Annotated in this window: 97 protein-coding genes and 1 pseudogene (1 of these 98 running past the window's edge); 44 read left to right on the top strand and 54 right to left on the bottom strand. The window is 64.1% G+C overall.

The features are described from left to right. Positions 1-927 (top strand): iron-containing alcohol dehydrogenase (locus BLU74_RS07135; RefSeq protein ID WP_139175669.1); only part of this gene is annotated, 927 nt, incomplete at its 5' end. 33 nt (positions 928-960) lie between these two features. On the opposite strand, the gene BLU74_RS07140 is transcribed toward BLU74_RS07135, so the two are convergent. From BLU74_RS07140 to BLU74_RS07155, 4 genes are all read right to left on the bottom strand, one after another. Then, a complete protein-coding gene (locus tag BLU74_RS07140; RefSeq protein WP_089766592.1) occupies positions 961-1,758 on the bottom strand; it encodes an IclR family transcriptional regulator in 798 nt (265 codons plus the stop codon). A gap of 767 nt (positions 1,759-2,525) precedes the next feature. Beyond that, entirely contained in the window at positions 2,526-3,467 is a 942-nt protein-coding gene (locus BLU74_RS07145; RefSeq protein ID WP_089766593.1) for a hypothetical protein, read from the bottom strand. Positions 3,468-3,515: 48 nt separating this feature from the next. Beyond that, the gene (locus tag BLU74_RS07150) at positions 3,516-5,126 is read right to left on the bottom strand and encodes a hypothetical protein (RefSeq protein WP_089766594.1); all 1,611 of its coding nucleotides are present in this window, start codon (positions 5,124-5,126) and stop codon (positions 3,516-3,518) included. Beyond that, positions 5,123-5,959, bottom strand: coding sequence for an ABC transporter ATP-binding protein (locus tag BLU74_RS07155; RefSeq protein ID WP_089766595.1), 837 nt, complete (start codon positions 5,957-5,959; stop codon positions 5,123-5,125). Before BLU74_RS07155 ends, BLU74_RS07150 begins: the two co-directional genes overlap by 4 nt. A 36-nt stretch (positions 5,960-5,995) precedes the next feature. On the opposite strand from BLU74_RS07155, the gene BLU74_RS07160 reads away from it, so the two are divergent. From BLU74_RS07160 to BLU74_RS07180, 5 genes are all read left to right on the top strand, one after another. Further along, positions 5,996-6,355 carry a hypothetical protein gene (locus BLU74_RS07160; protein ID WP_089766596.1) on the top strand — a complete coding sequence of 120 codons (360 nt, stop codon included), beginning with the start codon at positions 5,996-5,998 and terminating at the stop codon, positions 6,353-6,355. A 32-nt stretch (positions 6,356-6,387) separates the two neighbouring features. Next, entirely contained in the window at positions 6,388-6,807 is a 420-nt protein-coding gene (locus BLU74_RS07165; protein ID WP_089766597.1) for an EamA family transporter, read from the top strand. Next, complete coding sequence (locus tag BLU74_RS07170; RefSeq protein WP_089766598.1) at positions 6,807-7,226, top strand: EamA family transporter; 420 nt, start codon at positions 6,807-6,809, stop codon at positions 7,224-7,226. The genes BLU74_RS07165 and BLU74_RS07170 overlap by 1 nt, the downstream gene beginning before the upstream one ends. Before the next feature lie 159 nt (positions 7,227-7,385). Continuing rightward, positions 7,386-8,387 carry a DUF7544 domain-containing protein gene (locus BLU74_RS07175; RefSeq protein WP_089766599.1) on the top strand — a complete coding sequence of 334 codons (1,002 nt, stop codon included), beginning with the start codon at positions 7,386-7,388 and terminating at the stop codon, positions 8,385-8,387. Between the two features lie 43 nt (positions 8,388-8,430). Continuing rightward, positions 8,431-8,649, top strand: coding sequence for a YgaP family membrane protein (locus BLU74_RS07180; RefSeq protein WP_089766600.1), 219 nt, complete (start codon positions 8,431-8,433; stop codon positions 8,647-8,649). Positions 8,650-8,657: 8 nt separating this feature from the next. Here the strand turns inward: BLU74_RS07180 and BLU74_RS07185 are convergent, their stop codons facing one another. Next, the gene (locus BLU74_RS07185) at positions 8,658-9,869 is read right to left on the bottom strand and encodes an OsmC family protein (protein ID WP_217635343.1); all 1,212 of its coding nucleotides are present in this window, start codon (positions 9,867-9,869) and stop codon (positions 8,658-8,660) included. A 119-nt stretch (positions 9,870-9,988) separates the two neighbouring features. Between BLU74_RS07185 and BLU74_RS07190 the strand changes: the two genes are divergently transcribed. From BLU74_RS07190 to BLU74_RS07210, 5 genes are all read left to right on the top strand, one after another. Further along, positions 9,989-10,867, top strand: coding sequence for a HEAT repeat domain-containing protein (locus BLU74_RS07190; RefSeq protein ID WP_175454585.1), 879 nt, complete (start codon positions 9,989-9,991; stop codon positions 10,865-10,867). Positions 10,868-10,957: 90 nt separating this feature from the next. Next, complete coding sequence (proC, locus tag BLU74_RS07195; RefSeq protein WP_089766603.1) at positions 10,958-11,731, top strand: pyrroline-5-carboxylate reductase; 774 nt, start codon at positions 10,958-10,960, stop codon at positions 11,729-11,731. Then, the gene (gene proB, locus BLU74_RS07200; protein WP_089766604.1) at positions 11,728-12,570 is read left to right on the top strand and encodes a glutamate 5-kinase; all 843 of its coding nucleotides are present in this window, start codon (positions 11,728-11,730) and stop codon (positions 12,568-12,570) included. Before proC ends, proB begins: the two co-directional genes overlap by 4 nt. A 27-nt stretch (positions 12,571-12,597) precedes the next feature. Then, positions 12,598-13,923 carry a glutamate-5-semialdehyde dehydrogenase gene (locus tag BLU74_RS07205; protein WP_089766605.1) on the top strand — a complete coding sequence of 442 codons (1,326 nt, stop codon included), beginning with the start codon at positions 12,598-12,600 and terminating at the stop codon, positions 13,921-13,923. Positions 13,924-14,078: 155 nt separating this feature from the next. Beyond that, entirely contained in the window at positions 14,079-15,125 is a 1,047-nt protein-coding gene (locus BLU74_RS07210; RefSeq protein ID WP_089766606.1) for a sensor histidine kinase, read from the top strand. Between the two features lie 77 nt (positions 15,126-15,202). Here the strand turns inward: BLU74_RS07210 and msrA are convergent, their stop codons facing one another. Beyond that, entirely contained in the window at positions 15,203-15,751 is a 549-nt protein-coding gene (msrA, locus tag BLU74_RS07215) for a peptide-methionine (S)-S-oxide reductase MsrA (protein WP_089766607.1), read from the bottom strand. A 297-nt stretch (positions 15,752-16,048) separates the two neighbouring features. Here msrA and BLU74_RS07220 point away from each other — a divergent pair, with 297 nt between their 5' ends. Then, positions 16,049-17,284, top strand: a complete 1,236-nt coding sequence (locus tag BLU74_RS07220) for an MFS transporter (protein WP_089766608.1) — start codon at positions 16,049-16,051, stop codon at positions 17,282-17,284. 48 nt (positions 17,285-17,332) lie between these two features. On the opposite strand, the gene BLU74_RS07225 is transcribed toward BLU74_RS07220, so the two are convergent. The 7 genes from BLU74_RS07225 to BLU74_RS07255 all read right to left on the bottom strand — a co-directional run bounded on the left by BLU74_RS07225 (position 17,333) and on the right by BLU74_RS07255 (position 26,006). After that, on the bottom strand, positions 17,333-18,457 hold the full coding sequence (locus BLU74_RS07225; RefSeq protein ID WP_089766825.1) for an MFS transporter: 1,125 nt from the start codon (positions 18,455-18,457) through the stop codon (positions 17,333-17,335). A 126-nt stretch (positions 18,458-18,583) separates the two neighbouring features. Further along, on the bottom strand, positions 18,584-19,582 hold the full coding sequence (locus BLU74_RS07230; protein WP_089766609.1) for a beta-ribofuranosylaminobenzene 5'-phosphate synthase family protein: 999 nt from the start codon (positions 19,580-19,582) through the stop codon (positions 18,584-18,586). A 4-nt stretch (positions 19,583-19,586) separates the two neighbouring features. Next, entirely contained in the window at positions 19,587-20,249 is a 663-nt protein-coding gene (locus tag BLU74_RS07235) for a DUF447 domain-containing protein (protein ID WP_089766610.1), read from the bottom strand. Next, positions 20,246-21,268 (bottom strand): 5,10-methylenetetrahydromethanopterin reductase, encoded by a 1,023-nt coding sequence (locus BLU74_RS07240; protein ID WP_089766611.1) that lies wholly within the window; start codon positions 21,266-21,268, stop codon positions 20,246-20,248. The genes BLU74_RS07235 and BLU74_RS07240 overlap by 4 nt, the downstream gene beginning before the upstream one ends. Before the next feature lie 353 nt (positions 21,269-21,621). Continuing rightward, positions 21,622-22,419, bottom strand: coding sequence for an SDR family oxidoreductase (locus BLU74_RS07245; RefSeq protein WP_089766612.1), 798 nt, complete (start codon positions 22,417-22,419; stop codon positions 21,622-21,624). Between the two features lie 31 nt (positions 22,420-22,450). Then, positions 22,451-24,733: a nitric-oxide reductase large subunit gene (locus BLU74_RS07250; protein WP_089766613.1), complete on the bottom strand. Its 2,283-nt coding sequence runs from the start codon at positions 24,731-24,733 to the stop codon at positions 22,451-22,453. 118 nt (positions 24,734-24,851) lie between these two features. Beyond that, positions 24,852-26,006: a multicopper oxidase domain-containing protein gene (locus BLU74_RS07255; RefSeq protein WP_089766614.1), complete on the bottom strand. Its 1,155-nt coding sequence runs from the start codon at positions 26,004-26,006 to the stop codon at positions 24,852-24,854. A gap of 191 nt (positions 26,007-26,197) precedes the next feature. Between BLU74_RS07255 and BLU74_RS07260 the strand changes: the two genes are divergently transcribed. From BLU74_RS07260 to BLU74_RS07275, 4 genes are all read left to right on the top strand, one after another. Then, a complete protein-coding gene (locus tag BLU74_RS07260; RefSeq protein WP_089766615.1) occupies positions 26,198-26,566 on the top strand; it encodes a winged helix-turn-helix domain-containing protein in 369 nt (122 codons plus the stop codon). A 117-nt stretch (positions 26,567-26,683) separates the two neighbouring features. After that, positions 26,684-27,325, top strand: coding sequence for a helix-turn-helix domain-containing protein (locus tag BLU74_RS07265; protein WP_089766616.1), 642 nt, complete (start codon positions 26,684-26,686; stop codon positions 27,323-27,325). Positions 27,326-27,431: 106 nt separating this feature from the next. Continuing rightward, complete coding sequence (locus tag BLU74_RS07270) at positions 27,432-28,079, top strand: TetR/AcrR family transcriptional regulator (protein ID WP_089766617.1); 648 nt, start codon at positions 27,432-27,434, stop codon at positions 28,077-28,079. Beyond that, positions 28,080-29,546, top strand: a complete 1,467-nt coding sequence (locus BLU74_RS07275) for an MATE family efflux transporter (protein ID WP_089766618.1) — start codon at positions 28,080-28,082, stop codon at positions 29,544-29,546. 100 nt (positions 29,547-29,646) lie between these two features. Here the strand turns inward: BLU74_RS07275 and BLU74_RS07280 are convergent, their stop codons facing one another. From BLU74_RS07280 to BLU74_RS07300, 5 genes are all read right to left on the bottom strand, one after another. Beyond that, the gene (locus BLU74_RS07280) at positions 29,647-29,886 is read right to left on the bottom strand and encodes a DUF7120 family protein (RefSeq protein WP_089766619.1); all 240 of its coding nucleotides are present in this window, start codon (positions 29,884-29,886) and stop codon (positions 29,647-29,649) included. A 62-nt stretch (positions 29,887-29,948) separates the two neighbouring features. Continuing rightward, positions 29,949-30,545 carry a DUF7998 family protein gene (locus tag BLU74_RS07285; RefSeq protein WP_089766620.1) on the bottom strand — a complete coding sequence of 199 codons (597 nt, stop codon included), beginning with the start codon at positions 30,543-30,545 and terminating at the stop codon, positions 29,949-29,951. A 65-nt stretch (positions 30,546-30,610) separates the two neighbouring features. Then, positions 30,611-30,940, bottom strand: a complete 330-nt coding sequence (locus BLU74_RS07290; RefSeq protein WP_089766826.1) for a CGCGG family putative rSAM-modified RiPP protein — start codon at positions 30,938-30,940, stop codon at positions 30,611-30,613. Positions 30,941-31,028: 88 nt separating this feature from the next. Next, positions 31,029-31,433 carry a hypothetical protein gene (locus BLU74_RS07295; protein WP_089766621.1) on the bottom strand — a complete coding sequence of 135 codons (405 nt, stop codon included), beginning with the start codon at positions 31,431-31,433 and terminating at the stop codon, positions 31,029-31,031. Positions 31,434-31,438: 5 nt separating this feature from the next. Continuing rightward, entirely contained in the window at positions 31,439-31,672 is a 234-nt protein-coding gene (locus tag BLU74_RS07300) for a DUF2249 domain-containing protein (protein ID WP_089766622.1), read from the bottom strand. Positions 31,673-31,788: 116 nt separating this feature from the next. On the opposite strand from BLU74_RS07300, the gene BLU74_RS07305 reads away from it, so the two are divergent. Beyond that, positions 31,789-32,595 carry a halocyanin domain-containing protein gene (locus BLU74_RS07305; protein WP_089766623.1) on the top strand — a complete coding sequence of 269 codons (807 nt, stop codon included), beginning with the start codon at positions 31,789-31,791 and terminating at the stop codon, positions 32,593-32,595. A 7-nt stretch (positions 32,596-32,602) separates the two neighbouring features. On the opposite strand, the gene BLU74_RS07310 is transcribed toward BLU74_RS07305, so the two are convergent. Continuing rightward, complete coding sequence (locus tag BLU74_RS07310) at positions 32,603-32,971, bottom strand: winged helix-turn-helix domain-containing protein (protein ID WP_089766624.1); 369 nt, start codon at positions 32,969-32,971, stop codon at positions 32,603-32,605. Between the two features lie 362 nt (positions 32,972-33,333). On the opposite strand from BLU74_RS07310, the gene nirK reads away from it, so the two are divergent. Together nirK and BLU74_RS07320 are read left to right on the top strand one after the other, a co-directional pair. After that, complete coding sequence (gene nirK / locus BLU74_RS07315) at positions 33,334-34,446, top strand: copper-containing nitrite reductase (protein ID WP_089766625.1); 1,113 nt, start codon at positions 33,334-33,336, stop codon at positions 34,444-34,446. A 264-nt stretch (positions 34,447-34,710) separates the two neighbouring features. After that, positions 34,711-34,911, top strand: coding sequence for a hypothetical protein (locus tag BLU74_RS07320; RefSeq protein ID WP_089766626.1), 201 nt, complete (start codon positions 34,711-34,713; stop codon positions 34,909-34,911). 189 nt (positions 34,912-35,100) lie between these two features. On the opposite strand, the gene BLU74_RS07325 is transcribed toward BLU74_RS07320, so the two are convergent. Further along, complete coding sequence (locus BLU74_RS07325) at positions 35,101-36,297, bottom strand: TIGR04053 family radical SAM/SPASM domain-containing protein (protein WP_089766827.1); 1,197 nt, start codon at positions 36,295-36,297, stop codon at positions 35,101-35,103. A 124-nt stretch (positions 36,298-36,421) separates the two neighbouring features. On the opposite strand from BLU74_RS07325, the gene BLU74_RS07330 reads away from it, so the two are divergent. Continuing rightward, positions 36,422-36,691: a DUF2249 domain-containing protein gene (locus BLU74_RS07330; protein ID WP_089766627.1), complete on the top strand. Its 270-nt coding sequence runs from the start codon at positions 36,422-36,424 to the stop codon at positions 36,689-36,691. 22 nt (positions 36,692-36,713) lie between these two features. Here the strand turns inward: BLU74_RS07330 and BLU74_RS07335 are convergent, their stop codons facing one another. The 3 genes from BLU74_RS07335 to BLU74_RS07345 form a co-directional block, all read right to left on the bottom strand. Further along, entirely contained in the window at positions 36,714-37,025 is a 312-nt protein-coding gene (locus tag BLU74_RS07335; protein ID WP_089766628.1) for a cupin domain-containing protein, read from the bottom strand. Beyond that, positions 37,022-37,402 carry a cupin domain-containing protein gene (locus tag BLU74_RS07340; RefSeq protein ID WP_342702054.1) on the bottom strand — a complete coding sequence of 127 codons (381 nt, stop codon included), beginning with the start codon at positions 37,400-37,402 and terminating at the stop codon, positions 37,022-37,024. The genes BLU74_RS07335 and BLU74_RS07340 overlap by 4 nt, the downstream gene beginning before the upstream one ends. Before the next feature lie 140 nt (positions 37,403-37,542). Continuing rightward, positions 37,543-37,845, bottom strand: coding sequence for a hypothetical protein (locus tag BLU74_RS07345; protein ID WP_089766629.1), 303 nt, complete (start codon positions 37,843-37,845; stop codon positions 37,543-37,545). 88 nt (positions 37,846-37,933) lie between these two features. Between BLU74_RS07345 and BLU74_RS07350 the strand changes: the two genes are divergently transcribed. From BLU74_RS07350 to BLU74_RS07365, 4 genes are all read left to right on the top strand, one after another. Next, positions 37,934-39,331, top strand: a complete 1,398-nt coding sequence (locus BLU74_RS07350) for a heme-copper oxidase family protein (protein ID WP_089766630.1) — start codon at positions 37,934-37,936, stop codon at positions 39,329-39,331. A gap of 45 nt (positions 39,332-39,376) precedes the next feature. Next, entirely contained in the window at positions 39,377-39,613 is a 237-nt protein-coding gene (locus BLU74_RS07355) for a Rieske (2Fe-2S) protein (protein WP_217635344.1), read from the top strand. 158 nt (positions 39,614-39,771) lie between these two features. After that, on the top strand, positions 39,772-41,787 hold the full coding sequence (locus BLU74_RS07360) for a hydantoinase/oxoprolinase family protein (RefSeq protein WP_089766631.1): 2,016 nt from the start codon (positions 39,772-39,774) through the stop codon (positions 41,785-41,787). Next, complete coding sequence (locus BLU74_RS07365) at positions 41,784-43,511, top strand: hydantoinase B/oxoprolinase family protein (protein WP_089766632.1); 1,728 nt, start codon at positions 41,784-41,786, stop codon at positions 43,509-43,511. The genes BLU74_RS07360 and BLU74_RS07365 overlap by 4 nt, the downstream gene beginning before the upstream one ends. Before the next feature lie 25 nt (positions 43,512-43,536). Here BLU74_RS07365 and BLU74_RS07370 read toward each other — a convergent pair whose 3' ends face one another. Then, complete coding sequence (locus tag BLU74_RS07370; RefSeq protein WP_089766633.1) at positions 43,537-44,379, bottom strand: aldo/keto reductase; 843 nt, start codon at positions 44,377-44,379, stop codon at positions 43,537-43,539. 72 nt (positions 44,380-44,451) lie between these two features. Here BLU74_RS07370 and BLU74_RS07375 point away from each other — a divergent pair, with 72 nt between their 5' ends. Both BLU74_RS07375 and BLU74_RS07385 read left to right on the top strand, forming a co-directional pair. Further along, a complete protein-coding gene (locus tag BLU74_RS07375) occupies positions 44,452-44,844 on the top strand; it encodes a secondary thiamine-phosphate synthase enzyme YjbQ (protein ID WP_089766634.1) in 393 nt (130 codons plus the stop codon). Positions 44,845-45,368: 524 nt separating this feature from the next. Beyond that, positions 45,369-47,072, top strand: a complete 1,704-nt coding sequence (locus tag BLU74_RS07385; protein ID WP_089766636.1) for a hypothetical protein — start codon at positions 45,369-45,371, stop codon at positions 47,070-47,072. A 57-nt stretch (positions 47,073-47,129) separates the two neighbouring features. Here the strand turns inward: BLU74_RS07385 and BLU74_RS07390 are convergent, their stop codons facing one another. From BLU74_RS07390 to BLU74_RS07405, 5 genes are all read right to left on the bottom strand, one after another. After that, positions 47,130-47,714: a DUF7344 domain-containing protein gene (locus tag BLU74_RS07390; protein WP_245705755.1), complete on the bottom strand. Its 585-nt coding sequence runs from the start codon at positions 47,712-47,714 to the stop codon at positions 47,130-47,132. Positions 47,715-47,789: 75 nt separating this feature from the next. After that, positions 47,790-48,413: a hypothetical protein gene (locus BLU74_RS07395; RefSeq protein WP_089766637.1), complete on the bottom strand. Its 624-nt coding sequence runs from the start codon at positions 48,411-48,413 to the stop codon at positions 47,790-47,792. Between the two features lie 79 nt (positions 48,414-48,492). Continuing rightward, positions 48,493-49,260 (bottom strand): hypothetical protein, encoded by a 768-nt coding sequence (locus BLU74_RS07400; RefSeq protein WP_245705756.1) that lies wholly within the window; start codon positions 49,258-49,260, stop codon positions 48,493-48,495. A gap of 39 nt (positions 49,261-49,299) precedes the next feature. Then, positions 49,300-49,944, bottom strand: a complete 645-nt coding sequence (locus tag BLU74_RS18420; protein WP_139175671.1) for a hypothetical protein — start codon at positions 49,942-49,944, stop codon at positions 49,300-49,302. 201 nt (positions 49,945-50,145) lie between these two features. Continuing rightward, positions 50,146-51,015: a hypothetical protein gene (locus BLU74_RS07405; protein WP_089766638.1), complete on the bottom strand. Its 870-nt coding sequence runs from the start codon at positions 51,013-51,015 to the stop codon at positions 50,146-50,148. Positions 51,016-51,328: 313 nt separating this feature from the next. On the opposite strand from BLU74_RS07405, the gene BLU74_RS07410 reads away from it, so the two are divergent. Together BLU74_RS07410 and BLU74_RS07415 are read left to right on the top strand one after the other, a co-directional pair. Beyond that, on the top strand, positions 51,329-51,685 hold the full coding sequence (locus BLU74_RS07410; RefSeq protein WP_089766639.1) for a response regulator: 357 nt from the start codon (positions 51,329-51,331) through the stop codon (positions 51,683-51,685). Between the two features lie 57 nt (positions 51,686-51,742). Further along, complete coding sequence (locus BLU74_RS07415; RefSeq protein WP_089766640.1) at positions 51,743-52,891, top strand: signal peptidase I; 1,149 nt, start codon at positions 51,743-51,745, stop codon at positions 52,889-52,891. A gap of 14 nt (positions 52,892-52,905) precedes the next feature. Here BLU74_RS07415 and BLU74_RS07420 read toward each other — a convergent pair whose 3' ends face one another. Next, positions 52,906-53,841, bottom strand: a complete 936-nt coding sequence (locus tag BLU74_RS07420; protein WP_245705757.1) for a DUF5305 family protein — start codon at positions 53,839-53,841, stop codon at positions 52,906-52,908. 213 nt (positions 53,842-54,054) lie between these two features. Between BLU74_RS07420 and BLU74_RS07425 the strand changes: the two genes are divergently transcribed. Continuing rightward, entirely contained in the window at positions 54,055-55,485 is a 1,431-nt protein-coding gene (locus BLU74_RS07425; protein ID WP_089766642.1) for a hypothetical protein, read from the top strand. Positions 55,486-55,800: 315 nt separating this feature from the next. Here BLU74_RS07425 and BLU74_RS07430 read toward each other — a convergent pair whose 3' ends face one another. Beyond that, entirely contained in the window at positions 55,801-56,640 is an 840-nt protein-coding gene (locus BLU74_RS07430; protein ID WP_089766643.1) for a DUF7504 family protein, read from the bottom strand. Positions 56,641-56,818: 178 nt separating this feature from the next. On the opposite strand from BLU74_RS07430, the gene BLU74_RS07435 reads away from it, so the two are divergent. Both BLU74_RS07435 and BLU74_RS18885 read left to right on the top strand, forming a co-directional pair. After that, the gene (locus BLU74_RS07435) at positions 56,819-57,763 is read left to right on the top strand and encodes an NAD-dependent epimerase/dehydratase family protein (protein ID WP_089766644.1); all 945 of its coding nucleotides are present in this window, start codon (positions 56,819-56,821) and stop codon (positions 57,761-57,763) included. Positions 57,764-57,863: 100 nt separating this feature from the next. Next, a complete protein-coding gene (locus BLU74_RS18885; protein WP_175454586.1) occupies positions 57,864-58,025 on the top strand; it encodes an HVO_A0556 family zinc finger protein in 162 nt (53 codons plus the stop codon). A 100-nt stretch (positions 58,026-58,125) separates the two neighbouring features. Here BLU74_RS18885 and BLU74_RS07440 read toward each other — a convergent pair whose 3' ends face one another. The 4 genes from BLU74_RS07440 to BLU74_RS07455 form a co-directional block, all read right to left on the bottom strand. After that, entirely contained in the window at positions 58,126-59,355 is a 1,230-nt protein-coding gene (locus tag BLU74_RS07440; protein ID WP_089766645.1) for a glycosyltransferase, read from the bottom strand. Positions 59,356-59,766: 411 nt separating this feature from the next. After that, positions 59,767-60,690, bottom strand: a complete 924-nt coding sequence (locus tag BLU74_RS07445) for an NAD-dependent epimerase/dehydratase family protein (protein ID WP_089766646.1) — start codon at positions 60,688-60,690, stop codon at positions 59,767-59,769. 124 nt (positions 60,691-60,814) lie between these two features. Then, positions 60,815-61,384, bottom strand: coding sequence for a hypothetical protein (locus tag BLU74_RS07450; RefSeq protein ID WP_175454587.1), 570 nt, complete (start codon positions 61,382-61,384; stop codon positions 60,815-60,817). A 108-nt stretch (positions 61,385-61,492) separates the two neighbouring features. Next, positions 61,493-62,629 (bottom strand): aminotransferase class V-fold PLP-dependent enzyme, encoded by a 1,137-nt coding sequence (locus BLU74_RS07455; RefSeq protein WP_089766647.1) that lies wholly within the window; start codon positions 62,627-62,629, stop codon positions 61,493-61,495. A 137-nt stretch (positions 62,630-62,766) separates the two neighbouring features. Between BLU74_RS07455 and BLU74_RS07460 the strand changes: the two genes are divergently transcribed. Further along, positions 62,767-63,753, top strand: a complete 987-nt coding sequence (locus BLU74_RS07460) for a metal-dependent hydrolase (protein ID WP_089766648.1) — start codon at positions 62,767-62,769, stop codon at positions 63,751-63,753. A gap of 217 nt (positions 63,754-63,970) precedes the next feature. On the opposite strand, the gene BLU74_RS07465 is transcribed toward BLU74_RS07460, so the two are convergent. Together BLU74_RS07465 and BLU74_RS07470 are read right to left on the bottom strand one after the other, a co-directional pair. Further along, on the bottom strand, positions 63,971-65,248 hold the full coding sequence (locus tag BLU74_RS07465) for an RNA-guided endonuclease InsQ/TnpB family protein (RefSeq protein WP_089766649.1): 1,278 nt from the start codon (positions 65,246-65,248) through the stop codon (positions 63,971-63,973). 199 nt (positions 65,249-65,447) lie between these two features. Beyond that, positions 65,448-66,905, bottom strand: a complete 1,458-nt coding sequence (locus tag BLU74_RS07470) for a DUF4397 domain-containing protein (RefSeq protein ID WP_089766650.1) — start codon at positions 66,903-66,905, stop codon at positions 65,448-65,450. Positions 66,906-67,239: 334 nt separating this feature from the next. Between BLU74_RS07470 and BLU74_RS07475 the strand changes: the two genes are divergently transcribed. From BLU74_RS07475 to BLU74_RS07490, 4 genes are all read left to right on the top strand, one after another. Further along, positions 67,240-67,518, top strand: a complete 279-nt coding sequence (locus BLU74_RS07475) for an ArsR/SmtB family transcription factor (RefSeq protein ID WP_089766651.1) — start codon at positions 67,240-67,242, stop codon at positions 67,516-67,518. A gap of 69 nt (positions 67,519-67,587) precedes the next feature. Further along, positions 67,588-67,869 (top strand): DUF8036 family membrane protein, encoded by a 282-nt coding sequence (locus tag BLU74_RS07480; protein ID WP_089766652.1) that lies wholly within the window; start codon positions 67,588-67,590, stop codon positions 67,867-67,869. A gap of 68 nt (positions 67,870-67,937) precedes the next feature. Then, the gene (locus BLU74_RS07485) at positions 67,938-68,786 is read left to right on the top strand and encodes an aldo/keto reductase (protein ID WP_089766653.1); all 849 of its coding nucleotides are present in this window, start codon (positions 67,938-67,940) and stop codon (positions 68,784-68,786) included. Between the two features lie 74 nt (positions 68,787-68,860). After that, positions 68,861-69,424, top strand: coding sequence for a DUF7504 family protein (locus BLU74_RS07490; RefSeq protein WP_089766654.1), 564 nt, complete (start codon positions 68,861-68,863; stop codon positions 69,422-69,424). Positions 69,425-69,582: 158 nt separating this feature from the next. Here BLU74_RS07490 and BLU74_RS07495 read toward each other — a convergent pair whose 3' ends face one another. Next, the gene (locus BLU74_RS07495) at positions 69,583-70,038 is read right to left on the bottom strand and encodes a hypothetical protein (RefSeq protein WP_139175674.1); all 456 of its coding nucleotides are present in this window, start codon (positions 70,036-70,038) and stop codon (positions 69,583-69,585) included. Positions 70,039-70,557: 519 nt separating this feature from the next. Further along, complete coding sequence (locus tag BLU74_RS07500) at positions 70,558-70,791, bottom strand: hypothetical protein (protein WP_089766656.1); 234 nt, start codon at positions 70,789-70,791, stop codon at positions 70,558-70,560. Between the two features lie 550 nt (positions 70,792-71,341). Here BLU74_RS07500 and BLU74_RS18890 point away from each other — a divergent pair. Beyond that, entirely contained in the window at positions 71,342-71,494 is a 153-nt protein-coding gene (locus BLU74_RS18890) for an FmdB family zinc ribbon protein (RefSeq protein WP_175454588.1), read from the top strand. Between the two features lie 94 nt (positions 71,495-71,588). On the opposite strand, the gene BLU74_RS07505 is transcribed toward BLU74_RS18890, so the two are convergent. From BLU74_RS07505 to BLU74_RS07515, 3 genes are all read right to left on the bottom strand, one after another. Then, positions 71,589-74,291, bottom strand: coding sequence for a S8 family serine peptidase (locus BLU74_RS07505; protein WP_089766657.1), 2,703 nt, complete (start codon positions 74,289-74,291; stop codon positions 71,589-71,591). A gap of 1 nt (position 74,292) precedes the next feature. Continuing rightward, positions 74,293-74,748 carry a hypothetical protein gene (locus BLU74_RS18425; RefSeq protein WP_139175676.1) on the bottom strand — a complete coding sequence of 152 codons (456 nt, stop codon included), beginning with the start codon at positions 74,746-74,748 and terminating at the stop codon, positions 74,293-74,295. Positions 74,749-74,851: 103 nt separating this feature from the next. After that, positions 74,852-75,478 (bottom strand): hypothetical protein, encoded by a 627-nt coding sequence (locus tag BLU74_RS07515; protein ID WP_089766659.1) that lies wholly within the window; start codon positions 75,476-75,478, stop codon positions 74,852-74,854. A gap of 673 nt (positions 75,479-76,151) precedes the next feature. Here BLU74_RS07515 and BLU74_RS07525 point away from each other — a divergent pair. From BLU74_RS07525 to BLU74_RS07530, 3 genes and pseudogenes are all read left to right on the top strand, one after another. Next, entirely contained in the window at positions 76,152-77,273 is a 1,122-nt protein-coding gene (locus BLU74_RS07525; RefSeq protein WP_089766661.1) for an RAD23 family protein, read from the top strand. A gap of 914 nt (positions 77,274-78,187) precedes the next feature. Further along, positions 78,188-78,253, top strand: a pseudogene (locus tag BLU74_RS19575) (GLUG motif-containing protein); the annotation flags it as partial. Positions 78,254-78,562: 309 nt separating this feature from the next. After that, positions 78,563-84,586: a hypothetical protein gene (locus BLU74_RS07530; RefSeq protein ID WP_089766662.1), complete on the top strand. Its 6,024-nt coding sequence runs from the start codon at positions 78,563-78,565 to the stop codon at positions 84,584-84,586. Positions 84,587-84,824: 238 nt separating this feature from the next. Here BLU74_RS07530 and BLU74_RS07535 read toward each other — a convergent pair whose 3' ends face one another. The 8 genes from BLU74_RS07535 to BLU74_RS07570 form a co-directional block, all read right to left on the bottom strand. Beyond that, positions 84,825-85,415 (bottom strand): metal-dependent hydrolase, encoded by a 591-nt coding sequence (locus tag BLU74_RS07535; protein ID WP_089766663.1) that lies wholly within the window; start codon positions 85,413-85,415, stop codon positions 84,825-84,827. Between the two features lie 72 nt (positions 85,416-85,487). Beyond that, on the bottom strand, positions 85,488-86,612 hold the full coding sequence (locus tag BLU74_RS07540; protein WP_139175680.1) for a RodZ family helix-turn-helix domain-containing protein: 1,125 nt from the start codon (positions 86,610-86,612) through the stop codon (positions 85,488-85,490). A 102-nt stretch (positions 86,613-86,714) separates the two neighbouring features. Beyond that, positions 86,715-89,720: an FtsX-like permease family protein gene (locus BLU74_RS07545; RefSeq protein ID WP_089766665.1), complete on the bottom strand. Its 3,006-nt coding sequence runs from the start codon at positions 89,718-89,720 to the stop codon at positions 86,715-86,717. A gap of 18 nt (positions 89,721-89,738) precedes the next feature. Then, positions 89,739-90,428 carry an ABC transporter ATP-binding protein gene (locus BLU74_RS07550; protein WP_089766666.1) on the bottom strand — a complete coding sequence of 230 codons (690 nt, stop codon included), beginning with the start codon at positions 90,426-90,428 and terminating at the stop codon, positions 89,739-89,741. A 122-nt stretch (positions 90,429-90,550) separates the two neighbouring features. Continuing rightward, positions 90,551-92,194 carry a hypothetical protein gene (locus BLU74_RS07555; RefSeq protein ID WP_089766667.1) on the bottom strand — a complete coding sequence of 548 codons (1,644 nt, stop codon included), beginning with the start codon at positions 92,192-92,194 and terminating at the stop codon, positions 90,551-90,553. Continuing rightward, entirely contained in the window at positions 92,191-95,142 is a 2,952-nt protein-coding gene (locus BLU74_RS07560; protein WP_089766668.1) for an ABC transporter permease, read from the bottom strand. Before BLU74_RS07560 ends, BLU74_RS07555 begins: the two co-directional genes overlap by 4 nt. Positions 95,143-95,257: 115 nt before the next feature. Continuing rightward, positions 95,258-96,277, bottom strand: a complete 1,020-nt coding sequence (locus BLU74_RS07565) for a DUF1616 domain-containing protein (RefSeq protein WP_089766669.1) — start codon at positions 96,275-96,277, stop codon at positions 95,258-95,260. A 21-nt stretch (positions 96,278-96,298) separates the two neighbouring features. Beyond that, entirely contained in the window at positions 96,299-98,356 is a 2,058-nt protein-coding gene (locus BLU74_RS07570; protein ID WP_089766670.1) for a hypothetical protein, read from the bottom strand. 266 nt (positions 98,357-98,622) lie between these two features. Here BLU74_RS07570 and BLU74_RS07575 point away from each other — a divergent pair, with 266 nt between their 5' ends. The 3 genes from BLU74_RS07575 to BLU74_RS07585 are packed head-to-tail and all read left to right on the top strand — an operon-like array spanning position 98,623 to position 101,520. Continuing rightward, positions 98,623-100,077 carry a DUF58 domain-containing protein gene (locus tag BLU74_RS07575; RefSeq protein ID WP_089766671.1) on the top strand — a complete coding sequence of 485 codons (1,455 nt, stop codon included), beginning with the start codon at positions 98,623-98,625 and terminating at the stop codon, positions 100,075-100,077. Beyond that, positions 100,070-100,558: a DUF8163 family membrane protein gene (locus BLU74_RS07580; protein ID WP_089766672.1), complete on the top strand. Its 489-nt coding sequence runs from the start codon at positions 100,070-100,072 to the stop codon at positions 100,556-100,558. Before BLU74_RS07575 ends, BLU74_RS07580 begins: the two co-directional genes overlap by 8 nt. Further along, complete coding sequence (locus tag BLU74_RS07585) at positions 100,555-101,520, top strand: DUF7982 domain-containing protein (RefSeq protein ID WP_089766673.1); 966 nt, start codon at positions 100,555-100,557, stop codon at positions 101,518-101,520. The genes BLU74_RS07580 and BLU74_RS07585 overlap by 4 nt, the downstream gene beginning before the upstream one ends. On the opposite strand, the gene BLU74_RS07590 is transcribed toward BLU74_RS07585, so the two are convergent. The 4 genes from BLU74_RS07590 to BLU74_RS07605 all read right to left on the bottom strand — a co-directional run bounded on the left by BLU74_RS07590 (position 101,427) and on the right by BLU74_RS07605 (position 104,647). Beyond that, entirely contained in the window at positions 101,427-102,524 is a 1,098-nt protein-coding gene (locus BLU74_RS07590; protein ID WP_089766674.1) for an AAA family ATPase, read from the bottom strand. The two genes, BLU74_RS07585 and BLU74_RS07590, sit on opposite strands and share 94 nt — an antisense overlap. Next, positions 102,517-103,569 carry a DUF4350 domain-containing protein gene (locus tag BLU74_RS07595; protein WP_089766675.1) on the bottom strand — a complete coding sequence of 351 codons (1,053 nt, stop codon included), beginning with the start codon at positions 103,567-103,569 and terminating at the stop codon, positions 102,517-102,519. Before BLU74_RS07595 ends, BLU74_RS07590 begins: the two co-directional genes overlap by 8 nt. 3 nt (positions 103,570-103,572) lie before the next feature. Then, positions 103,573-103,848 (bottom strand): DUF8044 family membrane protein, encoded by a 276-nt coding sequence (locus tag BLU74_RS07600; RefSeq protein ID WP_089766676.1) that lies wholly within the window; start codon positions 103,846-103,848, stop codon positions 103,573-103,575. A 310-nt stretch (positions 103,849-104,158) separates the two neighbouring features. Then, entirely contained in the window at positions 104,159-104,647 is a 489-nt protein-coding gene (locus BLU74_RS07605; RefSeq protein ID WP_139175682.1) for a hypothetical protein, read from the bottom strand. A 1,732-nt stretch (positions 104,648-106,379) separates the two neighbouring features. Between BLU74_RS07605 and BLU74_RS07610 the strand changes: the two genes are divergently transcribed. Then, a protein-coding gene (locus BLU74_RS07610; protein WP_089766678.1) for a choice-of-anchor D domain-containing protein crosses the window boundary here: on the top strand, positions 106,380-115,343 show its 5' portion. Its footprint extends 3,237 nt past the window's final position; 8,964 of the gene's 12,201 nt are visible here — the first part of the coding sequence; it begins with the start codon at positions 106,380-106,382; its stop codon lies beyond the right edge, outside the window.

Consider the following 115,343-nt stretch of genomic DNA (forward strand, 5'->3'; position numbering starts at 1 on the left):
GACGTCGTCGTCGCGGTCGGCGGGGGCAGCGTCATCGACACGGCGAAGTGCGCGACGCTGCTGAAGACGAACGACGGGCCCCTTCCGGAGTACGAGGTGAACACGCCTGAAGACGTGACAGCCGGCAGTATCGAGAACCACACCCATCCGCTGATCACGATTCCGACGACGGCCGGGACCGGGAGCGAGGTGGACTACTGGGCGGTGATCACCGCTCCGGACCGTGAGTTCAAGATGGCGATCGGCCAACCGCCCCTGTACCCGGACGGCCCGTATCTCGGTGCCGACGTATCGCTCGTCGATCCGGAACTGACGGCGTCGCTCCCGCCGCGACAGACCGCCGCCACGGGATTCGACGCGTTCTCACACGCCCTGGAAAACCACGTCGCGGCGGGCGCGCCCGAACTGGTCAAGCCCTACACGCGGCACGTGATGGGGCTCGTCCCGGAGCACCTCCCAGACGCCTACGAAACGGGCGCGATGGAGGCCCGCGAACAGCTCCTGTTCGGGTCGCATATGGCGGGCTTCTGTGAGAACTTCGCCGGATTCGGAGCGATCCACTCGCTGGCGGAGGTGACCGGGGGAATGTATCCGGAGATTCCGCACGGCGAGGCGATCGCCGTGTTCACGCCGCCGGTGATGCGGTACAACCTCGAAGAATACCCCGCCCGGTACGCGGAAGTGGCGACGGCGATGGGCATCGACACGTCCGGACTGTCGGACACCGAAGCCGCGCACGAAGCCGTCGGCGCCGTCGAGGCCCTCATCGACGAGGTCGATCTCCCGACGAGCCTCGAAGAACTCGGCGTCGACGAGGACGACCTCCCCACGATCGCCGAAAAATCACTCGAGACGATCGAGATCCACGACAACCCCCGCGACGCCGACGCCGCGGCTCTGCTTGAGGTCGCACAGGACGCGTACTGAACGCCTGTCGCCGCCCGACTGGCTTTTACTCCCTTACTGTCCGGGCGCACTCTCCGACAACTCCGCCTCCAGCGATTCGACCACCTCCGAGAGGGCACGCGGGAGTTCCCGTTCGAGGACGGACCCGTCGATCCGGTAGGTCGGCCCCGAGACGCTCAGGGCACCGATGACTTCCCCGTCCGGGCTGAACACGGGTTTCCCGACGCTCCGGAGGCCCTCGGTGTAGTACTGGTCGCCGACGGCGTACCCGCGCTCGTCGGCCCGAGCCAACTCCGCGAAGAGTTCCTCTCGGGAGGTGATTGTGTGATCGGTGAGTTCCGGCATCCCCCACTGGTCGATGACAGCGTCGACCCGCTCCGGCGAGTACGTCGAGAGGATCGCGAGCCCCGAACCGGTCGCGTGCATCGGGTAATAGGTCCCCATATACGCCCGGTATCGCTTCGACCCCTCCTCGCTCTCGTACTTTGCCCACTTATGATACGATTCGACGATCGTGATGACGCGCCCGTGGTCGTCGACGACGAAGTCGCACTCCTCTTCGGTGCGCTTTGCGAGTTCCCCGACGGCCCTCTTGACCGCCGAGAACCAGTACCACTGCTCGCGGGCGTATTCGCCGTAGTTCAGGAACTTGAAGCCGATGCGGTAGGTGTCGCCGGATTTCCGGAGAAAGCCCGACTCTTCGAGCGTGACGAGGTGCCTGTGGGCCGTGCTCTTTGCGATCTCGTGTTCGCGGACCACGTCCTCCAACGTCGCTCCGTCCCGCGCCCGAATTGTCGAGAGAATATCTAGCGAGGTATGAGTAGTTTCGACCGTGAGTTCGTCACTTGACATTGCATTGCCCATCTCGGAGGACCCAATTAACAGTTTTGCTCACTCGAACTGTCGGGCGACGGCTCCCACACGGACTAACCGGCCGAAGCATCTAATAGAAAATTGTTCAATTCAGTCTGACGAGTAGTCGTGATTTTCAACCGACACGTTATGGGATTTAAGACGGAATAAATAACTAATTTTCGTTAAGGTCAATCCGTCTACTTTTAGCGCCGCGACCAATCCGGCGGACGGAAGAATTCGTCCCCGGATTCGAGACCGTCGCATCGCAATGCGTGGCAGAGCCAGTTCGAGTTAGCGAAACTACTGGGTGAAACCGCCGGGCAACCCTCAAAAATAACAGGTGTACGAATGTTATTATACTCTGGGATCGGCGCGTGGGTATTTCCATTTGGCCATCACCCGGCGAGTTCGTCGATTTGTGCTGCCGGAGCAGCGCACCGTACAGACGAATACGCGAGCGTTTCCGGGTGAGTCCGTCGGCCGCAGCGCCCTGCAGCCGATCGCCTCTCTCGGAACAGCCCAGAGTTTCGCTCACTGAAACTGCCGCTCGGATCCGATGGAGACGATCCACCCACCTCGCTCGCGGAGATATCTATGTCACGCAATATAGGTAAAATAAAATGATAATACAGATATTTTAGTACCTGAGATAATATCTACTTGAAGCGCTTGAAAAAGCTTGAGACGTAGTTTGTACGCATTCCTGATTCGATACTATTTGTAAACACTCATACTATTCAACGTAAAAATAAGACACATTACCTTTATGGCGAGTCGTTCACGTACAGGCCGTACCGATACAGTTCGCCGTCGTACCAGAGCAGCTGCCCCGTTTCCGCCGTGTCGACGGAAGCGAGCCCGAGCGCGTTCAGGACTCCGTCGAAGTCCGACGAGCGGGGCGCGGTCTCGACGTAGCGACCCCGTGAGACCGCCTGTTCGAGCACCGCCCGCTCGCCGTCGGTGAGGGCCGACGGTGCGAGTTCGGCGTCGATCCGTGAACCGAAGACGACCTCTCTGAACGCGGATCGCCCGTCCGCGACCTCGACGGCGAGTGCCGTGTGTGCCGTCTCCTGGATTCGCTCGCGGGTCACCTGCACCCGGTAGGCCCACCCGCCGTCCTCGGTCATCGACACGATCCGACCGTCCAGGTCGCCGGTGGCGAGCCGGCTCTCCAGTTCGGCCGGCCGACGGAGGACGTACGCGTCGCCGCGGAGCAGATCCGTGGCCCCCGACGCCCCGCCCGACACGGCGTTCGAGTGCAGGATCTTGACGGCCCGCGCGCTCGGGCGGTCGAGATCGTCGACGTGCAGCGGATCGTCTGGCACGTCCGCGTCCGGGACGGACTCGACCCGGACCAGCCGCCGCTCCATCCGTTCTCGCCCGGTGACGACGGACTCCGTCTGGTAGTAGGTCTCGCCGCGCCGGACGTAAGCGCCTTCGGGTAGGGGTTCGTACCCGTACGTGGTGTGGCGGCCCTCGGGGAGGATCGCGTCCAGCGCCGTCCGAGCAGGCTCGCCGAAGAGGCCGTCGTCGCCGGGGTCGTACAGGGCGTGTTCCACGGGCGACGCGTCGATTCGATCGACGTCGAGCGTGTACTCCGGCTTCGGCTCGTCGGATCCGAGTGACGACAGCGATGCACAGCCGGCCGTCGCCGCCAGCGAGGTCGCCGCTGCGAGGTGGAGGGCTGACCGTCGAGTGAGGACCATAGCCGTACTCCTCGTCGCCACGGAGTTAGCCCTGTTGGAGCCGCCGCCTCACTCGAGGTGGTACCGGCGGTACCGGCGCACGGCGTATCGATACGACAGGTACGGGCCACCGGCTGTGAGCGCCAGATACACGACGGCAGCCCCAACAACGAGCGGTGACAGGCCGAGTCCGCCGGTGAGGGTGACCCACGTCCCGAGTAGCGCGATGAGCGTCCCGCCGCCGACAATCGCGAGAAACACCAGCATCACGAGCGTCGACGGCACGACGGTCTCGGTCCCCCAGAACTCTCGCTCCTCGTAGATCGGGTAGGCGGCCCCGAGTCCGAGTCCGAACGCGGCGGCGGCGACGACCGTCCCGGCCCCGACGGCTGCGAACACCGCCGCGTGGAGCAGATGGGTGCCGAGGACGACCGACGCCGCCGGGAGCGCCGCCGCCACCGGCAGACCGAGGGCGACGCCGGCGAGCGCTCGCCCGCGGACGATCGTCCTGACTCCGGTCCCCGAGAGCAACAGGAACGGGAGGTGTGGTCGGTCGTCACCGAGCGGGTTGAGACCGAACGTCGCCCCGGCGAGATACGTGCCGAGACCGACGCCGATCCCGGCCACGAGCGGGCCGAGGGCGTCGTCAGCCGCCTGGACGACTGTCGTCCCGACCGGGCCCAAGAAGAAGACGAGCAGAATCAGGTGCGTGAACTCCTGAGGCTTCCGCACCGCGCGGAGGAGGTGCCCCCAGGCGATCCGACCGCTCTTCACGACGCTGAAGGGACGCGGTGCGGCGAGTCGTTCGCCTCCCGTCTTCGTCTCCGACGGTTCGGCAGTGACTGACGTGTCAGTGAACCACAGCGCCGACGCTTGCTGCGTCGCGGCGACGACGCCGACCGGTGTGAGCGCGATCAGGGCGGCGAGTACCCCCAGGCCGGCGAGCGAGACCGAGTCGGCCAGCGGCGTCCCGACGAACGCGAGCGAGACGTACGACACCAGCGGCCGAATAGAGACCGCGTCGAGGAGTCCGGAGGCCTGAATCGACCGCTCGGCGATGAGCCCACCAGCGAGCTGCGAGCCGAAGGTCAACACGACGAATCCGCCGATGCCGCCGATCTTGAGCAGGCGACGGATGGTCGGCAGCCGGCGGAACGCCCTGAGGAGCCCGATACCGAGCGTGTACCCCCAAACGGCGCTGCACGCGAAGAGCGGCAGCGCCACGAGGCCGAGCGCCGGGATCACCGTCGGCGCCCCGAGTCCGAACCCAAACGCCGTCACGAGAGCCACGATCGGAACGCCGAACCAGACCGCCAGCCGGCCCAGTTCGGCGCCGATGAGGCCCAGGACGACCGCCCGCGGGTGGGTCGTCAGCAGCAGCAGGTCCTCGGCCGGCGGGCGTCCGATGCGCTCGAGGGTACGTAGCGCCGCGAGACCGACGAGACCGACCGGCAGCAGCGACGTCCCGGCCCCGAGGAACGGGATCGCTTCGATCGAGCCCGTCCGGCGGCCGACCGCGTAGGCTGCCGGCAGGGAGACCAGCAGATACCCACCGAGGAACAGCACTGCGAACGCGATTCCGACGAGGCGTCGCCAGTCCCGCCCGTACCCCCGGATACTTCGGGAGAGTTCGGCGCGAGCGATCCGGAGGCCGTGCCGGAGGTCACCGCCGGCACTCATCGGCTGTCGTTCGACGCATCCGGCGCGGCCGGTGATGCTGACGCCCCCGCGGTCGATTCGACTGTCTCCCCCGAACCGAGGCCCTCCGCGCCGCCGCTGGTGACCGCGAGAAACGCGTCTTCCAGCGACCCGCCTTCCCCCTCGGCTCGCTCGCGGAGTTCCGCGGGCGTCCCCTCGGCGACGACCCGCCCGTCGAACAGCACGCCGACCTCGTCGGCGACGGCCTCGACGACTGGGAGAATGTGCGTCGAGAGGAAGACAGTCGTCCCCTCGTCGGCGAAGGCCGCGATCGACTCCCGGATCCGCCGCGCCGCACGGGGGTCCAGCCCAGCTGTCGGCTCGTCGAGAAAGAGCACGTCGGGTTCGTGGAGGACGGCCTGCACGAACGCGGTCTTCTGTTTCATTCCCTTCGAGTACGCGTCGATGCGCTTGTCCGCGTCCTCGCGGAGTTCGAACTCCGAGAGGTAGCGCTCGATGCGCTCTTGGGCGGTCGACTGCGGGATATCTCTGAGGTCTGCGACGTAATCCAGCTGTTCGCGGGCACTGAACTCGTCGTAGAGCGGCGGCGTCTCGGGGAGATAGCCCACGCGGGGTGCAAGCGCCCGCCGGTCCCGAACGTCGGTGCCGGCGATCCGAACCGATCCGTCGGTGGGTCGGGTCAGCCCCGTCAGGATCCGCATCGTGGTCGTTTTGCCGGCCCCGTTCGGCCCGAGAAAGCCGTACACGGTCCCGGACGGAATCGACAGCGAGACGTCGTCGAGGGCGACGGCCGAGCCGTAGACTTTCCGGAGCCCGGTCGCCTGAATCGCGGCGTCGGTGTTCGCGGAGGGCATCGTTGTTCCGCGTTCGTCCCGTAGGGCCTAACAGTTGTGGCTCCCGGCCGGTCGGATCCAACCCTCTGTATCGACGACAGCACGGGCCACCCCGAAGCGTGGCAGTTCGGCCGGGAGACGACCCGCCTCACGTTCGACAACACCTACGTGGACGCGGCGACTGCCGCGAGCGGCGAGTTGGCTAACTCTCTCGACAGGGAGTCTGATCGGTTCGAACCGTACGACGGACTCGACGTGTCGGTCGAGGGCCGCCTGGCCTGGGCCGATGGGACGGCCCCCACCGGATCGTTCGACCATTCTCTCCCGGCGGTCCGGGCGACAGCGTGCGGACGCCGAACTGAGACGACGGGCGCGCCGACGCGGGGAGCACTGACGCCCGCTGCATCGATGGCGTAAGAGGGTTGTACCCGCAGTGGAACGCCTCCGGTATGGAGTACTTGCCGTGGGTCATCGTCGCGGTGATCTCCTACGGGGCGCTCGCGCCGCTGACGAGCAAGGTGACCCAGGAGATTCCGCCGGCCGTGTCGCTGTTTCTCGCCACGATCGTCTTTCTCGTGCTCACGCTGGGGGTGCTGGTCGTGACCGGCACGAGCCCGCTGGCGTACGTCGGATCGCCACGCGCCGGCTACATCTACGTCGGCGGCGTGTTCCTCGGCATCGGGATCCTCTCGTACTACTACGCGCTGCAGCGTGGGCCCGTCAGCGTCGTCGTGCCGATCTACGGCCTCTTCATCGTCGGGAGTTCGGTCGTCGGCATCCTCGTGCTCGACGAGACCGTGACGCTCCCCCGAATCGGTGGCATCGGCGCGGCCGTCCTGGCTATCTACCTGAGTTCGGGGGCCGAGTGATGGCGCGGCGCTACCTCGGATTCTCGATCCTCGCGTTCCTGGCCTACAGCCTAGTCGCGCCGCTCCTGAAGATCGCGATGGAAGTCATCCCGAGCACGCCGGCCGTGTTCCTCTCGAACTCCGTGCTGCTCGTCGTGGTCGGCGTCGCGCTCTACTACCGCGGGGAGTCGCCGCTGCCGTACCTCCGACACCGGTACACGCCGCACGTCGTGGCCCTCGGCGTCCTGCTGACCGTCGGACTCCTGACGTACTACCGAGCGCTCGCGCTGGGGCCCGTGAGCATCGTGGTGCCGATCTACGGCCTCTTCATCGTGGTCAGTTCGGTCATCGGGATCGTCGCCTTCGACGAGTCGGTCACGCCGCGGAAGATCGGTGGAATCTGCTGCAGCGTCCTCGCGATTGCACTGATCTCGCTGTAAGCGCTCTCAGCCCCACCCGCCGCCGGAATCGATCGGAACGGCTTTGTCGATCGCCGGTGAGAGTGTGGCTGCGATGTCGCGAATTGGTCCCCCCTCCACGAGTCGTCTCGTCGACCCTCTCGGCTGCTCACTCGCCGGCCCGCTCCGGGAGGTCCACGAATGACGCTGTACGCTCTCGACGCGATCGACGACGCGGCCACCGCCACCCGGGAGTTGCTGTGGCCGTTCGACCTCGGTCGGTGGCTCCGACTCGTTGTGGTCGTGTTCTTCCTCGGCGGGGCCGCCGGGAACAGCGGCCTGGCGCCGTTTCAGTTCTCGGGCAGCGCCCCGAGCGGGTTCGAATCGGCGCCGACTCCGTCCGGGTCACCCGAGATGGCCCTTCCGGGCGGCACCGAACTCGCCGTGATCGGCGCCATCGTCGGCGTCATCGCCCTGCTCGTGCTCGGGTTCCTGCTCGTCGGATCGGTTATGGAGTTCGTCTTCGTCGAATCGCTCCGCGAAGAGCAGGTTCGCGTCCGGGCCTACTGGAGTCGGTACTGGGGGCAGGGCCTCCGGCTGTTCGGCTTCCGACTCGTGCTCGCGCTGCTCTCGCTCGGTGTCGTCGTGGGCATTTTCGCCGCGGCGCTGGGACCGTATTTCCTCGGATTCGGCGGCGCGCCGCTCGCATTCATCCTGCTCGCGATCCCGGTGTTCGTGCTGCTTTCTGTCGTCTCCGGGCTCCTCGGCGGGTTCACGACGATGTTTATCGTGCCGGTGATGCTGCTCGAAGATCGGGGGCTCCTGTCGGCGTGGCGGCGCTTCTGGCCGACGTTGCGGACCCAGTGGAAGCAGTACGCGGCCTACGCCGTCGTCGGCTGGGTGCTTCAACTCGCGGCCGGCATCGCCGCGAGCGTGGCCGTGGGATTCGCTGCGGTAGTGGCGGGCATCCCGCTCGGCATCGTCGGCCTCGTCGGGATCGGGCTGCTGGGCGTCGCCGAGATCGTCGGTGGGATCGTCATCGCGATCGCCGCCGTCCTCTTCGGCCTCGTCGTGCTCGCGCTGGTCCTCCTGGTCGGGGTTCCCGTCCAGGCGTACCTCCGGTACCACGCGCTGTTCGTCCTCGGGGACACTGACGCCGCGTTCGACGTGATCCCCGAACGGCGGCGCGCGGTCCGCGAGTGATCACAAGAGGAACAGTTATGTGTGTCTGAGACAATATTATGGTATGGAGCAGAACGTCGGCCAGACTGACAGTATCGTTCGGATCGCCCTCGGCGCACTCGCCGGCGCCGTCTCGCTCGGCATCCTCGGAAATGTCGTCCCGGGCTCGGGCGTCCTCTCGCTCGTCCTCGGCGTGGTCGCTATTATGGCGCTCGGGACGGGGCTGACGGGGCAGTGTGGGCTGTACTCGCTCATCGGCGTCGATACCTGTAAGGCCCGCTAAGCCGTCAGTTAGCGGGCGACGACGTCGACGTCCGGTCCCCCGGGGTCGCTCCGACAGAGCGCGTGCAGGAAACACGTCTGTTCTGACATATCGAGCAACTCGCGGGCGAAGTCCGCATCTTCACTTGTTTCGACGTACGCACACGTCTCGACAGGGGCCCAGCCCGCGGGTGTGGCCTCGTCGCCCCGGACGCCCGCTGTGACGTGCGTGTCCTGGACGATTCGATACGCCGAGAGGTCGGCGTCGACGATGTCTGCGTAGCGACCCATCTGGGTCATGAAGCAGAACCCGAGCCCAGCGGCGACGTAGGTCATCGCGTCGGGCGCCCGTCCCGCGCCGCCGCGGCCCGACGGCTCGTCGGAGATGAACTCGAAGACCGTTCCGATCGGGCTGAACAACTCGACGGCGACGTGCTTCGTCCCGTCCGGACGGACTGTGCAGGTGCCGCGCAGGTGGAGCACCCGGTCCTGATCTGCGGAGAGACTGGAGCCCTCGCCGCTCGTGTACGCCTCGTCGCTGTCGGGGAGCGGCTCCGTCGTCGCTCCCGTTCGATGGATGATCGGCGGGTCTCGCTCTGACGCGTCGCGGGGCAGCGACTCGAAGGTCTCGATGGGGTCCGGCAGAGTGGGGCCGTCGCGTTCGTCGACGCGGTCGGGGTCGATCTCGCGGCCGTTCGCGACGAGGGTGAACACGCTGTCGGTGACGTCGTGGATCAGTCCCGAAACCGGGGCCGACTGCACGGCGTCGTCGACCAGCGTCCGGAGCGCCTGTGGTTCGGCGTCGGCGTCGATCTCCACGTCGAGATCCACCGGCAGCGCGCCCGCGGTCATCGTCCCCGCGAGGGCCGAGCCGTTCATCGTGTAGTAGTTGTCCTGCACCAGCGTGAGGTCCTCGACCTCGATCCCGCGCTCGTCCGCGAGTGTGAGGACCTCGCTGGCGAAGGAACTGACCATCCCGGTCGTCAGGTGTGCCAGCGGCGCGGGCGCGATGTCCTCACCTTCGAGGTACTCTCCCTCGTCGCTGGCGAGTCGCCAGGTGGTGCCGGTGGCACTGTTCGTCACGAGCGCTTCCTTCTGCATCCCGCCGAGCGACCGGACGCGCGTCCGGTGCGCGACGCCGAGTGACGGCTCCGGAGCGTCGAGCCCGTCGACCCCTTCGTCGACGGGGAACACGAGCGGGTAGCCGAGATCTTCGAGCGGAGAGACCATCGTATCAGTCACCGCTTCCTATTCTCTCAGTATGGATTATGAGGGTTGTGCCGCCGGCCGCCTGCTGTCACGTCCCAGGGGCTCGCGCCTTCGCCCAACGGCTAAGTTCAGCGCGTCCGAGCATCGATCGAATGCCGACCGACGACCCGAGCGAGCGACTGGCGGCGATCGCCCGCGAACAGCCTGACGACGTCGACCTCGACGCCCTCGGCATCTGTCTCGACGCGGATTCGGCCGCCGTCCGTCTCCGTGCGGCCGAGGCCTTGGCTCACCTCGCGCTCTCCGGACGGGACGTCAGTCGGCTCGAAGACCGCATCGAGTCGCTCCTCGCGGACACCGATCTCCTCGACGAGCGGGTACGGCTGTCGGTCGACGAGAGCGATGGCTTCTTCCAGCCCAGCTCGGTCGGGTTCGCGGTTTCGGCGATGGTGCTCACCGGGCAGGCCGATCCCGAATCGCTGCTCCGACTGGCCGCCCGCGCATACGAGCGTCACCACGCGACGTTCGACGCGGTGCAACAGGGATACGCGGCGGTCAGGGACCTCGGCTGGGCGCTCGCCTCGGTCGTGATCCTCACCGACGCGTACGAGACGGCGCTGATCGATCTGGTCACACACGCCGATCCGACGGTCCGCCGGATCGGGACCGCCGGACTCTCCGACGTCGCCGAGGAGTACGCCCCGATCCGCGGTCGGCTTCCCGCGGAGACGCCGCGACTGGTCGCTACGGCTGCGGACCGCCTCGCTACCGACCGGGATCGTCGCGTCCGCTACTACGCCGCGTTCACGCTGTACGAGTTCGCCCTCGACGACGCCGGGGCGGTCACCGGACGATCCGACACGCTCCGTGCGGCGCTCGACGACGAGTACGACCTGGTCCGCAAGGAGGCGGCGGGCGCGCTCGGGACGCTCGGTGCCGTCGAGGCGACCGCCGAGATCCGCGAGTTGCGGGACGACTCCTCGGCACGGGTCCGAGAGGCCGCGGCGTCGGCGCTCGACGACCTCGAGTGAGTGTGGGGTCGGGACCCCGGCGACGCCCACCCCGTGACCGGCCGGAAACCAAAGTTCGTATATCGGCGGCCCCGCGTATTGGCTCACAGAATGATCGACGTGAGCGTCATCGGCTGTGGGAATATGGGGAGTGCCCTGATCACAGGGCTCTCTGAGGCCGGCGAATACCACATCACGGCCTACGACGTGGACCCCGACGCCTTCGAGCGGATCGAACAGTACGCCGACCGGACGACGACGGACCTCGCGGACGTGACCGACTCGGACGTCGTCGTCCTCGCGGTCAAGCCGGACATCGTCCCGCTCGTCCTCGAGGACCTGGAACTCGACGCCGACCGGACGCTCCTGACGATCGCCGCCGGCGTCTCCACCGACGTCGTCGCCGCCGAGACCGACGCGACCGTCGTTCGGGTGATGCCGAACCTCGCGGCCGAGACGCAGAATATGGCCGCCGCCGTGACGTGGGACGAACCGAACGACCACGTCGCACAGATGCTCTCGGACCTCGGCGAGTACGTCGTCGTCGACGAGGATCTGATGGACGTCACCACGGCGCTGAACGGCAGCGGCCCCGCCTTCGTCTTCTACCTCTTGGGCGCGATGGCCGACCGCGCCGTCGAAGAGGGCCTCGACGCCGACGACGCCGAAACCCTCGCCGCACAGACGTTCAAAGGCGCGGCCGAGACCGTGCTTCGCTCCGACGAGGACGTCGAGACCCTGATCGACGCCGTCTGTTCACCCGGCGGCACGACCATCGAGGGGATGGAGATACTCTGGGACAGCGACGTCGACGCAGTCGTCGGCGACGCGCTGAGTGCCGCCCGAGAGCGATCGGCCGAACTGGCCGAGGAAGCCGAAAAATGAGCGGCGCGATCTCCAGCGGAGAGATCGACCACGCACGCGAACTGGCGGCGACGGCCGACCGCGTCGTCGTCAAGGCGGGCACCAACTCGCTGACCGACGAGACCTCCAACCTCGACGACGAGAAACTCGACAAACTCGTCGACGACGTCGCCGACCTCGTCCAGCGTGACAAGGACGTCGTCCTGGTTTCCTCGGGTGCGATCGGCGCGGGCAAGGGGCGAGCGGGCTTCGCCAGCGAGGACACCGTCGAACAGTCTCAGGCGCTCTCGACGATCGGGCAGAGCCACCTGATGCGGCGCTACACCGAGAGTTTCGAGCGCTATGGGATCACGGTCGCACAGATCCTCGTGACCGAACACGACCTCGAGAACCCCGAGCGGTTCACCAACTTCAAGAACACCGTCGACACGCTCCTCGACTGGGGCGTCGTCCCGATCGTCAACGAAAACGACGCCGTCGCCACCGAGGAGATCCGAATCGGCGACAACGATATGATCTCCTCGTCGATCGCTATCGGGCTCGGGGCCGGCCTGCTCGTCACGCTCACCGACGTGGATGGCGTGTACACGGGGAATCCGAAGCACGACGCCGACGCGGAACTGATCGAGGCGGTCGGCCGGAACTACCACGAGGTCGAAGAGATCGTCGAAGAGAGCGGCAGCCACTCCTTCGGCGGGATCCGGACGAAGGTCAGCGGCGCACGCCGGGTGAGCGAGCACGGCATCCCCGCAATCATCGCCGCGTCCGCCGAACCGGACGTCTTGGCGAAGGTCGCAGCCGAACAGGCGGTCGGTACCATCTTTATGCCGATCAACGGCCACGAGACCGAAGCGCAGTAACGACTCCACCGACAATCACCTACAACGATGACTGACACCGAAACCAAGATCACGCAGGCACAGTCCGCGGCCCTGGAACTGGCGAACATCTCGGCGGAGGCGCGAACCGACGCGCTGCACGCGATCGCCGACGCGATCGAGGCCCGCAGAGAAGAGATCCTCGACGCGAACGAGACGGACGTCGCGGAGGCCGAAGAACTCCTCGCGGCCGGCGAGTACACCCAGGCCTTCGTCGACCGGCTGAAGCTCTCCGAATCCAAACTCGAGAGCATCGTCGAGATGGTCAGAAGCGTGGCCGGGCAGGAGGATCCTCTCGGGAAGACCCTCGAAGCGCGTCGTCTCGACGACGACCTGGAACTGTACAAGCTGTCAGTCCCGATCGGCGTGCTCGGCACCGTCTTCGAGTCCCGTCCCGACGCGCTGGTGCAGATCGCCGCACTCAGTCTCAAATCGGGTAATGCCGTAATCCTCAAGGGTGGCAGCGAGGCCGCCGAATCCAATCGCATTCTCTATGAGATCATCTGCGAGGCCGCCGCGGAGGTCCCCGACGGCTGGGCGCAACTCATCGAGGCCCGCGAAGACGTCGAGACCCTCCTGGAGCGAGACGACGCCGTCGACCTCCTGATGCCCCGCGGGAGTTCGGCGTTCGTCGAGTACGTCCAGGACAACACCTCGATTCCGGTGTTGGGGCACACAGAGGGCGTCTGTCACATCTTCGTCGACGAGGACGCGGACCTCTCGATGGCCGAGGACGTCGCCTTCGACGCGAAGGTCCAGTACCCCGCGGTGTGCAACGCCGTCGAGACGCTGTTGGTCCACGAGTCAGTCGCCGACGCGTTCCTTCCCGAGATGGTCGCGCGCTATCGGGACGCCGGCGTCGAACTCCGCGGCGATGCACGGGCCCGCGAGATCGCCGAGATGAACGCCGCCGCGGACGAGGACTGGACGACCGAGTACGGCGATCTCATTCTCGCGATCAAGATCGTCGACTCGCTCGACGAGGCGATCACGCACGTCAACGCCAACGGCTCGAAACACACCGAGTCGATCATCACCGAGACGGCCGACCGCGCCGAGCGATTTATGCGGGCGATCGACGCCGCGAGCGTCTTCCACAACGCCTCGACGCGCTTCGCCGACGGCTACCGCTTCGGACTCGGTGCGGAGGTCGGCATCAGTACGGGCAAGACGCACGCCCGCGGCCCCGTCGGGCTGGAGGGACTCACGACCTACAAGTACCACCTCGAAGGCGACGGACAGCTGGTCGCGACGTACGCCGGCGAGGACCCCCGCCCGTTCCGCCACGAGGACTTCACCGGTGAGTGGTCGCCCGGTCGGCTCTCAGAGGAGTAAGCGACAGCTGCTCGGCCGAGTGGAGATATTATTCCAATTCTAATAACTTTCTTCTCTTTGTCCTGATCTGTGGCAAATTATAGTTCGAGAGATGAAATCAAATTTGAAACCCTACCGGAACCTATAATTCGTGGACTGCGGAAGAGAGTTCCAGGATGGAGTCCCAAGCGGACGAGCCCGTCGCGGAGAATCCGTACGATCACCTCATCCAGCACGTCCAAGACGCCGTCGTCGAGTTCGAGCTCGTCGACAGCGACCCCATCGTTCGGGGGGTGAACCGTGCGTTCGTCGATATCTTTGGCTACGACGGTGCGGAGATCCGCGACGAATCGCTCAATGACTGGATCGTCCCCGAGTGGCTCTTCGCGGAGGCGAAACAACTCGACCAACAGACCGGGACGGGCGAGATCAACTACCAGCGCGTAAAGCGGGAGACGAGCACCGGTCTCCGGGAGTTCCTCTACCGGGGAATCCCGTACGACAGTCGCGACCGGAGCATCGACGGCTTCGCCGTCTATACGGACATCACCGAACTCACCCGTCAGCAACACCGCCTCCAGGTACTGAACCGCGTGCTCCGCCACAACCTCCGGAACGAGGCGAACGTCATCATCGGCCACACCTCCCAGCTCCTCGAACAACTCCCCGATGGATCGGCAGCGTCAGTCGGGGCGGCAGCGACCGTCGAACGCGCCGCGGCGAAACTGGAGTCTCTCTCACACGAGGCCAGCGAGATTCACTCAGTGCTGTCGGCGACGACCGACACCAGCGTGATCGACAGCGTCCCGATCGTCCACGGCATCCTCGAGGAACGCAGACGGCAGTTTCCGCAGGCCGAGATCGAAGCCGATCTGCCGGCGGAACTTCCCGTTCGAGCGAACGGACACCTGCGCTCTGCGGTCGACGGACTGGTGGAGAACGCCATCGAGCACAACCCCGGCGAACAGGCGTTCGTCCGGGTGCGAGCCACCGCTCTCGACGAGGGGTGGGCAGCCATCCAGATCGACGACGACGCCCCGCCGATTCCGGCGTCGGAGCAAGACATCGTCACGGGCGATATCGAGGCCACCCAGACCCAGCACGGCAGCGGACTCGGCCTGTGGCTCGCCAAGTGGACGGCCGAGAGTTACGGTGGTGAGTTACTCTTCGAGGAGAGCGAGTACGGCGGCAACAGCGTTCGGCTCCGACTCCCGAGGCCGTAGCCCCGTCGTCGCCGGTGACGCCCAACCCAGTGTTCGGTGGGCTCCGGGGTCGTCACACCTCGGGCTCCGTCGCGGTCTCAGTCCGACGTCGCCGCCTCGGTATCTGTCAGTTCCGCGAACTTCTCACGCACCTTCTCGACTTTCGGCTGGGCGTGCATCCGACAGTACGCGTCGCTCGGGTTCTTCTCGAAGTAGTCCTGGTGGTACTCCTCGGCCGCCCAGAACCGCTCGAGGGGCTCGATCTCGGTGACCACCTCGTCGTCGTACGCTGACCCGAGCGCTTCGACGTACGCCTCCGCCTGCCGGTGTTGCTCCTCGTCGTGATAGAGCACGATCGAGCGGTACTGTGTGCCGACGTCAGGCCCCTGTCGGTTGAGTTGTGTGGGGTCGTGCGTCGCGAAGAACACTTCCAGCAGGTCGTCGTAACCGATGGTCTCGGGGTCGTATTCGACCTGGACGACCTCCGCGTGGCCCGTCGAACCGGCACAGACCTCGCGGTAGGTGGGATCGTCGGTCTCGCCGCCCGCGTACCCCGACGTGACCGCGTGGACGCCGTCGAGGACTTTCATCGCCGCCTCCGTGCACCAGAAGCACCCGCCGCCGAACGTGGCCGTTTCGGTCGTCATTCGTCCCGAATACGGCCCCGAATCGTATGTACCTAACGCGGAACCGAACTCGCTCGCGCCGCGGCCGGCGTTCGAGGGTGTCTGGCGTTCCACCGTCGGGCGGGGACACTGCCAGCCCTGACGCCAGGACACCGGGTCGCTTGGGCGGTGGCGGCCGCCGGCCGTGGCGGTAGGAGACGGAATCCGTCCGGGACGACCGTCGCCACGGGGTGGGATCTCCGATCGAACGACGGCGCCGCGACTCACGGACCGACACCGCCGGTTTCTATACCCCGGCGCGGAGACGGGGGAGTATTGATGAGTGCGCCAACGGAAGAGCACGCGCCGACCGACGACCGCTCTGCGTCCGGATCGGGCCGGGACCGACGAACGTACGCCCTCGTCGGGGGCGCGGGGCTCATCTCGACGAGCCTGGCCGCCTACGAGATCGTGCCCGCGAGCGTCACGCCGCTGCTCCGCGAATCGCTGGGCATCGGTTCGAGCGCCGCGGGGCTGGTGGTGAGTGTGATGTTCGGGACCGCCGTCGTGGGGAGCCTCCCGGCGGGCGTGGTGCTCGACCGGACCGACTCCCGGCGCGTGATGGCGCTGGCGGTGCTGGCGCTGTTCGTCGCCGGGGTCTGGGGGTGGCTCGCGGGAACGGCAGGCGCCTACTGGTCGGTCATCGCGTCGCGGGCGCTCGGCGGGGTGGCGTACGTCGTCGTCTGGAACGCCGGCATCGACATCGTGAGTCGGGCCGTCCACGCCGACGTTCAGGCGACGGCGGTCGGCATCTTCACTGCCAGCGGGCCCGTGGGGTTCGCCATCGGACAGGGGACCGGTCCGCTGATCGCCGCGCGGTTCGGCTGGCCGGCGATCCTCCCGGCGTTCACCGCGGTCGCCCTCCTCGGACTGCTCCTCTTCTGGCCGGCGAGCCGAGGGCTCGGCGAGGCCCGCGGTGACGCGCCCTCGCTGCGAGAGTTCCTGACAGTACTTCGGTCTCCCACGGTGTGGCTCCTCGGCGCGCTCGGGTTCCTCAGCTACGCGCTCTATCTGTTCGTCAACAGTTGGGGCTCCTCGTATCTCACCCAGGAGCTGGCGCTCTCGCTCGCGACGAGTGGGCTGGTCGTCGCCCTCTTCCCGGGCGTCGGCCTCCTCTCACGCGTCAGCAGTGGGCTGCTCTCCGATCGGGTCTTCGGCGGTCGCCGCCGGCCCGTCGTCCTCGGATCGTTCGCGCTTGCGGCTCCGCTGTTGCTGGGGTTCACCCGTCTCGGCTCCGTCGCGCTGGTCGTCGTCGCGCTCCTCCTGTCGGGCTTCGCGATCCAACTCACGCTCGGGCTTTCCTATACGTACGTCCGCGAAGTCGTCGAAGAACGCGTCGCCGCTACCGCGGTCGCGTTTCAGACGAGTGTCGGCCTCGCGGGCGCGTTCCTCGCCCCCATCGCGGGGGGTGCTGTCGTCGATGCCGCCGGGTTTGAGCCCGCGTTCCTGCTCGCCGGCGGGCTTGCGGTGGTCGGCGCGCTCCTGGCGTGGCGCGCACCCGAACCGACGCGGTGAGGGCGTCGCATTCCCGTCCGGTGTCGCTGTCACGCTTGCGCCGCCCGTTCAGTCGCTCACGACGAGGAGCCCAGCCGCGACCACCAGACAGGCCACGAAGCCGCCGAACGCGAGATCGTAATTCGCGTAGGTGGCGACGACGCCGACGTACGCGGGGCCGAGCGCGTTCGCGCTCAGAAAGAGCGCCCGCGCCGCCCCGAGGTCCGCGCCCATCCCCTCGGCGGGCGCGCCGTCGATGATGATCGCGTCCGCCAGTGGGAATCCGGTCTTGTACCCCAGCGCGAGGACGCCGACGGCGATCCAGATGGCGAGGTTCGCTGAGACGAACACCAGCCCTCCGAGCGCGGCCGCGGCGATGAGCATCCCGGCGACGGCGATGCCCCGACGGGAGAACCGATCCCCGAGCGTGCCCGCGATCGGTTTCACCGCGAACCCGACCGCGAAGACGATGCCGAACGAGAGCCCCGCGAGACTCTCGCTGAACCCTTTCGCCTGCGCCAGGTAGGTCGGTGCGAAGTTGATGAAGCCGCCGACCATGAAGTAAAACAGCGTGAACGCCACGAGCGTTCGTCGCTGCTGGGTGCTCTGGACGAGCCGGCCGACGGTGCCGCGGAGGTCGAGCGACGCGCTGCCCACGGTATATCCCTCCCGTGTCGTCGCCGCGTACGCGACCGTGAGGACGCCGAGCGCGATCGCGACGGGGAAGAACGGCGTGCGCCAGCTGGCGTACGTCAGCGCCAGTACCGCGACGCCGGAAGAGATGAGGCCGCCCACGTCGGTGCCGGCGGCGTAGATTCCGAGCGCGCGCCCCCGGTTCGCCGAAAAGAGATCCGACAGCAGGGCCCGCGATGGAATCGAGAACAGCCCCTTGCCCACCCCGACGACGGTCGTGGCGACGAAGAACAGGACGATGCCGTTGACCAGGCCCAGGAGGGCGAACCCGACGGCCAGGATGACCAGGCCGGGCACGATCAGCGTCGTCCGGTTCCAGCGATCGGAGTACTCCCCGCTTGGGTACTGGACGAGTGCGTACGACCCCTGAAACACTGCCAGTGCGATGCCTGCTGTCGCCTCCGTGATACCCAGGTCGCTAATGATCGTCGGCAGCAGCGGCGAGATGAGGAACCGTCCGGTCTGCAGCAGCGCCCACCCCAGCGAGACAGTGTACAGCATCCGCCGCGCGTACCCTGTCAGCTCCGTCGTCGACTCGCTCACGACCCGCCTTCGGAGACCCACCCCGACATTGGTTCCGATTCGCCCTCGCGGATGTGAACAACTCACGCATCACTCTCGCCGACTTCAACACTGCGTGACGACGGCACCGCGGTTTCGCCCGGCCACGACCGCGACCTCGCCGTCGAGTCCCGCGTGGGAGAGCGCACGCTGCCCTGCGTCGCGAGCGGCCTCGGCGCGACCAGCCGTCGTAACCCCATACACGGCCGGTCCCCACGACGACTGCCCGACGCCGAAGACGGCCCGACTGTCAGTCAGGGCGTCGACGACTTCGGCGACGGGTGCGCGGTAGATGTCACCCTGCTCGTCGGTGTACCACTCGCCGTTGAGTCGGTCGACGGTCTGGATGGCCGCGCCGAACCGGGCGGCGTCCCCGTCGGCGACCGCCGGTAGGACCCGCCCGGCGACGGCGGCTTCGATCCGATCGGCGAGCGTCGGGTCCGCCCCGCCGATGACAGACTGCATGCTCGCGTCTTCGGTCGCGCCGCTCCGTCCCGCGTCGGCGTCCGGGACCACGAGGAGGAACCGCCAGTCGGCGGGGATCTCCTGCTGGACAGCGACCGACGGGACGGTCGCGACGCCTTCGGCCAGTGCCGTCTCGGTGTGCGGATCAGTGGGTGTGCCGGCGTCGACGACGAACCCGCCGGCCTCGAAGGCAGCGACGCCGACTCCGCTCCGTCCGCCCCGACCGAGGTCTGCCGCGGCGTCGCGTACGGCGGGCTCGCGGCCGTACGCCCGGGCGATGGCCGTGAACGTACACAGAGCCAGTTGCGTTCCCGAGCCGAATCCGACGTGTCGGGGCAGCGCCGATTCGACGGTCACCCGTGCGCCCTCGACCCCGAGCAGTTCGGTGGCACGACGGGCGTAGACCGCGACTGTGTCCGCAGTCTTCGCTCCGACGTCGCCGTCGGCGTCGCAGACTACCGCCTCAGCCGGCTCGGCCGCTACGATGGCCTCCGGGGCGTCCACGGCGACCCCGAGTCCGCCGTAGAGCCGCTCCCGACTCGGCGAGAGGTTCTGGAAGCCGAAGTGCAGTCGCGCGGTCGCCGCGACGCGCACGCGCATCGAGCTACCACCCGCCGTCGGTCGTGTCGTCTGCGTCCGGGGTCGACGCGCCGAGCTCCGCCGCGATGTCGTCGTCGGGCGTCCACGCCGACAGCGACGCCACGAGCCCGACTGCCTCTTTCGCCCGCGAGGCGCCGCAGTTCGTCGCAACGCCGGCAAAGTACGCCATTCGATCGCGGAGTTCGTCGTCGTCGTAGACCGGAACGCCCAGGCGGGAGGCGGCGACGGCCAGTTCGATGACCGCGCCGAGCGAACGTGACGTCGTCGGCACGACGCGTCGCTCGACGGCGGTCCGCTCGGGCCGGAGTCGCCAATCGATCCACTCCGTCCCGCCCGAGGTCCCTCGCTCGATCTCCTTTGCCTCGACCTCGACCCAGGCGTCGGCGGCGTCGAGGACGGGGGCGTCGGTCTCGAAGTCGTCGAGCGCGGCCCTGACGAAGACGACCGGATCTTGCACGAACTGCACGCGCGCGCTTCCGCGCCGCTCGAAGTGCTGTCGGGTGCGCGTCTGTCCCCAGGTCCGCGCGCGAACTGGATCCGCGGCGGCGTGCTGTTCGCCCGCCTGGAGGCCGAGCGCGGCGACGTGCCACTGGTCCTCGGGGCCCCGTGTCGACGTGACGCTCTCGACGACGCCCCGCAGATCGGTCGGCCACGTGTCGCTGCTCACGGTTCACTCTCCGGCGCAATGAGCCGTTTGCGGACCGACCCGAGCAGTTCGATCGCGTGCTCCCTGTCGGGGCCGAGCGGGGAGGCGGCGACGAACGCGTCGGCGTACTCGCGGATCGTCGCGATCCGCTCGGCTACCGCGTCAGGAGTGCCGGCGACGCAGAACGCGTCCACCATCGCGGGCGTGACGAGGTCGTCGGCGCGCTCGCGGTCACCTGCGGAGATGGCCGACCCGATCGCCGCTGCGCGGTCGACGTCCAGCCCGTGTCGGTCGAGTACCTCCTCGGGTGCGCCCGCGGCGATGTACGCGACGGGCCGGCGCGCGACCGTCCGGGCCCGCTCCGCGTCCTCGTCGATACTGACGCTCGCGAACGCCCCGAGCGTGAACGGCCCTCGCGACTCGGGGCGGTCCGCGAGACCGATCTCGACTTGATCGGCCGCCCAGGCGTAATCGTCGGGATGTGAACCGTTGACGAGCACGCCGTCGGCGTGCTTCGCGGCCATCCGGAGCATATGCGGCCCCTGCCCGCCGACGAGTACCGGGACCGGTCCCGGGTCGTAGTTCAACGCCGCGTCGCTGGCGGTGAACGTCCCCTCGTGATCCACGCGCTCGCCCGCCCAGAGTTTCTTTGCGACCCGCATCGTCTCGAGCACCCGGCGGAGTGGCCTGTCGCGGTCGACGCCGAGGTTCCGCAGCGTCGAGGCGTCGCCCGCGCCCAGTCCGAGGAGCGCGCGTCCGTCACTGACCTCCGCGAGCGTCGCGACCTGCGAGGCCAATCTGAGCGGGTGGACGTCGTAGGGGTTCGCGACACCCGGGCCGAGTCGGATCTCGTCGGTCGCGGCGGCGACCCGGTCGAGCGCAATGAGCGGATCGCGGTTGTCGTAGTGCGAAGAGCCGAACGCGGCGTCGAAGCCGGCTTCCTCGGCAGCGGCGCCCAGGGCAGCGATCTCTCGAACCGGCGCGTCCGGTGTCAGTTCGATACCCCATCGAATCGAGCGTGGGTTATTACTTTGAACCATATTTTATCCTAACATTATGCTTCATAGTATTCGAAGATTGCCGGAAAGTGATAAACGTTGCCGATTCGGGACGGTTCGCTGGCAGGCCGGACGAACGACTCTGATCAAGATGGCGCTCGCGGGAGAGACGCAAGGTGTCCCGTGGCTTCAGCGCCGTATCTGATACGTGGTACCAGGTCCCGGGAGCCGCTCACACGTCGTCGCAGCCGTCAACGATTCAATCCAGCCGGCACAGAGACGGGTCAGTCGTCAGAATCCCGCCGGCGATGCGACTTCCAGCATCCTAAGCCCAATGCGACTTCCAGCATCCTAGGCCCGATGCGACTTGCAACACCCTTCTCTCAGGGCGATCGTCAGAACGTCGATGCGCCCTCGCCGCCGTCGACGGGGACGGCCGCACCGGAGACGAATCCGGACCGCGGCGAGGAGAGGAAGGCGACGACCCGGCCCAGATCCAGCGGATCGCCGATCCCGCCGACTGGGACCTCCCGCGCCCACTCGTTCATTCCCTGCTCGTAGGAGTCGAACCGCCCGTCCTCGACGCCCTGTTCGACCAGTGACTCGACGCGCGGCGTTTCGTGGGTGCCGGGGAGGACAGCGTTCGCGCGGATCTCGGGGGCGAGTTCCGTCGAGAGCGTCTTTTCGAGGCCGAGGACCCCCGCTCTGACCGAGTTCGAGAGCACCAGGTCGTCGACCGGTTCTTTCACGCTCACCGAGGCGATCGTCACGATCGTCCCGCCGCCGTCGGCTTCTAGATACGGGAGCGCCGCCCTGACGGTCCGCACGACGCTCATCACCAGTTGATCGAAGGCGTCGTACCACTCTTCGTCCGTCGTCTCGCGGAAGGATTTCGCCGGGGGACCGCCCGCAGAGGTCACGAGGTGATCGAGGCCGCCGAACGCTTCGACCGTCCGCTCGACGAGCCCCTCGATCGCCTCGGGGTCGGTCAGGTCGGCGGCGTGTCCGATCACCTCCGCGCCGTCGGCCGCATCGGCGCTGACGTCCGCGACGGCCGCTTCCAGTCGTTCCTCGTCGCGGCCGTTGAGCACGACGTTCGCTCCCTCTTCGGCCAGCGCCCGCCCCGACGCTTTCCCGAGACCGCTGCTCGATGCTGTCACCAGTGCTGCGTCGCCGTCGATGCCGAGATCCATACCGGCCTCTCGAAGAGCGGATAAAAAAGGGTTAGTCGTCGCTCAGGACGCCCTCGGCGACGGCCATATCCTCGACTTCGGGGTCGTCCTCGGAGCGCCGCAGGACAAACCGCTTTCTGAGGAGGTCCGCGGCGTAGATCACCGTCCCGAGGATGAGGAGGGTGTCACCGGGCAGGCGCGCCCAGAAGAGATCTTGGATGATGGGCTGATTGTAGAACGCCAGACTCCGCCCGGCGGCGTACCCCTGCGTGAACACCGCCTCCAACTGGAGGAACCCGACGGGAAGCACCGAGACGAACACCATCAGCGCGAGGCCGACGTTCCAGGACCAGAACGCGGCGCGGAGCCACGACCCGTCCCAGCGGTGCGGTTCGATGGCGATCTGGAGCATATACGTCACCATCCCCAGCGCCAGGAATCCGAACGCTCCGAACATCGCGGCGTGGGCGTGACCGACGGTGAGGTAGGTCCCGTGCTCGTAGTAGTTGATCAGCGGGAGGTTGATGAAGAACCCCAGGACGCCGGCCCCGACGAAGTTCCAGACGCCGCTGGCGATGATGAACATAAAGGGAAGCCGGTAGGGGAACTCGTCGGCCGACATCGCGCTGTACTGCCCGAGCGCCTCGTAGAGAATGAACACCAGCGGGAGCAGTTCGAGCGTCGAGAAGACGCTGCCGATCGGGACCCACATATCGGGCATCCCGATCCACCAGTAGTGATGCGAGACGCCGATGACGCCGGTCCCCATCACGAGCAGCGCCTGTAGCATCACTGCCTTCTCCGCACTGCGGCGCGAGAGGAGGTTCATCGAGACCAGCGTCAGTCCGACGATGGCGACGATGAAGAACTCGAAGGCGCCCTCGACCCACATATGGACGACCCACCAGCGCCAGAACTCCGTGACGGCGATGTTCGTCGACGGGGTGAAGAGGAAGCCCGCAGTGAACAGCAGCGCGATCGATCCGCCGGCGTAGAGGATCATATGCGCCAGCCCGTACGGCGGTTCGCGATCTAAGAGCGGCTTCAGGCCACGGACGGCGAGGGCCGCCCAGATCCCGAAGCCCGCCAGAATCCCGAACTGCCAGAGCTTTCCGACCTCGAGGTACTCCAGCCCCTCGTTGCCGAGAATCCACCACAGTTGGCCGTCGAAGTAGCCGTTGGCCCCGAACCAGATGCCGCTCAGTCCGCCGATCACGACGACCACGAGCGCGACCAGGAGGCCGTTGACGTAGGTCGCCTGTCGCTTCGGCTCGTGACCCGTCAGCAGCGGCGGGAGGAACAGCCCCGCGCCGAGCCACGTCGTCGCGATCCACAGGATGCCGAGGTCGATGTGCCAGGTCTTCGCGATGGCGAACGGGAGCAGTTGCAGGATGTGAACGCCGAAGACCCGTTCGATACCGAAGAACCCAGCGCGTTCGATGTAGAAGTGCGCCAGCAGGCCGCCGAGGAACACCTGCGCGACGAAGAGTCCGGCGGCGATGGGAACGAACCGCAGCGCCGCGCGCTGACTCGGGAAGATGCTCACATCGCCCGGCGTCGGGACCGAGATGCCCGCTGCCTCCGGTTCTGGCAGTTCGATCGAGCGATACAGCCAGATGCCGCCTCCCGCGCCGGCGACCAACAGCACCATCGCGATGACGCTCCAGGTCATCGCCGCGGGCGTGGCGTCGTTACCCGCACCGGGCTGATACGGCCAATCGTTCGTGAACGAGTGGTCCCCCGCCGGTCGATCGGTGTGGGAGAACCACGCCGTCCACATCGCGAAGTCCGCGAACTGACGGGCGTCCTCGGGCGATTCGATCATCCCCTCGGGGACGCCTCTGGGGTGTGATCCCTCCTGATACCGCGCCACGTACTCCTGGCGGACCTGCTCGTGGGCGTACAGTTCGGCGGCCGAGTACTGGACTGGTCCGCCGTCGTGAGACGTGTCGAGTTCCTGTTTCACCACGTCGGCGACGGCTGCCTGCCGGGCGGAACTGAGTTGATCGTACTCGCTCCCGTACCGCTCACGCGCGTAGTAATTCCGCATATGCTGGACTTTCAAGTCCAACGCGTCGGCGGTGAAGTCCTCGCCGTAGTACGCCCCGTTTCCGAGGATCGACCCGTGGTTCATCAGGCCGTTCTTTTGGAAGACCCGCTTGCCCTCGCGAATCTGTTCGTCGGTGACGACGACGTCGCCGTCCGGGCCGGTCACCTGCTCGGGGATCGGGGGGGCCTCCTGATAGGCGAACCACGCGCCCGCGCCCATCACGATCAGGTTGAATACGAATACGACGACGATCGCCGTCGCTATCGTTTTGCGTCGTACTTCCATATCCGACGCTCTCTCAGCGACTCATCAAAGCGCCACGCCGATTGCAACATCGCGCTGGACGGGACGAATATGTTCGGACCGACGGTGCGAGATGCCCCGTCGATCCGGTCGAAACCGCTCAGGCCTCGTAGCCGGCGTACTCCATCAGCTGCGAGAAGATCTCCGTGTCCATCGCCTCTTCGTAGACGACGCCGCCGAGCATCCCGCCGGGATAGAATCCGCCGTTCATCACGTGGTTCACCTTGTGGCAGTGCAGCAGGAAGATGCCCGGGTCGGAGTCCGCGGTGAACTCGATGGTGTGGCGCTCGGCGGGCGCGACGTTCGTCACGTCCATATCGTGACGCGCGGCCTCCGGGACGACCCCGCCGTCCTTCTCGACCCGCTGGAACCGGTGGTTGTGGATGTGCAGCGGGTGGCTCATGTAGCCGGCGTTGACGAAGTGGATGCGTACCTGATCACCCTGGCTGACGATGACCGGTGACCCGGCTTCGGGGTGGAGGGTCCGCGGTGCGCTCTTGCCGTTGACCGTGAACACGTCCGGCTTGCGGTTCTGCGGGTCGTAAGTAACGTCCTGGCCCGCGGCCATCCGCGGGAGTCGGGAGTCCCACTCCTTGACGGTCATGAAGTACTCCCGATCGGCGGGCTCGTAGCCCTCCGGATCCACGCGGAAGATGCCGTACATCCCCATCTCGATGTGACGATGGGTCTGGTAGTGGCAGTGATACAGGTGCGTGCCGGGGACGTTCGCCGGGATCGTGTAGGTGTGCTTCTCGCCGGGGTTGACCTGAATCCCAGTCGAGGTCGGAACGCCGTCGTCCTCCCAGGCCTTGGTGACGCCGTGGAAGTGGACGGTGTGGGGCCGCATCCCATCGGTGTTGTCTAACGTTACTTCCATATCCTCGCCTTCGGTGGTCCGCAGGATCGGGCCGGGGACGCTCGGGTTCCCGTCGTCGGCCTGGAACGCCCACACTCGCGGGAGTTCCACGGGACCGCCCATCGTCTCGAGCGGGTGGGCGGAGTGCGCCGCCGGCAGCGACTTCAGGGTCACTGCGTTGCCCTGCTCGTCGACGTTGACGACCTCCGGCGGACTCGTCGTCGGGACCGACCCATCCTGGGTCGCTGCGGCCGTGGCGGAACCGTCCTGCCCAGCCTGAATACGCTCCTGGGTCGGCGCCGTACAGCCTGCGAGACCGAGAGCGCCGGTGGAACCGGTGGCAGCGAGGAATTCGCGACGCGACATCTTCGAACCGGGTGCGCCTACGTAGTTGCCCATTACAATCTCCACTCGGCGTGAGACACACCTATAACAGCGACCTGATTCCAACGCGCTCGGACAACATCGAACATATTCGGGTCCTCACCGTCCGCAGTCGCCTCCCTTCGTGAGCACGTGAGAGATGGAAACGCCCTTCCGCGTCACGCCCAAACGCCTGCTGACGTCCCCGAAATCTCACCCGCCACCCGATGTCCCAGAACCCCCTCTCGGACGCGCTGTCGCCCGACGTCGCGTCCGTCACGAAGATTCTCGCGAACCAACAGTGCCGCGAACTGCTTCGGGGGCTCGATCGACCGATGACGGCCAGCGAACTGACCGCAGTCTGCGACATTCCTCGCTCGTCGGTCTACGAAAAGCTCGACATGCTGGCTGAGAACGGCCTCTTACGGCGGCACGAGCGGGGGTCCGAAGTCAAATACTCGATCGACTTCCAGGAGGTCGTCGTGGCCGAGCGTAACGGCACGCTCGAGATTTCGATCCGCCGGTCCCCGCAGTCGGCGGCCGACCAACTGGCCGATCTGTGGGGGAACGTTCGGGCGGAAGCGAGCAGCGATTGAGTGCGGACCCGCACCACGCACTTGCTGTCCCGTCCGTCTCTACCGTCGCGTCTGGACGAGGTGCGTCGGTCGTCTCCGTTCGAACTTATGTGAGTGGGTCCACTCTCTCCGGTACCGATGCCCCGAGCCACCCTCTTGCTCGATCTCCCGGATCAGGTCTGGATCTCCTCGCTCTCACGACAGTTTCCGGCTGCCGAATTCACGGTGTTGGCCGCGATGCCATCCGGCGATGCCGGTGTCGGCCTCGTCGAGATCTCCGCGACCGACATCGAGCCGATCGTCGCAGCCTTCGACGAATACGAGTCGGTGTTCTCCGTGACCGTCTTAGAAGCGCAGGCGGACCGATCGCTCGTTCAGTTCGAGACCACCGAGCCCCTCCTCCTCCGGACGCTCAGCGAGGCCGGCATCCCGCTGGAACTGCCGATCACGATCGCCGACGGGGAGGTGTCTGTCGAGGTGACCGCGCCACGCGAGCGGCTCTCGGAACTCGGGACGCTCTTGGAACAGTTCGGCGTCCCGTTCGATCTCGTGTCGGTGACGCAGTCGGTCGACACCCAGTCGCTGCTGACCGCGGAACAGTACGAACTGCTCGAAACGGCGATCGAACGCGGCTACTACGACACCCCTCGGACGTCCACGCTGACGGAGTTGGCCGACGCCGTCGGTCTGGCCAAATCGACGACGAGCGAGAAGCTCCACCGGGCGGAGGGAAAAGTGATCAAAGAGTTCGTCGGCACCGAGGACGCGTCACTGCGGTAGGACGTCACATCCGCGCGTGTTCGGGAATCGATCGAGAACGACTGCGAGATCGAACACCTTTTGACTGACCAGCCAGTTAGTTAGGACAACGAAATGGACGTTGTCAATGACTGAGGACACACCGACCGAGATCCTCGACGCGACCCACAGCGCCCTGTGTGATCACGGGTACGCGGAGTTGACGATGCAGGACATCGCCGATCAGACGGATCTCTGCAAGGCCTCGATTCACTACCACTACGACGGCAAGCACGACCTGTTGCTGGCGTACCTCGATCACCTCTACGAACAGTTCGAGGACCGACTCTCCGCGCCTGCCGACGAGGGGCGTCACGCCGATGATCCCGCGGCACGACTTCGCAGTCTGATCACCTCGCTGCTCACGGAACGGTCGGACGCTCCGGCCTTCCAGACGGCACTGCTCGAAATCAAGGCCCAGTCGCCGTACGACGAAGCCTTCCGCGAACAGCTCCGTCGGTTCGACGAGGCGTTCGAAGCGCGGATCCGCGAGGTCATCGCCGACGGCGTCGCCGACGGTACCTTCTCCGACGACGTCGATCCCGACGCAGTCGCCTCCTTCCTGACGACGCACGTCAACGGGATCCAGACGCGACACGTCGGCGTCGGCCACCCCCTGGAGGACGCCGTGCACGCGGTCGACGAGTACCTGGAAGCGACCCTCGACATCGATATCGACACCACTGCCGGATCGATAGCTCCCGCAGCGTCCGTCGAAGCGGGGAGGCAGGACTGAATGAGCCTGCTCGACCGCCTCGGATCGGTCTTCAAGGGGCCCGAGGAACTGAATCTCACCGGCGGCGGGATCGGCCGACCGCTGTTCTATCTCTCGCTCCCGATCGTCATCACGAATCTGCTGCAGACGGCGTACAACCTCGCGGACACGTTCTGGCTCGGCCAGTACAGTACGGAGGCACTCGCGGCGATCAGCTTCGGCTTCCCGATGGTCTTCCTCCTGATCTCGCTGGGGATGGGGATCTCGATCGCCGGGAGCGTTCTCGTGGCCCAACACATCGGGGCCGACGAGGAGGCCGAGGCCGAGTACGCCGCCTCACAGACGGTGAGTTTCGCCACGATCGGCTCGATCATCCTCGGCTCGATCGGCTTCATCGCCGTCGGTCCGTTCATCGAGTTCCTCGGCGCGTCACCGGAGGTCCTCCCGCTGGCGACGAACTATATGCAGGTGATCGCCGCCGGGCTGCCCTTTATGTTCGGCTTCTTCGTCTTCATCGCGCTGATGCGGGGCTACGGCGACACGGTCACCCCGATGCTCGTGATGTTCGGGTCGGTCGTCCTCAACATCGCGATTGACCCGTTCTTGATCTTTGGCTTCGAGGGCAACCCGCTGTTCTCGATGCTCGGACTCGGGGGCCTGGAGGCGACGCTGCTGACGCTGACCGGGTACACGGGCTCGGGGATCACCGGCGCGGCCATCGCGACGATCTTCTCGCGGGCGCTCGCGTTCGTCGTCGGGATCGCGATTATGTTCCAGGGGATCCGCGGGGTCCGGATCCGGCCCAGTCAGATGCGGCCCAACTTCCAGTACCTCCGCAAACTGCTCGAGATCGGTGCGCCCGCGTCCGTCGAGGTGACGGGCCGCGCGCTCTCGGTGAACCTCCTGCTCCTCGTCGTCGGGCTGTTCCCGACGCCGGTGGTCGCCGCCTTCGGGATCGGCACGCGGGTCTTCTCGGTCATCTTCCTCCCGGCGATCGCTGTCGCCCGCGGCGTCGAGACGATGACGGGACAGAACATCGGCGCGCAAAAGCCCGAGCGCGCCGGGATGGCGGCCGACTTCGCCGCCAAGTGGACACTCATCATCCTCTCTGCCGTCGGGGCTCTCACGCTCTTTTTCCCCCGCACGATCATCGCGATCTTCACCAACGACCCCGAGGTCATCACCGTCGGCGCGGACTTCCTCCGGCTCGTCGCGCCGACGTTCGGCTTCATCGGCGTGATGCGGGCGTACTCCGGGAGTTTCCGCGGCGCGGGGAAGACGCTGATCGCGGCGGCCATCTCGGTGATTATGCTCGGGCTGATCCGAATCCCGGTCGCGTACGTGGCCTCACAGTCCTACGGCTCGACAGGTATCTGGCTCGCCTTCCCCATCTCGAACGTCGCCGGCGCGCTCATCGCGTACACGTGGTACCGACGCGGGACGTGGCGGACGGGATCGGTCCGCGGTCCCACGCCCGCCGACGACTGATACTGTCGGACAGAACTATGTGAAAATCATCGGCACCTCGTGGGTGCCAAAATGATTCACGAACTTCTGTCCGACAGTATGACTGGGACGAAGAAAGCGTCTACAGCGTGTCGTCGTCGAGGCCGCCGGGGTCCGAGGCCGTGTCGAAGAGGTTGTTCTCCGCACCGTCCATGAAGTCGTCGCCGGGCTCGCTCTCGTCGACGACCTCGACGTTGTAGGCGTCGATGCCCATACTGAGCAGTTCCTCGACGGCCTGCTCTTCGGTGACGAACTCCTCGTCCACCAGCTGTTCGAATTCGCTCAGTAGCTCGTCCGGGAGCGTGACTTCGACGAATGGCATTGGCCGCTCTTCGTCCCCAGGGTACTTGAGTTCCGGGCTTCCCTCGGCGAACGGGCGCGAGATCAGAACGGCGCGTTCGGACCGGACGCTGGACCGGTAGCTCCGGCGCCCTCGTCGTCGAGCGTTCCACTCTCCGCTGCGGGGCGATCTTCGCCAGCGGCCGTTTCCGGGACGGTCCCCGTCTGGCGGTACGTCTGTTCGAGGCTGTGGAGTCGCTCGTTGATCGACGCCGAGTTGTGATGCATCGGATGGACGCGGACCCGGACGACGTCGTATTCGTGGCGGTCCGAGCGCCCGTTCCACGCGCGGAACGACCCGACCGCCAGCGTGTTGCTCTGCGGACAGAACGGCGTCGTCGGCGTGAACTCCGCCCGGAGGACGTCGTCGTCCCCCTCGCCGTACCGGTACCCTGCGTCGGGGTGGCGAGTGTCCAGATTCAGTTTGGCGAGGTTGTACCCGAACGTCATATCGTACACGCCTCGCGCCTCGAACACCTCGCGGGTCACGCGGTGAACGGCCGCATGGGCCTCGCCGTCGAGGACGTCCGCCTCTTTCAGAAACGGCCCCGGTTCCGGGAGGTGCTCGGGAACGAACTCGTCGAAGCGATCGAAGGAAGCGCTTTGGCTCCGTCCACCCAGCGGGGATGGAATCTCAACCATAGGTCCCGCTTCGGTCCCGGCGCACGAGGCACTCGTGCCGAATATGTTCGAACTGTCGCCCCGGGTCAGGTCTGGACGCGGACGACGTGGCCGCCGCACCCGCACTGATCGACGTACTCCCACTCGAAACTCGCGCCGTACGCCGACTCCAGCGCGTTGTAGAGATAGGTTTCGGGGTGGCCGTGCTCGCCGTGCGTGACGAGGTTGACGTGGTTGCCTGCCGCGGTGTGTTCGACCGCGTCGATCGCCTGTTCGACGACGAGGTCGCGATCCTCGGCGTGCTCGGGGCCCTCGAGATTCGCAGACCAGGAGTTGTCGTGGACGCGATCGGTGACGGGGTCGGCGTCCAGGTCGTGCTCGTGCTCGTCGTGCGCGTGGTCGGTCTCTGTCGTCATACCGTCCAGTAGGACCGCCACGACGTGGACCCTTTCGCCGAATATGTTCGATTCGTTGGCGGCTCTCGGCCGCGGGCGCGACGGCTGCTCACCCTTCGAGATAGTCCAACTGTGCGGTCAGTTCCCGTCGGCGCTGGACGCTGATCACGGTCGAATCGAGGAACGAACCGACCATCGCGACATCGAGTCCGAACTCGGTCTCGGCTTCGATGGCCGTCCCCGCCTCGGTCTCAGTCACGCGGTACCACGTCGTCATCGCCTCGAAGATGCCGTCGCGCTGTCGGTACGCCAGGTCGGCGTCTTCCGCCTCGAAGCGTTCGAGCGTCAGTTCGATCCGGACAGGACCGACCTCGTTGGCGACCTCGATCGTCGACCCCGCGACCGTCACCTCGTCGAAGCCGGCGGCTCGCATACACGGCTCGATGTCGTGCATCCGCATCCTGACCGTCTCGGCGTCCGCCTCGACGGTTCGGTCGACGGCGACTCGCTGCATCGTCGCTACCGCTTGGGAAGTCGAGCGACGTACTCTGTCGGGCCGCGCTGTTCGACCTCGTAGCCGTCGGCGTCGAAGGCGTCGACTTCGGCCTGCATCTCGTAGAACAGGGGCTTGGGCTCGTGGTCGTTCACCAACTCAAGCGCCTCGCCGCTGTCCAGGTCGTCGAACGCCTCGTGGATCCTGGGGTGTCGTTCCGCCGGCGGTACGTTCCGGAGGTCAAGCGTTGTCGCTGCCATACCTGCACTCACAGCACAGACACGGGTACCCGTTTGGACGAACATATTCGTCCCACAGTGACTGAACGAGAACCGCGCGCCCCCGTTTTCAGTGTCGGGGGCTTCCCCCCGAGTGTATGATGCCTCCGACCGAAACGCCGCCGCAGGACGGAACAGACGGCCGCCCGCAGCGCCCCTCCGACGGCGACGACGTGGCGACGCCGACAGCAGAGACAGGCTCGCCGCCGACAGACGAAAGCGGCGCGAGTGCCGACGCGGAGAGCGCCGGCGGTCCCGCCGTCTCCCGCCGCGGGGCGCTCCGCGGACTCGGGACGGCCGCACTCGCCGGCGGCGCGCTCGGCGGCGCGGCCTCGAGCGCGTCGGCACAGTCCTCGGGCGACGAGGTGGACTCGTGGCTCGGTGACACCTCGAACTACGACGGGGTCGTCGATCAGACCGGACAGTCCTCGGTGACCGTTGGTGTCGGCGTCGAGGCGAACGGCGGTGCGTTCGGGTTCGGCCCCGCTGCCGTCCGGATTTCGCCGGATACGATCGTCACCTGGGAGTGGACGGGCGAGGGGAGCACTCACAACGTCGTCGATACCGAGGGCGCGTTCGAGTCGGAACTCACCGATACCGCCGGACACACGTTCGAGCGCACCTTCTCTGAGCCCGGAACGTACACGTACTCGTGTACGCCTCACGAAACGCTCGGGATGAAAGGCGCAGTCGTGGTCGCAAGCGGTAGCGACGGCGGGGGATCGGGCGGTGGCGACTCCGGGAGCGAGCAACTCGCCGCACCGTTCGGTGATCCCGGTGCGCGGAACCTCGGCGGGTACCTCCTCGCGGGCGTCTTCGGCCTCGCGCTGGCGTCGCCGGGGCTGTTCGGCGCGTTCCTCTGGCTCACCGGGACCGAGGACGCAGATACGGCGCGTCAGTCCTGACGGCCGTTCACCCGCCGCCGGCCTCTTCCTGGACGCTGTCCCACAGAACCGAGAGTTGCTCGGCCGCCGAGCGCGACGGGCCGGTCACCTCCAGATCGAGGTCGTCTCCGTCGGCGCTCACGACGACCTCGTCGAAGTCGATGGCGTAGGTGGCCGCGCGCTCCCGCTCTTGCTTCCGTAGCAGTCCGGCGTCCACCAGTCGCTCGAGCGCGCGGTAGGTGGTCCCCTCCGCGAGTCCGCAGTGCTCGGCGACCTCCGAGGCGGTTAGCGGGCGCTCCAGTGACTGCAGAATGCTTCGACACGGCTCGCTCGTGAGCGCGCCGAAGACCGTCTGACAGTCAGGCTCTATCGCGTCCGAGAGCGGATTTGCACACATCGTACCCTCCCCAATTCGGTCAGTCGGTCGATTCGACCGCCTGCTGTCGGATAATCGACGCTCGCGCTGATCCGTCGTGCGCCGAATATATTCGGCCGAGTGACTGGCAGTCGCTACGGCAAGCCAGCGCGACACCTACCTCGCGGACGCCCGTCGGGCCGTCGATCACGCCTCTCCCACGAGGACGAGCCTATACCAGGAGGACGAGTCCGTCCCCAACGGCGACGGCGGCGTAATTGAACATCTCCCCGCCGGCGCACTGTCGCCTCGGGAATATGTTCGCCCGGCTTGGGCCGGTCTGACAACGAGGTTCCGTATATACGTACTCCGGATTCCTCTCCCCGAGTGGGAGATGAAGAGGTATGTTCGACACCACCCGACGACGGACGCTCGAATGGCTGGGGATCGGCGGTGCGGCCTCGATTGCAGGGTGCGCTTCGCAGGCACCGACGGCTGAGGACACGGGGGCCTCGACGAGCACCGCGCAGTCGACGTCGACCCCGAAACCGACCGACACCGACCGCGTCGCGGCGGACCCGGCCGACGTTCCGGATCCGATTTCGCGCTCGGAGTCGACGCATCACGACATCACGCTGACGACCGAGGAGGTCGTCGCCGAGATCGAAGCGGGGGTGACGTTCTCGTATATGACCTTCGACGGGCAGGTCCCGGGGCCGATGATCCGAGTCCGACAGGGGGATACGGTCTCGCTAACGCTCGAGAACCCGCCCGAGAGCCAGATGGGTCACAACGTCGACTTCCACGCGGTGTACGGAACCGGCGGCGGCGCCGTCGCCACTACCGCCGCGCCGGGTGAGGCGAACGGGATGGAGTTCCAGGCCCGATACCCCGGTGCGTACATCTACCACTGCGCGGTCACGAACCTGGACTACCACATCTCCAGCGGGATGTTCGGGATGATCGTGGTCGAACTACCGGAGGGACTCCCGCCGGTGGACAAAGAGTTCTACCTCGGACAGCACGAGATCTACACGGACAAGGGCGTCGGCGAATCGGGTCACCACGGCTTCAGCTTCGAGAATATGGCCAACGAGCAGCCGACGTACGTCGTGTTCAACGGCGAGAAGTACCCGTTCACGCCCGATCGGTATGGCACCCTCTCGGTCGAGCAGGGCGAGCGCGTCCGGGTGTTCCTCGTCGACGGCGGCCCGAACTACTCGTCGAACTTCCACCCGATCGGGAACGTCTGGTCGAAGGGCTACCGCGACGGCTCCCTGGAGCCGCCGATCGAGAAGCACCTCCAGACCGCGAAGGTCCCGCCGGGAAGTTGCTTCGTCGGCGAGATGGAGACGCCGGTTCCCGAGCGCATCAAACTCGTCGACCACGCGCTCTCGCGGGTCGCGCGCCGCGGCCTCCTCGCAGAGATCGATGTCGCCGGGGAGGAGCGCCCCGAGATCTTCGATCCGAACCCCGATACGGCGGGCAGCGAGGACGAAGAAGGGTCGGCGTACTGAGCCACCGTGCCGTCGGTTCGGGTGACGCCCGGGCATCACCCCGTGGCGAGAGCGCTTCCGAACGGTATACCCACGTCGCGGCTGTCGGTCGGTATCGCCGCGAAGTCCTCGCTCACTCCGCTCACTCCGATCGCCGCCGATGCCCGACACAGGTCCCGCGTCCACTGTATGGGTGTACGAGTCACCCCGTAGACGTTCTCTCACGCAGCGGCTGCTATCCGCGAAGGGTAAAGGCCAAACGTCGCTCTCCCGTACAGGTACTTGATGAGCGAGTCAACCGACACGAACACGAAGCCGAAGATATCGGTCGCAGTCGTCGATGAGACACACGCGAACGAGATCCCGGACAACATCGACTCCGAACTCTATACGACGACGCGGCCGGAGTCGTCGCTTGTCGAGTTTTCGGCCGACCCCGACGGCGAACTGGCAGAGGCACTCAGGCGGAACGGCTACGACGCCTAACCGACTCTCTCGTCGATCGCTCGTCCCGTGAGGTATCCCGTGAAGGCCGCCGGACGAGCGCTGTAAAATAATCCGCTTCGTCTCGGTCGTCACGTTTCTTCGTCCCGGTCAGCGATCCGCCGAATCGCGAACGAGCACGCCTTCGCCGCGTGAATCATCTCTCGGTGTCCTCCCCGGGAGGACTCTCGTTCAGTCGGCGCGGCCCGCCGGCATCGGTCCGTGGTAGCCATCCGGGACGTACGCACACAGCGGGTCGCTCGAGAGTGGGTCTCCCGTGTGGGCGTACGCCCGCGAGCGGCTCCCCCCGCAGATGTGCTTGAACTCGCACGCACCGCACTTCCCGCGGAGTCGATCGGGGTCCCGAAGGGATTCGAAGAGGTCGCTCTCGCGATACCGTTCCGTCAGGCTCGCCTCGCGAACGTTGCCGGCGGATTCGGGGAGGAATCCGGAGGGGTACAGCTCTCCGGTGTGACTGACGAACGCGAAGCCGTCCCCCGCGGTGATGCCGAGGCGGCGACCGATCCCATCCGCGTCCGGCGCCTCGCTCGCGTCGCGCGTGCGCTGGACCGCGACGCGCCGATAGTGCGGCGCTTCGGTCGTCTTCACGCCGAACGGGGCACGCTCGCTCACCGCCGAGAGCCACGCCATCACCTCCTCGGCGCGCGCCGGCGACACCGGGTCCAGCACCCGCCCGCGACCGACCGGGACGAGGAAGAACACCGACCACAGGACGGCACCGAGGTCTGCGACCAGCTCGCGGATGTCCGGCAGTTCGTCCACTGTGGCCGCGCAGACGGTAGTGTTGATCTGGAGGGGGAGGTCCGCTTCGCGGGCCGCCTGCGCCGCCTCGACTGTCTGCTCGAAGCTCCCGGACTCCCCGCGGAACTCGTCGTGACTCTCCGCCGACGCACCGTCGAGACTCAGCGCGAGGCGTTCGATGCCGGCCGATTCGAGGTCGCCGACGACTGACGGCGTGAGCGAGGCGGTCCCGCTCGGGGTCAGTGTCATCCTGAGCCCCTGCTCGGTTCCGTACTCGACCAACTCGCGGAGGTCGGGTCGAGCGAGCGGGTCACCCCCCGAGAGGACGACCAACTGTCCCGGCCCGAAGGATCGCGCCTGGTCGAGGAGTCGCTTGCCCTCGTCAGTCGTCAGTTCGTCGGGGTGCCGCGCCGGCTGTGCGTCCGCCCGACAATGATCGCACGCGAGGTCACACGCCTGCGTCACCTCCCAGACCAGGACGAACGGCCGTCGACTCGTCTCGATCGAACTCGGATCGGGCGGTCCGCCCGACCCCGACGGCGGACCGTCCGGCGGGGAGGCGTCGTCCGGGCCGCCGCGTTCGGATCCTCGCCGGGAGTCGGTCGGTGGTGGTGTCGGAGCTGTCATCAGTGCCGATTGGCCCCCGCGGCCCCAGGACTCCACGCCGAACATATTCGAACCGGGCGACCGCTCCCGCGAGGCGAATATATTCGGCGTCGGGTTTCTGGTCCCGACCCGTATAGACCAAGGTATGAACCACGAGGCGTACCTCGCGCACTTCGATGTTCCGAGCGACCGCGCGGTCGACTTCCTCGACGCGCGGGACCTGCCGCCGCCGGAGCCGCTTCAAGAGACGATGACGCGGCTGGCGGACCTCGACGGCGAGACGGTGTTCGTCCAGCTCAACGACCGCGTGCCACAGTTCCTGTTCCCGAAACTCGACGAGCAGGGCGTCGCCTACGAAACCGTCGAGACCGACGACGGTGCCCTCACGGCGATCTGGGATCCGACCGACGACTGATCGGGGCTGTCTGTCGCCCCCGTCAGTACTCCTCGGGAGACCTTCTCGCCAGCACCAGCAGCGCCGTACTCGGAACCTCGGCGACCGGCGAGATATCCTGATCGCCGTCGAAGCGGACGACGTCGCCCGCTTCGAGAGCGTGCGGCTCGCCGTCGAGCGCCAGCCGGAGCGCGCCGTCGATGAGATAGAGGACGATTTCCCGTTCGGGGTGATCGTGCTCCGGGACGCGCTCGCCGGCGTCGAGAGCGAGTTTGACGGTCTTCGGTTCGTGCTCCGGGAAAACGTTCGCGTGGGGGGCCGCGTCGAGTCCGGGCAGGTGTTCGATGCGGGTCATCGGGACCCCTCGCTCTCGGACGGTTCCGCATCACCGTCGAGCGGCGGCTCGAAGGTCCCGTTCTGCAGTCCGCGTCGGACGGGGCCGTGCTCCGCGTCAGTCGGCGGCGGCGCGGTGACCAGCAAGGCTTCGAGTCGCTCTCCTTCGTCGGCGTGGATTCCGCGTCGCGTGGCGGCCTCGATTGCCACCACGTCGCCGGGGCCGACGGCGTGAGCCGTCCCGCCCTCCCGGACGGTGCCGTGCCCGGCCCGGACGTCGACGATGACGTCGCTGTCCGGCGCGTGTACCGGGATGAACTGCCCGGGGTCGAAGCACGCGAGGACGGCCTTCGCCGACTCGCTGCGGAACGCCTCGTTTGCGGCAAAGCGCGTCTCGATACTCGGTGGCCGCCTCGACGTCGATTTGTGGCATCAACCGAAGGGGGACGGCCGCGACCGATCGGTCTTTGCGCGAACATCTTCGGTCGCGGTGCCGTCCGTCGCGTCGGCCGTTCATCGGACGATCGGACCGCGGTCGATCACTCGACGACGGAGGACTGGTGCTCGCCGCGCGTCCGGTGATCGACGAACTGGTGCCGGGTGACGTCGCCGTGTTCGCCGGCCGAGGCGTCGTCGCTGCTCCAGCCGTAGACCTCGTCGGCCCCGTGACAGTCGTGCGCTGCGAACAGCGTCACGAGTTCCCGCGGGAGCGACTCGCCTGCGTCGAGGTCGACGACGACGAGTCGATCGGTGAAGCTCTTCGCGAGGAACGCGTCCTCGACCGCGTCGTGTCGACGCGCCCGCTCCACGAGCCGTTCCAGTTCCGCCTCGCGACCAGTCATTGTCGGAACGACGTGTCCGATCGACGTACGCCTGACTACGAACATATTCGCGACCACGCACAGGAGGATCCGGACCCGAGACGTTCGTATGAGTGCGATTCCTGCGGACGTCGACACCGACGCGCAGCCGCCGATGACGGTGCCGCTCCGTCACTTCGTCGTCGCGCTCGGCTTCCTGCTCGCGGGCGCGCTTGTCGGCGCACTCGACGCCGTCGGGGTCGTCCCCGGTCGGTCGACGCTCGTTCACGTCCATCTCCTGCTGGCGGGGTGGGTCTGTGTCACCATTCTGGGCGCGATGACACAGTTCGTGCCCGTCTGGTCCGGCACGACGTTGCACTCCCAGCGGCTCGCCGAACTCCAACTCTGGGGGGTCACGGTCGGCCTCTCGGGATTCGTCGTCTGTCTGTTGACCGGCGCGTACGCGTGGCTTCCGGGGTTCGGATTCGTCCTCCTCGCCGGATTCTGGCTCTTCGTCTACAACGTCGGGCGGACGCTGCTCGGCGTCCGCCCTTGGGACGTCACCGAGCGGCACTTCGCGCTCGCGCTGGGATTCCTGCTCCTCGTCACCCTCCTGGGACTGGCGCTCGCAGTGAGCTACGTCCGGCCCGTGTTCGCCGACTGGCCAGTCACGCGCGGCACCGTCCGGAGCGCACACGCGACACTCGCGGTATTCGGCGTCGTGCTGACGACGATCTTCGGCGCGCTCTACCAACTCGCGACGATGTTCACCCAGTCGGATCTCCGCGGCATCGACTCCCCGCTTCGGACCGTCGAGTCGGTCGGGTTCCCCCTCGGCGTCGTCTCGCTCGCGGCCGGTCGACTCGCGGGGAATCCGCTCGTCGGTCGCATCGGCGCGCTCCTCCTCACTGCGGGAACGGTGGCGATGGCCGTCGTGCTCGCGCGGCGACTCGCGACCCGGACGGTCGAGTGGACGCCGATGCTCCGCCGGTACGCTGTCGCGGCCGCAGCGATGCTCCTCTGGGCCGCGCTGGCAACACCGGCGTGGATCGCGGCGCCACTCGATCCCGCCCGGCTCTTCGGCCCGCCGACCGCGGCGCACCTCCTGCGCTTCGGCGCGGTCGGGTTCGTCGTCCTCGGCACGCTGTATCACGTCGTTCCGTTCATCATCTGGGTCCATCGCTACAGCGACCGCCTCGGGTTCGAATCGGTCCCGATGATCGACGACCTCTACGACGATCGGCTCGCCCGGGCGGACCTCGTCGCCCTGTCAGTCGGTATGGGACTGCTGGTGCTCGCGGAGACCGGCGTCCTCTCGAGTATCGGGCCGCAGGCGGCACCATCGGCGACACTGGTGGGCGGCGCCGTCAGCCTCCTCGGGTTTGCGCTCTTCGCGGCCAACCTGATCGGCGTGATCCAGCGCCACGGCTCCACGTCGGTTGCGACCCTCCTGTGTCCCCCACTCGGTCGGCTGGGGCCGTCGGCCGACGACGACGTACCCGACGACACCGAACGCGCCCGGAGTTGATCGAAGAGCGAAACGCTCACGCCGCAGGCCGGTGAGGGGGTCGGTATGACAGACGCGCCGTCGGACGATCCGACGTTCCACCGGGTCGCCGACGCGGCCGCTCTCGATCCGGGGAGCGCCACGGTCGTCTCGGTCCAGGGTGTCGAACTCGCGCTCTTCACCGTCGACGACGCGCATTACGCGATCGAGAACACCTGCCCACACCGCGGCGGCCCACTCGGATTGGGCGGCCTCGACGGGACGTGTGTCCGCTGCCCCTGGCACGGCTGGAGATCGACGTGACGACCGGCGAGCACGTCCGGAGCGACGCGGGGGTCGAGACCTACGACGTCGCTGTCGACGGCGACGGCGTGTACGTTCGGGTAGCGTAGCGAGGGGGGTTCGACGAGTCCGGTTCGCGTTTCTCTACGCTTTTGGTCACTGAGTCGAGTACGGGTGGTATGGCGGAGCGAATCAGGCTCGGGGCCGACGTCGGGGGGACCTTCACCGACGTAGTGCTGGCGGCGGGGACCGAACTGGTGACGGCGAAGGTTCCGAGCACCGAGGAGCAGAGCGTCGGGGTCGTCGCGGGCATCCACAAGGCGTGTGCGGCGGCCGGGATCGATCCGGCGGCGGTCGACGAATTCACGCACGCGATGACCGTCTCGGTCAACGCCCTCCTGGAACGAGCGGGCGCGAAGACTGCGCTCGTCACCACCGAGGGGTTCCGCGACGTACTCGAACTCGGTCGGCAGGACCGCCCCGACCTCTATGACCTCTCGGCGACCCGTCCCGAGCCCCTCGTGCCGCGTCGCCGCCGCTTCGAGGTCCCAGAGCGCGCGACGCCCGACGGGATCACAACGCCCGTCGACGAGGAAGCCGTCCGCGAGGTGGCCGCCCGGATCAGGGAATCGGACGCCGAGAGCGTCGCCGTCTCGTTCCTGCACGCGTACGCGGCACCTGAGAACGAGCGCCGGGCGGTCGAGGTGCTCGAAGCCGAACTCGACGTCCCAGTCTCGGCGTCGCACGAGGTGCTGGCGGAGTTCCGCGAGTACGAGCGCACCGCGACGACAGTCGTCGACGCGTACGTGACGCCGACGATCGATCGCTACCTGGGACGACTCGCAGAGCGGGCGGCCGAGACCGGCCTTCCCGAGCCGCTGGTGATGCAAGCCAACGGCGGCATCGCCGGGATCGAGACGGTTCGCGACCACGCTGTCACGACGACGATGTCCGGCCCCGCTGCGGGCGTCGTCGGCGCGAACGCCGCCGCCGGTTCGGTGGCGCGCGAGCGCGACCTCCGCGGCCTCGTCACCTTCGATATGGGTGGGACCTCCAGCGACGTGAGCCTGGTCCGCGACGGCGAGGCCGAGCGGACGACCGAGTCCGAGATCAACGGCCAGCCCATCCGCACGCCGATGGTGGACGTGACCACGGTCGGCGCGGGCGGCGGGTCGATCGCCTGGGTCGACGACGGCGGCGCGCTCCGGGTCGGCCCGCGGTCGGCCGGCGCGGATCCGGGGCCAGCCTGCTACGGCAAGGGGGGCACCGAGCCGACAGTGACCGACGCCGACCTGGTGCTGGGGTACATCGGCGAGAGCACCGACCTCGGCGGCGAACTCTCGCTCGACGCGGACGCCGCCCGCGAGGCACTCGCCGGGCTGGCCGCGGACGCCGATCTGGACGGCCCAGTCGCCGCGGCCCGCGGCGTCCACCGGATCGCCAACGCGACGATGGCGCGAGCGATTCGCGCCGCGACCGTCGAACGCGGGCACGACCCCCGCGAATTCGGCCTCGTCGCGTTCGGCGGCGCGGGGCCGATGCACGCGGCCGCCCTCGCAGCCGATCTCGATATCGACACCGTGATCGTCCCGCCGGCGTGCGGCGTCCTCTCGGCGTTCGGCCTGCTCGCAGCCGACGAGCAGCACGACGCCGTCCGGACCCACCGCGTCGCAATCGACGACGTCGATCCGGCCACCGTCGAGACGCACTACGACGCGCTCGAAGCCGATGTTCGCGAGGACGCCCGCGACCCCGACGCGGCCTCGATCCGCCGGTGGGCCGATCTCCGGTACGCCGGACAGAGTTTCGAACTCACGGTCGACGTGGCGGCGACGTTCGATCCTGCCCGGGTCCGAGAACGCTTCCACGAGGCACACGAAGCGACGTACGGGTATCGGATGGACGAGCCGGTCGCCCTCGTGAATCTCCGCGTCGCGGCGACGGCGACGCGGTCGGACCCCCGGACCGAACACGCGGCCGACGGCGAGCCACGGGTGGGCGAGCGCACCGCCCGGTTCGGAGACGGTGCGGGGCGTACGACGCCGGTGTACGACCGCTCGGGACTGGCCGTCGGATCGACGCTGGACGGATCAGCGGTGATCGAACAGGCCGAGAGTACCGTCGTCATCCCGCCTGCCTGGGAGGCGACCGTCCGCGACGACGGGTCGCTCGTCCTCACGGGGGTGACTGAATGACCCGGGACGGATCGCCCGACGGCGGCGATGCCGGGGAGCAGCCCGAGCGTACCGGCGAGTCGGGCGATGCCGGGGAGCAGCCCGAAGGTACCGGCGAGTCTGGCGATGCTGAAATCGACCCCGTCACGCTGGAGATCCTTCGGAACCGCTTAGAGGGGATCGCCGAGGAGATGGGCGAAGTCCTGATTCGCGGCGCGTACTCGCCGAACATCAAGGAGCGCCAGGACTGCTCGACCGCCCTGTTCGACGCCGAGGGGCGGATGCTCGCGCAGGCCGAACACATCCCGGTTCACTTGGGGGCGATGCCGGCAGCCGTCGAGGCAGTGCTCGCGAAGGAGCCCGAACCGGGGGACGTCTGGGCGCTGAACGACCCCTTCGAGGGCGGGACGCACCTGCCCGACGTCACGCTCGTCTCGCCGATCGCTCCAGCCGTCGACGGCCGTCCCGAGCGCGGCGGGGAGATCGTCGGCTACGCAGTCTCGCGAGCGCACCACGCCGACGTCGGCGGGTCGACGCCGGGGAGTATGCCGGCGGGCGCGCGAGAAATTTATCAGGAGGGGGTTCGGCTCCCGGGCGTCCGCCTCGTCCGCGACGGTGACGTCGTCGACGACGTCTTGGCGCTGCTCCTGGCGAACGTCAGGACGCCCGACGAGCGACGCGCCGATCTCCGCGCGCAACTCGCGGCCCACGACCGGGCCGTGGAGCGCCTCGCCGACCTGCTCGACCGCACCGGCGACGTGGTGTACGACGCCTTCGACGCCGTCGTCCGGTACTCACGGGATCGGATGGAATCCGAACTGGCGTCGATCCCCGACGGCGTCTACACCGCCCGCGACGTCCTCGAAGGCGACGGCATCACCGCCGACCGCGACGTGCCGATCGAGGTGACAGTCACCGTCGAGGGCGCGACACTCGACGTCGACTTCGCGGGGACTGCCGAGCAGGTCCCGGGCAATCTCAACGCCCCGCTGTCGGTCGCCACGAGCGCGGTCTACTTCGTCATCCGCTGTCTGACCGATCCGGAGATCCCCCCGAATCACGGCTGCTACGCCCCCGTCTCCGTCTCCGCCCCGGCGGGCTCGCTGTTGAATCCCACCTCCCCGGCGGCGGTGGTGGGCGGCAACGTCGAGACCAGCCAGCGAGTCACCGACGTCGTCTTCGCGGCCCTGGCCGAGGCGGTCCCAGAGCGCGCTCCTGCGCAAGGGCAGGGGACGATGAACAACCTCATCGTCGGCTCTCGCGAGGGCGAATTCACCTACTACGAGACCATCGGCGGCGGCGCAGGCGGCAGCCCCGCGGCCGACGGCATCGACGGCGCGCAGGTCGGGATGACGAACACGCTGAACACGCCGGTCGAGGTCGTAGAGGCCGAATACCCACTGACCGTCGAGCGATACGCGCTCCGACCAGACAGCGGCGGCGACGGCGAGCATCGTGGCGGCCTGGGCGTCGAACGTGCGTTGACCGTCGAGCGGGACGCGACGGTCTCGCTGCTCACCGAGCGACGTCGTCACCGACCGCAGGGCGTCGCCGGCGGCGGTCCGGGGGCCCTCGGTGAGAATCTCCTCGACGGCGAGCCGATCGCGGCGAAGACGACGGCCGAGATCGAGTCGGGGACGACGATCGCGATCCGGACGCCCGGCGGCGGCGGGCACGGCGACCCCGACGACCGCGACCCAGCGGTGCGCGAGGCCGACCGGCGAAACGGCAAGACAGAGGAGTGACCCGGGGAGCCGTGTTCGACGCTCACTACGGCTGATTCCACGGGGCCTCCTCGCGATCGAACAGTCGCTGCCGCTCGCTCACTGACTCGATCCGCTCGACGTCTTCCGCGTCGAGGTTACGTGAGAGGGCCGCCAGATTGTCCCGGAGGTGGTCCCGACTCGACGCCTTGACGACCGTCTTGACGTCGTACCGAGACAGCCAGGCCAGAATCACCTGCGCGGGACTCGTCTCGTGTTTCGCGGCGACCGCCTGAACGGGCGACAACGAGAGCGCTCTGCCCCGCGCCAGCGGTGACCAGGCGACGACGTCGATGTCGTGCCGCTCGGCGTACGGGAGGATCTCACTGCGCTCGCCCTCCGTGGGGGGCAGCATCGGGTGGAGTTGAATCTGATTCGCGACGATCGGCGCGTCCAGCACGTCGCGCGCGGTCTCCAGCGTGTCGACGGTGAAGTTGCTCACGCCGATGTGTTTCACCGCGCCCTCCTCTCGCAGTTGATCGAACGCTGGCAGCGTCGCTTCGGGGTCGTACTGGTCGATCGGCCAGTGGACGTACAGCAGATCGACGTACTCGGTGTCCAGTCTGTCGAGGCTGGCTCTCGTGGTTTCGAGCACGTCGTCGTGCGTCAGGTTCCGTGGGTGGACCTTCGTGGCGAGAACGATCTCGTCGCGGTCGACGGCGGACTGTCGGATCGCCTCCCCGACCAGGTCCTCGTTCCCATACATCTGTGCGGTGTCGATATGTCGATACCCCAACTCCAGCGCGGCCGTGACGGTCTGGATACACTCCTCGGGGTCGTCTTCCGCGTCCCCGAAGGTGATTCCGAGGTTCGAGGTGCCGAGCCCGATCTGGGGTAACTCCAGGCGCATACCAGTGCCAGTTATGTCACGAGATTAAACCTACTGGCAACACTCAACACGACGGTTCTCAAACCCGTGGCTATGACCTTCCAGGTCGAAACAGGCGATCGCTCCGACGTCGTCGACGTCACCGGACGCGTCGAGGAAACAGTCCCCACCGACGTGGACCGCGGCGTCTGCACCGTGTTCGTTCCGCACACCACGGCGGGGGTCGTCGTCAACGAAAACGAGTCTCGACTCCGCGCGGACATTGAACGGGGGCTAGAACGGCTCGCTCCGCGCGGCGACGACTACGCACACGACGCGATCGACGACAACGCCGACGCCCACCTCCGGGCGATGGTTCTCGGCGAGAGCGTCTCGATCCCGGTCACCGACGGTTCACTCGACCTGGGGACGTGGCAGTCGGTCCTCTTCGTCGAGTGCGATGGCCCCCGGACGCGATCGGTGGAGGTGGCCGTGGTGCAGTACTGAGTCGGGACTGAGCCGGTTGCGGGCTCCGGAACCCAGATCCGGCCTGAACGGCGTGGGCGTCTCCTCCGAACTCACCGAACGATACCGGCGCTGTCCCGATTCGGTCGGATCGGGGCTCGAGAGCCGATCCGACAGTCAGACGAACAGCCGTCACCCGGGATCGTCGGCCCGTCTCCGTCTGCGATGACCATCGTCCCGAACGTTCGAAGGAGTCTGTGGCCCGCAGATCGGCGGGGAACTTCGGCGATCTCGTCGGACTGTCTCACACGTGTTGTTCCCGACTCCCCAGAGGCGCGGGATCTCGACACGGTTGCTCTGCTGTTACTTCCGTTTGGTCCGACCGCCTGAAGACGACGGGTAGGTCGTGAGGGCGATGCTCAATACAGAACCGAACGACTGACCGCCGCTCCTCCCGTTGAAGGCTGAATACCGACCCGACCCTTCGCTGAATCCCGATAATCCGGACGGGCTCTCACAGTCGAAGTACACAAGACCGTACGGTTCGTATCATCGGGATGAGATAGATGCGTCGCTCGTTTCAGGCGATTGGACTGTCGCTCATCGTCCTCGGTGCGATGCTTACCATCGTGCCGACGGGGAGCTACAGCTCCATTGCGGGCGACCGGCCGGTCGATGTCGCCGTCGCGGGAGACAGCGAGGCGTTCGTCGCCATCATCGACACGAACAACGAGGTGACCCAGCCGGGGAACCCAGTCACGGTCGCCGAGCTCGAGAACAACCTCAACTCCTCGATGACCGTCGAGTACGAAGCGAGCGTGGACACGGACGCGCTGGCGGTCCGGAACCCCGACCAGACCCGCACGGTCAGACAAGGCGGACGCGCGCCGCTAGAGGTCACCTGTTCGCCGCCGAACGGCGGGTCGGGGACGGCGACGCTGACCGTTGAGGTCGTCGAGGCGGCGGGGCAGTCGGCGACGATCAGGGACGCGAGCCTCGAAGTCCCCGTCGAGTACGACTGTCCGGGCCGGACCGCAGGGAACCGACCGCCGGAGCCGGGGCAGCCGCCGGGCGACGCGGTCGCGTACGTCGACGACGATCACGACTACGCCTACGACGAGGGCGAGCGGATCGTCCCGCGCGGGGAGATCCCACGCTTCCAGAACGGCAGCGCACACCTCGTGATCGCGGCCGGCGGGGAGACTCTCGACTACAACCGGCAGGTGCAGATCAAGGCGAAGTCGGTCACCGTCGGCGACGCGACGCTGACGACCAACAAGCAACTCAAGATTGAAGCGGAGGGCGACGCCATTTCGTTCCGCGATTCGACCGTCGACACGAAGAACGGCCAGATCCAGCTGAAGGCCTCCGAGATCACGACGAGCGGGACGACCATCACGACCAACAAGCAAATCAAGCTCACCGCGGAATCCAAAGCGCTCACGGTGTACGACACGACGATCGACTCGAAGAACGGGCAGATCCAGCTCAAGGGCTACCCGGTCGACGCGACCGATGCGACGATCACGACCAACAAGCAGATCAAAGTGGAATCGGAGTCCGGACGGCTCACCCTCGCCGACGCCACCGTCGACTCCAAGAACGGCCAGATCCAGCTGAAAGGCCCCAGCGTCGACGCGACCGACGCGACGATCACGACCAACAAGCAGATCAAACTCACCGCGGAGTCCAGAGCGCTTACCCTCACGGACGCGACCGTGGAGAGCGAGAACGGGCAGATCCAGCTCAAGGGCTACCCGGTCGACGCGACCGATGCGACGATCACGACCAACAAGCAGATCAAAGTGGAATCGGAGTCCGGACGGCTCACCCTCGCCGACGCCACCGTCGACTCCAAGAACGGCCAGATCCAGCTGAAAGGCCCCAGCGTCGGCGCCAACGGGGCGTCGATCACGACCAACAAACAGATCAAGCTCACCGCGGAGTCTGGCGAGCTCGCGCTGACGGGCGCGACCGTCGAGAGTGAGAACGGCCAGATCCAGCTCAAGTCGAACGCGCAGTTGCGCGCGAGCAGTGCCGTGATCGAGACGAACAAGCAGATCAAGCTCACCTCGTCGGGCGATATGACGCTCGACGGCGCCGAGATCTCCTCGACGAACGGGGAGGCGACGCTCACGCTGAATCAGGCGTCGGCAACGCTGTCGGTCGATGGGGCGGTCCTCCAGGACCGGGACGCGACGGTGGTGTACAGTCCGGGCGGTGTGAGCGTGACCGGAACGCCTGCACAGGGAAGCGTTCAAGCCGGGTGAGCGATCGGCCGCGGTCGCTCGAGTCGGTGGCGGTGGAGTGCTGGAAAGGCGACCGATTCACGGCGGCCGTTCGAGGTTCCCGAAGCGGTACTTGCGGTTCACGTAGGCGTGATAGCCCGCCGAGACCGCGAACATCGCGACCAGCACGGTCGGGTACGCCAGCAGCGGCACCCCGTCGGTCGGCAGGAGGTCGGTCCACAGCGCCGCGAGCACCACGAGAGAGAAGGCCGACAGCCCGAGGTAGTACATCCCCCACGAGATGGAGTTCTCCGGGACGATGTCGAGGTAGATGTCGAGCCGCTCGACCCGGTCTTCGAGTTCGACCTCGCCGTCCTCGAAGTCGACGACGCCCGCGCGGTCGAGCCGGGGGAGGTGCGTCTGCTGGAGGGACGTGTAGGTCGTCTTCCGCTCGGCGGAGGTGATCTCTGCGACCTCCTTGTCGTGTTCCCACGCGGCGACCTGCTCGGCGAGCTCCGCGAGCGGCACGGGACTGTCGGCCCCCTTCAGGTAGTGGATGGCGTACCGGCGGCGGTGATTACTCATCAGGTCGAAGACCTCGTCCTTGTCGAGGGCGTCGTCGGCGGAGGCGTCCGCGTCGGCGTCCACATCGGCCTGCAACTCGGTCGTGGCGCGCTGACTCATTAATTACCCAACAGATTTGCCGGGGCTTACAAATAAGCTTGGTCTGCAACCTCCGAGAGCGTCCTGCAGAGGCCCCTACTCGTCGGTAACGGTCACGCTGAGCGTGACGGCGTAGTCGTCGGCCGAGACGCCTCCGTCGTCGGGCGGGAGCGCCGCCAGAGAACTGTCGCCGTAGTCCGGAATCAGGTCGACGAGCACCCCGAACGGGACGGACTCGCCCGGGGAGAGCACCCCGTCGGCGACGCTCGCATCGTCGCTCTCCGCGAGGATGTCGTCGCCGGACGTGCCGGTGGATTCGAGCGGTCGTGTCCCGGCCGTGATCGACAGCGCCGATTCGATGTCGTCCATCGTCCCGGAACTGAGGACGTCGCTTTCGACCGCGAAGTCGAAGTAGATCCCGGTGAGATCCAGCGTGCCTGCGTTCACGATCTTTACGATGTCGACGAAGCGCGTGATCGCGCGTTCGTTGAGACCGGTGTCGCCGCCGGGGGTGACCTTCGTGACGAGGCCCTCGTCGTTCGTTTCGACGTGTACCGGTGGATCGTTGACCGCCCGGAGTTCGATGAGTTCCGGATAGACGACGGTAAACGAGGAGTTAGTACTGGTCGAGGTCGCCGTGAACGCCGCGGTGGAACTGACGATGCCGCCGCTGATGACAGCACTTCCGAGGCCGGCGATGAGTTGGCGGCGTGTGAGCATAGTAAGGTACGCAAACCTCCCCCCCTTATCTGATCAGATTGAGTAGGTGACGAGGTGTGGAAGAGTCCCGTGTAGCGCGTTAGTTTATCTCGTTCGCAACGGCGGTGACTTCACTAACGAGTGGTTCGTGCTTCGCAGTTTCATCGTCTGAGCTGAAGCCACCAGCACCGTAGAATGGATCATCTTCAATATCTCCGTAAAGGTTAGTCAGAGCGGGGAGATTCGCATTAACGTTCAGATCAACGAGCCGGTCTCCCCCTCCCGGAACCCCCATAAATCCAGCGGGGTCTTCTCCATCGTTGGATGTGGGAGAGATATCCGAGTTATCGTCATCGGCCTCCTCAAAGACAAATGCATTATTTGCGACTGCTTTGTCAATGGAGGTATAATCTTTCCCGTTCATATAATTATTCGTGACTGCTGAACCGTACCCAGTGAACGTAAATCCGATATCGTAGTCCTGTGAGTCGTTGTTTACGACTTCGATAGCGTCGTAGAACCTCGGTGTTTGACCCGCGGCGACGGCGACCTCGATTGTCACCATACCCTGCCCGTTCGGCTCAGTTACGACCGCTAACGGAAGGTCGTCAAGGGCGAGCTTATCGAACACTATACTCCCATCAGTGAGGTACTCTGGGCTGCTAGACCCAGGATTGACAACGACTTCTCCGTCATTGGTATTTTCATTGCCAGGGTTGATGTCGATATTCGCATCGCCGCCCTGAGTGACGATCGAGAGCGACGAGTCGCTGCTTGATGAGGCTGCGCTAAACGCACCCGTCCCGAGTGCCGTACCAGTTGCGACCGCCAGCGTTCCGAATGCCGTGATGACTTGTCTGCGTTTCATTGGTATGGAATTAATTATTAGTTTGTGTTGTATGCGTTTCTATTGGCCTTCAGCGACAATTGTAACGTTGTTCTGATTGGGTATACTACTGTTGTTAATAGCATTATCACGAGTATCCACGATTACACCAACCGGTACTAAACTGTCAGCCACACTCAGAGAAACAGAGTTACCCGAGTTTGGGTCGTTCGAGATTGTGCCATCACTATTTAGGGTGATATCGGATATTGAAGAAGAACCTTCGAGTATTGCAAGCGTAACGACGGAATTGACCGAACCACCCGAATTAGGGGCTACGCCAAGCTGAATAGTTGGATCTGTACCTGTACCGACGCCAGATGTACTAGGACCGTTGGTACTAAATGCTATATCAATAGTTTCTCCTTCAGGAGAGTTATTTATAATATTAAATAGACTTCCGATTGTGGTGATCGCATCCTCGTTGAATCCGTTGCTACTCGATCCTAAACTGATATCAAGCGTGCCTGAAGTGGGATTGTTAATATAGCTCTGCCCTTGGCTTGTCGCGTTGAGTCCGAGGAACGAACTCGCGTCACCCGTAGTGTTCACGCTCACAGAGCGCTCTGCGCTCACAGTACTGAACGCGCCCGTACTCACGAGTGCGCCGCCGCCGCCGACCAATGCGCCCAATCCGACCAGTATGTTTCGTCTGCTGAGTGCCATAGTTGTGTGCTCCTGGCGCAGGGGGACCGCGCCTTACCTATCCCTTTGGACTACACCCACTTTGTATTCCGCCGCTTGAAACAGTTTCAAGCAGAGCGAGCGAATCGAAAGGCGGGCTTGTAGCGGGCCAAACCCTTCTTAATCGGTGATTTATCCGGATTTTCCGGGCGAATCTGGCGAAGACGCACCTGTGTTCTGTGACTACTCCAACGAGGCCGCGGTCGAACTCTCGCCGCCGGCGCTGTCGTCTGCGGAGGACGCCGTTCGAGAGGTCTGAGCATAGTTGCCATCCGCATCGAGGGCCCTGACGCTCAGGGTGTACGGATGCCCCGACTGGACGTCATATGCGGGGTCGTCAGGGTCGATCATAAGTGAGTCAACGCGGTGTGCCCCGCCGGTAGCGGTGTCTGTCCGAGTCGCTCGCACTGTGCCGTCGCTGTCCGCGATCTCGTATTCGACTTCGCGCAGGTCATCGTCAGCGTCGTTGTCGCGGATCCGAAGTCCACCCACGGACCAGCTGTTCTGCTCGGGGGTCGAGACGAACTGGGCTAGGGAGGTAATCCGGACCGCGCGCCTTACCGCGGTCGTTTTCCGCTGGGCCTCGAATGTGAACTCGGGGCTCCTAACTGCAATCGTGAACGGGAGTTTCTCGCGGCCGTTGACTGCGGATCGAATCTCGACGGACTCCGACGCCCCGAGCGGAAGCGAAAACGTGACCGATGACCCCGTATCCCTTCCGGGCCCGAACAGCGTTCCATCGGCGGGATCATCGAGTGAGATCGTCGCTGTCGCGCTTGACAGCGTGTTGTTTTCGACGGTGACCAGAAGGTCCCGCGGATTCTGTCCGACCGGACTGGAGACCTCGATCCCGACGACGGCGTTCGACTGATCCGCAGCGACATCGAGGTTCACGTCTCTCGGCTGAGACTCGGATTCGGACAGACCACTGCCGAGGGCGATTTTGACGACCCCGAACGCACAGGCCGCGCTCACGAGTCCGAGGAGATACGCGCGACGGCTCGCGTGGTCCTCCGATCGCGCAGATGAAGTTCCAGATTGATCCCGTGTCATATGTTTCCGGACCTGACGGGCCTCTTCTGCTGCACGCTACTATACGGAGCGCACTGAAAACCACTGCGACGATGAGAACGGTACAGAAGAACAGGAAAAGATGCCGGACGGGAAGTGCTGCGCCACAGTCCGACCAGTTGCCTGTCGAGAGCCGGCGGACTTCGTCACCGTGAAGAGATAGCTTCAAGTCCAACGGGTCGTTACCTCCGACAATTGCGTGCGGTATGTTAGCGAGTCATAGCACGTCGACGGAGAGCATATCCGCGTCGGCTTGGAGCACCACGCGGGCTGCGGCCTCGTAGCCCCCACTGAGATGGCAAACGTCCTGATCGCAGAAGACATCGGTATGCAAGCGACCCTCATCGAGCGATATCTCCGCGGCGTCCACGACGTCGTCGACGTCGTCGCGACCGCCGAGGATGCCGTCGACAGGGTTCGCGAGACCGATCCGGACGTCGTCGTGATGGACCTGAATCTTCGAGAAGGGACCGGTATCGAGGCGACCGAAGCGATCAAGCGCCTCGATCGGGGCGTGGGCGTGGTCGTCAGCACTGTCGCCGCGGACGCGGAGGTGCGCGAGCGCGCGCTTGACGCCGGCGCCGACGCGTATCTGGTCAAGCCCTACGAACAGGGCGACCTCCTGGAGGCCGTCAAGTCGGCCGCGGCGTAGCGTCGCCGGAGACCGAACTGGTCAAGCGTTATACCGATCGACTTCCTATCGTCGCGCGTGAAGGTCTCCGACATCCTGGAGTACGGGTTTCTCCTCCTACTGCTCGCAGCAGTCGGTGCGATGCTGTTCGGTCAGGCCGCTGGCCAGCCCGTACTCCTCGGATACGTCGAGACCGGCAGTATGGCCCCGACTATGAACCCCGGCGACGGCTTTGTCGCCGTTCCGATGGCGGTTGCCGGTCCCGTCGAGACGGGAGACGTGGTCACGTTCAACGCGGAGGAACTCCAGGGTGGCGGATTGACGACCCACCGGGTCGTCGACCGGACTGAGGCGGGATACATCACCCAGGGGGACGCAAACCCCTTTACCGATCAGGCAGGGGCCGAACCGCCCGTCGAATCGGAGCAGGTCGTCGCGAAGGCGCTCCAAGTTAACGGCCAAGTGGTCGTGATCCGAAACCTCGGGGCTGCCGTCGTGACGGTCCAAGACCTCGCGACGACGGCGATAGCGGCGACCGGGATCGGGGCCCTCTTCGGCGGGGAGGCGTCTCCGCAGTCGCTCATCTGGTTCGGCGGCGCGATCATCGTGGGGGGATTCATTATCGACGCCGTGGCCAGCGACCGTTCGACCGGGTCCCGCAACCGGAAGCGCGGAAACTACATCAAGACGTCGACGTTCCTGTTTGTACTCGTGATGATCATCCTCGCGCCTGCGACGGCCAGTATGGTGCTCACCTCGGGGAGCACCTCCTTCGATATCGTCAGTTCTGAAGCCCCGAACGACAGCCCCCTCGTCATCGGTGTCGGAGGGGAGAGTACCATCGAGTACACCATCACCAACACGGGATACATCCCCGTCCTGACCGTCCTCGAGCCCCGAAGCGAAGGGGTATCGATATCGAAATCCGCGTTCGTCGTTCCGAGGCGATCCGAGGAGACTGTAGCGTTGCTGGTTCAGGCCCCGGATTCATCGGGCTCGTACACGCGGAGTATTTCGCAGTGGCGATATCTCCCCATCCTTCCCCGTTCGGTCATCCTCTCGCTACACGCCATTCATCCCTTCCTCGCCGTCGCCGGGATCGACTTCGTGCTACTCGTCGGCACACTCGCGAGTGGACTCCTTGCGGTCGGGATCGGACCGATCCGGATGCGTTCGGAGAAGCGGGACGTCACGTTCCTCCAGCAACTCAAGCGACGGTTTTTCTGAGGGCGAGCGAGCCGTCAGATCTCGAGCCATTCGCCGGCCTCGACATCTTCGAGCGCGTAGTAGTAGATCTCAGAGCTGTCGATCACCGCGTAGGCGTCGATCTGCGGGTCGTGGATGACCCGCCGGTTCGTGTCGATCGCCACGTCGACGAGGTCTTCGAGCGTCAGGATCGAGATGTACTGCTTCTCTGAATCTGTCGGGAACTGGCCCCGTGAGATCCACTCTGCGTGCTGATCGTGGGCGATCCGGGTCCGAAGTTCTTCGGGGTCGGCGCGACCTTTGACCTGAGTCACGGCGCCTGCAAGTCCGAGGAACAGGAGTCCGAGGACCGCCAGGCTCCCGTATTCTATCGGATTGGGCTGTTGGGTGATCTGACTCGTGACAGTCGTCGACTCGGTCTGTTGGGACTCGAGCGTCCCGTCAATGTAATACGAATCGCCGGAGATCACGAACGGTGTCGTCGACTGCAACGAGCCCTGGTACGCGTCGGTGCTGTAGGTGACGTTCAGCAGGAGGCGAAGCTGGAACGTTCCAGCGTTGCCGACTTCCTCGATGAGGGTCGCGAGAGTGGTCGAGACGTCGGAGATGTTCGCCGATGCCGACTCAGTCGCGAGACCGTCGGTCACCTCCTGTGACGTGTTGACGACCGTCCGTGTGGAGCGGTAAAACGGCTCGCCGCCTCGAACTCCGAGCACTTCCAGTTCCAACTGCTGCCGAACCGTCACTGGCTGTCCGGATGGCACCGACGTGTTCACCGTGAGGGTTAGCTCTGGCGAGAGGGGCGTGAAGTACACCGATCGGTTCTCGATACGCTCTCCTTCCTCATACAGATCCGTCGGCTGCGTCACCATCGCACTATCTTCGACGCGAGTGCTGAACGTCTGCTGGTTGGTCTGCTCTGTCAGGGTCTGCGTCGTCGGAGTGATAAAAACGTAGGCTGCAGCAGCCAAACAGAGTACACCGATAACGAGGAGTACGCCGATGACAAGCCGGTCGTTCTCGCTGAGAAACAGCTTGGCACGGTGTTCAAACGCCATCGCTATTGATACGGTGTAGACAGAGGGAAGTCGCGCGACGACTGAGCAAATCCATACATCATTTCGCTGCTTTCGCAACAAAACTTTTGTTGTCCCTGTTGTTAGGGTAGGCAGGTACCAGTGGGTATGGCAAGAGAATCTCCTGGCGACGACGACACGACAAGCACGTCCTTCGAGGCGTGGCTCGACCAACAGGCCGAGAGCCAGGGGATGACGCGCGAGGAGCTGTTCGAACAGTTGGTCTCGTCGTACTGGACGCTCAACGAGATGACACAGTTACTCGGCGAGTCTGGTGGTGGCGGTGCACCACTCTACAGTCAAGGAGACCTGTTCGACAACGGAAACCACTCCTCGGGAGGGTCGAACGCACCGAACCGAGAGAGCGACCCGAACGGCCGGAGAGAGCGGGCCACAGACGATCGACAGAACCCGGACCGAGTACAGACCGATGCCGAAACTGACCTGGAAGAACGAATCGACGACCTCCAGGGACAGCTCGATACCGTCGAGTCCGACCTCGAGACTGAAATCGAGCGTGGACAGACCCGTGACCAATTGTTCGACGCTCTCGCAGATCGGCTGACAGAAGTCGAAACCGAACTCGGCGAGATTGCGACAACGACGGAGTCCTCCCAGGAAGAGCTTTCTGCACGCATCGAACAACTGCGGGCGGACCTCCTCGAGCGGCAGCAGTCATTGGCGGAAGACCAAGACCAGGTGGAACAGTGGTTGAACACGGAGTTCGACAGTCTCCAAACGATTCTAGAGTACCTGCTCAACCGGACTGACGAACTGGCCGCAGAGGCCTCGAGCGCCGAGTCGCGCTACGAACGAGAAGTCGAACGGCTCCAGGCCGAACGGGAGCGGCTCGACTCGCTCAAGCGCGAGGCTGCTGAACACGAGGTCCACGAAGGCGCGTGTGAAGCCTGCGAGGAAACTATCGACCTCGATCTGCTCGCTAGCCCACAGTGTCCGCACTGTGACGCCGTCCTGACCGGGATCGACTCCGAACAGCGGTGGTGGTTCTTCACCGATACCGTGGTCACGGTTCGCGATTCGACGGACGAATCAGGCGGTCTGACCGAGTCGTTCGAACAGCGGTCTGATCCAAATCTGAGACGAGAGCCAACGGTCGAGGAGAGCGAAGACGCCCCCTCAGAGCAAACGGCCGGAGAGAGCCCGACACCTTCGTCGGCCGACCTCCGAAGCGACTCGAAGCCGAGTGAACGGCAGGGGTCCTCAACCGAACAGCCCGCCGGAGAGAGCGAAAAAAGTGCCCCGGAGTCGATCGATCTGGCCACGCCGTTCGGTGACGGCCGCGACCCCGACGAACAGAGCCGGGATAAGGACGGTGCTCGAACGAACGAAAATGGCGACTCTTCCGGGGGCGACGCCTCCGACGCCTCGTCGTTCGAGTTTGCGAACGAACCAAAGTCAACCCGTGACAGCCCGGTAGATGATTCCGGCGAAGACGACAGGTCAGAGCAAACTGCGAGCCCGTTCGGCGACCTCGACGATCTACGGCACGAAGAGAACAGAAGCGGTGGAAGTGAGTAACCCCGCCCTCCTCGACCCGTTTTTCCGCGGAACCCGCTCCGAACTCAGCAGGGCCGATTCTGCGCGCACGATGTAAAACAATCGGCGTGTCGGTGGGGAGAAGACCCAGACCTCAGAGCGGTTGCGGCCTCGCCCGTGAGTTATCGTCTCCCGGCTGTGGTGAGAATATCCACACCCACGCCGGGAGTTCGATGCAGATCGTCCCCTCTAGCGGGACCTGCTATGTCGCGATCTTCACTGACATCGGCTATGCGTAGGCGGTCCTGATGGACTGCGCGATTCGTCTTCGCGAACCGCTCTCAGGGGTCGAAGACCTCAGAGCAGCGAGATGGATCCGTCTTCATCGAACTGCAGCACCGTATCGAACAGCGACTCGAAGGTCCCGATGTCCTGATCGTCGAGACGGTCGGGATCGAAGTGGAAGTGCGCGCGTGCGCCGGCTGATCGTACTCGGCCCCGGAGGACGTGGAGGAACCGAAAGACGCGCTGCCGGTCTTCGTTGAGACGGAGCAAATCGGAAAGCGAGTGAAAACAAAGCGTCGTCTCACCCGGAGCCCCCTCCCAGTCGGTGAGCACTTTACTGGTCACGATACCGATTCGGCGGAGGTCTTGCGGGCTGGGAACGGTCCGAATGTCGACCGGTCCGTCGTACTGCTCGTAGTTGATCTCCCGGTCGTAGTTTCGAACGTCAACGACTGCGGTCTTGGCGACCTGATCGGATAGATAGTTCTCTAAGACTGAAAGGCGTTGACTGGGTGTCTTCGTGATCGCAATCACGAGCAGGTTGACTGGCTCTCCTCGGGCCGAGGACATCAGCCGCGAACAGAGGCTCTGCTCGACTGGCACATCAGAGGGTCCGCTGAGAAGTACGTTCGACGCTTCACCGGTCAGCTCCAAGACAGCCTCTGTCTTCGGGTCTAACGACTCGTTGCCCCTCGTATCGTCGGAAACGAGGTCCCACTCACCGCCACTGGAATCTCCAGACCCTCTCTCTGCCCCACGCCGTCTGATCGAGTCGGCTAACTCCGAGAGCGACTGTCTGTCGGTTGATGGGTCACGATCGGTACCCGAATCCCCGTTGAGATCATCGACAAGGTCCGAAAGCGACGAGGATCGATCGTCGACTGCGGAAGCGTCCTCCTCGTCGTCAGGCATACGAGAATCTACTGGAGCGTTGCAATAAAACTTAGCGTCTGGAAGCCACGAACCGCGGATCTGCAAGCCTGTTCCGCCGACCGAACGGAGTGTCCTCTCGCTCGTCCGTCATTGTATTATCAAATATTCGCCATATCCGTACCGAAACGTCTTTTTTTGCGCTCTGAGGCGATCCATTATGGATCTGAACGAAATTCGGGTTGTCGTCACCGGCGGGGCGGGTCTTATCGGCTCCCACCTGGCTGACCGACTGAGCGACGACAACGACGTCATCGTCGCCGACGACCTCTCGAAGGGAACCCGCGACCGCGTCCCCGACGGTGTCGAATTCGTCGAAGCTGATCTGACCGACCCGAACGACGTCGCTCGCGTCGTCACCGACGACGTCGACATCGTCTTCCACCTCGCGGCGTACACGGACACGAACTACGAGGAGCCCCGCCAGCTGTTCGAGGAGAACTCAGAGATGACCTACAACCTCCTCGAACGGATGGACGACGTCGGCGTCGAACACTTCGCGTTCACTTCCTCGTCGACCGTCTACGGCGAGGCCCCGCGGCCGACGCCCGAGGACTACGCTCCTTTAGAACCCATCTCGATCTACGGTGCGTCGAAACTCACCGACGAGGCACTCTTATCGACGTACACGCACTCCTACGGAATGACGGCCTGGTGTTTCCGCTTTGCGAACATCGTGGGTCCCCGCCAGCGCGGAAACGTCATCCCCGACTTCATCGAGAAACTGCTCGACGATCCCGAAACACTGGAGATTCTCGGTAACGGCCGCCAAGAGAAGTCGTATCTTCACGTTACCGAGTGCGTCGACGCGATCTGTCACGTCGTCGAACACGCGGACGACGAGTTGAACACCTACAATCTGGGCACGCGAACAACCACGTCTGTCAACCGAATCGCCGACATCGTCGCCGACGAGATGGGGCTCGATCCCGAGTACACCTACACCGGCGGTGATCGCGGCTGGACGGGCGACGTTCCGAAGATGCGCCTCTCCATCGAGAAACTCGCCGCACTCGGCTGGGAGCCGAATCAGTCCAGCGACGAGGCGGTTCGACGCGCGACGCGCGAACTCTTCGCGGAACTTCGATCTGAACACCGCGAGTAACCAGCGGCTGTCGAACGCTTCGCTCGGGCGGGCGACCGATACACATCACCGAGATGTCACGTGGAAACTACTATGCGGGTGTGGGGCCTCTGCGTAGGTGATGTCAGACGAGCGGACACCCCACGACTGCGAGGACCTCCTCGCCCGACTTGACGATCCGAGCTGTCAGTACTGCGACGGCCAACTCGGGATTGGCCCGTACAAAGGATCCGACGCAGTGCTCTGTGAAGCGTGCGGGACGCCCGCGATTCGGGTCTGGTAAGGACAACCGACTGCCATCCACGGACGATACGTTCGATCCGTCGTTCAGTTACCTCCAGCGAGGGCGGCCTGGGAAGGAAGCAGGAGTCAGCGACCGACCGTTACGCCCGTCGTTGGTCGACGGTCGCACTCATAAAGAAGGCGTTGAAGACGGTCTGCGCGCCGACGACGATCGCGGTGAAGGCGATCACGTCGCCCGTCGCCATCGGTAAGCGCTGGAAGCCGGTACTCGCCCACCGGATCACGAGCCACGTCGCGTACACCGCCCCGGCGGTGAAGATCAGCAGGCCGATCGTCGACATCCGTTCGAGGTTCATATGCTCGACGACGGCGGTCGTCACGATGTCTGTCGGCCGCTGGATCGGGTCACTGGTGAGCGTCGCGAACACGCCCATACTCGCCACTTGATACGCCAAGAGCGTGAACAGCGATCCGGCGATCGCTGAGTGGATTCCCAACGTTACCCCGCCGATCGAGACACCGTACGTCGCTGCCAGCATCACGCCGATCCCGAACAGCCCCATCAGCGCACCCGGTACCGAGAAGAGGTAGTTCGGGGCGTTCAGGAGCATAAACCGGACGTGTCGCCAGCCGTCCTGAAAACTCTCGAGTGTCGCCTCCCCTTCGCGTTCGTGGTACGTAATGGGGATCTCCTCGATCGTCAGATCCTGTGCCCCCGCGGCCATAATCATCTCCGAGGCAAACTCCATCCCGGCCGTTTCCAGATCGAGTTCGTCGAGGACGTCCGCACGGAACGCCCGAAATCCCGAGTGTGCATCACTGACGCCCGCGCCGTAGAAGACGTTCAGGAACTTCGTCAGGAGGGGATTACCCACGTACTCGTGCAGCGGGGGCATCGCGCCGTCTCTGATTTCGCCCTCGAGACGACTCCCCATCACCATATCGGCCTCACCGCGGACGACCGGATCTAAGAGTTCGGGAAACTGCTCGAAGTCGTAGGTGGTGTCGGCATCGCCGATGATGATGTAGTCGCCACGGCAGTGCTGGAACGCGTACCGATACGCGTACCCGTAGCCCGGTTCGTCCGGTTCGACGACGATCGCTCCCGCCTCGCGGGCGATCTCGGGCGTCCGATCGACCGAGTCGTCGCTGATGACGACTTCGGTCGAGTACCCCGACCGGCGGACGGCGTCTTTGACCAGCTCGATACACGTCTCGACGCCCTCCTCTTCGTTCATCGTCGGCATCACCACGCTGACCGTCGGCTCGACGTCGCTCTCGGGCCCGAGGAGGATATTGTCTGTCTCTCCCTCTTTGGACAGCGCTACGCTCGCCGATTGGTGTTCACCGGTCGACTTTGTAGAGACCATAATCTGGAATTCTCCGTCCGCAACTGTCAGCAACGCTGTCGGATTCGTCTGCGTTGGATCACTGTGGTATCTGGCAGGAGTGCAGGCACCTCCTGTTGACCACCGTACGACGCCCCACCCCGACACCGTGACATACGTTCCTAAGACACGAGTTACAGGATAAAAATGTTTCTCCATTAACGGGTTTGAGACTGGCGGAGCTCCTGATATATTGATCAGTCCCAGTCAGCACCGGCTCCCTTTCACGTGGACGTTCAGCGTCTCTAGCACAGAGACTGTGAAGTAACAGTTGGGGCTCCTCGATATTCCTCAGTATCAATAAGTATATTACCGTGTGATACGGCCCCGAATTGCGTTCCAGTAGAGTGGATTCACTTCGCCTGTCGACGGAATTTCTCCCCCCGTGGGGCCTCAATTCGCTTCGAGGTACGGCTCACAGACTCGGCGGACTCCCTCCTCGAAGTCGATCTCGGGTTCCCACCCTGTGGCCTCACGGATCTTCGTGATGTCCGCGCACGTGTCGTGGACGTAGTTCTCCAGCGGGATCGGTTCGTACGTCGGTTCAATGTCTCTCTCGAGCACGTCGTTGATCAACTCGACCATCTCGTTGAACGAGTATGGATCGCCCGTGCCGAGGTTGTACACGCCCGTCAGTTCTTCCTCGGCGGCCCGGCTCAGCCCGCGGACGATGTCCTCGACGTGCGTGAAGTCACGGGTCTGGCTCCCGTCGCCCCACAGCACCGGCGACTCGCCGCTGGCGATCTGATCGGTGAACTGCGAGACGGTGTTGGCGTACTCGCCTTTGTGCGCCTCGTTGCCGCCGTAGCCCTGATAGACCGAGAAGAACCGCATCCCCGCCAGCGTGACGTCGTCGTAGAAGTCGTTGTAGTACTCGGCGTATCGCTCCCGTCCGAGCATCGAGGCGTCGTAGCCCGTCGACGCCTCGAGGTCCATATCCTCGGGACTGGGTTCGGTCCGACTGCCGTACGCCGAGGAGGTCGACGCGTAGACGAACGTCTCACACCCGTCGGCGTACGCCTGTTCGACGACGTTGACGAACCCTTCGATGTTGACTCGGGCCCCCTTCCGGGGGTTTTCTTCGAGCATCTGCCGCGAGGACAGCGCCGCGAGGTGATACACGACGTCGACCTCAGTCGGAAGGTCGTCGTCGAGGACGTCCGCCTCGACGTACTCGACGTCGTCGGCGAGGTTCTCGGGTGTCCCGAGATACCCGTTATCCAGTGCGACGACGTCGTTGTCCGCCGCGAGCGTGTTCGCGAGGTTCGAGCCGATGAACCCCGCCCCGCCCGTGACGAGAACGCGTTCGTTCTGCATACGTACGTGGAATCTGTCACTCCCAATAAATCTGTATCGTCCGAGCGGAGAGCCGGTTCGGGTCCTCAGACGTCGGTGCTACGGGAACGAAATTTCTGGCCAGAGAACGCCTGCGCCGGTTCGATTAATCGAGACTGCCCAGGAAACCACCACCGCCGTCGCCTTCCTTGCTGGCGCGTTCGGTGGTCTGTTCGTCGTCACTCCGGTCGGAGTCGGGCGATTCGTCGGTGTTCTCCGCATCGGCTTCGTCCTCGGTTTCCGCCGAAGGCGTCTCGGCGTAACAGGTGATCCCGACGGTCTCGCCGCCGCGATCGGTCTCGACGGACCACATCTGCCCGCAGCCCAGGAGCGTTCGCCAGTCGTCGCCGGTCCGCTGCGAGACGGACACGAGGATCTCGTCGGTTTCGGCGTCGCGGCCGGCGTACTCGATGCGGAGAAGTTCCCCGTACACTTTCAGTCCGGAGGGTGTGTCGAGCCGGACCGGGGTCGCGTCGGTTTCGCCACTCGGACCCTCGACGACGACTTCGACGACCGGGGCGTCCTCGTCGGGGGTGGTGTACGTGACTTCGAGCGAGTTACCGGCGAGTTCGACGTCGGTGAGGTCGACGAACGAGGCCGACCGTCCCGTCACATCCGCGATCCGCTGCCGGAGCGGTTCGAGCGGCAGTCGGACGGTGTCGGAGCCTTCGGGCATCTCTTCACGGTCCTACAGCGGGCAGACGTATGACTCCACCGACGTCAAGTTGTCCGTTCGGGATCCACGCTGCTGCGATACCGATTCCACCCTGGACTCCCGGCCGGATCACCACCCCGTTTCCTCGATTTCCTTCAGCCCGTCCAGGAGCCGATCGACGTCTTCGACGGTGTTGTAGACGTGCAGCGACGCGCGAATCGCCCCCTCGGGGTCCGGGAGCGAGCGGATCACCACGTCGTACTCTTCGGTGAGCCGTTCGACGGTCGCCTCCGGATCGTCGACGCTCACCGTCACGAGTCCGGATTCGGGGTCACGCGGGCTAATCAGTCGCCCGGTCGGAACGCCCTCGACGAGCCGGTTCGCCAGGTCGTCGATGTGCGATTCGATCGTCCCCATCCCGATCTCTTCGAGGAAGTCGATCGCGGCCGAGAGGGCGGCGTACGGGGCGGGGCTCGTGGTGCCGACCTCGAAGCGGGGCGCTCCCGCTTTGAGCTCGTAGTCGTCGGGGCCGGCCTCTTCGACCCCGCGGTAGCCTACCTGTCCGGGGTGGAGGTCCCCCGCGACGTCACCGTTGACGTAGAGGAATCCTGCGCCCCAGAGCCCCATCATCCACTTGTGGCTCGCCATCGCGACGGCGTCGGCGTTCCACTCGCTCACGTCGAGCGCCGTCTGGCCGGGGACCTGGACGGCGTCGACGAGGACCCGCGCACCGGCGTCGTGAGCGTCCGCAACCAACTCCGCGACCGGCAGGTGCGTCCCGAAGTTCCACGTGAGCGCGCTGAGGCAGACCAGTTTCGCGTCCTCGATCGCCTCGCGGTACGCCTCGCGGTCGATTCGCCCCTCACTCGTCGGGACGACGCGGACCTCGCCGCCGTAGCGCTTCAGGCGCTGCCAGGGGAGGACGCCCGCGGGGTGTTCCAGATCCGTCCGGACGACCGCGTCGCCCGGCTCCCAGTTGATCGCCGAGGCGATGCGGTTGATCCCGTCGGTCGTGCTCTGCGTGAGCGCAATCTCCGTCTCGTCAGCCCCGACGAACGACGCGACGTCGGCGCGGGTCTGCTCGTACCGGTCGAAGGCGTAGGGGTACGGACCGGGATCGCCCGCCGCGTCCCACTCGTGGGCTTCCAGCGTCTGCTGAGCGGCTTCGACGACAGGACGCGGACTCGGCCCGCTCGCACCCGTATTCATGTACCGCACGTCGTCGAAAGCCGGCACGGCGTCTCGAACGTCGGCTGGCGTCGTCATCACTCTCCCATCGCTCCGTCGTCACTTAGTCTCTGCCGACGCGGCGGCGCCCCTACGGGAAGCGCTGGCGTGTGTCCCGGTATCGCGTCTCGCATCGAGCGAGGCGCTTATATCCGCAGAACGCGCGAGTACTATGCGTGTTCGTCGGACACGGGATGCTGGCGTTCGCCCTCGCGGCGCTGTTCGCCGAGTGGCGAGGCTGGCCGGCGCGCCGCGCGCTCGTCTTCGGCGTCGTCGCCGGCGCGTTCGCGACGCTGCCCGACGTCGACGTCGCGTACGCGCTGTTCGCCATCGACGGGATGACGGTCGTCAGGGCCGCCGATCCCGACGCGTTCTGGAGCGCAGCGAACCGCGTCCACCGGTCGATCACTCACTCCGCGGTGATCGCGGCTCTCGCAGCCCCGGCGTTCGGACTGGTGACGACGCGGACCGCGGACGCTCGCCGTCTGTGGGTCTCCCGCGCTGTCGGCGTCCTGGCGCTCGCGGGACTGCTCGGCGTCGCCGTCGCCGTGAGCGGCACGCTCGGCGGGATCGTGATGAGCGCGTTCGTGCTCGGCGGCGTCGTGCTCGCGGCCGCCGTCCGTCGATCGACGCAACTCTCGGCGCGAGCCCTGGCCGTCGCGGCCCTGATCGGGCTGTTCACGCACCCGTGGGGCGACCTCTTCACTGGGGAGCCGCCGGCCCTGCTGTACCCGTTTTCAGTCCCCGTCTTCGACGGCCGACTCGGACTCGCGGCGGACCCGACGCTGCATCTCCTCGGGGCGTTTGCCGTCGAACTCGCCACCATCTGGTTCGCGGTCTTCGTCTTCGCTCACCTGACCGGCCGCTCGATCGGGACGCTGTCCGATCCGAGCGTGACGCTCGGTGCGGCCTACGGCGCGGCACCACTGCTGTTGATTCCCCCGACGCTCGACGTCTCGTATCACTTCGTGTTCTCGATACTGGCGGTGGGCCTGGGCTGCGCCGTGTTCTCGTGGCTCCGGTCGGCGTCCCGACCTCGCTTCGGGCTACCGCGGCCGACCCAGCGACCCGACCGCTCTGCCGCGCTCTCGTTCGTGACGGTCGGACTCGCGGGCATCACGGTCGCACTCGCCGGGTACACGGCCGTGTATCTGGTGCTCTGATACCGTTGTCACCCTCCCGGCGTCGATCGCTCTCCTCACGGGGGTGACGACGCTGTCGCTCAGTACCTGAGTGCCGAAAAATGTCCACCAGACGACGCTCCGACGTTCACTCGTGTACCCCTACCCGCGCGCCCGCCGGAACGACGTCCGCTTACCGTACGGGACTTGTTTCGCGAATTCGGTAAAAGTCTTGTGTAACCGTGTAGGCTACCCCACCCTACTCGCTCACGGCTTCGCCGTTCGCTTTGTTGCGGGTGGGGCTTTCGCGTGGACTCCCGCTCTGGCCGGAATCCCCGGCAGAAGGTTCATATCCTCCCTTCGCGTTCAATATCCCGCGATTCAAGCGCACGCCTACGGGTGCGCCTCCGCCGTCCCCAGTTTGGTTACGGCGGAGATACCGCAGTCCGATGTTCTTTGCCGCGTTGTAGTCGGCGTGGTTCTCGTAGCCGCAGTTCAGGCACGCGAAGTCCTCGCCGTCGCGGTTATCCGGGTGCGTGAACCCACAGTGTGAGCAACAGCGTGACGTATTCTCCGGGTCCACCTGCTCCACGTCGATGCCGTGCATCTCGGCTTTGTATTCGACGTACTCGCACAACCGCCCGAACGCCCACTTGTGCCCCCACGACGCACCGGAGAGTCGATCGCGGATGCCGGTCAACTCCTCGAAGGCGATGATCGTGCAGCCGTTCTCGGTGGCTTCTTCGATGATGCCGTTGGCAATTCGGTGAAGTATCGTCTTGTACCGCCCCGTCTCTTTCCGACCGACTGCTTGGATGTTCTCGTGAGCGTGGCGCGACCCACACCGCTGGAGTGACGCCCGCCGTTTCTCGTACTCCCGTCGCCAGTGGTCGAACTTGTGACCACTCCAGAACGTTCCCGTCGAAGTGACCGCGAGTTGGTTCACACCGAGGTCAACGCCGAGGACTGTGCTGTGCCCGATCGTTGCCTGTTCCGGTATGTCGGACTCCATCTCCGCCTTTGTGCGGAGATGAAGGAACCAATCGCCGTCCTTGTTATGGAGTTCTGCTCCCGTCAGCTCGTAGTCGTCGTTGTCGAGATACCGGCTGTGAGGTGTGTCGCGGTCCTCGTCGGGCAGGACGTACTCAACGTCGAGACGTCCGTCTATCGTGGCGAGGGAAACGTGGTCGTCGTGGAAGGTCGCACACCGCTTGTCGTACACGACGGTTGGGTTCGAGAAGTGTGGTTTGCTAGCGTACTCGCCTTGCTTCCAGCGGGCGAGGACGCCCTGTACGGCGTCGGCAGCCTTGTTGCGAGCGTTCTGGACAAGGTTGGCGTGCAACCGCGTCTGTTCACGCACGTCGTCGTAGGTTTCCTCTTGTAACTGGGCCTTGCTCGTTGTCTTGTATTCGCCCCGCCATGCGTGGTCCACGACGTAGTTAGCGGCCCACAGAAACTCATCGACTGTTTCGCGGAGAAGTGCGGCTTCGTCGCTGCCTACGTCGAGTTTGACCGGGACAGTGCGCCGCATCTCCATATGTCAGATGTATACTTGATGATTCATTAACGTCGGGGAGAAAGGACGGCAACAGTTCGTGGTCTGTTGCGGAGTTGTCGGCTTCCTCTCCGGCCTCGAAGCTGCTGACGCCCGCAGGCGGGTGCCGACGGAGCCGACCGGACGGGGAGCGCGATGGATCGTGGGGTGTCTCGTGCGCTGCGCTCCCCGTCCGGTCAGTTTACATCATTCCGCCGCTGGCGTCCTGTGCGACGAGCAGATCGAACTGGGTGTCTGCGGGCTCGTCGTCCGGCGAGAGATAGCCCGCCGCGAAGGCGGTGTAGACGGCACTGCCGTTCAGGCTCACGTCGAACTCCGCGACGACGTCTCCGTCGTTGCTTTCGGTGTCCCCCCGGATCTGAACGGTGTAGTCGCCGCCCGGGACCTCGACGGTGCCGGACTCGCTGTAGGCCACGCCGTCGAAGAGGAGGTCGCCGGCCGCGACCGTGACGTCGACTGCGGGCGCGTCCGGCGAGGCGTGGACCACTCTGAGTCTGGCCGTGTCGTCGCCGGGCGTCGCGGTGTCGTCTTCGAGGATCAGCGGCTCGAAGGCCTGGTCGGCCTCGTCGCCGATTTCGCCGATCGCGGCGACCGTGTACGGCTGCCCGGATTCGACGGTCACCTCGCCCTCGAAGACCGACGTGTCGGGGTCGCCCGCGGCGGTGATCGCGACGGTTCTCGTCCCGGCGGGCACGTCGAGGTACGAACTCGTGACGCCGAACGCGACGTCTTCGAGGACTACACTGTCGTCGACGTAGACGTCCACGTTGGGGGCGTTCGGCGACAGATGCGACACGCGAACCGAAGCGGGATCCTCGTCCATTCCGTCGTCCGACATCCCGCCCGTGTCCTGCGACAGGAACAGGTCGAACTGGGCGTCTGCGGGTTCGTCGTCCGGCGAGAGGTAGCCCGCCGCGAAGCCGGTGTACGCCTGACCGCCGGCGAGATCGACGTCGAACTCGGCGACGACGTCGCCGTCGTTGCTCTCGGTGTCACCGCGGATCTGGAGGGTGTAGGTGCCAGCAGGGACCTCGACGGTGCCCGACTCGCCGTAGGCGACGCCGTCGTAGAGTGCATCGCCGCTGGATGCCACTGTCACGTCCACCGCGGGCGCGTCCGGCGACGCGTGCACGAGTCGGATGCGCGCGGTGTCGCCACCCGGAGCGGCGTTGTCGTCTTCGAGGATCAGCGGCTCGAAGGCCTGATCGGCATCGTCGCCGACCTCGCCGATCGCGGCGACGGTGTACGACGCCTCGGCCGCGACGGACACCGCCCCGGAGAAGACCGCCGTCTCCGGGCTGCCGGCCGGCGTGATCTCGACCTGCCGTTCGCCCGCGGGCACGTCGAGGTAGTCGCTGACGGCCCCGAACGCGACGTCTTCGAGGACCGCACTGTCGTCGACGTAGACGTCCACGTTGGGGGCGTTCGGTGAGAGGTGCGCGATGCGGACCGCGGCCGTTCCCATCGGCGTCTCTGTGGCGGTTTCAGTCGGTGTGGGAGTGGCCGTCGGAGTCGCCGTCTCGGTCGCGGTTTCGGTGTTGCCGCCGCCGGATCCGCACCCGGCCAGGCCGGCCATTACGCCGGTACCAATTCCGAGCAACACTCGCCGCCGCGAGGTGGAAGAGCTGTCTCGTGACATCCAATTCGACGATCGTATGACAGACTGATAATGTATTTCGCAACTCGGACTCAAATCTCCCTCAATTCGGCATAATATCCGTCGAGAATGCCGCTACCGCGAGTTCCGATTCCCGCCCCCGAAAGGACTAAATGCGCTTTGTTCGGAGTATTGAACAGTCACACGGGAGCCACCCGAGACCGGAAAATCGAAGTATGCGAACACGCACGACGGCCGGGCAGATGGCAATCCCCGCGATCCCGAGCAGCGGGTCCGCAGCGCCGCCGTCGGGATATCCGTCACACTGCGCCGGTGTCGGTGGATTGATTACCGCGTGCGGAGTACGTCGGCAGGGATGGAAACGGTCCTCTGGCAGACCCTCGCCGGCACACGCGGAGGGCCGAACCGTGCCCGCATCCTGCGCGCGCTCGACGAACGCCCCCGAAACGCCAATCAGTTGGCCGAAGAGGTCGACCTGGCGTACAACACGATCAGACACCACCTCGAGGTCCTCGAGGACAACGGGATCGTCACCAGCAGCGACGCAGACTACGGCACGATCTACCTGCCCAGCGATCGGGCGAGAACTCACTGGGAGACTATCGAGACGATACTCACCCGCATTGAGGAGTAATATGAGTCACACAGAACCGTACCGACGTTCGCGTTCGAGACCGCCCGAGACGGACGGGGGCGAGAGTCGATGACGCTGATGCTGGATGCGGCCCGAGTCGCCGCGGGCATCAACATCGTCCTCTTGTTGGCCGTGCTGCGGGTGTGGATCGGCACCTATCGAGAGATCCGCGCGCCGTTCACGCTGGCGTCGATGGTCTTCGCGACGTTCCTGTTGGCGGAGAACGTCGTCGCGCTGTACTTTTATTTCACCGCTCCGGCGATGCCGACGGTGGCCGTCCAGGTGATGATGCTGTTGCAGATCCTCGAGACCGGTGGAATCGGCGCGCTGACCTATATGACCTGGCAGTAACGCCGCTGGCTCCGGCAATCGACGCCCCCGGCCCGACCACTTACCTCGCCGCCGGCCGTTGATCCGGTGTGTCACTCCACAACGCCAGCGACACGTTCGATATCGGGGGCGAACTGACCGTCCACCGGCTCGGATACGGTGCGATGCGACTCACCGGCGAGGACGTCATCGGCGAGCCGGACGACGTCGAGAACGCGCGGCGAGTCCTCCAGACGGCGGTCAGCCTCGGCGTCGACTTCATCGATACGGCTGATTCGTACGGCCCGGGCGTCAACGAACGACTGATCGGCGAAACTCTCGCCCCCTATGCCGACGACCTCGTCGTCGCGACGAAGGGCGGCCTCGTCCGCAATCGCGAGGGCGAATGGCTCAAGCGCGGTGATCCGGCCTCACTCCGCAACGCGGTCCTCTGCAGTCTGGACCGACTTCGGACCGACACGATCGACCTGTATCAGTACCACCGCGTCGACCCCGACGTCGACATCGAGGACTCGGTGACCGCGCTCGCGGAGTTCAAAGACGACGGGGTGATCGACCATATCGGCCTCAGCAACGTCAGCGCAGCGCAGCTGGAGACGGCCCGCGAGATCGTCGACGTCGCGACCGTGCAGAATCAGTACAACCTCGGGAACCGCGACGCCGAGGCCGTCCTGGAGATCTGCGAAGCGAACGACATCGGCTTCATCCCGTGGTTCCCGCTCGGTGCGGGCGATCTCGGCGAGAAAGAACAGGTCCTCGCGGACGTCGCGGACGCCCACGACGCCTCGCCGTATCAGATCGCGTTGGCGTGGCTCCTCCAGCACTCGGACGTGATCCTTCCGATTCCGGGGACGTCGTCGGTCTCGCACCTCAAGCAGAACGTCGCCGCCTCCCATCTGGAACTGGCCGACGAGGAGATGCGACGACTCGACGAGTGAGCTGCCGTCCGTAATCGTCCTCACGGCTGAAAGTTTTATTTGTATGTCACGTATATCTTCATCTGGAAAGGTCAATGGCCCAACCAGAACTCGACGGCCCAGACGTCGATCTCGTTGAGCGTGAGCCACTCCCCAACGACCCGCAGGCGTTCCCCGCCATCCTCCCGCCGATTTCGCACGAGACGCGAGTCCTCCATCTGGATTACGTGTGCTCGCCGACAACCCGCCTCCAACAGTGGCGCGATAGCACCGCTACGACGCCGGCCAAGATCGGCATCGTCCATACCGGGTATGCAGTCCCCGACCCCCACCCCGTCACGGATCTGAGCGAGTCAGCCGACGTTTCCACGGACTTCACGTACGTCTCCGAGCCCGGTGACCTCTGCCAACTCGGGCTCGAACTGGTGAAGTTCTTCGAGGCCTCTCCAGCGGAGAGTCCCGCGGTCGTCTGCGTGGATTCGCTCTCGGTGATGCTTCAGTACGCGTCGGTGAAGGACGTCTGTCAGTTTATCGCGCAGTGCGGTGCGTGTCTGGATGCTCACGACGCAATCGCTCGGTTCAAATTCAAGCCAGCAGTCCACGACGACGAGACCGTCGAACGGATCCGAGCGCGGATATCGGGGTCATTGCGGGCGTGATGGTCACGACGGGGACATACGACTGCCCGTCTCCGGACTACCGGGAGACGATTCCAACGTCTGGCGTCGTGGGCCGAATACGAGGACCGGTACCGATATCTCACTTACCGCGGGTGTGACGCCCGTGGACAGGACGACGACCCCCTAGGACGGAGATGTCACGCCTGATCGGTGAGATCGGCCGAGCGGTATTGATCCCGCAGTATGTGGTAGGACTGTTTCAGCCGTTCCTCGTATGCTGGACGGTCCCAGGGGTCCCAGGTGTACTCGGCCGGGCGAACCACGCTCCCGTCTCGCTCCGGAAGGTGATCGGTCAGGTTCGTCGAGCCACCGATGTCGGCCGCGCGTCCGTCCCGGGCCGCGTCCGGGACGAACGTCCCGACGCTGACCGTGAGGTAGTCGAAAGCAACGGTACTCAACCCTTCACTCCAGTCGGTCGCAATCCGCCGTTTCGTTGAGGGGTCCGCGATGTTGAGCAAGATCCACGGGATTCGCCCCTCGATACGGTTTCCGGCGGCGTCGACGTGGACATCGGTGAGCGAATCGTACGCCTCCGACTCGGGATTGCCGTTTCCGTACCGGAGCTTCCCGGTCTCGACGGCCTCGAACGGCACTTCTTCTCCGGTCGCTGGGACTGTATAGCCGCGGTTGATCACTTCCCGGACGGGTACGAACCCGGCGGATCCATCCCGATAGTCGTCGAGTGGAAGTCCGGCCTCGTCGCCGAACTCCCGGGCGAACGCGTCATAGCTCGATTCGACGAGGAGTCGTGACTCGGTCGGCCCAGCCAGATGGGCGATGAAGTCCGCTGTCGTTCACCGGTCTCGGAAGAGTCCCCAATCCGATCGACGGCGCGGATGTGCACGAAAGCCCCGAATCAGTGAGCTAGCACCGGCGGCGATCGAAACGGTCGGCGGTCGCTCCTTCCATTCGGATCGTCGCGATACGCTTGGGAAATATGCTCTCGATTTCGATTATGACGGGGATCTGACATCCAAATCCGGAGTTCAGGACGGATCAGTCGGTGCTACAACGCACAGGGCACCGACTGCAGTCGATGGCACTACCGCCGGTTGATACTGTCGGACAGAACTATGTGAAAATTATCGGCACCTCGTGGGTGCCAAAATGATTCACGAACTTCTGTCCGACAGTATGAGTACAACGGCAATTGCGAGGAGATCGATCACACCCAGGACCGCCCCAGTCGCGAGATATGGCCGCCACAACCCAGAGATATCCACAGCGAGTCTGCGCAGGAGTGGTTCAGGAATGAGATCTCCCATCGATATCGCGATCTGCGCACCGACGATCCACGCGACTGAGATCGCGATCACACCAAGTGCTAATCCTTCTTCATTCGTCATCGTCTGCTCTCTGTGGTAACTGCTATTAAGTTCGTCTGTTTGACAGTTCGTTGATCGGTGCTCGCCTGCCAGTCGGTCTTTTGATTTCCGTCATCATGTCCGGGGATTGCACGCTGAGGCTGACAAGGCCGTCCGTCGAACCGAACTCACCGTCAGACGAGTGTTGATGAATCGGGCCCGCTGGCCCGTTCCCACAGGTCCGTGTGTCTCCTGGGGCCCATACGCCGGCATTCCCAACTCAGGTGGACTACATCACACATAAGTGAATCGACCAACTCGGGGCAGTCGCGATCTGAGCTTCCGCTAACGGCCAATTCAGATTCATCAACATCTGCCGCCCACGCGTAGCAGAACGCTCCGCTCTCACGTTTTGATAACTAACTCATATTATTCAGAAAGAAAGTAAACTGATCCGACCCCGTCCCCAGTATTTACGTTATGATGGAACCTGGTGGATTCATTGACTGTCTCCGAAGTCGAACGGCGGGTCTGGCCATAGATTTATCTACGTGTTCGCTAGTTAACTATTTGAGACGCCCCGTGAGGCAGTATGTCCGACAACCCCCCTGCACAATGTCCCGAGTGTGGGTCGCTCGCGATCAGAGTTGCCCGAATCCCGCCGTGGAAACACGACCGTGGTGAGGAGTGGTTCACCCAGGCCGAATGCCGGCAGTGCGACCAGTACCGAGAGTGGTTCAGCTAACAGAGCGATCCCGGCGGAGTGACTCGCATACATCACACGTTTCCAGCGGTGCGAGGTACTACCTCACGCCTTCAGTGGTGGTCTACTGACGTAGTTATTCGTCCTGTTGCTGCTGTTGCAGTTCGTAATAGAGGCGCTGAACGTCAACGATATCCACATCGCTGATGTTGTTGTAGTTATAGCTCGCTGGGTAGGTCTGGATCGCTGCCGTCTCCCGGTTCACGTAGAAGGCCTGGACGTCAGCTACGGTGAAATTTCCGTCGCCGTTGACGTCCTCAAGGTGCCCATCGTCATCAATGTCAGTGGGGGGACCGGCGTACTCCGAGCGAACAACCGGGGCCGTGGTAGTGAGTCGCGCCGTCGTCGTATTCGCGACCGTGTAGGAGATCCCGGCCGCTGTCGTGAGGTTCGTGACGGTCAGATCGAGCGTTGACTGTCCGATCGTGGACCCACCCACCGTTACCGTCGCGATCGTGACGTTGCCCGTCTCGTTGCCCGTAATGTCTGCTGCAGTCGCGTACACTGAGTTGCCGTCCTCCGCAATGGAGACCGTCTGCTGATCGGGCGCCCCAGCCAGGGTGAGGTTCGTGATCGTCGTTGCGCCGTCGGTCTGGTTGATTTGCAGTTCCCAGGCACCGATACCATCGGTCACGTTCGTAACCACGACATCGACGGACGCTGTCTCGGTTGCGGTGATCTGCTGTCTGCTCGGAGCGAGCGAGACGGTGATAGCTCCCCGTTGGAGAGCGAGCGTCCCGGCGGCGACCGTTCGGTTGTCGTTGCCCGCCACGTCAGTCGCGGTGATCGGGATCGAGGACGTATCGGGAACCGGCATCGCTGCGGACGCATTCACCGTGAACGTCCCCGTGTACTGGTCATCACCGTCAGTGTCTTCGAGCGCAACGTAGCCGCCACCGAACGCCGACGCGTTGGCTGTCACGGTCGCAATACCGCTGTCGGTGTCCGTCGCAGTGACGGTGACACGGACGCTGTCGCCGGTCGATACCGTTCCATCGCCGTCGGTCAGGTCCACAGCCGTCGCCGCCGAAAGTCGTGGGGGCTCCGTCTCAGAATAGGCGGTGGCTGCGACAACCGCGCCCGCATCGACGAGGCCGTGGCCAGTCGCATTGTTCGGGTCCGTGTCCCCGACAGTGTCGTTTGCGGTCGACTCGAGGCGCGAAATCGCCACCGGCGGCCGCAGCGATTCGTTTTTATCGAGCGCGAGTGCGAATACGCCGCCCGCGTGCGGAGCCGCGGCCGATGTGCCGAAAAAGGGGTCGTAAACGCTCGTCGAGACGCCGTCAGGGGCAACCACATCTGGCTTGATGCGACCGTCTATCGATGGGCCTCGCGCAGAGAACGGTTCGACGGAGTTGTCGCCGTAGTACGTCGCACCGACGGTTAATACGGCGTCGGTTGTGGGGTTTGTGACGCTCCGTGCTGTCGTGTTCGGGGAGAGTGACCCACCGGGACCGAAGACCGTGAGGTTGAGCGGCTTCGTTCCACTCTCGCGTCTGATCGCGACGTAGTCTGTCGATCCGGTGGTCGAGACGCGTTCCACCGGTGCCCAGTTCCCGTCTTGGACGTTGTTCGTGCCGTTGATCGGATTAGTCGGGAAATCGCTCCGACTGTCGAACAGGTAGAGGTCCAGGTTCTGATCGCTCTGTGGCCAGTCGTCCCACTGGAGAAAGACCCTTCGGGTCCCTTCGCTGACTTCGATCAACTCTTTGTTCTCCGAAACGTCCAGCCAGTCGTCGCCGTCACTGTCTCGCCACCGCCCGTGCCAGTGTCCTCCGTCGCCGTCGTTGCCCGCTGAGACGCTCCACAGCGTCCCGTTTGCGGCGGATCGCTCGAACTGGCGGTTGAACCGGCCGCTCCCGTCCATCGGCCCGGCGTTGTACCACGACAGCGACATCACGGCCACCTCCGCGGAGGTGTTCTCCCGGATGTAGTCCATCGCAGTCGCCAGTTCGATCCCGGTGTCGATTTCGATCAACACGAGCGACACGTTGGGCGCGGTGTCGACGACGAGTTCCGAAACGGCGGTTCCGTGGCCGTCGTCTCTCGTGTCGAACGGCCCGGCCGGATCGTACGTATCAACCACGCTGTCCGCGATCGCGGGGTTCGAGGCGTTGAATCCGCGGTCGACATCGACGACTGCCACGGTGACGTTGTCGCCGTACTGTCCTGCAGCGTAGGCCGGCGAGACGTTCATCTTCGAGAGGCCTTCGCTCACGTTACCGCCGCGGGTGATGCGTCGTGGGACGGGCGTGTTGGGCCGTCGGATCCGTTCGACCGCCGGGGAGTCAGCGATCGCCGTTAGCGACTGCCGTGGCACCTGTGCTTGGACGAACCGCCCGTGCTGGAGCATAACCGTCCCAGAGTTGTTGCGGACGCGACCGGCGACCGCGCCAGTTTGTCTCGGCGCGGCCGTGACGATCACGTCGACTGTCTCGGCGCTCGATGCGGTGGTCACTCCCCTCGTTGTTATCCCGTCGGCACCGCCACCGCTGCTGCGCTCTCCACCAAGCAACCCAGCCGCGATCTTGGCCTCAGGCGACAGCCTCGTCCCGTCGGTCGTGTTCGATTCGCTGCGGTTGTCAGCCTCCGTGGAGGTGTTCGTCAACTGCGTCTGTGATCCCGCCTCGGCGGTGGTTGCACGTCCGGGGACCCGCTCTTCTACTCCAACAGCGGTATCCAGGGTGGGGGACGAGCCGAAAGACCCCGCCAGTGCCGGCGCTGGGGTCGCCGCGAGGAGTACGACGACAGTCATAACGACGGTCGCGCTCTGTGTCATTTCAGGTCGCCTGCGGCCGCGTCGGTGGCTTGACTGTGGTGACGTTTTCGTGCCGTGCCAGGCCAATGAGGTCGTCGACCGCGACTGACCCTTGGATACGGCTGCCGCTGCGTAGTGCGACGTCCACCGCAAGATCAGTGGGTAGCGACCGGCCGCTAGCCACCTTGATCACCACCTGTACCGAGCCGTTTTCGTAGACGAGGCTCTGCTGATCGGCGTAAGCGGTGCGGTTCTCGGCGGTCACGAGACCGTAGAGTGATTGATCGAGGGCCGGCGGCCGGGATGGCGTCGTCGTGGCGGGAGAAGACGGCGTAGGTGACTGCGATGGGGAGGCCTGCGCTGTCGTTGGGGACTCTGCAATCGGCGATCCCCAGCCTGTACAGCCAGCTAAGAGGATCACGCCAATGGCCAGCAGGCGAGGATGCACGGCGCGCGAACGGGACGGCACTGCTTGCACAGGAGGGTCTCGGGAGTATAATAGTTGGCCTCAAGTGACACGACTGTGCAGACGGGGCTGCTCCTCAGATCGTAGGGGTGTCTTAGGGAGCTGACGTACCGGTTCACGTAGAGGCACGGCCGAGCAGGAGGAGTGCTGCACAGAGGAGTGCTGTCACCGTGGTGAGCGGTGCAAAGCCGGGTGCCTGCGAGCCCGTCGTTGCCGTCGCGGTCGTGATACGCGGTCCGGTAGTCGTCGGTGTGCTGGTCGGTTGATCGGTCGTCGTTGTCGGCGATTCGGGAGCTGTCGTTGTGGTGGGAGTGGTACCGCCGTCGCTGCCCCCGGTATCACCATCCGAGGGTTCCGACACCGAAAGATCGGCCCCGACAGTCGAACTGACGGTATACTCGATACCGGACTCGTCGCCGAGTGCGTTCAGTTGCAATCCGACGTCAGCGTCCCCGGCAGACTCGCCTCGCACGGTTGCTGTCCCCACGACGACCGCCTCGGAGTCGTTCGTATCCAGTCCATAGCCAGTCACTGTTGCCGAGGTATTGGCCGCGTTCGTCCGGACATCTACCGTGTTCGCGGATTCGTCGAGTGAGACGTCGGTGATCGTGGCTACGCTCCCGTTCGATACCGTGACGGTCGCGTTCACCGCACCGACACCGCCACTGGCGTTCCCGACGACGATCTCGACTGTCGTCGTCGACCCGGCAGTAATCTCACCCGTTGCCGATGTGAGTACCACACCGGTGTCTCCAGCCCCGGCTGCGGCACCCGAAACCCCCGCAACAACGACTATCGCTGTGCACACGAGGACAACACCCCAGCGGATGGTAGCGTTCATTTCGGGTACCGGATATCAATTAGGTGAGTACCGCAGAGCGAAATAATTGTTTGGCTCGCTTTCTTCCGAAGCGCTCCCGGGGTCATTGGCCCAGCCGAATCCACACCACGATCGTCGTGACACCGACGGCGAGCAGTCCGGTGAGCGCCCCGAACCCCGGTGATCGCGTCGAAACAGACCGTGACGACTGTGCTGCTGTCATCGGTGTCGCGTTCGTGGCCCCCGTCGCTGTCGACGCCTCGTCAGGTGCTGCGTCCGGATCGTCCCCAGCTGCTGTCGTCGACTGCGACGTCCCTGCCGCTGTCGTGCTGCCTGTGGTGACCTGAACATCGGCAGGTCCCGGAGACGACCCGGTGGCCGTCGGCGCTGCTTCCGTGACGGCAGTGGACTCTGTCCCGCCGCCAGTACCACTGGCAGTCGTGGTCGACGGGCGGGGTATGGTGTCGGCCAGTCCCGAGCCGGAGCACGCGACTGAACTGTTCCAGCCACTGCGGCGAGCACGGTGAATGCTTCGTACTCGACTCCGAGGGGGCCGCGTCCAAAGACCTATCAAAATTCGTGTGAAGAGACGAATATGTCCCGCGGGGTCCCGCTGACAGTGCTCGTTGCCCTCGTGATCGTCCTCTCGGTAGCTCCCGGGACGGTGACAGCGGACGCGGAGACGAACACCACGGTCGAAGCCACGACGAGCATCGACACACCCTCCCGCACGCTCACAATTCTGGGACGGGACTTCAATGTCTCGTCGTTAGGTCGCGTTGAGGAAGGCACCGAAGTGAGTGCCGACGTGACACGCCCTGGTGACGATGGGTTCCGGGTACATCTGTACGACTACGATGGCAACCCGATTACGACGATCGAGGGCAACAGCAACGGAACGTACACACTCGGGGGAACGGACACGCTCGATCCTGGGACGTACCTGCTCGCTCTCTCGATCGACGGGAGTTTCGAGCGGGTCCAACCGGTCGTCGTCTCGGGCTATCAGTTCGCGGTCGATGCGCCCGCGGAAGCCTCTCCGGACGATCCCGTCTCGATCGATATCGAACTGACCGGTGATGCCTCGCTCCCGAACTACGTCGAAGTCGTCGTGATGAACGACTCGATGCACCGCTATACGGCCGCTCACATCGTCGACACCAGACAGTACTCCGTAATCGTCGACGACCTCGAGCCGGGAGAGTACCGCCTGTACGTGAGCGCAAACAACGACAGCCAGGTCGCGGGGGTCAGTTCAGTGCAAGCGATGACGATCGGCGCGGGCGAAACAGCCACTTCGACGGCCCCACCGCCGGCTACGACTTCGACCGGCGATGCTGGATCGAGTACTACCCGACAGTCCGTTGCAGTGGGAACCCCCTCGTCGACGACTCGGCCTGGATCTCCCCCCACTATCACGACACCGGCGGCCGCGACGTCGATACCGTCTCCCACACCGACGGGCGATGCTGTGTCTGGCACGAAGACGGGAGACGCATCGACATCAATGGCAACAAGAGCAGATCGACAGACGCCGGGCTCGCCGGACGCACCGGATACCGCCGATGCGGCTGATCTGGACGACGGATCGGCTACCGCAGTGACCAACGGTTCAGTCGACTCACCGACCCGCACAGCAGCGGCTACGCCGGGGTTCACCGTTGTCACGGCGGTCGTCGGGTTCGCGCTGCTGTTCGTCGCCAGACTGCGTGCTTGACGAGGCTCGGGGGCAAGAGCCTCTGGCTGACGCGTCGGATCGGTTGGTGAAAAGTATTTGTGCCCAGTTATCAAACACGATAAAACCTGTCAGCCGATAAAGTTTTTATTATTGACCATACTCGGTGTCATATGGCAATCTGGGGGCATCCGGAGTTGTCACGACCATTGGGTAGTATATGGGAGCTGATCCAGTCACGAGGATGGACAGGACGCGATTGGTGGTGACGGCGGATGGGGGCCTCAGCAATCCGTCAGAGCGGCCGAACAGTGCTGGTAATCGCTTTCTGTGTGTTTCTCACGACGAGTCCGGTGGCCGGGATCGGGCTGTCGTCACCGTCGGATACGGCGCAGCAATCGGCGGTGACAGACGCTACTGCTGGTCAGACTGATTTTACCGACGTCAACGCATCGGAGCTTGAGGGGTCGGGAACGCCGAGTGATCCGTACAACATCTCCAACGTTTCGGAACTGCAGGCGATGGAGGATGAGCTTGATGCGCACTACGAACTCGTCTCGGATATCGATGCTTCAAATACCTCAACGTGGAAGAGCGGAAACGGATTCGCTCCAATTGGGGACGACTCTCGGGAGTTTGTGGGCACGCTCGACGGTAATGGATACAACATTGACCAACTCTCTATAAATCGCTCCTCAACGAGCCGAGTCGGTCTCTTCGGACGGACTGATAACGCGACGATTCGTGATGTTACCCTCACTGAAGCGAACATAACCGGACACAAGCGCGTCGGCGCCCTCGTTGGCTACAGTCACCAGACGACAGTGCACGGTGCGTCTGCGACCGGTCACGTGTCGGGCAACGAGAGTGTCGGTGGACTGCTCGGGTACAACAACGGACATAACTCGCTCGTCACGCAGTCGACTGCGAACGCGAATGTCACCGCCACATTCCGGATGGTCGGATCCCTCGTCGGAGGAAACGACGGAAATGCTACCATACGGCAGTCAACAGCAACAGGGAGTGTCGATGGCGGTGACCTGGCTGGCGGGCTCACGGGCCTTAATGACGATAATTCCACTATTCTAAACACCTACGCGACGACGAATGTCAACGGGTCGTCAAGTATCGGTGGGTTGGTGGGTGTCAATATACGGAATGGTACGATACATAAGTCATACGCGACAGGATCCGTGAGTGGAAGTGGGAACAGTATCGGGGGACTTGTCGGAAACAATATTAATAGCAGCGTAACGGCCTCGTACTGGAATACCCAGACCACCGGTCAGTCCCAGTCGGGAGGTGAAGCGACTGCCCTCACGACGGCCAATATGACCGGCGAGGCGGCCGAGAGCAATATGTCCGCACTCGCCTTCGGTGACGTTTGGGAGACACAGCCGGACGATTATCCGGTCCTCGCGTGGCAGTTGCCACAGCAGGGAGGCGAGGACGGAGCACCGGGACCGGATCTGGTTGTGGACGGAGAAGCCGACGGTGACGACGAGTACGCGACGATTCAGAACGGTATCGACAACGCGAGCGAGGGTGACATCGTCGAGGTACGTCCCGGCACGTACGAGGAACCCATAGATGTAAGCAAGAATATCTCCCTGATCGCTCCGGGGGGCGCCAACATCACGAACAGCTCCGCCGTCCCAGCGGCGTACGGGACGGCCGAATCCCAGCAGGGGCTCCAGATAGAGGGTCCAGCCACGCCACAGATCGCCGGATTCAGGCTGATAAACTGGACCGTGGGTGTCGACGCCACCTCCTCGGAAGGGGACTGGACCGTCCTCGACACGCAGGTTCGAGGAGCCGAAGACGGAATCGTCGCGGAGAACGCCAGCGGTGCGTGGGCGATCGAGCGGTCGCTCATCGCGGATTCGGCGTCCGAGGGTGTCGAGGCATCTAACACGACTGGTGAGTGGACGATCAGATTTACCGAGATCGTCGATGCGCGACGGGCAGTCGAAGCGACTAGCACGACCGGAGCCTGGGAGATTCGCTGGTCGGCCTTGGTTAACAGTTCGGAGGTCACGATCGACGCACGGGGAGCCGAGATCGAGGGGAATGCGACCAGAAACTGGTGGGGAGACCCCGACGGTCCCGGAGATAATGACATCGCAGGCAACGTTTCGGTTGCGGAGCCCTTGCCCGTCCCACCGACCACGATCCTCGGCACGCTCTCGGCGGAGAGTGGTGCGTCGCTTGCCGGCGATTCCGTGGTCGCCTACACCGACCTCGACGGCGAAGAGACCGAGGTGTTCGACGCTGGGGTGGCTGCGAACGGCGAATTCCGAATCGATACGGATCGCCCCGGCGTCAGCTACACGCTCGCCTACGCAGACGACGACTTCGGTGAGGAGCGAAACGGTGTCCCTGACCTCTATGCGATCGGGAAAACGATAGCGCCGGAGCACGTCGATCCGGAACTCCCGACGGCGCACAACGTCTCGATTCGGGTGATCGACCAGTACGGGAACCCGATCGAGAACGCGGATCTCGCGATCGAACACCGGAACGGCGGCGCGGTTATAACGGACGGCGAACGGGATGCGACAGACGAGAACGGATACCTCTCGGTTGACGGCGAGACGACCTTCGAGTTCGTCGGCAACCTCACCGTCGGAGCCGCGTTCAGCGGCGTCAACGGCTCCACGAACGTCCAGGTCGACAGCGACCAAACGATCACCGTCGAACTGTCCGGTGCCACAGTAAACGGGACGATCAACACCAGTACGGGGTCACCGGAGGGTGATCTGGTCGGAGCCTTCAACGTCACCGACGACGGCGTTGAGGGGGTCGACACGACCGTCGGCGCGGACGGCAGCTTCGAACTCGGCGGCCTATCTTCCGACGAGGAGTACACACTGGTGTTCGGCGACGACGACGCCGGTGACGTCTCGAACGACGTCCCGGACATCTATGCGGTCCAGCGCGTCTCTCCGGCCGCGGGGACTACGGATGTCGGTGAAATCGATATTCCGGAGGCCCACAACGTCTCTGTCCGCGTCGTGGACCGGACCGGGGAAGGAATCCAGGGTGCAGACGTCGCGATCACGCACAAGAACGGTGACGCCATCGTCGAAGACGGCGAGCGCAACGCGACCAACGAGAGCGGATATTTCTCCTCGACGGACTCCGCTCCGCTTGAGCTCGCGGGCAACGTGACTGTCTGGGCGAACTACAACGGCGTAAACAACTCGACGAGCTTGCGGGTCAACAAGACGACGGGGGATCGCAGTGTCGTCATTGAGTTGACTCGGCCGGACGTCTCCGGAACACTCAACGCCACCGGCTCGGTGGCTGGCGATACAGTCAGCATCTTCCGCCTCACCGAGGAGGACGAGATCGAGAGCTTCGAGACGACGGTCGGGACCGGCGGGAACTTCACAATCAGCGGCGGTTCCGCAGATGCGAGCTATACGCTGGCGTTCGGTGACAACGAAACCGGCGGCGTTCTGAACGGCGTACCGGACCTCTATGCGATACGGCGCGTCTCGCCGCCCGTCGATCTCGGTGAAGTCCCGATTCCGGATGCGCACAACGTCTCCATTCAGGTCGTTGGCCCGAACGGCGAACCCGTCGAGAATGCGGACGGTACGATCACACACACGAACGGCGATGCTATAATCGAAGAGGGGAGGCGCGACGCGACGAACGAAACCGGGTACGTCACTGTCGGTGGAGACACGACGTTCGAGTTCGCCGGGGACATCACGGCCTACGCGCAATTCAGAGGCGTCAGTAGTACGACGAACGCGACTGTCACCAGCGATCGCACCGGAAGCGATCGGGTCATCGTCGAACTCCCCGGCGTCGAGGTAAACGGGACCGTCACCGACGCCGACGGCGACGGAGTGCCAAACAGCTCAGTCGTCTACGACGGGGCCGAAGACGGCGATGAGGCGTTCCGGAGGCAGGCGGTCACCGACGAGAACGGAGTCTACCGGACACAGCTCTTACCGAATGGCTACGAGGTACAGTTCCGCCAGCAGAGTGAGAACATCACGTTCCCCATCGACGGCGTCCCGGATATCTACGGCGTCGGTGAGATCCCCGTCGAGGACGGTATGCCGAACGACATCTCGCTCCCCCGCGGCAACCGGCTGCAGATTCAGGTAACGAACGGAACGGCACCGCTTGCGAATTCGACCGTCGAGATCGTCCATCTGAACCCGAACGGAGGCGCAAGTGGGGTCGAGGCACGGACGAACGAGACTGGCTGGGTCCATCTTGGCGGGACATCCGGCGTCGAAGTCGACGGAACCATCGAGGTCGAACTGTGGTCCAAGAATTACTACGCCGATAGATCACTAACCGTAGATTCGGATGACACTATCGTCCTCGAAGCTCAAGAGTTGATCAACGTCACTGGCAACGTGACCAACGCCAGCGGCGGTCCCGTGACCGACGGCGAAGTGTTCGCTCGCGCGACCGACGGATCGATGTCAACCGACGCACCGATCGAGAATGGAGAGTACGAGCTCGCCCTCGTACCGAACACGACATACGAACTCGGATTCCGACAGGACGGTGAGGGTACCGAAGGCGACTTCCCAACGGACGGGGCGCCGGACATCGAATCGCTCACCGTAGTCGAGACCAGCTCGGAGGATGAACGGCTGCCGGAACAGCAACTCGGCGTCGGACATCCGTACAACATCACGGTGAAGAACCCGGACGGAACGAATGCGTCCGGCGTCCCCGTGTACGTGTCTGACAACGATGTCGAGGAGGACTTCGCACTCGGAATAGGAGGAGAAACGAACGAAAACGGCTCGTTCCTCCTGTACGGCACCAAAGAACCCGGGATCGAACTGAACGGCTCGATAGACGTCTACGTCGACCTCCCCGAGGAGTCCGGTCTCGCGGACGCGAACCGCCAGGACATCGTCGTCGACGAACCGGGGAGCATCACGATACAGCTTGATCCGGCGGTAACCGTGAGCGGAACCGTCCGCCAGCCGGACGGAGTGACGCCCGCGGCCGACGAGCGAATCCAGGTGAACGCGGCAGAGGAAGGCCGTCGTGCCGGCGATACGGTCCGAACAAACGAGTCCGGATTCTTCGATGCGCAAGTCCCAGCGGAAGGGGCGTACCACGTCGGGTTCGTGCAAGCAGAAGAAGGGACTGCGGCGCGACCACCTTATCCAGAGGATGGCGTGCCGGACTTCTACGCCATCGGCACCGTGACGAGCGACGAGGAGGCCGACCTCGGATCCGTCACGCTGCCCGAACCACACAACCTCACCGTGAATATCGTCGATCCGAACGGCGAATTGGTCGAGAACGCGACGGTCAGGCTCTGGAGCACTGCGAACGACGCCTACCAGTGGGGCGGCGAGACGGCCGTTGTGGACGGTTCTCTCACCGTCGAGGTCAACGGCTCTGTCGGCATCCAGGGCATAGCTCCCAGCGGTGTGGACCTTCGAAGCGAGTACGTACAAACCGAAGTGACGGAGGACGACACCGTTAACGTCACGCTTGACCCGAACGTGACCGTCTCCGGCTCCGTGGACTACGCGAACGGTAAGAACGCCACGGGATACAGAATGGGGCTATTCGGCGATGGCGGCGACTCTCGCCTCACCGACGAGAACGGCTCCTTCGAGCTGGTCCCTCGACCGAACCGGACCTACGCGCTCGGATTCAAACAGACCGACGGCGAAGGTGACAGAGTGAACTTCCGAAAGGACGGTCGCCCCGACCTCCACGCGTTCCGTACCGTCGAAATCGGTGACGAGGACCGGAACGTTGGCGACCTGACGCTTCCCGAGGGCCATCTGGTGAACATCACCGTCGAGAACGCGGATGGCGACCCCGTTCCCAACGCGGTCGTCGATCTCAACGCTATCTCGGGATTCGCCGGGCCGTACCATCCCGGAACGACGAGAGGTGACGGCGAAGTCGTCCTCAACGGAAGCGGGGCACCCGGCATCGAAGTGAACGGCACGCTCCGCGTTCAGGTCCGTCAGACCGGACCGTATGCGTCGAACACCTCGATATACCAAATCAACGACGACCGAGAGGTTACGGTCGTCCTCAAAGATCGGGTCAACGTGAGCGGGCGACTCGTCAACGAGTCCGGGGCGGCACTGACGGATTTCGATGTCGTCGCTAGCGACTCCAGCGGGCTCTCCAGCTCGGCCTCCGATCGATCGAACGAGACCGGTAACTTCTCCATTCCGGTCGGAGCGAACGGAACCTACAGTATCACTGCTGGCCAGCGGAACACAGAAACGGATACGATCGGCATCCGCGACGGCGTGACTGATCTATACGAACTCGCGGTCGTCGAAACCGGTCCGAGCGACGTCATCATCGACAGACAGACTGTTCCACCCGCGGCGGGGATACTCAACGTTACCGTTGAGAACGAGTCCGGTATTCCGGTGGAGGACGCGGTGGTCTCCATCGTCCCCAATCAGTCCGGAGCCGCGGACGTCAGCAGCGTGCAGTTAGCCAGACCGACGGACGAAGACGGATACTTCGTCGTCGGGGGCGAGCGCGGGTTCGAGGCCGCGGGTGAGTACGTGGTTCGCGTCTCCCCGCCGGACTCTGAGGCGTTCGTCAATGACGTCAACGTGACGACGGTGAACGTTACCGATGGTGACAAAAATGTCAACATAGTGTTGAACGAGACCGACACTGCCGAACCGGAACCGCAGGCAGACATCGTCATCGAGAGTGCGAGCCTCCAAGAAGGTGAAATCGACGCTGGGGACGATATCGTCGTTGATGTCACGCTCAAAAACCGGGGTGAGGTTCAGGGGGACGCGAACATCTCCCTGAGTTCCGAGGAAGGACTAATCTCAGCCTCGGACTCTGTCACTGTCCCAGCAAGGGACAATGTCACCCGAGAGCTTCGGACAACAGTTGAAACTCCCGGTGTGTACGGTCTGACCGTTTCCGTTGACGGCGACAGCGCGCCGGTCGGATCGGTGAATGTCACGGAACTGCCTGAGCCGGCGAAGGTCACCCTCGTTGACGCGAGCGTATCGCCGAACGTAACCACTGCCGAAGAGAGTTTCGTGGTGAATGCGACGGTTCGGAATACTGGTGATGTGGAAGGGAACATCACGCTTGAAGTCGACTTCGAAGATGGACCTTCCGTACCTGTTGAAATCAACGTTTCCGGTGGCTCCAACCGAACGAAATCTCTGACAACCTTCACATACACAAGTCCAGGAACTTACAACATCACAGTCAAAAATCAGAGCAGCGGACGCTCAGTTAGCCGAACTGTCCTAGTCAACGAACAGACCGAAACGGGAACGGGTGCGCCCGGGTTCGGGTTCGTTCCGGCGATCGGAGCACTGCTCGGGGTGATATTCGTTCTCCGGCGGCACTGAGATACCGGTGTCTCGGCCTGGGTTGTCACTCTCGCGACCCGGAACGCTGTTTTATCAGCGCTTGACCCGCCTGTTCGGTTTGTTGAGCACGAACACTCCCGCTTTCCAAGGAGTACGTCAGTCGCAGGGACTGATCGTCGGTTGCATATCGGAGTCTACGGCGCTATGACCCGGATCTATGATCTCCCAGATTTGGGAGTTCCCGGTGTGTATCAGTTACTATTGCAGCGACTACGGCTCAGCGGGGAGTAGTGTCTACAGTACGGGAACGGAGCCAGCGATACAGCCACTGAATACCTGGCGTTCCGTGCAGCAGCCACAGAACGGCAACGCCGACCGCCAACAATCCCTGATAGACCACCATCGGTAATGCGCCGGCTACCACGCTATCGACTGTCACCGAAGACAGGGAGTCAAGCAGCCGGATCCAGTGGCCCGCGAAGCTCTCAGTCGGATATTCCGGCGACGGCAACACCGGCCACAGCAGGAACGTCGCCATCTCGAACCGTCCCGCCAGCAGGGCACCGTAACTGTCGGCGAGTAGATGCGAGCCGTACCCGACCGCGAACGCCTGCCACTGCTCGGCCGAGCGGGCCACGCGCCACGCGAGGAGACACAGCGGTATGGCGAACAACAGCGAATGGGCGAGCGAGCGCCCTGTCGGAAGCACCTGAAACGAATACGCCAGCGGCTTATCGATCAGATCAGGCAACTGCGTCGCGACCGCAAGAATGACTGTTGCAACATCCCCGGGTACCTCCCGGTCCGCGAGATACGTGAACAGCGCATACAACAGATATCCGACAGCGGCGTGTCCCCAGGGCCACATCACCTCCTTCTGAACGGTCCCGACGTATCAGCCTACCGACCCAATCGGAACTAAATGATCGATGAACGTCGATTACCGCAGTCGGGACAGTAACGCGACGGCGACGATACCCAGCACGAACATCCCACCATCCGGTAACACCGGCGTGTTCACCGGTGTGGAACTCCCGGCTTCGGAGCCGGGCGAAGCCGAAGTCGTGGGTTGCGACGACGCCGTCGGTGCACGTGTCGGATCCTCATCCACGTTGGACTCGGCTGTCGTGATCGGAGATGTTGTCGATGTCACCGCTTGTGTCGAATTCGGACTGGTTATTCTCGTCGTCGTTGCGGGACTCATCGTGGCTGTTGTAGCACTCGCCGTAGTTTGGGTCCCGGCTGCCGGCGCACCCGGTTCCTGGGTGGCCCCAGAGCCGCTCGTCGTAGTCGACGGCGTCTGCGTTTGTGTCGCTGTCGGGGTCTCTGTCGGAGTCTCCGTTGCGGTCGATTCGACGACCGAGACCTGATACGTATTGACGCCGATCAGTTCCTGGTACCCGTACACGGTGTTGTCCCGCTGGATGCCCGTATAGAGACGGTAGTCACCGGGCGACAGCGGATCGACATCGATCTTAGCCGTGTAGTTGAGGTCAGACGTGCGTGTCGCTTCGGTGGTGAGTGACGTCGAGTCGTTGCCGAGCGTGACCTCGACGCTGGCCGGCGGTTCCTCGACCTCGCCGCTCACCCGATCGAGACTGAATTCGATGGTGAGCGTCGAATCGACAGCCGTCTCGTTTGGCGTCGTGTGCGAAACGGTGTAGCCGTAGATCACTAACGGTTTGATCGCTAATATCTCGTCCGCGTTGCTTTCGGGCGTGATGACGATCGCGTACGTTCCGGGATCGTATCGGCTAAGCGAGAATTGTACGTTCCCGTCCTCCTCCGGATACCTGCTCGCTCTGAGGTACTCTTGGCTGTCGAAGAGTCGAACGGCATAGGAAGTTCCCCCGGGACCGGACGTTGAGACGTCGACCGTGTCGCCTTCTGCGTATCGGCCGGCAACTGACACGGTGAACTCTCCCGAATCGGTATCGAGGGTGCGCTCCGGAATGTCGACCTCCTCACCGAGCGTGATCTCGTAGTCGTCGGACTGCCCCGCCACTGGTGCAACACTCACACAGACGATGAGTAGCACGGCAAAGCAGACGCGAGTGGAGGGCATCGAGTATGCACAAACCTCCGGCCACGCGTGGTAAGTGTTTTTCCATACTGGCAGTTCGGATTACGATCAGCGTACTGCACGGGAGCCCCGGTCATCGAACGCTCAGCGACCCGCAGCGAGCAATCGCTGGGGCATCGTGTATGCGATCACGATCCCGACGCCAAGCGCACTCACCGCGGCGAGCGTGATCGCCCCCAACAGCGTTGCACCGACCGCAAACGGCGACAGCGGGACCGACAGGCGAACGCCGAACACGACGAGGAAGTCCGCTTCCACGAGGCCCCGAAGGAGGGCCGCCGCGAGACCAAAGGCTACCAGAGCCGCTGGCACCGCAACCCGGAGCGCGTCGGCGAACAGGAGCCAGAGAATCCGCCACGGTCCGGCGCCGGTCGCGCGGTAGATCCCGATCTCCCGCCGACTCGCGTGGACGGCGTAGGCGAACGTCGCCGTCGTTCCTCCGACGGTGCTGAGCCCGGCGAGTCCGACGATGACCAAAAACAGCACCTGGACGTTCCCGAACACGTTCTCGATGGCGCGGCCGACGGCGGTCCCCGACGAGTACTCGCCTTGGCTCGCCAACGTCGCAGCGATCCGCTCGTCACCCGTGACTTCGTAGGTCGTCGTGGCGAGCACCGTGCCATTCGAGACTACTCTGAGGTCGTAGGTCCCGGGAGTGAGGCGGCGGTCGAGCCCGGTTTCGGCGGCCGACAGCGTGATGCGCGTGACGTTGCCACCGGCCATCTCGACGGTCCGGGTCTCGACAGTCGATGGCGTCACGAGCGAGACGTTCCGCACGAAGAACGTCCCCCAGGGGTTCCCGAGTTGGATCTCGACGATCGGATCGGTCAGCCGGGTACCCGTACTCGGCTGGACGTCGATTCGCCCCGTCAGTTCTCGTGGAGTGCCGCGTTCAACGACCAGTGTGTGTGTCGCTGTCTCGTACCCCTCCTTCTCGACGGTGAGCGTGTATTCGCCTTCTGTCGTCGGAACGCGTATCGGGGCGACGCCCTCCCCGGTCGTCTGTGCCTGTCGGTCGCCGAGGGTCACGGTTGCCTCTGCGACCCCGGTGCCGTTCGGCGTCGCGGCCGGCACGACCAACGTGGTCCCCGGTGGCGCCCGATCAGGGTACTCCTGTGGAACGACGAACGCCCGGGTCGTGTAGACATCGAGCGAGCGAGTCACTCCGTCTGCGGCGATGGTGTACGTTCCCGCTTCCAACGAGGAGAACGTCACATCGGTCCGGGTGACGCCGCCGGCCGGGACCGCGACTGTGACGTTCCGTGTCCGGTTTCCGATTCGGACACTCACGGTGCGGCTGGCGCGCTCGTCGCCCAAGTTCCGGGTTGTGACGGAGACCGTGTAGTCGCTGCCGGCCTGTATCGACCCCGCTCCCGAGATCCCGGTCACCACGAGCCCGCCGGATTCCCGTGTGAGAGCGCCGAACGAATCGGTCGTCCCGTTGGTCCGAATGAGATGTACCTCACCCGTCCCGGTGGCGAGCTCTTGGGCCGTCCCGAGCGGCACGACGAGCTGGTCGTCGGTGATGCCTTCGCCAGCGTATTTCCCGACGATCTGCACTCGTCGGACGCCGGGCGTGACGCTCCCGCCGACCGTGATCGTCTCGCCGACATCGAGCCCAAGAGTAGCCGCGAGACCGCGACCGATCACCGCCTGATCGGTGGCACGTGGCGGGTGGCCGGTAGTCAGGCGCGCTCCAGAGACAGACGTGAACGCAGTAAAGTTCGCCCCCCTGATGAGATACGGCTCCCCGTCGAGTGTTTGGGCGTACAGGACCTCGGGGCTCGCCGTGATGTTCTGCGAGCGGAGCACGCCTGCGTAGTCCTCGCTCAGACGACTGTTCAGCGGGTGGGGAGCGCCGCTCTCGACGACAGTGCCGCTCGAAGTGGTCGCCAGGGGCGCGATGGCGCCACCGATCGCGGATATCAAGAGCACGATCAGGACGAACACTGCGAGTGTCGCCGTCGTGGGAATCAACGCCCGCCACGTGACGAACGTCGGCCGCACCAGGCCCGCCAGCCCCGCGGGAACCCGCGACTCAGTGTCTCGCGGCCGTTCCGTGCCGCTGAGCGCGGCCGGATCACGGCGGATCACCGGAATCGACGCCAGCCCGCCGGCGAGCAGCCCCATTCCCAACAGGAAGCTGCTGATCAGGAGCACGAAGCGGACGATCTCCGGGGTGATGACCGTACTGAGTGTGACCGGAAGCCCGGCGTACGTGGCCGCGTTGATCACCGCGTTCGTGGCGATGAGCCCGACGGCGAACCCCAGCGATACGCCGGTCCCCGTGATCACGGCGACGCGCGCTTCCAGGAGTCCGAACAGCCGATACGGCGAGATGCCAGTCGCACGAGCTACCTGGATCTCCCGACGGCGATCGCGGAGTGACATCCGAGTGACGTTGTAGACGATGATCAACACGAGGAGGCCGCTGCCGACGACCGCCAGCGAGAGGGTTCGGACGATCTGTCCGACCCCGCGAAGCAGGAAGGGAAGCGCGGCGATCAGCGGCACCCCGTCGAGTCGCCACATCGGCGCCCCGCCATCTTGGGCCGCGTCACCCGTGTCGACCACCAGTGCGTGCGTCTCTCCGAGCGACGTGACCGTCTTGGCCGTGCCGAGATACCACTCCGAAGCGAAGAGGCGGCTGTCAGTCGAATGAGGCGACACCCGCACCGTCGTCGTGCCGACTTCCTGTCGGGTCGGCTGCGGGACCGGTCCGTACAGTCCCTCCTCGGGCGGCTGTGGGACCGCTGCCGACTCCCAGGCGACTGAGGCCGACTCGATCCGTTCGGGTGCATCGGGAGGAACTCCTAAGACACGGTGTCCGCTCTCGCCGTCGACCGAAACCCGTGCGAGCGGGAAGACGAGATCATCGTCACCTGTCGTCGTCCGCGCGGTCTCGTACGACTCGTAATAGGTGGCCGACGCGGAACTCCCGAGGTCGTCTTCGAGCGTCGCGGTGTACGATCCGACAGTGAGCAACAGGATGCCAGAGCCGACGAGAAACGCGGCCGTAACGGTGATGACTGCGACGCTCAGCCACTCCCGGCGCGACCACGACCCGAGCAGCGTGGATTCGAACCGCATTTCAACTCCCGATGAGACTCATTCCGGCACCGAGTAGTCGATCTCGCCGGTGTCCTCCACGAGACGCCCATCTCGAAGCAGGACTGTCTCGTCGAACCGATGTGCCAATCCCCGGTCGTGGCTGATCAACACGAGTGCCGTCTCAGTCTGTGCCTGCACCTCGAAGAGGAGATCCAACACGCGCTCTGCGGTGTTCGGATCGAGCTGTCCCGTCGGCTCGTCGGCCAGCACTACCGCCGGTCGGTTCGCCAGCGCTCTAGCAATGGCGACCCGTTGTTTCTCGCCGCCACTGAGGGTCGCCGGGTACTGCCCGGCGAGGTCCTGAATGTCGAGTGCGTCGAAGAGCTCCTGCAGCCACTCCTCGTCGCGGCTGCCCGTGTGGTCCTGTGGGAGCGCCGCGTTGTCCCACGCTGAAAGGTCCGGGATCAGCTGAAAGTCCTGGAAGACGAAGCCGATCGTATCCCGGCGCACGACCGCGCGTTTCCGCTCCGGGAGTTCGCTTGCATCCTCGCCGCGGACGTACAACGACCCACTCGTCGGCGTTGTCAGCAGTCCGAGGACGTTGAAAAGCGTCGTTTTGCCGGCCCCGCTCGCCCCGCGAACGAGGAGCGAAACGTCCGAATCGACGGCGATCGACACCGCATCCAGGATCCGGGTGCCGCCCCGGTCGACGGTGAGATCTTCGCCGCGGAGGACTGGGCCTGCCATCGTGTGCCTGGGTTGTCGGGTCCGGTATGTATATTATTTGCTCCGGTCGTGCGATCGGTGCGACGCATTCCGTTTGGACCAGTGATTCCGGTTCCTTGCCGCGAGCGAAGCATACCTGCGGGTCAGCAGCCGGTCGCGTTCGATCGCGGCAGCGACACGGTGACCGGATCGAGCCCGTTCGCCGCGTATACGACGTTCCGTGACGCCGTCCACTCTTCGTATTGGTCGGGAGAGACCGTCTCGGGATCGCTCGGGAACAGGTGCGCCCCGGTCGTCGTCCACGAGCGCTGTGAGACGACGGGACAGCGCGGTGACGGACCACCAGAAAGCCAACTCGCCGTCGGCGTGACCGTCACGTTCGCCCCGAAGGCGTGCCCGCCGACCCGACTGAGCGAGTGATCGGTCGTCCACGTCCCCGAGTAACCGTCCCCGAGGAACGCGACGCCCTCGTACTCCGAGTTCAGCGTCGTGCTCGGTGTGGAGCCGGTATCCATATTGACGAACGCCAGCGGGGCCGTCGCGACGGTTGCAGTGACCACCACGACAACGACGGCGACTCCGAGACCGCGGCGGATCCGACTCCGGTCTTTGGTCGCAAGGAGACGTGCCAGAGTCACTCCCGCGACGGCGACGACCGGAAAGTGGAGGAACGTTTGTGCGCGCATCGCGGTCGCGAAGTACTCCGCGGTGAGCGACGCAGTGAGACTGAATCCGATGATCACGGCCGGTGCGAGGAACAGCGCCAGGAGAATTGTGCCACCGTCGTCGTCCGCGACAAGATCGAGCGATGTCGCGGCTGCCAGCGCGACGAACACCAGTAGCGCGACGAGCGCGAGGACGACGCGAGGCGTACTCGCCGTCCCCGGGAAGATCGGCGTGACGGCGTTGAGACCCACGACGAGGAAGAAACAGCCGATGACTCCGAGGTAGGCTCCCCGGCGGATCCGGAGGCTGGTGTGTTGAAGCCAGACGATCCCGATGACCAGGACGATCGCCCACGCGACGAACAGCCCCGGATATGCCGTGACCCGATCGATGTAGGGTACCGCGAGCGACAGCGACGTTTCGGCCGTTCGGTAGTACACCGCGATGTACGTCCAGAACCCACCCGCGATCACGACGCCGCCGGCGAGCGATCGCAGTGAGAGCCGCCGAGAGACGTGGCGGGCGGTCAGGCCCGTGACCACCAGGCCGACCACCAGCGACGTGAAGGTATGGAGGAGCGGAAACACGCCGAGGAGGAGCGCGGTGATCCCGTACCAACGCGGCCGGCCGGTCCGATAGGCGTATTGCAGCGAGACGGCGACGATGAGGAGAAACAGAATCCCCACGAGGTCTGAGTCGGGGACGGTCGTCCGGCGAAGGAACAGGCCCTCGACGGCCAGGAGTCCGGCGACCACGAGCGCGACCAGTGATGGATTCACGGAGACCGATGCCGAGTCCCGGACTGCGCGGCACGCGATGACGACCCCGACGAGACAGATCCCGGTTCCGATCACCGTCGCCGCCGGCTGAGTCACGCGGAGCGCAGTCGTATCGAAGACCACTCCCGCGACTGCGAAGACCATCGTAAAGAAGAGGTTGTCCGCCCGCCCGGTGAGCCGGAGCGTTCCAGAGTCGATCGCCGTCTGTGCGCTGGCGGCGTAGTTGAAGCCGTCCAGCGTCGAGGGATACTGACTCCAGTAGAGCGGGCCTGCCCGGAAGACCAATGCGACTCCGAGAAGTGCAACGAGGGCGATGCCGGCCTGTCGTCGTCGACTGCTCATTCGCTATCGCCCCGTTCATCAGACACTGGTATATGTCTGTCCACCAGCAGCCTCGCCGGTGGGGCTCGGACCGTCCGAACGGTCGCCAACAGCGCACTGACGACCGTCACTCCGAGCCCGATGCTGATCGCCCCCACGACGACCGCCGGACTGAGTATCGGATCGAGGGCCAACCCGAACACGCGGAGTTCGCCCATCGACAAGAGGCCCCGGACGATACCGAATCCGAGCCCTATGGAAACGACGCTGGCCGCCGCGCCGATTTTGAGCGCGTCGGTGAAGACCGCAGTGAAGACGTCCGCGGGGGTCGCCCCCGTCGCACGCCGGATGCCGATCTCGTTTTTCGACGTGTGTACGGCCCGGGTGAGTGCCGCCGTCGTGCTCCCGACAGTCATCACGGCGAGCAGCGACACGATTGCAAGGACGAGCGCCTCGATGTTCCCGAATGCCAGCTGGATTGCCCGTGTGATCCCGCTGCCGCCTGTGTACCGACCGCTGCTGGCCAGCGCCGCACCCAGCCGTTCGTCACCCTGAACTGCGTACGTCGTCGACACTTGCTGCGCCTCACCGACCGTCGCCGTGACCGTGTACGTGCCGGGCGGGCGGCGCGGGAGTGTGAAGCCGATCTCTGTCGACCCACCGGATGGGAGGGTGAGATTCCGCGTCCGATCGCCCCCCGGCGCCTCGATGACTACCGACGACTGGAGATCGGTCTCCCACGGATTCGACAACCGTACCGTCGCGTCCGGTCGCGTGAAAATGCTCGGTGCGTCCGGAGTGATTGACAGCGAGAGCGTCGGTCGCCTGGTGGCGTTCGTCGTCACCGACACTGTCATCGCGGTGCGATCCCCGCCGGCGTCCGCGATCACCCGTGCGTCTCCGCTCGTCCCGAACCGGACTCGCGTGGTACCCCCACCGCCCGTCGTCGCCGTCTCCGCACCCACCGACAGCGTTGCGTTCGGGACCGGCTCGCCGCCGCGCCGGACCACGAACTGCGGCGTGCTGTTCACCGGGACTGTCGTCGGCCCCTGGATCCTCAGCCCCGTAGCCGCCACGCCGTCACCCGTCGAACCGGACTCACCGAGGGACGCCCGCACGTCGATATTGCCGACTTCGAGCTCGTAGGTCTCGCCAGTCTGGAGGTCGAACGGCACGAACTGTTGGCCCGACCGTCGGCTCGCGAGCGTGATCGAGGTCGTCCGTGTCGTCCCGTTCACCGTGACGTCGACTGCCCGCGTCGTTTCACTCAATCCGAGGTTCGTCGCTGTCAGGACGACACCGGGTTGGCCGTCCTGTCTCGCGAGGCCCGCATCCGTCACGACGATCGTCGAGGCGGTCTCGGAATCGACGCTGAGCCCTCGCGTCCGGATGAGGTGCACTGAATCCGCCGGCCTGTTTGCGAGGTCTCGGGCTGTTTGGAGACCGACGAGCAGCTGATCGTCCTGAATGCCCCGACCGGCGAACGTCCCCGTGATTTCGATCCGGGCAACGGCCGGCGTCGTGCTCCCGCCGATGACCATCGTGTCGCCGACCCGCAATCCGGTCGCACGCGCGAGATCGGTTCCGATCAACGCTTCCTCCGGAGTCTGAGGCATCGTTCCGGCCTGCAGTTCGATCCCCGAAAAGGACCGATACGCGGAGAAGTTCACGCCGCGGGCCACGATCGGGTCCCCGCGATACACCTCGAAGAGGAGGATTTCGGGACTCGCCTCGGCGCCCTGCGCGCGGAGGGCGTCGGCATACGAAACTGGGACGTTACTGGCGACGGGGTGCGGCGTCCCCGGCTGAGTGATCGTTTGTCCGTCGGCGGCGGCCAGCGGGCCGAACGCACCGGCCACCGACGTTAGCACGAGCAGTGCACACATAAAGACGGTCAGCGTTGCGGCTGTCGGAACGAGTGTGCTCCACTGCAGCAGCCGAGTCCCGATCAACCGCCGAAAACCCGAGAGCGGCCCGTCAGCGGTACCGGAACCGCCCGTTCGGCCGCGATCGGGTCGCGGGTCGGTCGCGGTCGTGGTATAGGCCGCACCGATCCCCGAAAGGCCGCCGATCACTAAGAACAACCCTCCAGCGGGGACGAGGACCCGGAGTACCCGGGAGGTGAGTCGGATATCCAGCGACGTTGGGAGGCCGTAGGACAGAGCCACGTTCACGACTCCCCGAACGAAGATGAGCCCGAACCCGTATCCGATCGCGAGGCCGATTGCGGTGAGTACGAGCGCGCGAAGCCCGTAGATCCCGACAATCTGTCGCGGCGTTGCGCCCGTCGCCCGGAGAACCTCGATGTCGGGCCGACGTTCCCGAACGCTGATCCGGACCACACTGAACGCGGTCACACCCACCAACAGCCCGCCGCCGATAGTCGCCAACTGGAGTACGTTTATCAGTTCGAGAGAGCCGTACACGAAAAACAGCAGGGCGGAGAGCAGCGGCGTTCGCGGGGTCGGTACCGAGCGGATCGTGTACGACTCGGTGTCGGCGAGCTCCCGGGCGGTCGCCGGGTGGGTCACGTACCACGAATCGGGAAGTAGCGGGTGGGAGGACCGCGACTGCACCGAGAGCGTGTCGGATCCCGAAAACACCGAGTGATCGGTCGCCGTCGCGGCAGCGACCGTCCCCCGCTGTGCCGTCGGAAACCCGATCCGCTGACCGCGAACAGTAATGTTCGGCGCGTTCGGGTCGATACCGACAACCGTCGCTCGCTCGCCGCCTCCAGTGACCGTCCCGAGCGTGAACTGGACGGCTCCCGGCGAGGATGTTCCGTCACCGCCGCCCCCGGCGAGTTCGTACGTGGTCTCGAACTCTGCCGCGATAGCCGTCGTCTGGTCTCCGAGTGCGACGCCGAGGACGGCTGCCCCGACCAGGAATGCAACGGTCAGCGCGATGACTACGACTGCCAGCGTGTCCCGCCGTGCCCAGCCGAACGAGAGTGCTCGTCGATACCCCATTAGGTGTCCCGAAATCGATTCGACGTCCGCGACCGGCGCTCCGAGGCGGTCCGGTTCGATTCCTCACGACCCACGTGTTTTCTCACACGTCGACTGGAACGGGTGGACGGATCCGTCATTGCTCCGTCGTGACGTTGATCCAGAGGTGGACTTCCCGGTACGAGTTGTCGGCCGTTGGTGTCGGCGGGGCGGAGTCTTTGTACAACAGGTAGGTGAGTCGGAGTCGCTCCCCGCTCATCGTCGGTGTCACCGAGTCCCGCGTCTGCCAGGTGGTGTTCGCCGCGACGGTCGGTGAGTAGCGGTTCAGTTCGTCCCGCTCGCGGACGATTGTCGTGTTGTTTTGCACCTCGACCCGCTGGAGTTGCGACACCAGCGTGTACTGGACAGTCTCGTGTTCGTGATTCCCAATCCCGACGATCATCGACCGTGTCTCCCCCTGCGTGAACTCAGTCGGATAGTCGTCAGCGACGAGTTCGCCCGATTCGTCCTCCGTTAGCAGGTACAACTCGGTGAACGCCTCGCCCTGTGCGGGCACTGCGACTGCGTAACCGACGCTGCCGACCGCCAGCAGAATGCTCACGACGAGGATGACGTTGAGTCCCGCATCCGCACGCGAGTCCGGGTGGAACAGTTCCTGTCGCACACCGGTGAGCCACGCTTCGTAGGGTACGTGAAACCGTTCGGACTCTGCGAGTTGCGCGCGTCGACGCACGGCGATTGCGGTCAGTACGACCGTGACGCCGGTCACCGACACGAGAATCGGCACCAGTCGGATTCCCCACGGGGTGAAGTTCAGCACGAGCCCGATCAGCGGGACGATCGCGATGCTCAGCCCAAACGACAGCGCGACGCGTTCGATGCCGTCGATCCCCTCACGACCGTCCGCTTCGTCGCTGCCAGTGCCATCTTCAGGGGATTCCCTGGCCTCCGGAAACAGGGCGGCGACAAGTGCGTACCCGGGGATAAACAGGACGTACGGGAGACCCAACAGGACGCGAAGCGGGGTCTCTCGGACCCCTGGGACGGTCGCCGCCACCGTCGTCGCAACCGCGAGCACGACGACCGCCGCCAGGTCCGCAGGGAGCGTACGGACGGACGCTGGAAGGAGCAACCGCCAGTCCGAATCCCGACTCATGAATGTTCCTCAGATGAGAGTTCACAAAAATTGGTCGGTCTGTGAAAGGAGCCGCTTCGCGGTTTCGAGAGCCGCAGTCGCCTCATCAGCTCCGACCGTATCCGGCGCGTACGCAGCCCGTTCGTACGCCGTCGTGAGCCCGAGGACGGACTCGCCCACTTGTTCCCCGCCAGACGACTGCAGCCGGTCGAGCAGCTCCCAGTGAGTCAGGCCCGGCAGCAGTTCGTATGTGTCAACGAGTTCGGCCCGAACCGCCTCGTAGATCGTGATGACGGCCTCGTCGGTCCGCCCTTCGTCCAGAAGCGCCTCAGCGTCGTCGATCACCGGCGGCTCGCCCTCAGTGATCTCGGCGTCTTCCGCCGCTGTCGAGGACCCGCCCGGTGCTTCGTCCGCCTCGTCGCGGCCTCCGTCTGACTGTTCGGTGTCGGCCCCGAGCGCCCCGAGCACGCCGCCGGGAAACCGCGCGAGGACATCGGTCGGCCGAACGCCGAACGCCCTGGCTGCAACGAGGACACCGCCAACGAACAGCGCGACGATCCCGACAACTGCGCCGGCCCATTCGGGAGAGACCGCCCCCGGCCCGGAACTACCACCACTACCACCTGGGCCCTCAGTCTGCGCACCAGTCGCTGCGGTCTCCTCGTCGGGGACAGCGATGCGGAGACGCTCTGTCGTTGGCGCCAAATTCCCTCCCGACGGTCGGTACGCCGCGGTGATAGTGACGTTTCCGGTTCGATTCGCAAGATCGAGAGCCGCCGTCGCCGCACCGGTTTCGTCTGTTGTGACAGTGCGGCGAGTGCCGTCGGCGACAGTAAGTTGCAGTGTCTCGCCGGACACCTCACGACCGCTTTCGGTGGCGAGTCCCACCGTGATCCGCGCTCGGTCCGACGTCACATCGGTGGCACGGAGCGTGATGTTCGTCGACGACGACTCGATAGTGACCGCTCTCGTCTCTGTCGTCTGCTCGATCGCTCGATCGCGAAGCCCCACCCTGATCGTGACCGTCTGTGCTCCGTCACTCACAGCAGGTGTCACGCCGACACCCGCGTTGTACTCGCCCTCGGAATCGGTCCGAACCCGCGTCGCAGTGCCGGCGAAGGCGATCCGCAGGGGCACGTTCGGAACCGCACGGCCGGCTGCTCGGAGTTGTCCTTCTGCACGAACCGTCTCTCCGTACACCGCCGTTGTTTCGGAGAGGGTAGCCGAGAGTTCCGACGGTGTCCCGCTGACGTTCACGTTCACCGCCGCTTCAGACCGTTCGTACAGCGAACTCGGCGCCGGCCGGTATGCGATCGTAAGCGATTCAGTCGCTTGCGGCAGCAGTGTCGGTCGATACACGAGGTCGAATCGGCCATCGGCGTCCGTCCGAACCGTGTAGGTCCGCGTCCCGACCACGATCCTCACCGACCGGGTCGCGATCGCGGAGTCGTTCGCGCGCAACTGTCCGCTGATTCGGACGGGACCGTCGAACGCGATCGCTGATCGATTGGCGCTCACAGTGAGCGATGTAGCGACGAACTCCCGTTGACGAACGGTCGCAGCGATCGACGTCGCGTTCTCTGCCACTTCCCGTGTGTTTCTGATTGCCGGCCCGAAATTGATCCCTGTACTCGCTTCGAGTCGCTCGAACTGCTCGGTCAGCGTCCCCCCGGTTTCGTTGACTCGCGTTGCGGTCTCTGAGAGTTCCCGTGCCAACTCCCGCGCTCGCTCCCTGTCGCCGTTCTCCCGGGCCTCCGAGTACGCCTGTCTGGTTTCGCTGAACTCCTGTACTGCGTCGCGGTACTCCTCGTGGGTCTGTTGGGTCTCGTTGAACTGCCTGCCCCGGCGGTCGTCGCCGGTCCCGTCGGTGTCCCGAGCGGTCGTGATGTAATTCGAGACCCACTCCGGATACTCTTCGTCGAGGCGAGAACACGCGATCTCTTCAGATACGCTCGTCCGTTGTGAACAGTTGATGAGCGTCTCAGCCATCCGCCCAGTGAGCCAGTTCTGTACTGCGTCGAGCTCACCTTCTTCATCACTGTCCTCGGGATTCGTATGTTGGATCGTAGAGTTGTTTGCCGTCTGTTGGGTTGGCGGCATCGCCACCCCCGTGCTGCCACCGAGTGACAACCGTTGTAACCGTTCGGTATCGGCTGGAGAATCTACCGGCTGAGCCCCAGTCGCCGTCACGGATGGCACGACAGCCACGAGTAAGAGCGCAGCGATTGCGACCCGCGCCCACCCCCCGGTCAACACCACGGATACGGATACAGGAACGGCGGGCAGTAAAACGTCTTTCGCATATCACGTCAATCGGATGATGAAGGGGTACTGTTTTAACGTTCGCTTCGAACCGGTCAGCACAGATGCGGCCGACACCACGGTTCTGGGCGGCGATCGGCGTGGCTGGAGTTCTCGCTCTGTTCGGCCTCGCTCTCGCTACGCCGGGTCTCATCGCGGCTGCCGCCATCTTGACCGGTGCCCTCATCGGCTGCCAGGCTCGCTTTGCCGCAGATCTTGGGACCCTCCCGGAAGCACTCACTATCAATCAGTCGCTGTCTCGCAGGCGTGCTCCAACGGATGAACCCGTCGTCTTGACTCTCAGCGCCGAACTTGCGGCCCCGACGGCTCTGATGGTGACAATCGATGCTCACGTCCCACTTGCTGTCGACGAAACCGACGACTCCGACAGCTCGGTCACACCCACCGCAGATGGGCCGTCACACGCCCGCGTCCGGTTCTCCGTCCCAACGGCCGGCACGACCACGTTCGATCCACCACTCGTCACCGTCGGATCCGCATACGGGCTCTTCGTCGAAACGTTCGAGCACGACGACTCCGCGCTCCAGTTGGACGTTGAACCGCGCGCGCCGCGTCGGATGCACATCGGCCAAGGTGGCGAGCGCATCTCCGCCGGATTCGGTGAACACAGTTCGGATCAGCGCGGTCCCGGGCTGGAACCCGCGGAAATCCGCCAGTACCAACACGGAGACGACATCGGGCGGATCGACTGGAAGGCTACCGCGCGGCTGAACCACCCGTATATCCGCGACTTCGAGGTCCCATCGGCCAGACAGACCACGCTCATCCTGGATCATCGCACGACGACTGCTGTCGGAGCCGCTGGGGAGACAAAACTGGACTACCTCAAGGAACTCGGACTCGCGTACGTCAACAGTGCCGACGCGCTTGGCGACCCGGTGGGCCTCTACACCGTCGGCGACGATGGCGCGACGAACGTCTTCCCGCCGAAAGCCGGCGAATCCCAACACCAACTCGTGCGCTCTCGGATCAGGAGTCTCGAACCCACAGACGGCTCCAGTGATGAGACAGAACGGTCCGTGCGGAATCCGCTCGCAGGGCGGGAGGCACCCATCATCGCAGACGACGGGACACAGTTCACCGCGACACTGCGACCGTATTACCGGTCGCCGAACGAGTATACGGCCCGGTTCAGTTCTCGATCGCTCTTTGCGACCGTCAGGCAATACGTCGATCGTCTCCAGGGCTCACTCTATGCGGTCGTTTTCACCGACGACACCGAACGCGCCGAACTCTACGAGACGGTCAAAGCGCTCCGACGGCGCGAGGGAGCGGTGCTCGTCTTTATTACCCCGACTGTCTTTTTCGAGTCGACGCTAGCGGATGTCGAGGCGGCATACGCCGACTACGAGGAGTTCGAATCCTTCCGCAAGCGCCTGAACCGACTCACTGGTGTCTCGGCGTTCGAGGTCGCGCCACAAGACAGACTGGAGGGTCTCCTCCGTGCACGAGACACCCGCCAACGGACCTCGACGTCTGAGGGGACGTACAATGGGTGACGGCCGTCTCTCTTTCGACCGGCTATCGCCAAGGAGTGGCCCGATTCTACGAGTCGGTATTCTCGCACTGCTCTCTGTCGGACTGACGGTTTCCAGCGGTTTCGTCGGGACTCTCGTCGCGATCTCGGTCGGGTTCGGCTGGTGGCTCGCCCCCGGATATTTTGTTTTCGGGTTCGGACAGATCGCGTTCGCCGCGACCCAGACTGGACTCGGTGGCATCGGCGGTCTCCTCGCACAGATTGCCCTCTGGGCGCTTCTTGTCGTCAGTCTGGTCCAAGCACCGTCGCCGCTCCGCGTGCGGGCTATCCGTGATGTAACCGTTGGATCGTTGGTCGCTGTTGCCGTCGCTTGGATCGCTGTCAGTCTGCTCGGGCCGCTCTGGCAGACCGCCATCGTTGTCGTCGGTCTGAGTGCAGGCTGTTTTTATGCTATCCACAGATATCAGCTGGTACGTATGGGACTGGTGGGTGAGGCGAGGTGACCGCCGAGACAGATCCGGACCGGCGATCGGAGGAACCGACGGACGCTCGGGACGAAGACCGACTCCGCGGACGGATCGCCGTCGTTGAAGAGGAAAACCGACGCCTCCGTCAGGAGTATCTCAGAGCCCGCCAGTCTCAGTACCGTCGCTCTGCCATCGGAATGGCGTTCGTCGGCGCGGTGGCACTCGTCGGCGCGGCGGTCCTCCCCGCACTGCGACGCACGCTGTTGATTCTAGCGGCCACCGGTGGATTCGGCGGCGTGCTCCTGTACTTCCTGACCCCAGACCAGCTCGTTCCGGCCTCTGTCGGAGAGGCGGCTTATACCGCTTATCGATCTCACGCCACTGCGCTACGGGACGAACTCGGCTTACAAGAACAGTCGATCTACGTCCCGCTTGATCGCACCGACGAGACCGATGCGGGGGTTCGCCTGTTCGTCCCTCAGACTACCGATTGGGAACTCCCCAACGAACGGTCCCTCCAAGCGACCTTTGTCTCACCGAATCAGGAGCGACGGCGCGGCGTTGCCTTCACCCCAGCCGCACATCAACTGTGGACCGCGTTCGTTCGAGGGACTTCTCTCATCAACGACAGTCCGGACCGACTGGCGTCCCAACTTGCGGAAGCCGCCGTCGAACAGTTCGAACTCGCGCGTACCGCTGACGCCGAGGCCGACGAACCGGCACGCCGGGTATCGATCGTCGTCGAAGACGTCTCCTACGGTGTCCCCACACACTTCGATCACCCGCTGGTGTCGTTCCTCGCCGTCGGACTAGCCCGCGGCCTCGACACCAGTGTTGAGGTCCCGTCCGTCGACGCGGTCGACACTGGCCATCGGATCACCTTCCGGTACGAACAGGCCGCCGCTCACTCGGAATCCGAATCGGCGTCCGACGCGGAGTCCGACGAGGCTGACCGGGACTCCGGGTCCGTATCCGACGGATCCGAAGCCGAGACCTGATCGTCGGTTTCGTCGATTTTGCCGCCGTCACCCACCGCAGTCGATTTGGCTGGTGACGCGTCCGGACTCGTCGGTGTCGTCGTCTCGAGAATCTCTTCGATGATCGTTTCCGGTTCGACCTCGCCGATCTCTGCGTCCGTACTCAATACGAGCCGGTGTGCGAGCGCTGGCACAGCCAGCGACTTGACGTCGTCCGGGATCGTGTACGCTCGTCCCTCGATGGCGGCGTTCGCTTTCGCGGCTCGGAGCAACTGGAGGCCACCACGGGGCGACACGCCGTGGCTCACCTCCGGCATCGTCCGGGACTGGTCGACGATGTCGAGGATGTAGTCTCGCACGGCGTCGGCCAAGTGGACGTCGCTGACAATCTCCTGTGCCGCGTGTATCTCTCCTTGCGAAACGACTTGTTCGAGGTCCTGGGGCCCTAAGTTCGGTGCAGAGTTGAACCGATCGAGGATTTCGGCCTCGCCGCTCCGTTTCGGAATCCCAAGGTTGATTTTGAGTTGGAAACGATCCCGCTGTGCTTCCGGTAGCCCGAACGTGCCTTCCATCTCGATCGGGTTCTGGGTCGCGATCAGAATGAACGGTAACGGGAGTTCCAGCGTCTCGCCTTCGATCGTGACCTGCCGCTCCTGCATCGCTTCGAGCAGTGCACTCTGGGTCTTCGGTGTCGCGCGGTTGATCTCGTCGGCGATGACAACGTTGGCGAACACGGGGCCCCGTTCCAGCTCGAAGGTCCCGGTGTTTTCCCGATAGACTTTCGTTCCGGTGACGTCGGCCGGGAGCAGATCCGGTGTCATCTGGATCCGTCGTGCGTTAAGTCCGGTGACGCGGGCGAATGCTTCCGCCAGCGTGGTTTTCGCGACGCCCGGGACACCTTCGAGCAGCACGTGACCCCTGGTTAGCAGAGAGATAGTCAGGTGTTTGAGTGCGGTATCCTGCCCGATGAGGAGCTTCGAGGCCTCCGACTGCAACTCGTCGTAGAGGCGGGCCGGATCAGTCATCGTCGTCCCTTTTATGTTGGTCAGGGATAACTCCTGCTATCAGCCGTTTGACGTCCGCGGTATCCCATTCTGGGTGTTCAGCCCCAAGATACGCCAGGATCACATCCTGATCGGCGTCGACTGTGATCTCGTCACTGTCGAACACCGAACTGACCACGCGGCGATGTGTCGTCGCCAGACCAACGCCTCCCAAGGCCAGAGTGCCGAGGGCGACCTGGGCAAGCGGCGACGATCGCAGCCAGAACAGCCACGCGAACAACGGCGGGACACGCTCCGCGTGGCTGTCGTCGACGACAGCCCGATCGTACTCTTCGAGTACAGCGCCGATGAACTGTCGGTTCCCGGAGCGATCGGACATCGCGTTGATGAACAGAGACGGATCACTCACGACGAGTACCGTGCCCTCGCCTACCGACTCGCGGGTCACTACCGGGCGTGATTCGAGGGATTCCTGGTCGTCGAGTGCATAATTGCGGTTCGTATCTAGATAGGAGAACTCCGAACTGTTCGCGAGAATCGTCGTTCCGTTCGCCCGAATTGCTGTGCCGTGGTTAAGCGTGAGCGTCTGTTCGGGCCCGATGAGCGTGGAGTTGTTCGTTCCCGACGCGAGAGTGATGTTCGGTGTGCGGTAGTACCGGCGTTCGTCGCGAAGGAGCCGGCCGTCAATTCGGCTCCGCGCGCCCACCCCCCGCAGCAGGCTCGTCGTCTGACTCCCGAAGTCCTCGGCGACGAGCAGCGTCCCGCCTTCATCGACGTACTGTCGGATCTGTGTTTGTTCGGCCTCGGTGTAGGCCCGATCGGGCGAGAGCACGATGACGATGCTGTCTTCGGAACGTTCGTACGCCGAGTCGACGGTCGTCGCCACGGATAGTTCCGTCTCGCCGGTTGCTGCGATCTCTTCGAGATTCGTCGATCCGTCCCAGGCGGCGTTGTAGGCGCTGAACGCTGCTGTGCTCGTGGCCACTCCCGCTCCGAGCGAAAGGAGAACGAGCAGCGCCAGTCCGACGACGGCGTATCTCGCGTATCGGGCGGTCGAATCCCCCATCGATCAGAACACTCCCGGGGGAAGAATTGTGAGAATTCGCTGAACGACGATGTAGCCGAACGCGATCAGTCCGAGAGCGATGACCCAACGGAGTCGTCGCCGCCATCGCGGTGTCACGTGAAACGGCGCCGTCAGTTCGACGTTGACGAGGAACGCGATCAGCGAGACGACGAAGAAGAGTTCGCCTGTGAGCGAGTCCAATAGCGAGAGGACGAACGCGACCGCAAGCATCGCGGCGACCTGCGCGTGGACGAATCGCTGTCGCCGTGAGACTGCCATACACCTACCACGTTGGGCGGATGGTTTGAAGCCATCGGCGGTGAGGTGCGTCGCCAGCTCCCCGGAGCACATTTAGATACAAATTCTGTTATATCCAAATAATTACTGTTCTCTAATTATCAAATTTGAAATTTAGAAATGATAATAAATATGGTATGAGTGGGAGTTAGCGGCGGCCATTTCAGATAGTCTCGACTACTTCGAGAGTATCGGAGGAAAGACTAGATTACCGATTATTGCTCTCTAAGAATCTAGTTCGTCAAGGATATACACTTCACCGGGTGTCCCATCCACCCATCCGTACGCGGATTTAGAATATGTTGTTGTACCTAAGTATTATAACCCTCCTACCATATTCCGTTGATATGAGACGATCGTCTGACACAGGGACCAAACTGATAAGTTTGGTTCTAACGGGGCTGATGGTACTCTCTGTGATAGCGGGGCCGGCGTCAGCCGCTCTCGCGTCAGAGGACCCATCGAGCGCTATCGAGGAATCAGGTAGCGCCGATCTCGCGTCGCCGTATAATGCTGCGACCAACGGGACAACGACTACGACATCTGGTGAGTCGACGGCAACCGAGACCGCTACCGAGACTGCGACTGCGACTCCGACGGAAACCTCGACTCCAACACCTACTCCGACGCCAACTCCAACTCCGACCCCGACTCCATCTTCTACCGAAACTACGACTTCCACCTCGAACCAAACGGAAACATCTACTTCCACTACCACTCTAACTTCGACCCAAACAGCAACCTCCACTTCCACTGAGACGGCTACCTCATCGCTTAGCACGGATAGTTCGTCATTGTCCCCTACGGCATCTAGCGGAGATGGTTTTGTAGCAAATACTTCTGGTGTGAGTAATGGACCTTACGCTGCGACAATTAACGGTGAAGTAGAAAACCTAACGCAAGATGCTGTCGCCTACTTTGAGTGGAAACCTGACTCGGCCAGTGAATTCCGTAAAACAGAGAACCAAACTCTCACAGGGAACGAGAGCTTCAACGATACGCTCTCGTTCCTTACCCCGGGAACGACCTACGAGTACCGAGCAGTAGTTCAGTCAGGTAGCACGACCGACAAGGGCAATCTTCGTAGTTTTACTACCGACACTCGTCCTGCAACTGAAAGCTTCTTCGAGGCAGGGAATATAGCACTATATGTCCAATCGACTCAAGGGTTACAGGTCGAAGTTGATTCCAGTGCAGTAGCATTGGAGACTGATGTCCCACAATTCGAACTCGTCGCCGCGAGTGCCCGTGTGCCAGGATACCCCAATGATAAGGAAACTGTTCCCGTCCATCGGTCGGACGAAACATTAGAATTTGACTTTGAGGATACCGGAGGTGGAAGCCTTTCAGAATTTGGTGGATCCCAGGCAGACATTGTGGCTATCAAGACGGATTCATCTCAGGGGCTTGATTTCTTCTCGCAGCTGACACAGCTTGACGATCTACTTAACGACGAGAATTCGACTGTTGAAATATTCGAAACGACGACCATCGGAGACAACGAGACCATTACCTACGACCTACAGGCTGAAGGTCGGGGGAGCGGCAACTACATTTTCTTAGCGGTTAACAACGGAAGCGTCGTCGAACAGAACGGCAGTTTCACTTTAGACCGAACACGCGTGGTCGGACTTGATTTCGCCATCGTGCAAAATGGCGATGCGAGTACCAGCGTCTCACGTCAGGACCCGTATCCATACCCAGAATTCCGCCCCGGTGAGAATGTCACCGTCAACGCGGAAGTCCCACTGTCGGGAGATCAGAGTGAGATCACGCAGGCGGTCATTCTTTACAATGAAAATGCGTTCGACGGGAAAAGGATAGATGCTACGATCAATGACGTACAAAACATAGATCCTGATAACATCACCATTCGCTCGGGCATTTCCGGCTTTGATGGTGTCCGTAGAATTGAGGATGGAGCGACGCTCTTAGGACAAGACCTGGGTGAAAGCGACGAAATTGGAGTCTTCACCATCGACGACGCATTCGGGTTCATTGGCGGTGGCGTCAGTGACAGATTCGAGAATAAGAGCGGCGCAGAATTAGTTGAAGCCTCGATAGTCGCCAAGGCAGATACAGGAAATGAGACGACTTTTGAGGTTGGCACACTCGAAAGCTTCCGGACGGGTGAATCCGCCGAATATTCGATTATCCACGTTGCAGAGAACACCGAAACCGGTGAGATATACACAAACAAAGTAGACGAGAATATCACATTAGTCGAGCAGTTGGATCCGTGGGCAAATATCGAGATAGATGAAGAGGATTCGCAATTCAACGTACTAGATGGCGAACAGATAGTTATCAATGGTACTATCACAAACGTTGGCGATTCCACCGTTGATGACACTGCGACACTATACTTAGATGGTGAAGAGGCATATGTGGAAGCGACTTTACCTCCCTCTCTTGGTGGTGGGACGACACAAGTTACGATAGACCAAGATTTCTCTCTTGAGCCTGGTGAGTCACAGAACTTCTCACTTAGTTACCCGACAGAGCAAGACGATATGGGTCTCATTGGTGAAGACGGTCAGGCACAGTTTAGCGCTGAAGTCCGAACAGAGACTGGTAGTGACGAAGTAGATGTCACAGTCTCCAATGAGACATCCAATTTCAACGTCGAGATCGACCGAACTAATTCGGAGACTCTGATTACGCAAGGAGGAAATCTAACCGTCGTCACGAACGTCAGCAACACTGGGGGTCTTCCCGATACTCAAACGATTGAGGCGGAGTTCGAAGGCCAGGCACTATCCGAAAATCAGGACGTATCAGTCGATCCGGAAACGACAAAAACGGTCGAAATCACCTTCGAGGACGTCAATGTCGATCCGGGGAGCTACACGGTCAACGTAAGCTCTGAAAACGACTTCGACACTATCGCTGTCGAGGTTGATCCCGGACCGGACTTCGAAGTCGGACCACTCGAAGTCACTGACACCGTCACTGCGGGCGAAGATGTCCTCGTGAATACGACGGTCGAGAACGTTGGCGGCGCGCGCGGGACACAGGAGGTAGAGTTCCTGTTCAATGATACAGTCGTCGAGAGCGAGAATGTCTCTCTTGATCCCGGCCCGGTAAGGACGTTCAACTTCAGTGTCCCCACGGACGACGCGGATATCGGTGATCGGACCGTGACAGTCCGGACGGCGGATGATTCCGAGACTGACACAGTTACGGTTCAGGCCCCGGCCGAGTTCCAGGTCGAGATCAACGAAGCCGCTTCCGATAGCACCGTCGTCGCGGGCGCGAACGCGACGATCGTTGCGAACGTGACCAACGTCGGCGATGTGGTCGACGAGCAAACCATCTCGCTGAATCTGGTCGGTCAGCAGGAGGCAACCAAGACGGTCGACTTAGAAGGTGGTACAGATGAGTCGGTCACCTTCGAGTATGACACCCCCGAGGCCGCTGCTGGCGAAACGTTCAATTTCACTGTCGCCAGCGAGGACGATACCGCCGACTGGAACGTCTCGGTCGTCGAAGGGGCCACCTTCGAGGTCCAGTCGCTTACGGCTCCCCCGAACGTCTCCGTGGGCGAAACCATCGACGTAACCGCGGTCATCGAGAATACCGGCGGGGTAGAAGGGACCCAGAACGTTGAGTTCCTGTTCAATGACACGGTCGTCGAGACCAACGAGAGCGTCACGCTCGGTTCCGAACAGTCGACAGAGCTCACCTTCACCACCAACGAGGTAACTGTAAACGATGTCGGAGACCGGAACCTAACGGTTCGGACCGACGACGATAGCCAAAGACAGTCGGTCACAGTCCTCGAACCGGCCGAGTTCCAGCTCGACATCAACGAGGCCGCCTCCGACAGCACTGTCGTCCCTGGCGAGAACGTGACGATAGTCGCGGACGTGACCAACGTCGGCCAAACGTTCGGCGAGCAAGTGATCACGCTGAGTCTGAATGACCAGCAGGAAGCAACCGAGACGGTCGAATTAGACGGTGGTACGGGTGAATCAGTCACCTTTGAGTATGAGGCCCCTGGCGCTGAGGTTGATCCCGGCGACGAACTTAACTTCACTGTCGCCAGCGATGACGATACCGCCGAGTGGCCGGTCACGGTAGTTCAGGGTGCGTTCTTCGAGGTCAGTATCGACGACTTCGACGACAACGTTTCAGTCGGAGACACGATCACCGTGAATGCGACCGTCGAGAACACCGGGAATGAGAACAGTACGAAAGATGTCGAGTTCCTGTTCAACGACACGGTCGTCGAGACTAACGAGAGCGTCACGCTCGGTTCCGGTAATTCGACGAAGTTCACTTTCACAACCAACGCGACGACTGTTGCCGATGTTGGCGATCGGACCGTGACGGTCCAGACAGAAGACGATAGCGCGACCGAAACGGTCAGGGTCCTCGAACCGGCCGAGTTCCAGGTCGATATCGACGAAGATGCTTCCGACAGTACTGTCGTCCCCGGCGAGAACGTGACGGTCGTCGCGAACGTGACTAACGCTGGCGAGGAGTTCGGCGAACAGGAAATTGCGCTGAAATACTTTGCTGATCCGGTTCCGAACGAAAGCGAGCGTATCGGCCTGAACGCTTCCGAGACAAAGTCACTTACCTTTGAGTTCAGTACCGGATCTCGACCTCCCGGTGCCAGTATCAATCTCACGGTCGTCAGCGATGACGATACTGCCGAGTGGACGGCCACAGTCGTCGAGCCCGCGTCCTTCGATGTCGACATCGATGAGGAAGCCTCCGTGACGAATGTCACGCAAAACGGGACCGTCGTGATCAGTGCGAGCGTGACAAACGTCGGCGATGTCAGCGGTGAACGGCAGATCGACTTCAACCTCACACAAGACGGTGAGACTGTCACAACCGACAGCGAGACCGTTTCGCTTGATAGCGGAAGTTCGGAGACGATCGAATTCAACTACACGACATCTGAGAGCGACCGTGGTACTTACACAGCGAACGTCTTCGGCCCCGTCGATACGGACTCAGTCGAGGTCACCGTGAACCGTCCGGCGGAGTTCGACGTCAACATCACTGAACCGGACGAGGGTGCTGAGGTCGTGGCGGGAGAGGTTATTAATGTCACCGCAGAGATCGAGAACCTCGGAGACTTCTCTGATACCCAGACCGTTCGCCTCCTGGCGAATGAGACACCGGTCAACAGCACCGAACTCGAACTCGATGCGGGCGAAAACCAGACCGTCAGCCTCGAATACCAGACGAGAGAGAACGACACTGGTGACCTGACGTTCACCGTTGCGAGCGCGGACGACAGGGACACGCGCAACATCACGGTCCTACAGCCGGCCGAAGTGGTCTACTCCGATCTCACGACGTCCGCTACGGCCGTCACTGTCGATCAACCCGTCACCATCTCCGCGCTTGCCGAGAATAGCGGCGATATCGACACTACAGAAGAAGCGACACTACAGATCTCACAGGCAGGAGAGACTGTGGCCACGCTGAATGACACGGTCACACTCAACGCCTCCGAGCAGAAACAGGTCCAGTTCGAGTACGCCTTCAACGATACGGGCACGTACAATCTGACGATTGTCGGCTCGGGACTCGAAGAAGATATCTCCGTCTCAAATCAGGTCGTGGATCTATACCTCCAGGCCAACGAGACGCAACCCCTGAACGGCAGTGATGTCCGATTCACCGTGACGAACGCGACGGCCGACGGCGATCCGATCTCGAACGCGACAGTTGCCGTGAACGGCGCGAGTGCGACGACCAACAGCTCTGGCGTGGCAGTCATCGCGGTGACCGGCAGCGACAACGTCACCGCGACCGCGAGCAAAGAGACGAACGAGACGACTGATACCGCATTCAACAGTTCGTCGGTCGGACTCTACGTCCGCCAGCCGTCCGATATCGTCTACAGCGATCTCTCGGTCACGCCAGTCACCCCCGCGACGGGTGAGAACGTGACGATCAACGCCACCGTCACCAACACCGACGGTATCGAGAGAGTGTACTTCGCGTCCGTCTACGCCGATGGAGAACAGATCGGCGACTTCATTGGCGGCTCACTTGCACCGGGTGCAAACGATACCCTGAGCTTCACCACGTCGTTCGACACCACGGGCATCCGCGAGATTACCGTTGGTGACGCCGACCTCGAGGGCGAGGTCCAGACCGCACCGACTCCCGTGGCCGTCGAACTCGCTGAACGTCAACTGAGTATCGACGCAAACGAGACAACGATCAACCGTACCGAGACCATTCAGTTCACCGTCCGCGCGGACGGCGAACCGGTGAACGCGTCGCTGAGCATAAACGGCGACCAATACCGCACCGGCGACGATGGTACGGCGAATATCACCTTCGACGAAGCGGGTGACTTCACGATCACGGCGACCAAAGAACCGACAGAAAGTGTCGCCTACCTCTCGGATTCGATCGACGACGTCCGAGTCAACGCTCCGACCGATATCCGGGTGACCGACGTCGCGCCGCTGCGGACCCAGATCTTCACCGGCGACACCCTGACCGTCGAAGCAACGGTCGAGAACCTCGGCGACCTTCGCGGCTCCGAACAGGTAAACTTCAGCTTCCAGACGGAGAAGAGCGAGACCGTCACACTGAACGGCAGCGAACGGACGACGGTCGTCTTCACTGCTACCGCGAACGAGACGCCGGGCCAGTACCCGGTCGTGGTCGAAGACGATACGTTCCAGACGATCACGGTCGAACCCGCAATCGCCACGACCGGATTCACCGTCCCGTCGACGGTGACGATCGGTGAGGAACTCGTTGTGGCTGCGACCGTCGAGAACCGAGGATCGACTTCAGGTGAGAAGACCGTTCGCCTGAACGTCAACGGGACGGAGAGAGACAACGAGACGATTACCGTCCCCGCCAGCAGCGCTCAGACGGTTGAACTGACCTGGGATACCACCGGCAGCAGTGTCGGGGTGAAGAACGTCACCGTCGATGACATCTCCAGGAAGACGGTGACGGTCGCCCGCCAGCGCGTCGGACTCGACGTCGCCACGAACGCGACGTCGTCGACTACGACAGGCGAACCGGTTCGGTTCACCGTCACGGCCGACGGCAGTCCGGTCGAGGGCGCGACGCTCCGCGTGGCTGGTCAGACGCTCACGACGGGCCCAGAGGGGACTAACACGACCACGTTCGATTCCCCCGGTCGGTACACCGCACGCGCGAGAAACGATGACACCGACACGCAGACCTTCCAGCGTGCCGCGACGAGCCTGACGATCCGCGAGCCCGCGGACGTCAATGTCACTGATGCGTTCCTCCTGACCGACGAGGCGTTCGTTGGCGATGATGTGGACGTGCTCGCAGTCGTCGAAAACGACGGCGGCGTGTCGGGTGACCTCGAACTCACTGTCACCAACAGCACGGAGGCGACGGTTGGAAACCGCACCGTAACACTCGGTGCAGGTGCATCTCGGACGGTCACGCTGACGACCCAACTCAACACGACCGCCGAAACGGAGACACTCACCGTCAATGACATCGAGGCTGGCACGCTCACGGTCGACCCGCAGTCGGTCGTGACTGCCAGCTCAGTGAACGCCACCGCGGTGCGGACCGACGACGTCGTGCGTGTCAATGCGACGATCACCAACCGCGGCAGCACCGAGGATACGGACGGCATCAACGTCACCTTCACCCTGGGCGATCAGACGAAATCAGTGAACGATACGGGCCCGATCCCCGGTGAGGCTAACGATACGGTCTCGCAGACGTTCTCCTTCGACGGAGATGACGCGGGGACGACCTTCGAAGCGACGGCCGCTGGCCCGACGAACGAGCGCAGTGCGGGCACCGTCAGCGTCGCTACTGAAGTGGTCGATCTCGACATAAGCGTCGAGAACTCGACGGTCACCGCCGGCACGCCGCTGAACTTCACCGTCACGCGGACTGACGCAGAAACCCTTGACACGGCCGAAGTCCAGATCGCGGGTGAAACGCTCAATGTCGAAGACGGAACGGCAAACATCACCCTCAACGAAGGCGGCCAGTACACAGCAGTCGTCACGAAGGAAAGTACGGACGGGACCAGCTTCAACGGCGACTCGGTCGACGTGACGGTCGAAGACCCGGCTCAGATCGAAGTTGATGACGCCTACAGACTCACGAGACAGGCCTACACCGGTGACAACGCGACGGTCGAGGCCGTCGTGGTGAACAACGGCGATCTCTCCGGGACTGAGACGATCAATCTCACCGACAGCAGCGGAGAAGTACTCGCCAACGAGACCGTCGAAAACCTCGGCGGAGGTAGCAACACTACGATCAGTCTGAACGCGTCGTTCACCTCCGCCGGAACGCGGACGCTCTCGGTGGGCGACGAAGTGGCCGGTCAGGTCCGGATCGACCCGCAGACGGTCGTGACGGGCTTCACGGTCACGAACACGTCGGTGACCGTCGGAGAGCAGGCAACGACGATCAACGCGACGGTTCGTAACCGTGGATCGACGCTCGACGAGAGCTTCGCCGTGAACCTCAGCGTCGGTGGTGAAGAAGACGTGGCCAACGACACCGTCACCGACCTCGCGGCGGGCGACGTGGCCTACGTCGAGTTCACCCGCACTTTCGACACCGTCAATTCGACGAGGGTCGCGGTCAACGAGGAGCCGCCGACGGGCATCCTCGTCACCGAGCGGATCGAGAACCTCAACCTCACGGTCGAAACGCAGAATCCGACCACCGACGACGAGGTCGTCTTCAACGTCACGAACAGCACCGATGCGGCCGTTGCGAACGCGACGATCATCGCGGGCGGCCAGCTCCTCGAGACGAATGCGAGCGGGTTGGCGAACGCGACCCTCACCTCTGGCACGATCACGGCGTCCGTGACGAAGGACGGCGCCCAGACCACGTACAACCCCGATAGCGTAACCGTCACCGTGAACCGTCCGGCTGACGTGCGTCTGCTCGGCGCCGACGTGTTGAACAACGAGCCAGTCTACGCGGGACAGAGCGTCGACGTCGAGGTCGACCTGCTGAACATCGGTGGCATCGCCGCTGACCGGAACGTCACGCTGGCGACCGACGACGGAACGGTGAATTACTCGATCGAGACGATTCCCGCCGGTGATGCACCGACGGTGACGCTCTCGACGCAACTCAACGAGACCGGTGAACAGACTCTCACCGTCTCGCACAATGAGACGAACGCGGACCGGCAAGCGACTGTCACGGTTGACGAGGCAGCACGCGTCGCCAACTACACCGTGAACGAGACGGCCGTCTCAGTGGACGAGTCCGTCCGCGTGCAGGCGAACCTGGTGAACGACGGCGGTATCGACGACTCCGTCCCGGTGAACCTCTCGGTCGACGGATCGCAGACCGAAAGCCGGACCGTCGACGTCGCGGCCGGCAGGACGAACTCGACGAACTTCACGGTCACACCCGGGACGAACGGGACGCGTACAGTCGCGATCAACGACTTCGAGCCGACGGACATCTCAGTCGCGCGTGACGAAGTGTCGCTCGAACTGACGACGTCGACGCCGACTGTCTCCTCCGGCGATACCATCCAGTTCCAGGTCACGAACGCGAGCGACGATACCGACTACATCCAGGGCGCGACGATTACGATTGCCGGCCAGCGGGTCTCCACGAACGTGGTCGGTCGGGCCTCCACGTCCGTCCTAGCTGGTGGTAACTACACGGCTGTGGTGACACAGACCGGCACCGACGAGATCGCATACGAGCGCGATACCGTCCCAGTCAACGTCACCGACCCGCTCACGGTTTCGGCGGAGGACGGTGGCGCCTTCGGTGAGGTCGGTGCCACACCGTCTGGCAGCACCGAAGAGACGCTCACAGTCGATGTCATCAACGACGGCGGGCGTCCGATCTCGCTCGGCCGCGCCAGTATCAGCGGTCCGGGCGCGAGCCAATTTGAGGTCCAGGCGCCCGATTCCATCCCGGCGGACAGTACGGGCGAACTGATCGTGACGTACACGCCGACGGAACGCGGTGATACGTCGGCGACGCTCCGGTTCCGCGCCGATACGCCGGAAGACCCCGTCCGGGAGGTCAGCCTCTCCGGCACCGGCGTCGCTCCCGGCATCTCGGTCAACGAGTCTTCGATCCAGTTCGGCGAAACCGGCGCGGACGAGACGCCGACCGAAACGATCGAGATCGAGAACACGGGTAACCGCGAACTCCGGATTACGACGACGCTGACCGGAAGCTTCAGCCGTTCCCCGACGGGCACGATCACGGTTGATCCGGGCAACACCACCACCGTCGACGTGACCTTCACGGACCAAGGGCCCGGGACGTACGGCAGTCTACTGCGTCTCGGTTCGAACGATCCGTTCAACGGAACGGTCACAGTCGGCGCGAGCGGAACCCGACTCGGCGGCGAACTCCTGGTCTCACCGAGCGGGGAATACTCGTTCGGCGAGGTCACGCAGGGCTCGACCGAGAGTGCGAGTGTCCTCCTCGAGAACACGGGGACGGCTGATCTGACCGTGACGCCCGTCGTCGACGACGAAACCAACGGTACGTTCACCGTCGGCCGAGAAGGCGAGGACATCACGCTCGGCTCCGGCGAATCCGAGTTCGTCTCAGTCGAGGTGACGCCGAACGCGCCGTCACCCACGGCGAACGTCACGTTCGACACCAACGACGCGGCGATCGAGAACGGCACACTGAATCTCTCGGCGACCACGCTCACGGCGACGGCCGCCGTCACCACGCCGGCTGACGACGCCAACCTCACGTTCGGCGGTGTCGCTGTCGGAGGTTCCGCTACCAACGCCACGATCATCGAGAACACCGGCGACGCCGCCCTCGAAATCGACACAGCGAACGCAATCTCGAACCCCGACTTCGAGCTCGTCGGTTCGCCCGGGACGATCACGATCCAGGCGGGCGACACGCGCGAGATCCCGGTCAGGTTCACGCCGACGAACCCCGGCACTCGGACCACGAACCTGACGCTCGACACGAACGATCCGAACAACGACCCGGTCAACGTCACCCTGGAAGGCGACGGTGAACGGACGAGCCTCGTCGGCGACCCCAGCACCGTCGAGTACGAGACGATCGGTGAGGGTGACTCGATCACACGAACCGTCACGCTCGAAAACGACGGTACCGAGGACCTCACCGGGCTCCGCGTCGACTCGAAGACCGGCAGCGGCGCCGGGCAGTTCGCGGTCGTCTCCGATACGGTTCCGAGCTCCATACCCGACGGCGAGACGCGGAACGTCACAATCACGTTCGCGCCGACCGCGGCCGGAAGTCACTCCGCGACGGTGACCTTCGCTGCGAGCGGTGCCGTCGCCGGATCCAGTCAGTTCGCAGTCTCGCTCTCCGGTGAGGCGACGCCCCCGGACGTCGCAGTCAACGCGACGGATCTCCAGTTCGGTTACGTGAACACCGTCGAAGACGAGCAGGCGAATAACACGATCCAGATCACCAACGAGGGCCTGCCGGGCACGAACCTCACCGTCGAGGACGTCTCGATCACCGACAACGAGACGGACGCGTTCACCGTC

Origin of the sequence: Halobellus clavatus, from assembly GCF_900107195.1 — an archaeon.
Classification (GTDB): Archaea; Halobacteriota; Halobacteria; order Halobacteriales; family Haloferacaceae; genus Haloquadratum; species Haloquadratum clavatum.

Coding starts and splice junctions, on each gene's coding strand:
- BLU74_RS07540 (WP_139175680.1), bottom strand. CDS start 86,612: ATGCCCTCCACTCGCGTCTGCTTTGCCGTGCTACTCATCGTCTGTGTG.
- BLU74_RS07450 (WP_175454587.1), bottom strand. CDS start 61,384: ATGCCCGAAGGCTCCGACACCGTCCGACTGCCGCTCGAACCGCTCCGG.
- BLU74_RS07300 (WP_089766622.1), bottom strand. CDS start 31,672: ATGGCAGCGACAACGCTTGACCTCCGGAACGTACCGCCGGCGGAACGA.
- BLU74_RS07365 (WP_089766632.1), top strand. CDS start 41,784: ATGACCCGGGACGGATCGCCCGACGGCGGCGATGCCGGGGAGCAGCCC.
- BLU74_RS07255 (WP_089766614.1), bottom strand. CDS start 26,006: ATGGGCAACTACGTAGGCGCACCCGGTTCGAAGATGTCGCGTCGCGAA.
- BLU74_RS07145 (WP_089766593.1), bottom strand. CDS start 3,467: ATGGTCCTCACTCGACGGTCAGCCCTCCACCTCGCAGCGGCGACCTCG.
- proC (WP_089766603.1), top strand. CDS start 10,958: ATGATCGACGTGAGCGTCATCGGCTGTGGGAATATGGGGAGTGCCCTG.
- BLU74_RS07335 (WP_089766628.1), bottom strand. CDS start 37,025: ATGACCCGCATCGAACACCTGCCCGGACTCGACGCGGCCCCCCACGCG.
- BLU74_RS07285 (WP_089766620.1), bottom strand. CDS start 30,545: ATGGTTGAGATTCCATCCCCGCTGGGTGGACGGAGCCAAAGCGCTTCC.
- BLU74_RS07465 (WP_089766649.1), bottom strand. CDS start 65,248: ATGGAGATGCGGCGCACTGTCCCGGTCAAACTCGACGTAGGCAGCGAC.
- BLU74_RS07545 (WP_089766665.1), bottom strand. CDS start 89,720: ATGCGGTTCGAATCCACGCTGCTCGGGTCGTGGTCGCGCCGGGAGTGG.
- BLU74_RS07570 (WP_089766670.1), bottom strand. CDS start 98,356: ATGCCGCCAACCCAACAGACGGCAAACAACTCTACGATCCAACATACG.
- BLU74_RS07525 (WP_089766661.1), top strand. CDS start 76,152: ATGTCCCGCGGGGTCCCGCTGACAGTGCTCGTTGCCCTCGTGATCGTC.
- BLU74_RS18420 (WP_139175671.1), bottom strand. CDS start 49,944: ATGGCACTCAGCAGACGAAACATACTGGTCGGATTGGGCGCATTGGTC.
- BLU74_RS07275 (WP_089766618.1), top strand. CDS start 28,080: ATGAGCCTGCTCGACCGCCTCGGATCGGTCTTCAAGGGGCCCGAGGAA.
- BLU74_RS07475 (WP_089766651.1), top strand. CDS start 67,240: ATGGAAACGGTCCTCTGGCAGACCCTCGCCGGCACACGCGGAGGGCCG.
- BLU74_RS07260 (WP_089766615.1), top strand. CDS start 26,198: ATGTCCCAGAACCCCCTCTCGGACGCGCTGTCGCCCGACGTCGCGTCC.
- BLU74_RS07205 (WP_089766605.1), top strand. CDS start 12,598: ATGACTGACACCGAAACCAAGATCACGCAGGCACAGTCCGCGGCCCTG.
- BLU74_RS07210 (WP_089766606.1), top strand. CDS start 14,079: ATGGAGTCCCAAGCGGACGAGCCCGTCGCGGAGAATCCGTACGATCAC.
- BLU74_RS07425 (WP_089766642.1), top strand. CDS start 54,055: ATGGCAAGAGAATCTCCTGGCGACGACGACACGACAAGCACGTCCTTC.
- BLU74_RS07405 (WP_089766638.1), bottom strand. CDS start 51,015: ATGACACGGGATCAATCTGGAACTTCATCTGCGCGATCGGAGGACCAC.
- BLU74_RS07535 (WP_089766663.1), bottom strand. CDS start 85,415: ATGTGGCCCTGGGGACACGCCGCTGTCGGATATCTGTTGTATGCGCTG.
- BLU74_RS07170 (WP_089766598.1), top strand. CDS start 6,807: ATGGCGCGGCGCTACCTCGGATTCTCGATCCTCGCGTTCCTGGCCTAC.
- BLU74_RS18885 (WP_175454586.1), top strand. CDS start 57,864: ATGTCAGACGAGCGGACACCCCACGACTGCGAGGACCTCCTCGCCCGA.
- BLU74_RS07305 (WP_089766623.1), top strand. CDS start 31,789: ATGATGCCTCCGACCGAAACGCCGCCGCAGGACGGAACAGACGGCCGC.
- BLU74_RS07330 (WP_089766627.1), top strand. CDS start 36,422: ATGAACCACGAGGCGTACCTCGCGCACTTCGATGTTCCGAGCGACCGC.
- BLU74_RS07320 (WP_089766626.1), top strand. CDS start 34,711: ATGAGCGAGTCAACCGACACGAACACGAAGCCGAAGATATCGGTCGCA.
- BLU74_RS07580 (WP_089766672.1), top strand. CDS start 100,070: ATGGGTGACGGCCGTCTCTCTTTCGACCGGCTATCGCCAAGGAGTGGC.
- BLU74_RS07230 (WP_089766609.1), bottom strand. CDS start 19,582: ATGCGCGTGCGCGTCGCGGCGACCGCGCGACTGCACTTCGGCTTCCAG.
- BLU74_RS07225 (WP_089766825.1), bottom strand. CDS start 18,457: ATGCTGTACACTGTCTCGCTGGGGTGGGCGCTGCTGCAGACCGGACGG.
- BLU74_RS07355 (WP_217635344.1), top strand. CDS start 39,377: ATGACAGACGCGCCGTCGGACGATCCGACGTTCCACCGGGTCGCCGAC.
- BLU74_RS07410 (WP_089766639.1), top strand. CDS start 51,329: ATGGCAAACGTCCTGATCGCAGAAGACATCGGTATGCAAGCGACCCTC.
- BLU74_RS07385 (WP_089766636.1), top strand. CDS start 45,369: ATGCGTCGCTCGTTTCAGGCGATTGGACTGTCGCTCATCGTCCTCGGT.
- BLU74_RS07455 (WP_089766647.1), bottom strand. CDS start 62,629: ATGACGACGCCAGCCGACGTTCGAGACGCCGTGCCGGCTTTCGACGAC.
- BLU74_RS07555 (WP_089766667.1), bottom strand. CDS start 92,194: ATGAGCAGTCGACGACGACAGGCCGGCATCGCCCTCGTTGCACTTCTC.
- nirK (WP_089766625.1), top strand. CDS start 33,334: ATGTTCGACACCACCCGACGACGGACGCTCGAATGGCTGGGGATCGGC.
- BLU74_RS07530 (WP_089766662.1), top strand. CDS start 78,563: ATGACCGGCGAGGCGGCCGAGAGCAATATGTCCGCACTCGCCTTCGGT.
- BLU74_RS07590 (WP_089766674.1), bottom strand. CDS start 102,524: ATGACTGATCCGGCCCGCCTCTACGACGAGTTGCAGTCGGAGGCCTCG.
- BLU74_RS07500 (WP_089766656.1), bottom strand. CDS start 70,791: ATGACGAATGAAGAAGGATTAGCACTTGGTGTGATCGCGATCTCAGTC.
- BLU74_RS07175 (WP_089766599.1), top strand. CDS start 7,386: ATGACGCTGTACGCTCTCGACGCGATCGACGACGCGGCCACCGCCACC.
- BLU74_RS07290 (WP_089766826.1), bottom strand. CDS start 30,940: ATGACGACAGAGACCGACCACGCGCACGACGAGCACGAGCACGACCTG.
- BLU74_RS07295 (WP_089766621.1), bottom strand. CDS start 31,433: ATGCAGCGAGTCGCCGTCGACCGAACCGTCGAGGCGGACGCCGAGACG.
- BLU74_RS07370 (WP_089766633.1), bottom strand. CDS start 44,379: ATGCGCCTGGAGTTACCCCAGATCGGGCTCGGCACCTCGAACCTCGGA.
- BLU74_RS07180 (WP_089766600.1), top strand. CDS start 8,431: ATGGAGCAGAACGTCGGCCAGACTGACAGTATCGTTCGGATCGCCCTC.
- BLU74_RS07560 (WP_089766668.1), bottom strand. CDS start 95,142: ATGGGGTATCGACGAGCACTCTCGTTCGGCTGGGCACGGCGGGACACG.
- BLU74_RS07220 (WP_089766608.1), top strand. CDS start 16,049: ATGAGTGCGCCAACGGAAGAGCACGCGCCGACCGACGACCGCTCTGCG.
- BLU74_RS07595 (WP_089766675.1), bottom strand. CDS start 103,569: ATGGGGGATTCGACCGCCCGATACGCGAGATACGCCGTCGTCGGACTG.
- BLU74_RS07140 (WP_089766592.1), bottom strand. CDS start 1,758: ATGTCAAGTGACGAACTCACGGTCGAAACTACTCATACCTCGCTAGAT.
- BLU74_RS07190 (WP_175454585.1), top strand. CDS start 9,989: ATGCCGACCGACGACCCGAGCGAGCGACTGGCGGCGATCGCCCGCGAA.
- BLU74_RS07165 (WP_089766597.1), top strand. CDS start 6,388: ATGGAGTACTTGCCGTGGGTCATCGTCGCGGTGATCTCCTACGGGGCG.
- BLU74_RS07445 (WP_089766646.1), bottom strand. CDS start 60,690: ATGCAGAACGAACGCGTTCTCGTCACGGGCGGGGCGGGGTTCATCGGC.
- BLU74_RS07470 (WP_089766650.1), bottom strand. CDS start 66,905: ATGTCACGAGACAGCTCTTCCACCTCGCGGCGGCGAGTGTTGCTCGGA.
- BLU74_RS07400 (WP_245705756.1), bottom strand. CDS start 49,260: ATGAAACGCAGACAAGTCATCACGGCATTCGGAACGCTGGCGGTCGCA.
- BLU74_RS07375 (WP_089766634.1), top strand. CDS start 44,452: ATGACCTTCCAGGTCGAAACAGGCGATCGCTCCGACGTCGTCGACGTC.
- BLU74_RS07600 (WP_089766676.1), bottom strand. CDS start 103,848: ATGGCAGTCTCACGGCGACAGCGATTCGTCCACGCGCAGGTCGCCGCG.
- BLU74_RS07265 (WP_089766616.1), top strand. CDS start 26,684: ATGCCCCGAGCCACCCTCTTGCTCGATCTCCCGGATCAGGTCTGGATC.
- BLU74_RS07280 (WP_089766619.1), bottom strand. CDS start 29,886: ATGCCATTCGTCGAAGTCACGCTCCCGGACGAGCTACTGAGCGAATTC.
- BLU74_RS07345 (WP_089766629.1), bottom strand. CDS start 37,845: ATGACTGGTCGCGAGGCGGAACTGGAACGGCTCGTGGAGCGGGCGCGT.
- BLU74_RS07150 (WP_089766594.1), bottom strand. CDS start 5,126: ATGAGTGCCGGCGGTGACCTCCGGCACGGCCTCCGGATCGCTCGCGCC.
- BLU74_RS07480 (WP_089766652.1), top strand. CDS start 67,588: ATGACGCTGATGCTGGATGCGGCCCGAGTCGCCGCGGGCATCAACATC.
- BLU74_RS07550 (WP_089766666.1), bottom strand. CDS start 90,428: ATGGCAGGCCCAGTCCTCCGCGGCGAAGATCTCACCGTCGACCGGGGC.
- BLU74_RS07505 (WP_089766657.1), bottom strand. CDS start 74,291: ATGACACAGAGCGCGACCGTCGTTATGACTGTCGTCGTACTCCTCGCG.
- BLU74_RS07490 (WP_089766654.1), top strand. CDS start 68,861: ATGGCCCAACCAGAACTCGACGGCCCAGACGTCGATCTCGTTGAGCGT.
- BLU74_RS07360 (WP_089766631.1), top strand. CDS start 39,772: ATGGCGGAGCGAATCAGGCTCGGGGCCGACGTCGGGGGGACCTTCACC.
- BLU74_RS07155 (WP_089766595.1), bottom strand. CDS start 5,959: ATGCCCTCCGCGAACACCGACGCCGCGATTCAGGCGACCGGGCTCCGG.
- BLU74_RS07245 (WP_089766612.1), bottom strand. CDS start 22,419: ATGGATCTCGGCATCGACGGCGACGCAGCACTGGTGACAGCATCGAGC.
- proB (WP_089766604.1), top strand. CDS start 11,728: ATGAGCGGCGCGATCTCCAGCGGAGAGATCGACCACGCACGCGAACTG.
- BLU74_RS07395 (WP_089766637.1), bottom strand. CDS start 48,413: ATGCTCACACGCCGCCAACTCATCGCCGGCCTCGGAAGTGCTGTCATC.
- BLU74_RS07270 (WP_089766617.1), top strand. CDS start 27,432: ATGACTGAGGACACACCGACCGAGATCCTCGACGCGACCCACAGCGCC.
- BLU74_RS07440 (WP_089766645.1), bottom strand. CDS start 59,355: ATGGTCTCTACAAAGTCGACCGGTGAACACCAATCGGCGAGCGTAGCG.
- BLU74_RS07430 (WP_089766643.1), bottom strand. CDS start 56,640: ATGCCTGACGACGAGGAGGACGCTTCCGCAGTCGACGATCGATCCTCG.
- BLU74_RS07575 (WP_089766671.1), top strand. CDS start 98,623: ATGCGGCCGACACCACGGTTCTGGGCGGCGATCGGCGTGGCTGGAGTT.
- BLU74_RS07310 (WP_089766624.1), bottom strand. CDS start 32,971: ATGTGTGCAAATCCGCTCTCGGACGCGATAGAGCCTGACTGTCAGACG.
- BLU74_RS07250 (WP_089766613.1), bottom strand. CDS start 24,733: ATGGAAGTACGACGCAAAACGATAGCGACGGCGATCGTCGTCGTATTC.
- msrA (WP_089766607.1), bottom strand. CDS start 15,751: ATGACGACCGAAACGGCCACGTTCGGCGGCGGGTGCTTCTGGTGCACG.
- BLU74_RS07325 (WP_089766827.1), bottom strand. CDS start 36,297: ATGACAGCTCCGACACCACCACCGACCGACTCCCGGCGAGGATCCGAA.
- BLU74_RS07350 (WP_089766630.1), top strand. CDS start 37,934: ATGAGTGCGATTCCTGCGGACGTCGACACCGACGCGCAGCCGCCGATG.
- BLU74_RS07240 (WP_089766611.1), bottom strand. CDS start 21,268: ATGGTTCAAAGTAATAACCCACGCTCGATTCGATGGGGTATCGAACTG.
- BLU74_RS07390 (WP_245705755.1), bottom strand. CDS start 47,714: ATGAGTCAGCGCGCCACGACCGAGTTGCAGGCCGATGTGGACGCCGAC.
- BLU74_RS07435 (WP_089766644.1), top strand. CDS start 56,819: ATGGATCTGAACGAAATTCGGGTTGTCGTCACCGGCGGGGCGGGTCTT.
- BLU74_RS18890 (WP_175454588.1), top strand. CDS start 71,342: ATGTCCGACAACCCCCCTGCACAATGTCCCGAGTGTGGGTCGCTCGCG.
- BLU74_RS07565 (WP_089766669.1), bottom strand. CDS start 96,277: ATGAGTCGGGATTCGGACTGGCGGTTGCTCCTTCCAGCGTCCGTCCGT.